At 37.6% G+C, this 107,842-nt stretch carries 85 protein-coding genes (1 of these 85 cut by a window edge); 32 read left to right on the forward strand and 53 right to left on the reverse strand.

Translation table 11 applies throughout. The annotated features are described in order from the left end of the window. The 4 genes from CRO54_RS15695 to CRO54_RS15710 form a co-directional block, all read right to left on the reverse strand. Window positions 1-348, reverse strand: partial view of a beta-N-acetylhexosaminidase gene (locus CRO54_RS15695; protein ID WP_097133011.1) — the beginning only. Its footprint begins 1,617 nt before the window's first position; the window shows 348 of its 1,965 coding nt (coding positions 1-348); its start codon is at window positions 346-348; its stop codon lies beyond the left edge, outside the window. A gap of 215 nt (window positions 349-563) precedes the next feature. Next, a complete protein-coding gene (dacB, locus tag CRO54_RS15700) occupies window positions 564-1,970 on the reverse strand; it encodes a D-alanyl-D-alanine carboxypeptidase/D-alanyl-D-alanine endopeptidase (RefSeq protein ID WP_097133012.1) in 1,407 nt (468 codons plus the stop codon). Window positions 1,971-2,026: 56 nt separating this feature from the next. After that, the gene (locus tag CRO54_RS15705) at window positions 2,027-3,214 is read right to left on the reverse strand and encodes a hypothetical protein (protein ID WP_179747348.1); all 1,188 of its coding nucleotides are present in this window, start codon (window positions 3,212-3,214) and stop codon (window positions 2,027-2,029) included. A gap of 79 nt (window positions 3,215-3,293) precedes the next feature. Beyond that, complete coding sequence (locus tag CRO54_RS15710) at window positions 3,294-4,283, reverse strand: aspartate-semialdehyde dehydrogenase (RefSeq protein WP_097133014.1); 990 nt, start codon at window positions 4,281-4,283, stop codon at window positions 3,294-3,296. Window positions 4,284-4,333: 50 nt separating this feature from the next. Between CRO54_RS15710 and CRO54_RS15715 the strand changes: the two genes are divergently transcribed. Both CRO54_RS15715 and CRO54_RS15720 read left to right on the forward strand, forming a co-directional pair. Continuing rightward, window positions 4,334-6,142, forward strand: coding sequence for a hypothetical protein (locus tag CRO54_RS15715; RefSeq protein WP_097133015.1), 1,809 nt, complete (start codon window positions 4,334-4,336; stop codon window positions 6,140-6,142). A 55-nt stretch (window positions 6,143-6,197) separates the two neighbouring features. Then, window positions 6,198-6,947, forward strand: a complete 750-nt coding sequence (locus tag CRO54_RS15720) for a YdcF family protein (RefSeq protein WP_097133016.1) — start codon at window positions 6,198-6,200, stop codon at window positions 6,945-6,947. 138 nt (window positions 6,948-7,085) lie between these two features. Here the strand turns inward: CRO54_RS15720 and CRO54_RS15725 are convergent, their stop codons facing one another. The 13 genes from CRO54_RS15725 to CRO54_RS15785 all read right to left on the reverse strand — a co-directional run bounded on the left by CRO54_RS15725 (window position 7,086) and on the right by CRO54_RS15785 (window position 23,043). Beyond that, window positions 7,086-7,955, reverse strand: coding sequence for a sugar phosphate isomerase/epimerase family protein (locus CRO54_RS15725; protein ID WP_097133017.1), 870 nt, complete (start codon window positions 7,953-7,955; stop codon window positions 7,086-7,088). A gap of 2 nt (window positions 7,956-7,957) precedes the next feature. Then, the gene (locus tag CRO54_RS15730; RefSeq protein WP_097133018.1) at window positions 7,958-9,184 is read right to left on the reverse strand and encodes a nucleoside permease; all 1,227 of its coding nucleotides are present in this window, start codon (window positions 9,182-9,184) and stop codon (window positions 7,958-7,960) included. Window positions 9,185-9,274: 90 nt separating this feature from the next. Continuing rightward, window positions 9,275-9,955: a 3-keto-disaccharide hydrolase gene (locus CRO54_RS15735; protein WP_097133019.1), complete on the reverse strand. Its 681-nt coding sequence runs from the start codon at window positions 9,953-9,955 to the stop codon at window positions 9,275-9,277. 148 nt (window positions 9,956-10,103) lie between these two features. After that, window positions 10,104-11,552 (reverse strand): Gfo/Idh/MocA family oxidoreductase, encoded by a 1,449-nt coding sequence (locus CRO54_RS15740; protein WP_097133020.1) that lies wholly within the window; start codon window positions 11,550-11,552, stop codon window positions 10,104-10,106. Window positions 11,553-11,643: 91 nt separating this feature from the next. Then, window positions 11,644-12,036: a c-type cytochrome gene (locus CRO54_RS15745; RefSeq protein WP_097133021.1), complete on the reverse strand. Its 393-nt coding sequence runs from the start codon at window positions 12,034-12,036 to the stop codon at window positions 11,644-11,646. A 61-nt stretch (window positions 12,037-12,097) separates the two neighbouring features. Next, the gene (locus CRO54_RS15750; RefSeq protein WP_097133116.1) at window positions 12,098-13,150 is read right to left on the reverse strand and encodes a sugar phosphate isomerase/epimerase family protein; all 1,053 of its coding nucleotides are present in this window, start codon (window positions 13,148-13,150) and stop codon (window positions 12,098-12,100) included. Window positions 13,151-13,235: 85 nt separating this feature from the next. After that, window positions 13,236-14,393, reverse strand: a complete 1,158-nt coding sequence (locus tag CRO54_RS15755) for a Gfo/Idh/MocA family protein (RefSeq protein WP_097133022.1) — start codon at window positions 14,391-14,393, stop codon at window positions 13,236-13,238. Between the two features lie 84 nt (window positions 14,394-14,477). Continuing rightward, window positions 14,478-16,181 carry a GMC oxidoreductase gene (locus CRO54_RS15760; protein ID WP_097133117.1) on the reverse strand — a complete coding sequence of 568 codons (1,704 nt, stop codon included), beginning with the start codon at window positions 16,179-16,181 and terminating at the stop codon, window positions 14,478-14,480. A 35-nt stretch (window positions 16,182-16,216) separates the two neighbouring features. Then, window positions 16,217-16,801: a gluconate 2-dehydrogenase subunit 3 family protein gene (locus CRO54_RS15765; RefSeq protein WP_097133023.1), complete on the reverse strand. Its 585-nt coding sequence runs from the start codon at window positions 16,799-16,801 to the stop codon at window positions 16,217-16,219. A gap of 429 nt (window positions 16,802-17,230) precedes the next feature. After that, window positions 17,231-18,133 carry a sugar phosphate isomerase/epimerase family protein gene (locus tag CRO54_RS15770; protein WP_097133024.1) on the reverse strand — a complete coding sequence of 301 codons (903 nt, stop codon included), beginning with the start codon at window positions 18,131-18,133 and terminating at the stop codon, window positions 17,231-17,233. A gap of 57 nt (window positions 18,134-18,190) precedes the next feature. After that, window positions 18,191-21,154, reverse strand: coding sequence for a TonB-dependent receptor (locus CRO54_RS15775; protein WP_097133025.1), 2,964 nt, complete (start codon window positions 21,152-21,154; stop codon window positions 18,191-18,193). A 221-nt stretch (window positions 21,155-21,375) separates the two neighbouring features. Then, window positions 21,376-22,392 carry a FecR family protein gene (locus CRO54_RS15780; RefSeq protein WP_097133026.1) on the reverse strand — a complete coding sequence of 339 codons (1,017 nt, stop codon included), beginning with the start codon at window positions 22,390-22,392 and terminating at the stop codon, window positions 21,376-21,378. 87 nt (window positions 22,393-22,479) lie between these two features. After that, window positions 22,480-23,043 carry an RNA polymerase sigma-70 factor gene (locus tag CRO54_RS15785; RefSeq protein WP_097133027.1) on the reverse strand — a complete coding sequence of 188 codons (564 nt, stop codon included), beginning with the start codon at window positions 23,041-23,043 and terminating at the stop codon, window positions 22,480-22,482. A gap of 157 nt (window positions 23,044-23,200) precedes the next feature. Here CRO54_RS15785 and CRO54_RS15790 point away from each other — a divergent pair, with 157 nt between their 5' ends. Together CRO54_RS15790 and CRO54_RS15795 are read left to right on the forward strand one after the other, a co-directional pair. After that, window positions 23,201-24,145, forward strand: a complete 945-nt coding sequence (locus CRO54_RS15790) for an NAD-dependent epimerase/dehydratase family protein (RefSeq protein ID WP_171047927.1) — start codon at window positions 23,201-23,203, stop codon at window positions 24,143-24,145. 71 nt (window positions 24,146-24,216) lie between these two features. After that, on the forward strand, window positions 24,217-24,945 hold the full coding sequence (locus CRO54_RS15795; protein ID WP_097133029.1) for a YebC/PmpR family DNA-binding transcriptional regulator: 729 nt from the start codon (window positions 24,217-24,219) through the stop codon (window positions 24,943-24,945). 197 nt (window positions 24,946-25,142) lie between these two features. Here CRO54_RS15795 and CRO54_RS15800 read toward each other — a convergent pair whose 3' ends face one another. The 13 genes from CRO54_RS15800 to CRO54_RS15860 all read right to left on the reverse strand — a co-directional run bounded on the left by CRO54_RS15800 (window position 25,143) and on the right by CRO54_RS15860 (window position 47,412). Beyond that, window positions 25,143-25,610, reverse strand: coding sequence for a GyrI-like domain-containing protein (locus CRO54_RS15800; RefSeq protein WP_097133030.1), 468 nt, complete (start codon window positions 25,608-25,610; stop codon window positions 25,143-25,145). Between the two features lie 80 nt (window positions 25,611-25,690). Then, window positions 25,691-26,149, reverse strand: coding sequence for a DUF1569 domain-containing protein (locus CRO54_RS15805; RefSeq protein WP_097133031.1), 459 nt, complete (start codon window positions 26,147-26,149; stop codon window positions 25,691-25,693). A 39-nt stretch (window positions 26,150-26,188) separates the two neighbouring features. After that, complete coding sequence (locus CRO54_RS15810) at window positions 26,189-26,965, reverse strand: carboxylesterase family protein (protein ID WP_097133032.1); 777 nt, start codon at window positions 26,963-26,965, stop codon at window positions 26,189-26,191. 184 nt (window positions 26,966-27,149) lie between these two features. After that, window positions 27,150-29,438, reverse strand: a complete 2,289-nt coding sequence (gene bglX / locus CRO54_RS15815) for a beta-glucosidase BglX (protein ID WP_097133033.1) — start codon at window positions 29,436-29,438, stop codon at window positions 27,150-27,152. Window positions 29,439-29,444: 6 nt separating this feature from the next. Beyond that, complete coding sequence (locus CRO54_RS15820) at window positions 29,445-30,770, reverse strand: glucoamylase family protein (protein ID WP_097133034.1); 1,326 nt, start codon at window positions 30,768-30,770, stop codon at window positions 29,445-29,447. 102 nt (window positions 30,771-30,872) lie between these two features. Beyond that, a complete protein-coding gene (locus CRO54_RS15825; RefSeq protein ID WP_097133035.1) occupies window positions 30,873-32,534 on the reverse strand; it encodes a glucoamylase family protein in 1,662 nt (553 codons plus the stop codon). Between the two features lie 61 nt (window positions 32,535-32,595). Next, window positions 32,596-33,420 (reverse strand): LamG domain-containing protein, encoded by an 825-nt coding sequence (locus CRO54_RS15830; protein WP_097133036.1) that lies wholly within the window; start codon window positions 33,418-33,420, stop codon window positions 32,596-32,598. Window positions 33,421-33,439: 19 nt separating this feature from the next. Next, window positions 33,440-34,927, reverse strand: coding sequence for a RagB/SusD family nutrient uptake outer membrane protein (locus CRO54_RS15835; RefSeq protein ID WP_097133037.1), 1,488 nt, complete (start codon window positions 34,925-34,927; stop codon window positions 33,440-33,442). 11 nt (window positions 34,928-34,938) lie between these two features. Then, window positions 34,939-37,965 carry a SusC/RagA family TonB-linked outer membrane protein gene (locus CRO54_RS15840; RefSeq protein WP_097133038.1) on the reverse strand — a complete coding sequence of 1,009 codons (3,027 nt, stop codon included), beginning with the start codon at window positions 37,963-37,965 and terminating at the stop codon, window positions 34,939-34,941. A gap of 256 nt (window positions 37,966-38,221) precedes the next feature. After that, window positions 38,222-41,110 carry a two-component regulator propeller domain-containing protein gene (locus tag CRO54_RS15845; RefSeq protein WP_097133039.1) on the reverse strand — a complete coding sequence of 963 codons (2,889 nt, stop codon included), beginning with the start codon at window positions 41,108-41,110 and terminating at the stop codon, window positions 38,222-38,224. A 186-nt stretch (window positions 41,111-41,296) separates the two neighbouring features. After that, on the reverse strand, window positions 41,297-42,229 hold the full coding sequence (gene trhO / locus CRO54_RS15850) for an oxygen-dependent tRNA uridine(34) hydroxylase TrhO (protein ID WP_097133118.1): 933 nt from the start codon (window positions 42,227-42,229) through the stop codon (window positions 41,297-41,299). A 175-nt stretch (window positions 42,230-42,404) separates the two neighbouring features. Then, entirely contained in the window at window positions 42,405-44,864 is a 2,460-nt protein-coding gene (locus tag CRO54_RS15855; protein ID WP_097133040.1) for a DUF5686 and carboxypeptidase regulatory-like domain-containing protein, read from the reverse strand. A gap of 88 nt (window positions 44,865-44,952) precedes the next feature. After that, complete coding sequence (locus CRO54_RS15860; protein ID WP_097133119.1) at window positions 44,953-47,412, reverse strand: DUF5686 and carboxypeptidase regulatory-like domain-containing protein; 2,460 nt, start codon at window positions 47,410-47,412, stop codon at window positions 44,953-44,955. A gap of 95 nt (window positions 47,413-47,507) precedes the next feature. Between CRO54_RS15860 and kbl the strand changes: the two genes are divergently transcribed. From kbl to CRO54_RS15895, 7 genes are all read left to right on the forward strand, one after another. Further along, on the forward strand, window positions 47,508-48,698 hold the full coding sequence (gene kbl, locus CRO54_RS15865) for a glycine C-acetyltransferase (RefSeq protein ID WP_097133041.1): 1,191 nt from the start codon (window positions 47,508-47,510) through the stop codon (window positions 48,696-48,698). A gap of 55 nt (window positions 48,699-48,753) precedes the next feature. Then, the gene (locus tag CRO54_RS15870; RefSeq protein WP_097133042.1) at window positions 48,754-49,656 is read left to right on the forward strand and encodes an alpha/beta hydrolase; all 903 of its coding nucleotides are present in this window, start codon (window positions 48,754-48,756) and stop codon (window positions 49,654-49,656) included. 342 nt (window positions 49,657-49,998) lie between these two features. After that, window positions 49,999-51,039: a phenylalanine--tRNA ligase subunit alpha gene (pheS, locus tag CRO54_RS15875; protein WP_097133043.1), complete on the forward strand. Its 1,041-nt coding sequence runs from the start codon at window positions 49,999-50,001 to the stop codon at window positions 51,037-51,039. Between the two features lies 1 nt (window position 51,040). After that, a complete protein-coding gene (locus CRO54_RS15880; protein ID WP_097133044.1) occupies window positions 51,041-51,454 on the forward strand; it encodes a Rieske (2Fe-2S) protein in 414 nt (137 codons plus the stop codon). Beyond that, a complete protein-coding gene (locus CRO54_RS15885; RefSeq protein WP_097133045.1) occupies window positions 51,454-52,029 on the forward strand; it encodes a TetR/AcrR family transcriptional regulator in 576 nt (191 codons plus the stop codon). The genes CRO54_RS15880 and CRO54_RS15885 overlap by 1 nt, the downstream gene beginning before the upstream one ends. 203 nt (window positions 52,030-52,232) lie before the next feature. Continuing rightward, on the forward strand, window positions 52,233-54,005 hold the full coding sequence (gene argS, locus CRO54_RS15890) for an arginine--tRNA ligase (RefSeq protein ID WP_097133046.1): 1,773 nt from the start codon (window positions 52,233-52,235) through the stop codon (window positions 54,003-54,005). A gap of 90 nt (window positions 54,006-54,095) precedes the next feature. Beyond that, on the forward strand, window positions 54,096-54,890 hold the full coding sequence (locus CRO54_RS15895; RefSeq protein ID WP_240775128.1) for a sulfite exporter TauE/SafE family protein: 795 nt from the start codon (window positions 54,096-54,098) through the stop codon (window positions 54,888-54,890). A gap of 184 nt (window positions 54,891-55,074) precedes the next feature. Here CRO54_RS15895 and CRO54_RS15900 read toward each other — a convergent pair whose 3' ends face one another. Beyond that, window positions 55,075-56,196, reverse strand: a complete 1,122-nt coding sequence (locus CRO54_RS15900; RefSeq protein ID WP_097133047.1) for an AI-2E family transporter — start codon at window positions 56,194-56,196, stop codon at window positions 55,075-55,077. A 433-nt stretch (window positions 56,197-56,629) separates the two neighbouring features. Here CRO54_RS15900 and mnmE point away from each other — a divergent pair, with 433 nt between their 5' ends. Next, a complete protein-coding gene (mnmE, locus tag CRO54_RS15905) occupies window positions 56,630-57,988 on the forward strand; it encodes a tRNA uridine-5-carboxymethylaminomethyl(34) synthesis GTPase MnmE (RefSeq protein ID WP_097133048.1) in 1,359 nt (452 codons plus the stop codon). 811 nt (window positions 57,989-58,799) lie between these two features. Continuing rightward, complete coding sequence (locus CRO54_RS15910) at window positions 58,800-59,732, forward strand: hypothetical protein (RefSeq protein ID WP_097133049.1); 933 nt, start codon at window positions 58,800-58,802, stop codon at window positions 59,730-59,732. 411 nt (window positions 59,733-60,143) lie between these two features. Here the strand turns inward: CRO54_RS15910 and CRO54_RS15915 are convergent, their stop codons facing one another. Further along, window positions 60,144-63,074, reverse strand: coding sequence for an N-acetylmuramoyl-L-alanine amidase (locus tag CRO54_RS15915; protein WP_097133050.1), 2,931 nt, complete (start codon window positions 63,072-63,074; stop codon window positions 60,144-60,146). Between the two features lie 724 nt (window positions 63,075-63,798). Between CRO54_RS15915 and ku the strand changes: the two genes are divergently transcribed. From ku to CRO54_RS15930, 3 genes are all read left to right on the forward strand, one after another. Next, window positions 63,799-64,563, forward strand: coding sequence for a non-homologous end joining protein Ku (gene ku / locus CRO54_RS15920; protein ID WP_097133051.1), 765 nt, complete (start codon window positions 63,799-63,801; stop codon window positions 64,561-64,563). Window positions 64,564-64,566: 3 nt separating this feature from the next. Then, a complete protein-coding gene (ligD, locus tag CRO54_RS15925) occupies window positions 64,567-66,999 on the forward strand; it encodes a DNA ligase D (RefSeq protein ID WP_097133052.1) in 2,433 nt (810 codons plus the stop codon). A gap of 683 nt (window positions 67,000-67,682) precedes the next feature. Then, window positions 67,683-68,033, forward strand: coding sequence for a hypothetical protein (locus tag CRO54_RS15930; protein ID WP_138765852.1), 351 nt, complete (start codon window positions 67,683-67,685; stop codon window positions 68,031-68,033). A gap of 195 nt (window positions 68,034-68,228) precedes the next feature. Here the strand turns inward: CRO54_RS15930 and CRO54_RS15935 are convergent, their stop codons facing one another. The 4 genes from CRO54_RS15935 to CRO54_RS15950 all read right to left on the reverse strand — a co-directional run bounded on the left by CRO54_RS15935 (window position 68,229) and on the right by CRO54_RS15950 (window position 71,882). Continuing rightward, window positions 68,229-69,122, reverse strand: coding sequence for a DMT family transporter (locus tag CRO54_RS15935; RefSeq protein WP_097133054.1), 894 nt, complete (start codon window positions 69,120-69,122; stop codon window positions 68,229-68,231). Window positions 69,123-69,267: 145 nt separating this feature from the next. Continuing rightward, entirely contained in the window at window positions 69,268-69,642 is a 375-nt protein-coding gene (locus tag CRO54_RS15940) for a hypothetical protein (RefSeq protein WP_097133055.1), read from the reverse strand. Between the two features lie 148 nt (window positions 69,643-69,790). After that, on the reverse strand, window positions 69,791-70,543 hold the full coding sequence (locus tag CRO54_RS15945) for an SDR family NAD(P)-dependent oxidoreductase (protein WP_097133056.1): 753 nt from the start codon (window positions 70,541-70,543) through the stop codon (window positions 69,791-69,793). Between the two features lie 172 nt (window positions 70,544-70,715). Then, a complete protein-coding gene (locus CRO54_RS15950) occupies window positions 70,716-71,882 on the reverse strand; it encodes a GAF domain-containing sensor histidine kinase (RefSeq protein ID WP_138765853.1) in 1,167 nt (388 codons plus the stop codon). A 156-nt stretch (window positions 71,883-72,038) separates the two neighbouring features. Here CRO54_RS15950 and CRO54_RS15955 point away from each other — a divergent pair, with 156 nt between their 5' ends. Together CRO54_RS15955 and CRO54_RS15960 are read left to right on the forward strand one after the other, a co-directional pair. Then, complete coding sequence (locus CRO54_RS15955) at window positions 72,039-72,419, forward strand: YchJ family protein (RefSeq protein WP_097133058.1); 381 nt, start codon at window positions 72,039-72,041, stop codon at window positions 72,417-72,419. A 40-nt stretch (window positions 72,420-72,459) separates the two neighbouring features. After that, window positions 72,460-74,496, forward strand: coding sequence for a TonB-dependent receptor family protein (locus CRO54_RS15960; RefSeq protein WP_171047928.1), 2,037 nt, complete (start codon window positions 72,460-72,462; stop codon window positions 74,494-74,496). A gap of 682 nt (window positions 74,497-75,178) precedes the next feature. Here CRO54_RS15960 and CRO54_RS15965 read toward each other — a convergent pair. Continuing rightward, complete coding sequence (locus CRO54_RS15965; RefSeq protein WP_097133060.1) at window positions 75,179-76,051, reverse strand: ChaN family lipoprotein; 873 nt, start codon at window positions 76,049-76,051, stop codon at window positions 75,179-75,181. Window positions 76,052-76,297: 246 nt separating this feature from the next. Between CRO54_RS15965 and CRO54_RS15970 the strand changes: the two genes are divergently transcribed. The 8 genes from CRO54_RS15970 (at window position 76,298) to tsaB (ending at window position 81,216) form a co-directional block, all read left to right on the forward strand. Further along, window positions 76,298-77,092, forward strand: coding sequence for a LiaF transmembrane domain-containing protein (locus tag CRO54_RS15970; protein WP_097133061.1), 795 nt, complete (start codon window positions 76,298-76,300; stop codon window positions 77,090-77,092). 28 nt (window positions 77,093-77,120) lie between these two features. Further along, window positions 77,121-78,167 carry a sensor histidine kinase gene (locus CRO54_RS15975; RefSeq protein WP_240775129.1) on the forward strand — a complete coding sequence of 349 codons (1,047 nt, stop codon included), beginning with the start codon at window positions 77,121-77,123 and terminating at the stop codon, window positions 78,165-78,167. Further along, window positions 78,160-78,894 carry a LytR/AlgR family response regulator transcription factor gene (locus tag CRO54_RS15980; RefSeq protein ID WP_097133062.1) on the forward strand — a complete coding sequence of 245 codons (735 nt, stop codon included), beginning with the start codon at window positions 78,160-78,162 and terminating at the stop codon, window positions 78,892-78,894. The genes CRO54_RS15975 and CRO54_RS15980 overlap by 8 nt, the downstream gene beginning before the upstream one ends. A 278-nt stretch (window positions 78,895-79,172) precedes the next feature. Further along, entirely contained in the window at window positions 79,173-79,325 is a 153-nt protein-coding gene (locus CRO54_RS21060) for a lmo0937 family membrane protein (protein WP_138765854.1), read from the forward strand. 273 nt (window positions 79,326-79,598) lie between these two features. Then, window positions 79,599-79,757, forward strand: a complete 159-nt coding sequence (rpmH, locus tag CRO54_RS15985) for a 50S ribosomal protein L34 (RefSeq protein ID WP_055133745.1) — start codon at window positions 79,599-79,601, stop codon at window positions 79,755-79,757. Between the two features lie 63 nt (window positions 79,758-79,820). Further along, window positions 79,821-80,213, forward strand: a complete 393-nt coding sequence (locus tag CRO54_RS15990; RefSeq protein WP_097133063.1) for a ribonuclease P protein component — start codon at window positions 79,821-79,823, stop codon at window positions 80,211-80,213. Further along, window positions 80,200-80,430, forward strand: coding sequence for a membrane protein insertion efficiency factor YidD (yidD, locus tag CRO54_RS15995; protein ID WP_097133122.1), 231 nt, complete (start codon window positions 80,200-80,202; stop codon window positions 80,428-80,430). The genes CRO54_RS15990 and yidD overlap by 14 nt, the downstream gene beginning before the upstream one ends. 99 nt (window positions 80,431-80,529) lie before the next feature. Next, window positions 80,530-81,216, forward strand: a complete 687-nt coding sequence (tsaB, locus tag CRO54_RS16000; protein ID WP_097133064.1) for a tRNA (adenosine(37)-N6)-threonylcarbamoyltransferase complex dimerization subunit type 1 TsaB — start codon at window positions 80,530-80,532, stop codon at window positions 81,214-81,216. A gap of 48 nt (window positions 81,217-81,264) precedes the next feature. On the opposite strand, the gene CRO54_RS16005 is transcribed toward tsaB, so the two are convergent. Together CRO54_RS16005 and CRO54_RS16010 are read right to left on the reverse strand one after the other, a co-directional pair. Then, the gene (locus tag CRO54_RS16005; RefSeq protein WP_097133065.1) at window positions 81,265-82,677 is read right to left on the reverse strand and encodes a DUF5723 family protein; all 1,413 of its coding nucleotides are present in this window, start codon (window positions 82,675-82,677) and stop codon (window positions 81,265-81,267) included. A 45-nt stretch (window positions 82,678-82,722) separates the two neighbouring features. Beyond that, window positions 82,723-84,288, reverse strand: a complete 1,566-nt coding sequence (locus CRO54_RS16010; protein WP_097133066.1) for a hypothetical protein — start codon at window positions 84,286-84,288, stop codon at window positions 82,723-82,725. A gap of 88 nt (window positions 84,289-84,376) precedes the next feature. On the opposite strand from CRO54_RS16010, the gene CRO54_RS16015 reads away from it, so the two are divergent. Together CRO54_RS16015 and priA are read left to right on the forward strand one after the other, a co-directional pair. Beyond that, window positions 84,377-84,763: a DUF423 domain-containing protein gene (locus CRO54_RS16015; protein WP_097133067.1), complete on the forward strand. Its 387-nt coding sequence runs from the start codon at window positions 84,377-84,379 to the stop codon at window positions 84,761-84,763. 1 nt (window position 84,764) lies between these two features. Then, window positions 84,765-87,239, forward strand: coding sequence for a replication restart helicase PriA (priA, locus tag CRO54_RS16020; protein ID WP_097133068.1), 2,475 nt, complete (start codon window positions 84,765-84,767; stop codon window positions 87,237-87,239). Here priA and CRO54_RS16025 read toward each other — a convergent pair. Further along, a complete protein-coding gene (locus CRO54_RS16025; RefSeq protein WP_097133069.1) occupies window positions 87,236-87,919 on the reverse strand; it encodes a hypothetical protein in 684 nt (227 codons plus the stop codon). The two genes, priA and CRO54_RS16025, sit on opposite strands and share 4 nt — an antisense overlap. Before the next feature lie 182 nt (window positions 87,920-88,101). On the opposite strand from CRO54_RS16025, the gene CRO54_RS16030 reads away from it, so the two are divergent. Beyond that, window positions 88,102-88,758: a protein-L-isoaspartate(D-aspartate) O-methyltransferase gene (locus CRO54_RS16030; RefSeq protein WP_097133070.1), complete on the forward strand. Its 657-nt coding sequence runs from the start codon at window positions 88,102-88,104 to the stop codon at window positions 88,756-88,758. Between the two features lie 70 nt (window positions 88,759-88,828). On the opposite strand, the gene CRO54_RS16035 is transcribed toward CRO54_RS16030, so the two are convergent. Further along, window positions 88,829-90,076, reverse strand: a complete 1,248-nt coding sequence (locus tag CRO54_RS16035) for an exo-beta-N-acetylmuramidase NamZ family protein (RefSeq protein WP_097133071.1) — start codon at window positions 90,074-90,076, stop codon at window positions 88,829-88,831. Between the two features lie 69 nt (window positions 90,077-90,145). On the opposite strand from CRO54_RS16035, the gene CRO54_RS16040 reads away from it, so the two are divergent. Beyond that, window positions 90,146-91,366 (forward strand): ABC transporter permease, encoded by a 1,221-nt coding sequence (locus tag CRO54_RS16040; RefSeq protein WP_097133072.1) that lies wholly within the window; start codon window positions 90,146-90,148, stop codon window positions 91,364-91,366. A 142-nt stretch (window positions 91,367-91,508) separates the two neighbouring features. Here the strand turns inward: CRO54_RS16040 and CRO54_RS21615 are convergent, their stop codons facing one another. From CRO54_RS21615 to CRO54_RS16100, 11 genes are all read right to left on the reverse strand, one after another. Beyond that, on the reverse strand, window positions 91,509-92,810 hold the full coding sequence (locus tag CRO54_RS21615) for a glycine-rich domain-containing protein (RefSeq protein WP_097133073.1): 1,302 nt from the start codon (window positions 92,808-92,810) through the stop codon (window positions 91,509-91,511). Between the two features lie 315 nt (window positions 92,811-93,125). After that, window positions 93,126-93,842, reverse strand: a complete 717-nt coding sequence (locus tag CRO54_RS21515; RefSeq protein ID WP_171047929.1) for a T9SS type A sorting domain-containing protein — start codon at window positions 93,840-93,842, stop codon at window positions 93,126-93,128. Window positions 93,843-93,923: 81 nt separating this feature from the next. Beyond that, complete coding sequence (locus CRO54_RS21240) at window positions 93,924-95,195, reverse strand: glycine-rich domain-containing protein (protein WP_171047930.1); 1,272 nt, start codon at window positions 95,193-95,195, stop codon at window positions 93,924-93,926. 912 nt (window positions 95,196-96,107) lie between these two features. Next, window positions 96,108-97,436, reverse strand: coding sequence for a glycine-rich domain-containing protein (locus tag CRO54_RS21620; RefSeq protein ID WP_097133076.1), 1,329 nt, complete (start codon window positions 97,434-97,436; stop codon window positions 96,108-96,110). 641 nt (window positions 97,437-98,077) lie between these two features. Beyond that, the gene (locus tag CRO54_RS16070; protein WP_097133077.1) at window positions 98,078-98,986 is read right to left on the reverse strand and encodes a Ppx/GppA phosphatase family protein; all 909 of its coding nucleotides are present in this window, start codon (window positions 98,984-98,986) and stop codon (window positions 98,078-98,080) included. Window positions 98,987-99,265: 279 nt separating this feature from the next. Continuing rightward, the gene (locus CRO54_RS16075) at window positions 99,266-99,724 is read right to left on the reverse strand and encodes an OsmC family protein (RefSeq protein ID WP_097133078.1); all 459 of its coding nucleotides are present in this window, start codon (window positions 99,722-99,724) and stop codon (window positions 99,266-99,268) included. A 7-nt stretch (window positions 99,725-99,731) separates the two neighbouring features. After that, the gene (locus CRO54_RS16080; protein ID WP_097133079.1) at window positions 99,732-100,175 is read right to left on the reverse strand and encodes an acyltransferase; all 444 of its coding nucleotides are present in this window, start codon (window positions 100,173-100,175) and stop codon (window positions 99,732-99,734) included. 292 nt (window positions 100,176-100,467) lie between these two features. Next, a complete protein-coding gene (locus tag CRO54_RS16085) occupies window positions 100,468-101,805 on the reverse strand; it encodes an ABC transporter permease (protein WP_097133080.1) in 1,338 nt (445 codons plus the stop codon). Next, on the reverse strand, window positions 101,798-102,706 hold the full coding sequence (locus tag CRO54_RS16090; protein ID WP_097133081.1) for an ABC transporter ATP-binding protein: 909 nt from the start codon (window positions 102,704-102,706) through the stop codon (window positions 101,798-101,800). Before CRO54_RS16090 ends, CRO54_RS16085 begins: the two co-directional genes overlap by 8 nt. Before the next feature lie 494 nt (window positions 102,707-103,200). Further along, the gene (locus CRO54_RS16095; protein ID WP_097133082.1) at window positions 103,201-104,283 is read right to left on the reverse strand and encodes an AI-2E family transporter; all 1,083 of its coding nucleotides are present in this window, start codon (window positions 104,281-104,283) and stop codon (window positions 103,201-103,203) included. A gap of 50 nt (window positions 104,284-104,333) precedes the next feature. Beyond that, entirely contained in the window at window positions 104,334-104,822 is a 489-nt protein-coding gene (locus CRO54_RS16100) for an Lrp/AsnC family transcriptional regulator (protein ID WP_097133083.1), read from the reverse strand. Window positions 104,823-104,920: 98 nt separating this feature from the next. Here CRO54_RS16100 and CRO54_RS16105 point away from each other — a divergent pair, with 98 nt between their 5' ends. Then, entirely contained in the window at window positions 104,921-105,904 is a 984-nt protein-coding gene (locus CRO54_RS16105; RefSeq protein WP_205944003.1) for a DMT family transporter, read from the forward strand. Here CRO54_RS16105 and CRO54_RS16110 read toward each other — a convergent pair. Further along, window positions 105,901-106,620 (reverse strand): DUF72 domain-containing protein, encoded by a 720-nt coding sequence (locus tag CRO54_RS16110; protein WP_097133084.1) that lies wholly within the window; start codon window positions 106,618-106,620, stop codon window positions 105,901-105,903. The genes CRO54_RS16105 and CRO54_RS16110 overlap by 4 nt on opposite strands. A gap of 122 nt (window positions 106,621-106,742) precedes the next feature. On the opposite strand from CRO54_RS16110, the gene CRO54_RS16115 reads away from it, so the two are divergent. Next, window positions 106,743-107,243: a hypothetical protein gene (locus tag CRO54_RS16115; protein ID WP_097133085.1), complete on the forward strand. Its 501-nt coding sequence runs from the start codon at window positions 106,743-106,745 to the stop codon at window positions 107,241-107,243. Window positions 107,244-107,842: the final 599 nt, after the last annotated feature.

The following is a 107,842-nucleotide window of genomic DNA, read 5'->3' on the forward strand; positions in this document are numbered from 1 at the left end:
AATTGCAGCGTCATTTCTTTCGGTAAGTACCAATCTGATATTTGCAGTATTGGAAGCCGCTGCGGTAGAACTTACAAAATATCCCGTAGGTACGCTTAAACGTTCTTGTAAGAAAGCAATAGCCTGCTTAAGTTCTGTGGGTTTGCTAGTTTGTATTAAGATGCTTTCGGGAAGTTTAAAATGTCCATCTTGTTTGGTAATGGTTACAGGTTCTGGAATAATTGCAATTTCACTGTGCGCATGATTGGCCGTTTGGTTCAATGCTATTTCATCAGTTGCTACGACAGTATTTTGTGCTAGCGAACCGAGGGATAAAGAAATGAGAGCAGACGAAAGGAGTAGTTTCATGTTATATTTTGGTTGTGTGAAATGGCAATTTATCTAAAATTTAGGAGGTAGGCAATTGATTATTAAAAAATATTAAAAACTATTAACGAATAGTATTAAACATTAAGGAATTAAGGAACTTTAAGTTTTATTAATCTTAAAGTTTCTACATATCTTTTCTACGATTTGCTACTCTCTCCCTTTGGGGAGAGATGCCCAAAGGGCAGAGAGGGGCTTTACTTCAAAGCATCCAGAACCTGAAACAACTTTCTGCTAATTCCAGAGCCGCTATAATTATTAATGTTAATGACCGCAATATACTTACTTCCGTTTTTGGCCGTGTAATAGCCTGCATAGGCCGTTACATCGTTAATATTTCCACTTTTGATATTCATCCCATTATAATCTGGAAAAGAGTTGAGGTAATCTGAAAACCAACTTTCTTTTTGTGCTTGGAATAAAATAGATGCCATTGCCATGCTTGTTACTCTGTTGGCAGGCGATAAGCCGCTACCATCAATCATATTTAGCGCATTTTTATCAATGCCTTTAGCCGACCAAAAGTCGATTACTGCTTTTGCTCCATTTTTGGTACTAGCTTCTTTTCCTTGTTTGTAGGCAAGGGTTTTTATCAATTGCTCACCGTAAAGGTTGATGCTTTTTTTCTGGAACCAATACACCATCTGGCTTAAGGTAGGAGAGAAGATCGTTAATAGAGGTTTTTGCTCATTGCTGATTTGCTTCTTTTCTAACGCCAACAAACGAGCAGAGCTTGCATTTTTAGTGCATTCAATGTTTAATTTTTTCAAAGTATCTTGTAAACGATAAGCAACATCAAAAGCAGCATCTGGTAAGGCTAAAGAAATGCCAGATTTTTTGATTCCCATACCCCAAGTGCCTCTAATGTACCCAATGTTGGTGTAAGGAGGTAGAAAACCATAAGCATTATCGCCCGTACCGCTAGCTCCAGTTGTCAATTCGTTTACCAACTGGATGTAGGGCATTTGAGGTACAGTTTTTACAAGCTGAACCTCACTTTCTACACTTGAACCTGCTCTAAGATGTACGTCAAATTGATTTTCACGCCAGCAGATTGAACCAGCGCCAGCACCGTAATAGTTACCTATGTCTTGCCAAATCCAGCCAGTTGGAATAGTAGAAGTACCGAAAGCACTGTCGTCACTAACCACACTTCCTTCAATTTTTTTAATACCAGCCGCTTTAATTGCAACAACCCATTGATTTAAGATGTTGTTTTCTTTGGTCTGTTCGTAGCGCCACGAACCTAAGGTGGGGTCACCCGATCCTGTGATGATAATATCGCCCTGTAGGGTTCCCTCAGCTGTGATTTTTCCTGTGTAAGAAAGTTTGGTTTCGTAACGAAAATCCTTACTTAAATTATAGAAAGCGGTTGCTGAGGTAATGGTTTTTAGCGTTGATGCAGGAGCCAAACCAATGTTTTCATTGTTCGCAAAAATTACTTTTCCTGTATTGGCATCGAGTATGCAAAGTGAAGTGATCGCATATTTCGCTTGTTCATCTTTCACTAATATTTGATATGCTCTTTCAAGTTTTTGAGCAGTGGTTTGTGCGTTTACAATTTGTGGTAGCGCAAATAACAAAAGGTAAAGAATTCTTTTCATCAACGTGTAAGGGATTTTTTAAAATTATCTTTAGATATAACTCCCAAAAGCAAATTTTATGATTTTGGAAATTGACTTGCAGTAACTTCAGGAATAACAACCAATAAATCAAAACCTTTGATAATGCGTAACAATTTGATATCTGTTATTTTTATTTTTCCATTTTCGATGGCTCTTCTAATTGGAGCCATATCGAAACATTGCCATTCATTTCCATTAATTAATTTAAAGAACGGTTTCAGTGATCTTAAAAAACCTTCGTTTTCATCAATCTTTGACGCTGGAAATCCTTGGAATGGAGAAGCCTGCATTCCTGACTTGCCCACAATAACAATATGCAGAGAATTGGTGAATTGGCTGTCGGCAACGTTGTTGACTAAGTTGCCAATATCATATATTTCTAGCATGCTTTCACCTTTAGATGCATGATTTGCACCGTATTTGTATAGATTTTTTTTACCTACCCAATTATTGTAATCCGCCATTAATTGATTTTTCATCAACTGTATGCGTAGGTGGTGGTTTTGAGATTTGTAAATTTCAGCAGTTAGCTTCAAAGCTGCTACTATTTTATTTTCTTCGCTACTTAGTTTTAGCTTAGTAAGCTCATCAATTTTCTTCCCAAAATCTTCTGTGAGTAGATAAAACGGTTTTTTCTGATCCTTTAGAAAAGCCGAAAAATGCGCTTTGGATTGATCTCTAATGCTTTCATAGATTTCTTTAGCTCTTTTGTTTTTTGTCGATTGCATTAGCTCATTACAAATCAGGCGATCGGCCACTAATAAAATTTGATCTGTACCGCGAATATTAGTCTTTCCGTTTACCAACTGTTTAAGCAGGTTAAATTCTGATTCGAAAGCATAGAAAGAAAAAGTATTTCCGTAATCAGCTTTATATTTTTTCAGTGCATCTGTTGAAAGCGTATTAATCTTTTGCTCAAAAATATGCGCCGTAAATGGATCAATCTCACAGAAGAAATTATCAAATTTAATTTGCTCGGCAATTTTTGACACAAAGAATGGAATCTCGTCTGTGAAATGATCCTCGCCAATTAACACATTACTACTTCCTTTCGCTTTTTCGATGATTTTATCCCAGCCCAGTCCCTTTAGTTGATTTACATCCTTTGTAAAAGTCGTTTGATTGTTTTTTGCTAGAGCGGTAATTAAGCTATCTTGAGCAAAAATGCTTAACGTATTAAGTAGGCAAGTCAAAATGGTTAATGCAATGATTTTTCTTATCATCATAGTTTGGTTGTTCGAAAAGTTTAGTCGAAAAAAAAGTGATGCTATTCACATCACTTTTCTATTACCTTTATAAAGCTTATACAAGCTTGTTTGCTACTAGATACTCTGCAATCTGTACAGTATTTGTAGCCGCACCTTTACGCAAGTTATCTGCAACAATCCACATGTTTAACGCTTTGTCGTGAGATTCATCTCTACGCAAACGACCTACAAATACCTCATCTTTCTCATGAGCATCTTTAGGCATTGGATATTTTAGATTAGCTACATCATCTACCACGATTAAACCTGGTGCTTCTTCCAAAATTCTACGAACATCAGCCAAATCAAAATCGTTTTCGAACTCAACGTTAACCGATTCTGAGTGACCACCCATTACAGGGATACGTACTGTAGTAGCCGTAACGCGAATGGTGTCGTCGCCCATGATCTTGTTGGTTTCTTTCACCATTTTCATTTCTTCTTTGGTGTAACCATTATCGGTAAAAACGTCGATATGAGGTAAAACGTTTAAGTCAATTTCATATGGATAAGCTTTTGGTCCGTCGATACCTTTACGCTCATTCATCAACTGATCTACCGCTTTTACACCAGTACCTGTTACCGATTGGTAAGTAGATACCACCACACGTTTGATTTTGTATTTTGCATGTAATGGTTGTAAAGCTACCACCATTTGTATGGTAGAACAGTTTGGATTGGCAATAATTTTATCTTCTTTGGTTAATACATGTGCATTTACTTCAGGAACAACCAATTTTTTGGTAGGATCCATTCTCCAAGCAGAAGAATTGTCAATTACTGTAGTGCCAACTTCTGCAAAACGAGGAGCCGACTCTAAAGAGGTAGTACCTCCAGCAGAAAATATCGCGATCTCTGGACGAAGACCAATAGCAGTATCAATGCTAACAATTGGATACTCCTTACCCTTAAACTTAATTAACTTACCAACGCTCTTCTCAGATGCTACTGGGATTAATTCGGTTAAAGGGAAATTTCTTTCTTCCAATACTTTTAACATTACGGTGCCTACAAGTCCTGTGGCGCCTACTACTGCAACTTTCATTTTTTTTGATTATTTATATTATATTTAAATTAAATGTTCATTTACCAAATATGAGAAAAACTTTAGTCTTTTTACTGTTATTCTGCACTAAACTTACTTTTGCTCAATTAAATGACAATTTTAGTGATGGAAATTTTACATCGAATCCAACATGGGAAGGCTCTACCACTAACTTTCAGGTTATAGACGGAGTTTTAGCCTCTAATGGACCGCAAGCTACCAGCACATTATATCTTTCTACCCCAAATTCACTGTCAGGAGATACCGCTTGGGAGTTTTTAGTGAATTTAGCTTTTGACCCAAGCACAACAAATTATCCTCGTATCTATTTGATTTCCAATCAGCAGGATTTATCTGCTACCACTGGTAAACAAGCTTATTATTTACAGTTGGGTTCTAGCACTGGTGCAGAAAATTTTTCATTGGTACGACAAAATGGAACAACATTAACTACCATTTTAAATCTACCAGACAAAGCCAGAACTCCAGTTAGCAGTGTGAATGTACGGGTAAGGGTAGAACGTTCTGCTAGCGGGAGATGGGCAATTTATACGGATTTTACAGGTGGAGGAAACTTTACATACGATGGAGGTGTAACCGACAATACTTACACCAATACTTCTTATTTTGGAGTGTACTGTAGATACAGCACGGCGTCTCGTTACAATATGTTCAAGTTTGATGATTTTAAAATTGAACCGTATATAGATACTGTTGCTCCAAAGCTAGTAACTGCGAATGTCATATCGTCAACCACTATTCAGGTAAGTTTTAGTGAGCCTATTCTGGAAGATTCGATGCTAGATGTAAATAATTACCATATCAATAATGGCATTGGTAAACCCTCGCAAGTGCAATTGGGTGGTGCTGCTGGAAATAGCGTCGTGCTAACAGTTGCTAACCCTATAATGCCTAGTGTAGAAAATATGCTTACCGTCAGTCACATAGCAGATTATGCTGGAATTGCTATAGATCCATCAGCTAATAGTGCATTAATTTTGCTGCCGGGAAAAATTGAGGCGAATGATATCTTAATTAGCGAGATACTTTTTAACGTTAAAACTGGAGGTGCTGATTTTGTAGAGATTTATAATCCTACAAATAAAATACTAGATTTAAAAGAACTCACTATTTCTAACCCATCAGCTAGTGGAACTACAGGTACTACCAAGAGAACAATTTCTACTTCTTCCATATTGATAAGGCCTAAAACTTACTGGGTGCTAACAGCTAATCCAGAAGTTACCAAGCAACATTACGAAGTGAAATATCCTAGTCAAATGGTTCAAATTAATAATATGCCTACCTACAATAATGATAAAGGTACGGTGGCTGTTTGGGTAGATGATTTGGTTATAGATGAAATTGCTTACACTGAACAAATGCATCATGCTTTGCTAAAAGAAGTTAAGGGTGTTTCTTTAGAGCGGGTTTCGTTTGTTAAAAGTGGAAACGAACCAGGTAACCTGCAATCTGCGGCGGTTTCAGTTGGTTACGCTACGCCAACGTACCAAAACTCGCAAACCGATACTGGTAGTAAAAATTCGGTAGTAGTAGCTAATAAAACCTTTTCTCCAGATAATGATGGCTTCGAAGATTTGTTACAAATTGATTATCGCTTTCAAGAAAATGGAAATTTAGCGACTATTAATATTTACACAGATAAGGGAGTTTTAGTACGCCGATTAGCTAGAAATGTCACCTTGTCGACACAAGGAACTGTTAATTGGGATGGGCTGAACGACAGTGGACAGTTATGTAAAGTTGGTTTGTATGTAATCAAAGTTGATATGTTTAATACCAACGGTAATGCAAATCATTTCAAACAAACTTGTATCTTGGCTTCAAAACTGAATTGACAATCAATTTGGCTTTCTAAATTTCTCAGTAGCTTCTAAATTAATCCTAAAAAAGATGTCATTCTTTCTTTCGAAATTTTTATTATTCCTCATTCGTCCACTAGTTTGGGTTGCTGTACTTGCTATATATGGTTTGTTCTCCAAAAACAAGAAATATAAAAGAAGAGCTTACATTACTTCAATTGTCCTGCTATTATTCTTTTCTAATAAGTTTATTTTGGGGCAAGTTGCGAAATGGTACGAGCCTAAGTCTCCAGTTTTAAGTCATTATGATATTGGTTTGCTTTTAGGAGGATTCTCTAGCTTCAACGAAGAAACACAATCTTTAAAAGCTGAGTTTTCTGGTGATAGGCTAACTCAAACGATCAAGCTATATCACCACGGTAAAATAGATCGAATTTTGATGAGCGGTGGAAGCGGGAGTTTTTTAGAGAGAAATCAGCCAGAAGCATTATACACTCAAACTTATTTAAAGGCTATTAAAATTCCAGATAGTGCGATAATTATAGAAAAGCGGAGCCGTAATACAAAAGAGAATTTTATCTATGCAAACAAGATTTTGCAGGGATTGAATAAGCCAAATGCTAAAATTTTGGTAATTACCAGTGCATGGCATATACCTAGAACTAAATTGATTGCCGAAAAGCAAGGTTTAAAGAACTTAACTTACTATCCTACTAATTCCCTGAATGATAATTACTCATTTGAGGATTATATATTGCCACAATCTGGAGCTATTTTCGGATGGGAACTGCTGTTGAAAGAGTGGGTGGGGTATTTAGTAACTAAGTTAGGGATAACTTAAACAGCACCTAGTTCTTTAGCTGGTTGTCATTTCGAGCGTAGTCGAGAAATCTTCAGGGATGTATATTCATTTTATCCAATCCAAAGATTTCTCTCCCAGCGGTTCGGGACTAAAGCTTCAGTCGAAATGATGGAAACACTATAGTAATTTACCTTTAATGTAATCGATACTTGTTTTAATTGAGCTGATATGGTCAGGTTTGTAATTTGTCTCCTGCTCTAGATAAATGTGTTTCACACCAGACAGTTTAGCTTCTGCAAATATCGATTTGAAGTCAATAGTTCCATTACCAATCTCGGTATTCCATCTTTTGTTAGTTTTATCCATATCCTTTACATGCCACATTTTAAACCTACGAGGATGTTTTTTAAATATATCTATCGGATTTTGACCAGCAAAAGCTACCCAGTATAAATCTAATTCAAAATACACCAAATTAGGGTCAGTTTCAGCCAATAAGATTTCAAAACCCGTTGTATCGCCTTGCTTGTCAAACTCAAAACCATGGTTGTGGTAACCTACATTAATACCTGCTTGGATACAAAGTTCGCCAGCCTTATTTAAGCGCTCTGCTACTAGTTTATAATTGTTGCGTAAGTCATCTCCAAGATAGGGAGCTACCACATATTTACTGCCCAATACATTAGATGCATCAATGTAAGATTTGATATCATCTAGGTTTCCGGTTTTAATGTAGTTGTCGAAACCAAAGTGACCGCTAGGAGAATATAAGCCATTAGCATCTAATAATGCCTTAAAATCCTTAGGACTTAAGCCCCAAAAACTTCCGTTAGGTGCGTAGCCATAAGTTTCTACTTCTTTAAAACCAGCTTTAGCCACTTTCTCAATTACGCCCTTAACGTCTTTCCCAATAATTTCTCTTAAGCTATATAGCTGTATACCTACCGCCTGTTGTGCCGGAGCTAAGGCTTTAGTCAACGAAGGGGCTAGGGCTAAACTTGCGGCAAGTAAGCCAGTTTCTTTTATAAAATTTCTTCTTGTAGTCATCGTTAAACAGATTCTGTTTTAGTTTTGTCGTTAAATAATAAGCTGAATAGTAAGAACACTACAAAAGCTATGCCCGCAGGAATGCTCCAAATCATTTTCCAATCTTCCACACCGTTAGTTTTATAGATTTCGGTAATTTGACCAGCTACAATAAAGCCAATTAACATACCGACACCGTAAGTAGCTAAAGTAATTAAACCTTGAGCTGAACTTTTGAATTTATCTCCGGCTTTAGAATTGGTGTAGATTTGTCCTGATACGAAAAAGAAATCGTAGCAAATACCATGTAAAGCAATACCTAATATTAACATGAAGCTCAATTCTCCAGCGTTTCCAAAAGCAAATAAGAGGTAACGTACAGTCCATGCAAGCATACCTACCAAAATTGTCTTTTTAAAACCGAATTTCTTGAAGAAAACTGGAATTGCTAATAGGAATAACACTTCGGAAACTTGACCGATTGTCATCTTTCCAGTTGGATTATCCATGCCTATTTTTGACAAGAACAAGTTGGCATTTTGATAGTAAAAGGCTAAAGGAATACAAATCAGAATAGACGAGATAAAGAAAATTAAGAAGTTCTTGTCCTTCAATAATTTTAAGGCATCTAAACCCAGTATCTCTGATACTTTAATTTTCTCTGTTGATTTGTTTTTTGGAGGAGTTTTAGGCAACAGAAAGCTGAAAATTCCTAACCCTAATGATGCCACAGCCGACATTAGAAAAGTATTTTTCAATGCTCCATTACCCGATGCTTCTTGGGAATCCCAATGGAAGAAGTAGCTGATTAACACACCTGCCAAAATCCACCCGATGGTGCCCCAAATCCTAATGTTAGAAAACTCTTTTTCTGGGTCTCCCATTTGGTTAAAAGATACTGAGTTAACCAAAGCTAAAGTAGGCATATACAACACCATATATACAAAAACATATGGATAGAATACGCTAATGTCAGTTGCATTGTACATTTGATACATCAAAACCGCACCAATTAAATGTAGCACACCTAGAATCTTTTCTGCATTGAAATATCTATCCGCAATTAAACCGATGATAAACGGTGCAATAATGGCTCCCCAAGATTGAGTAGAAAATACCGAACCTATTTCTGGACCAGAGGCACTTAAGTTTTTATCGAGGAAAGTACCTAATGTTACAAACCATCCACCCCAAATAAAGAATTCGAGGAACATCATAAAGGATAGCTTGAAGCGAGTTGTTGAGTTCATGTTTAGTTTTTTGGTTTTTAGTTTATGGTTGGTTAGTTTTTTAGCAGGTAAAATTATACTGATACCTGACCACTAATTCCTGATCCCTATTTATAATTCTTTAATTTCGATGTTACGGAACCACACTTCGTCACCGTGGTCTTGTAAAGCGATTTTGCCAGTTTTGTAAGTTCCAAAGCCTTCCCATTTAGCAAATTTGCTGCCTGCAATTAGGTTCTTCCAGTTGTTGTCCCACATGGTAGTTTCAACTACTGTTTTGCCATTTAATTTAAGTGTAAGTTTGCCCTTATTACTGATGATTTCTGCTAAATTCCATTCACCAACTGCTTTTACAGGCTCGCTTTTGCTTTTGATCATGTCGTATAAATCGCCAGCACGGTGTTTGTTGATTTTTCCATCAGGATGACCATCGTTATCAATCACCTGCATTTCTGGTCCGGTTAAGTAAGTTTGTTTGTATTTCGAAACGTCTTCATGTACGAAGAAGATGATACCACTGTTGGCTTTTGGAGCTACTTTCCACTCTAATTTTAAATGGAAGTTACCATATTCCTTATCGGTTACTAAATCGCCACCATCATTGTTTTTTAATTTGGGGTCGAAATGTAACACGCCATTTTCTGCGTTCCAAGCTTTGCCTACAAAGTCTTTTCCATAAGTGTGCCAGCCAGTAGTAGTCTTTCCATCGAAAATAGGAGTGAAGCCTTTTTTCTTTTGTGCGTTTACGCTAAGTGAAGCAACCATAAATGCTGCTATTAATATTTTTTTCATTTGAATTTTTGTATTTGGCTATTATCCCCGTCATTACGATGCCGATTTTTCATCGGGAGAGAAATCTAGCATATAGTACGTTATTTGCTAGATTTCTCCTCGTTTCTCGTCGAAATGACGGTATATTGTATAGCTTTTAGCTAGCTTATTATTTCTCTCCCAATTTCCAACCTTCGCGGTAATCTCTTTTTACAAATTGATTTACATCGTCGAAGTTGGTTACTTTCATCTGGTCGTTATCCCATAAAAGTTTCCTATATCTTCCTGGGTAAGATACCTTTCCTTTGTCGTCTATTCTTTTTACATCAGCAGCTCTAATCGCTAAGTTTGCCATCAATAAACTTTCGGTTAAAGGGCCTGCAATCTCGAAAGGAGAACTCAATTCTTTCTTTCCATAACCGGCAATACAACCTTCTACCCATTGTCCATAGTGACCATTAGCTTGACCAGGAACACGGGCAAATTTTTGTGCTACATTTAAGTTTTCATTACGGGAAAGAGGAAGTAATCTCGCTTTATCACCGTAAGTGTTCGACATCATTTTACCTTTGGTACCAATAAATAAGGTTCCGTTACCACCATCACCAAATAACTCGTTAGCACCTAGTTCTTCTGGGCGGGTAGGCTGAATACCTCCGTCCATCCAATGTACGGTAATTTCGCCCTGTGTTTTATCTGTTTTAGGGAATTTTAAGGTTACATGACTAGAAGGAGGGCAGCTTTCAGGGTAATATCCTCGTTTAAACGAATCATAATAAACTGAACCGACACTAGCCTCAACTTCTGTAGCATATTTCAAATTCAATACACTGAAAGGAGCTTCCAATAAGTGGCAGCCCATGTCGCCCAAGGCACCAGTTCCGTAATCCCACCAGCCACGCCAGTTAAAAGGGACTAATTTTTCTACGTAATCTTTATAAGGAGCTGTTCCCAACCACAAATCCCAATCTAAATCTTTTGGAACATCTGCTTTATTTGCCGACCAAGGAATACCCTGTGGCCAAACTGGTCTGTCTGTCCAAGCATAAATCGTATGAACGTCCCCAATTAAACCAGCATCGTACCACTCTCTCAATAAGCGAGGGCCATCATTACTTGCCCCTTGGTTACCCATCTGCGTAACCACTTTGTATTTTTTTGCTGCTGCGGTTAAAATACGGGCTTCATAAATATCGTGAGTTAATGGCTTTTGAACATAAACATGTTTACGCAACTGCATGGCAGCTAAAGTTTGTATCGCATGGTTATGGTCGGGAGTTGATACCGTAACTGCATCGAAATGCTTGTGTTCTTTATCAAACATTTCTCGCCAATCTTTGTAGAATTTGGCTTTAGGGAAACGTTTCAAACTGGTTGCAGCTTGACGAGTATCTACATCACACAAATACGCAATTTCTGCTTTTCCACTTTCGTGAATTAATCTCAAATCACTATCACCTTTTCCACCTACACCAATACCTGCTACAATTAATCTATCACTTGGCGCTAGAAAGCCCTTGCCACCTAGTACGTGACGAGGTACAATGGTAAACGCAGCAGTAGCCACAGCTCCCATTTTGAGGAAGTTACGTCTACTTTGGTTGTTGTCTTGGTTCATATATTTTGGTTTTTGGTTGGTTCATTTAGTTCACTGGTTCAATCGTTCATCGGGTAATTACACGTAAAACTTATAACGTATCACCTAGAACTTATTTCTTCAAAGACAAGATGTATTTTGCCATCAATTTTGCATCGCTTGGTGATATTTTCGGATGCGGTGTCATCGGGATTTTGCCCCAAACGCCAGAGCCACCTTTAATGATCTTATCTGCTAATAAAAGCTGGTTCTTATCTGTGTTTGGATATTTTTTTGCGATGTCTGTATAAGAAGGGCCAATTAACTTATTGATTTTGTGGTGACAACCAATACAGTCAGATTTGTTGATTAATAACTCGCCGCCACTCATTTGCATGGTCGCAATTTTAGGTATTGCAGGTGCATTGATGGTTACAGCTGGCTCTGTTTTTGGCTCAGGTTTAAACGCTGATAATGAAGCAACAAAAATTGAAGTTACTCCAAGAATTAATAATGTACGTTTCATGTGTGTGTGTGTTGTTTAAAAGAAATTAGGTTAAAAGTTACGAGTTAAAAGTTAAAAGCACTTATAACCCGAGTATTTTTTTGTTAAAAGCAGCATCACTTCCAGCGGCTGCAAAGTCATCAAAAGCTTTATCTGTTACGTTAATGATATGCTTTTTAATAAATTCGGCACCTTCGCGAGCACCATCTTGTTGGTTCTTAATGCAACATTCCCATTCCATTACTGCCCAACCTTTAAAATCGTATTGTGCCAGTTTACTGAAAATGGTCTTGAAATCTACTTGCCCATCGCCTGGTGAGCGATAACGACCAGCACGGTCTGCCCAGCCTTGATAGCCGCCAAAAGTTCCTTGTCTTCCTGTAGGATTAAACTCTGAATCTTTAACATGGAAAGCTTTGATTCTTTCGTGGTATAAATCAATGTATTGGATATAATCTAATTGTTGTAACACAAAGTGCGATGGATCATAAAGCAAGCAAGCACGAGGATGTTGATTTACTTTTTCCAAGAACATTTCGTATGTGATGCCGTCAAACAAATCTTCTCCAGGGTGAATTTCGTAACAAACATCTACACCACAGTTGTCAAATTCATTCAAAATAGGCAACCAACGTTTGGCTAATTCCGTAAAACCTTCGTCAACTAAACCCTCTGGGCGTTGCGGCCAAGGATGGAAGAACTGCCATAACAATGAACCGCTAAAAGTAGCATGTGCATTTAATCCCAGATTTTGGGAAGCTTTAGCAGCATATTTTAATTGTTGTATAGCCCACTCCGTACGTGCTTTAGGATTGTTCTTTACCTCTGGTGCTGCAAAAGCATCGAACAATTCGTTATAGGCTGGATGAACTGCTACCAATTGACCTTGCAAATGCGTAGAAAGTTCGGTTATTTTTAAGCCATGAGCGGCTACTTTTCCAGTAAGTTCATCAGCATAAGTTTTACTTTCTGCTGCTAATTTCAAGTCTATAAAGCGACTATCTAAGGTTGGCATTTGTATGCCTTTAAAACCTAAATCAGCAGCCCATTTACAAATAGAATCTAATGAGTTGAAAGGCGCTTCATCACTAATGAATTGTGCTAAAAATACCGCAGGTCCTTGTATTGTCGTCATTTTTTTGGTTTCTTTTTTCAGTTTATGGGTGATAGATGGTCGCAAATAGCTATCCTGTCGATAATCCATCAGCCATTATCTTCATTTACACTATAAAATCATGCCATTTCTTATCCGATTCATTAGATGCTACGGCATTTTCAATTAATGCCATCCCTCTTACGCCGTCGTAAACGCTAGGGAAATCTAACATTTGCGGTGTAGGCTCTTCGTTGTTCAACTTTGCGGCTAAGGTTAAAGCAAAGTTTCTGTAAATGTTCGCAAAAGCTTCTAACAATCCCTCTGGATGACCGCCTGGAGTTCTGGTATTGTGCTTTGCAAAATCTCCTAAGTAACCACCGCCAGCTCTGTAAATTTCAGTAGGTTTATTTAACCATTTTACAAGCAAGGTATTTGGCTCGTGCTGGAACCATTCCAATCCGCCTTTCTCGCCATAGATTCTGATGTTAAGTGCATTTTCTTCACCAGCTGCAATTTGCGATGCAATTAGAACTCCATTTGCGCCATTATCGAATTTCAACAAGATATTTCCATCGTCATCAATAGTTCTACCTTCTACTACGATATTTAAATCGGCACAGATTTGAGTGATTCTTAAGCCAGAGATATATTCTGCTAAATGAGCTGCATGAGTACCAATATCACCGATACAACCACTTTTGCCCGATTTTTTAGGGTCTGTACGCCAAGCTGCTTGTGCGTTTCCTTCTCGCTCGCTTAAGGTACTTAGCCAACCTTGAGGATATTCTACGATGATTTTTCTGATTTTACCTAAAGCACCATCCTTCACCATTTCTTTAGCTTGCTTCACCATTGGGTAACCAGAGTAGGTGTGGGTAAGGCATAAAGTTAAACCAGTTTCTTCAACCTTCTGTTGTAGCAATTTCGCTTCTTCCAAAGTTAAAGTCATTGGTTTTTCGATTACTACGTTAAAGCCATGCTCTAATGCCATCATTGCAGGTGCGAAGTGGGCGAAGTTTGGTGTAACGATCGTGATGAAGTGAATTCTTTCATTTTCTGGAAATTCACTTTCCTTTTTAATCATTTCTTCGTAGTTCAGGTAGGTTCTGTTTTCTGGTAAAAACAACATCTTTCCTGATTCTAAAGCAGTTTCTGGATTAACACTTAATGCTCCACAGCAAAGTTCAATCAATCCATCCATATTAGCAGCGATACGATGAACAGCGCCGATGAATGCATCTTTGCCGCCGCCTATCATGCCCATTCTTATTTTTTCTTTCATAAATCTTTTAGTTAAAAGACCAAAGTTGAAAGACTAAAGCTATTTATCATTCGCTTTAGTCTTTGAGCTTTTCGCTTTCTACTTTTAAAGGTTTCCTTTTTTCAATTCTTTTACTGCAAAATCTGCTGCACGAGCTGTTAAAGCCATAAACGTTAACGAAGGATTTTGACAGCCAATAGAAGGCATACAAGCTCCATCAGTAACAAAAACGTTCTTCACTTCGTGCATTTGGTTCCACTCGTTAAGTACTGAAGTTTTAGGGTCTTTACCCATTCTTGCTGTACCCATCTCGTGGATAGCCATACCAGGATAGCAGTCGTTATCGTAAGTTTTAATGTTTTTAGCACCTGCAGCTTCAAGCATTTCGGCAGCGTCATTGATCATATCCTGACGCATTTTTTTCTCGTTCTCTTTGTATTCACAGTCGATAGCTAATACAGATTGTCCCCATTTGTCTTTTTTCGAGTGGTCGATATAAGCACGGTTTTCGTAATAAGGCAACATTTCACCAAATCCACCCATACCCATTTTCCAAGGTCCTGGTGTAGTCATTTTCTGTTTGAAGTCTGCACCGAAGGATAATTCGGCCACATCACTTTGCCAGTTTTGTCTTGATGCACTTCCTTGATAACCGAAACCTCTTAAATAATCGCGTTTATCGTTACCTACATTTCTAAAGCGAGGAATGTAAATACCATTGGCACGTCTACCGTAAGTGTAATATTTATCAAAACCTTCAAATTCGCCATTAGCGCCACAACGGAAATGGTGGTCCATCAAGTTATGTCCTAACTGACCGCTGCCGTTGCCTAAGCCATTCGGATGTTCGTCTGAAGTTGAGTTTAATAAAATAAAAGTAGTACCTAAGGTTGAACCATTTACGAAAACGATTTTAGCATAAAACTCCATCGTTTTGTTGGTTAGTGCATCAATTACTGCTACTCCTTTTGCTTTTTTGGTGTCCTTATCGTAGATGATATGATTTACGATAGAGTAAGGTCTCAACGTTAAATTTCCAGTTTCAACTGCTGCTGGCAGGGTAGAAGATTGCGTACTGAAATAGGCGCCAAATGGACAGCCACGACTACATAAATTACGATATTGACAATTGCCACGACCGTTGTGAGGTACCGTTAAATTGGCCACACGACCGATGGTTAACAGACGTTCGTTGCCCCATTTTTGCTTGATACTTTCTTTCACAGATTTTTCAACGATATTTAAATCCATTGGAGGAAGAAACTGCCCGTCTGGTAAGATACCTTCTAAACCCTCGTTTTGGCCACTGATACCAGCAAATTTCTCAGTGTAATCGTACCAAGCAGCTAAATCTTTATATCTGATGGGCCAATCGTTACCATAGCCATCTTTTGCATTTTCTTCGAAGTTCACATCACCAAAACGGTAACTCTGACGGCCCCACATCAACGATTTACCACCTACGTGAAAACCTCTGTACCAGTCAAATCTTTTTACTTCTGTATAAGGACACTCCAAATCGTTTACCCACCATTTTTGGTTTACTTCTTGGTAAGGATAATCTCTTTTTTGTACAGGGTGAGTTCGCTTCATTTCTTCTGTTAACCTACCTGCATGCTTAATTTCCCAAGGGTTTTTCATTGCGCCATCATAATCTTTAATGTGCTCAACGTCCATTCCTCTCTCTAGCATTAATACTTTTAAACCTTTTTCGGTTAGCTCTTTAGCAGCCCAACCACCACTTATTCCCGAACCTACAACAATCGCATCGTAAGTGTTTTCGGCTTTTAGATTTATATTTAAGTTCATTTTGTTTTTTCTGTTTTGTTTAGGGAAAGGGTATTTTAGGTAGCCCAAGATTTTTGACCAGGTTTAAGAGGGTAGGCTCCGTCATAACTGCCGGGGATCATTAAATATTCGCGGGCTTGGGTGCAGCCAATTTCTGAAGAGAAATAACCCAAAGAAGTAAGGTCTCTAACTACTGTAAAGAAATAAGTGATATCTGCTTTTTCAGGAAGTTTATTCTCCTTTTGGTCTAAAGTTTCCTGTCTAAGCGCCGCAAGCATTTTTTTGCGTTCTACTAGAGGAATTAATGCAAAACTCTTTTTGTAAGTTTTTTTAGCTCGGGCCTCAAAAGCTGCCAGCCCATTATAGAAAGATTGTTGTTGTTTAGCTGGGTAGCAGTCTCTTATCATCATAGGTATGAATTTACCCACGCCCGCTGCTCTTGCGCCAGGTGATGATTTGGTTGTAGGGATGATGACATCCGCAATTTCTGTTAGTGCCTTTAATTGCTCTGCCGAAAAACTAACTGCATTTTTTTCTCCTTCAGGTAGGGTATAACTGCTGAACAAGATATCCGTTGTTCCGGCAGAAATAGCGGTTCCTAAAAGGATAGCTACATTTCTGAGTGCTGCTCTTCTGTCCATATTATTGGTATATTTTGGTTTCTAAGTGTGAATTGTACACTATACAATTACGTAATATTAATAATTAAAATTTGAGTTATCAATGCTTGTGATAAAATTGGTACAATAATGCCATAGATTTTAACCTTTTTTATCAAACTTCTAATTAAATTTTACTATCGGTTTTTTAATATGGCTTGGTTTAAGATTTGAATGGCATCTAAGTGAATAATCTGTTGTGTTTCCCTATTGTTTATTACTAAAAGTAGTAATTGCAGTTATCGGTAAATGCTTTAAGGTCTTTAAATATTTAAAATTTCACTTTCATGCTTTGTTAACATAGCTTGTTTTCAACGTGCAATAAAAATAAAAGAATGTGAACTTTAAATGAAATTTATAATAACATTTTTAGCTGAATCGTAATAAAAAGTAATATTGTGAAAGTTGTTTTTATTTCACTAAGTTTTGCTTTACATAACTGAAGCTTTGTGCTATACTTTCGAAAGGATCTTTTTTAATCACATCCTGTTCTATAAAGATGAATTTATTACCTGCTAGTTTTCTATTCTCAAAAATGGTTTTGTAATCAATTCTGCCTGTTCCAACTTCGGTAAATACCTTGTTGTCAGTTTTATCCATATCTTTCACGTGCCACATGGCAAACCGACCTTCATTTTGTTTGAATAGCGTTATAGGGTCTATTCCCGCATTCACTACCCAGAAAATATCTAATTCAAACTTCAGCAATTTTATATCGGTTTCTTTAAGTAAGATATCAAATCCAGTTTGTTTATGCTCTAAGGTTGCAAATTCGAAAGCGTGATTGTGATAAGCTAGCGTAAGTCCGTTGTTTTTGCATAGTTCGCCAGCCTTGTTAAATAAATCTGCCATTTTTTTATATCCATCTACCGTACCGTTTTGCCTTACATTTGGCGCCATGGCTGGTATGGTGTAGTATTTTTGTGATAACGTATTGGCTACTTCAATTTGCTGCTTTAAAACTTCTGTATTGCCATCGGTTAAGTATTGTGTGGTATTGTAATGGCCACTGCCACTTTTTAACCCATAAGTTTTTAGCAGCTGAGCCAGCTCCTTTGCATCTAAGCCCCAAAAGCCTTTGCCCGACATTTTATCGCCGTAACCATAAAAAGTTTCTACCTGTTTAAAGCCTATATCTGCAATCTTTTTTAACGTAAGTTTTACATCTTGGTTAAGCTGTTCGCGAACGGTAAATAGTTGAATGCCGATGTCTTGTTTGCTATCTAATAATATGTTGTTGAAAATGGATGGGGTAATTAAGAGTCCGGCAAAGCCGATACCTGATTTTTTGATAAAATCTCTTCTCGAATTCATGACATTTAGTGTTAATAAAGCCGAACCCTAGGGTTCGGCTTTGCATTAAAATTATAACTAGAAGGAATAAGCTAAAGATCCGAAGAACGTTCTTTGCAATAAGGTTCTACCAATCATTAATGAGCCAGGAGCAACTTGACTGAAATCGCGGAATTGATCTCCTCTAACATCACCTTCGGTTAATACTCTGGCATCTGTTAAGTTATCTGCCCACACTCTAAATGATAATGCTTTGGTAAAGTTGTACCCAGCACCAGCTTTCATAACTACGTATGCAGGTAGTTTGTAGCTGTTACTAGGAGAGGTGTATCTGTTTCCGATGTAGCTAGCTGCAACAAAAACATTGAATTTTTTAACATCGTAAGTTGCAGAAAGTTCCGTGTTTAAAGATGGTACACGTTCTGTTCTTTTTCCAGTGAAACTGTAAACACGGTCGCCTAGTTCTGCCATCAATGCAGCGTTGGTTCTAGTCGAGGCAGAATAATCTGTATATCTAGAATCTTGGATAGTTCCAGTCCATCTTAAAGTAAGTGGATTTAATACTTTGTAAGAAATCTCATATTCTGCACTCCATGTTCTGGTAGAACCAAAAGCAATTAAAGTTTGAGGACCTGAGTTTGTTGTTGGAATGTTGTTAAATGCTAATGAAGTGTTTTTAATGGCTGAGTAACTTCCCGACGCAAAGATTGCTAAGTTGTTTTTAGCATACTTGTAACCAATCTCTGCTAAATATACTGGGCGCTCTTTAATGTTTGCAGCATTGTAAGCAGAAGCATTGTAATCGCCAATGTTCGGTGCATTGTAAGCTCTAGTTAATCTTGCGAATGTACTTGTCGTATTGCTTAATTTATAGTTAGCACCTAACGACACTGCCCAATTGGTTTCGGTTTCATCGTAATCTGTGTAACCAGCAATGGTATTTGTAGCAGAAGCCGAAATATTTGGCGTACCATTCGCATTTAATGCGTAGTAAGGTCTTTTACCCTTAACATTTTGATTATCTAACCTAGCTCCTAAATCTAACCTGAATTTTTCGCTGATTTTAATTTCGTCTCCACCATATACAGATAATGTTCTAGTGTCGCCGATAAATGTGTTTTTGGTAACAGGTGTACGGCCTTGTAACGCCGTTGAAGCCGCCGTTGTCTGTAAAATACGTGGATTCTCTTTGTATTCAGTTCTAGTAGAGAATACATATCTCTCATCATTTCTATTGTATTGATGAATACCTGCGCCGATGAAAATTGCATGATTTTTAACCTGTTTCTTCAAGTCTAAATAGTTTACGATTTGCTCGTCTCTATTTACCATGCCATTTGAATTCGCGGTCACTACATAATCACTAGAGTTGGCAGGTGCCATACTGCCATCTACATAGTAATATTGAGTAGCTGCATTACGTAGAGCGATGCCTCCAGGAGCAGAATAATGCGTATTAGTTCTAGTTTTTTGATACCTGAAGTTATTATTGATTTGCCATCCGTTATCAAAAGTATATTTAAACTGAGCAGCTCCAGAACCTAATTTGGTGTGCATACCATCTTCTAAAGTGAAGTTGAAAGTTTTACTGTTAGCGGGATCTGTGTAAGCCCATTTGGTATCAATTGGCGACATAGATTGTGTAACCATGTCGAAGTTTTTGTAAGTAGTTGGTTTTCCAGTACCGTCGTAAGGGTAGTAGCTGGTTAGCAAGAACTGAGTAACATCATTTAAGTATTTACCATAAAGTCTGATAAACCCTTTATTGTTTTTGAAACCGAAAGTCATGTTTCCTTTAATTTGCCCACCAACGTTTGCAGGGCTGTAACCAGGATCAACTACACCTTTATCTGTTCTGTAAAAACCACCAATGTTATACTTAACGTTGTCGCTGATTTTACCACCTGTGTTTCCGTCGAAACGGTAAAGTCCTTGAGAAAAACCTGTAGTAAATTTGAATGAGCCATATTGCTTATCTGCACCAACATAACTTAGGTTATTTACTACCGCACCTGGGGTGTTGTATTGGATAATAGATGCATTACCACCTCTAATCGCTTCGATATTTTGAATGGTTAAATCGGTTTTATAGTATTGGTCTACCGATGGATTGGTGTTAAATCCAGTAGGTAACAATGGCAAACCATCTTCTTGGATACCTAAGTAGATGTAACCACCAGCTTGAGGGAAACCACGTACCCAAACGTTACCTGGGCCATCACCACCTGTACTTTCTACCGTTAAACCTGGGATAGCTTTCAATAAATCGGTACTGTTAAGCGGTGCACGGTTTACGATATCTTTTCTACTTACCGATGTTAACGCCACACTAGATTCTAATTTAGTTTTCGGATTACCTCCGCCAGTTACTACCACGCCTTCTAGCTGCAAATTATCTTCAGATAGTGCAATATCCAGCGTTTTATTTTCATCTCTGATGTCTACAACCACCTCCTTAGAAATAAAACCAACATAAGTAACCACAATAGTATAACTCCCAGCTTCCAGTTTTTTGATAACGAATTTACCGTTGGCATCTGTGGTTGCTCCAGTAGTTGTGCCTTTGATTTGTACACTAGCACCCACAACTGGCCCGCCTTTTCCATCAGTAACTGTACCCGTAATTACACCATCTCTACGCATTTCGGGGCGAGGTAATATTAATCCGTTTTCTTTTGCAGCGCTGATAGAATATAATAAAATTCTGTCATCAACTACTTTAAAACCCACATCGTGAGGCTCTAAGTAATCATTTAATAAATCGCCGAGTTTTTGTTTGTTCGCATTTACAGAGATTTTTCTCAATGCATCGATAGATTTAGGACTGTAAACAAATTTTACGCTGGTTAGAAGTTCAATTTTATCTATAATAGATTTGATATTTTGATTTTTTGCAGAAAGCGTCACTTGCTTGTCTAAAGCGCCCTGAGCCTTCACATTGTAGGCAGAAGCGGCAAAAGAAAAGATGGTAAGAATTAAGAATTGGTACAAAGAAATTCGCATAGCAAGTTTAGCTAATGAAATAATTTCATTTTTTTTCATAACTTAGTTTTTTGTGTTCGTTAAAGAGAAATTTCGGGCATAAAAATTACGCATGATATTAGTACTTGTGCTTAACCGGCAATGCCCACCATTGTCGGTTTTTTCGTATCATATCATTAATAAATAATCGGAAAATAGTCGATTTATTAGCCTAGGAGGAGTTTGGTAGCGTTTTGTGGTTCATAATTGAAGGGTTTAATATTTGGTTATTGTTTTGTTTATTAGTTGCAGGTGCCACCTTTGATATAGATGGTGGTTTGTTCGGTGGTATAGGTGCCAGATATGGTTTGGCAAATCAAATTCAGTTGTTCTTTTAGTTCTTTATTACTGATATCGCCAGTGAACGTACATTTTTTTAATGCCTCGTTGGTCAGTTTAATCTCTATTCCGTAGGTTTTAGAAATGGTATCAAAAACTTTATCTAGCGGTGTATCATAAAACTTCTGACTTTCTATCGAGTTTGCCGGTTTTGGTAAATCGTAAGCTTCGTACAAAGGCAAAGGCTTCTCTATAATTGCAGTTTGCAGTTTTTTATCTTCTTTGTCAAAAGCAGCCATTTGGTTAGCCGTAATTAAAACTTTAGGATATTCTTTCTTTTGCCCAAGTAGAGAAGCATGGATATTCTCTTTCACCATTACTTTTCCATTCTTAACCGCAACCTCTGCTGATTTTTCAGTTTCTTTGATGAAAAAACTTGTTCCTAAAACTTTTACGATGATGTCCTTATTGTGAACATAGAAAGGTTTTTCTGGGTGGTGTGAAACTTTAAAGAAAGCATTTCCGTCTAAAAAAACTTCTCGTTTAGCACCCGCAAATTTATTTGGGTAATCAATAGTTGCATTTGGATGAAGCGTTACTACCGATTGGTCGCTTAATACTAGCTCTACAGGTTTATTGGTGTTGTTTTTATAAGTCGATAATGATGTGTAAGAAACAGCTTCTTTGAAATAACGTTCGCTATTATTGTAGTTAAGTAACAAAGTGCCGCTAACTAAAAGGATCGCAATAGAAGCAGCAATGCTGATGTATTTCCATTTTGTAAGCTTCACCGTTTTTTGTGCTGGAGTAACATTTTGCCAAATGCGATTGTGCATGGCGTTTAGCTCCATATCAGAGAGTTGTTGGTCGTAATCCTGACCGAGCATATCATACCATTCCTCCACCATTCTTTTTTCGGTTTCGGTACAGGTGTTAGATTGATATCTACTAAGCAAATTTAAAAAAGATGTTTTGCTCATAATATTTGGTTATATAAATGAAGTCACTTTAAAAGGGGGGTATCCCTAAAAGAAAAATTAATTATTTTTTAATTGACTGATTTTCAGTTATAAAAAAAGAAATAAAACTCCTTTTTTAAGAAATTGTCTCAGCCATTTAAGCGATTGGGTGATGTGATATTCTACCGCTTTTTCAGAGATATTAAGTTTGGAAGAGATCTCTTTATTGCTTTGATGTTGCATTCTGCTCAACCTAAAAACTTCTTGTGTTTTTTCAGGAAGGTGATTTAAAGCCAGCTCAACCTGTTGCGAAAGTTCTTTTTCTTCAAAATTTCGAGAGGCAGTATCTTCGGTGATTGGAGCATTTACTTTAATATAGTCCTCATACTTATTCTGAACTACCAAAGACCGATAATGATTGATGATACTAAACCTTAGTGCACTAAAAAGATAGCTTTGCCCATTAACCACTTCTAATTTTTGACGATTTTCCCAAAGGGAGATAAAAATATTCTGCACCAATTCCTCCGCAACAATTTTATCAGATGTTTTATGAAAAGCATGGCGTAGCAATAACTTGGCGTATTTGTTGTAAATAAGCTCATAAGCAAGCACATCATCGGTTTTTAAAAGAAGAAAGTCTGGGTCTAAACCTTCTTTATCAGTTAACATCGCTCGGTTTGTTTCGTTATTTGGTTAATGTAAATCTATAGCAATTAAGAATGTTTAGCAACCTTATTACAAAATAAATTTTACATGATAATATACGATGCAGGGAAGTATATAGATTGCATTCATTTTTTTACCTTTGTCAAATTTCAATTTACACATGACTGATAAAATACTGGTTTTAGGTTCAAATGGTCAGATAGGTACCGAGTTAGTGACGGCACTTCGCGTTACTTACGGTAGCGATAACGTGGTTGCCTGCGATATTCGTAGACCAGATTACGAGACTAAAAATGCTGGTCCGTTCGAGTTTGTGAACGTATTAGATAAAGATATATTAAAGGCAATCTTCGAAAAATATAAGCCTACACAGGTTTATTTATTGGCAGCGTTACTTTCTGCAACAGGAGAGCAAAATCCTAAGTTAGCGTGGGATTTAAACATGAACGGTTTGCTAAATGTGCTAGACTTAGCATTAGCCTTTAAAACAGCGAAAGTTTACTGGCCAAGTTCTATCGCAGTGTTCGGGCCAAATTCACCAAAAGATCATACACCTCAGTTTTGTACCATGGATCCTAACACAGTTTATGGTATCAGTAAATTAGCAGGCGAGCGTTGGTGCGAATATTACCATCAGAAATATGGATTGGACGTAAGGAGCATCCGTTATCCAGGATTGATCAGCTGGAAAGCTGCGCCAGGTGGCGGAACCACAGATTATGCCATACACATTTTCCACGAATCACTAAAAAAGGGAAGTTATTCTTCATTTTTATCAGCCGAAACAGAATTGCCAATGATGTACATGGATGATGCCATTAGAGGAACTATTGAATTGATGGATGCACCATCAGATCAGCTAAGCATTCGTTCTAGCTATAATTTTGGTGGAGTAAGCTTCACGCCTGAGGTATTGGCGGCAGAAATTAGGAAGCATATTCCCGATTTTAAGCTAACTTACGCAGAAAATGATCCAAGGCAAGAAATAGCCAATAGCTGGCCAAAATCAATTGATGATAGTTTTGCGCAAAAAGAATGGGGCTGGAAACCAGAGTTTGATATCGCAAAATTGACAACAGATATGTTAACGAATTTAAAGAAATAAATAAGGTTTGAGGTTAAAGGTGTAGGGCATAAGGTCTCATATCTCATATCTCACATCTCAATACTAATAAAATGGGAAGAGCATTCGAATTTAGAAAAGAAAGAAAATTTAAACGTTGGTCTAAAATGGCCGTACAGTTTACGCGTATTGGTAAAGATATCGTAATGGCAGTGAAGGAGTCTGGTCCAAATCCAGAAACCAACTCTCGCTTACGTACTGCAATGCAAAATGCGAAGGCGGTAAACATGCCAAAAGATAGGGTAGAGGCAGCAATTAAACGTGCTTCCGATAAGTCTTTAGCCAATTACGAAGAGATTGTTTATGAAGGTTACGCACCTCACGGTGTCGCAGTTTTAATCGAAACAGCAACCGATAATACTAATCGTACCGTAGCTAACGTACGTAGCTATTTTAACAAAACAGATGGTTCTTTAGGTAAAACTGGTTCATTAGATTTTGTTTTCAACCGTAAATCTATTTTTAGATTTGTAGCTAATGATGATTTAGATTTAGAGGAATTAGAATTCGAATTAATTGATGCGGGTTTAGAGGAGCTTTATGTAGAGGCTGATGAAGAGGGAAATGCTGTTGGCGTAGCGCAGGGTGCTTTCGAGAACTTTGGATCTTTGCAAAAAGCTTTGGAAGAAAAAGGTTTGGAGTTGAAGAGTTCGAAACTAGAGCGTATCGCTTTGTCTCACCATGAGGTAACAGAAGAGCAAGCTGCGGATGTATTGAAGTTAATTGATAAACTGGAAGAGGACGATGACGTTCAAGCGGTTTATCATAACATGGCTGAGTAATCTTTTTTAAGTGATAACAGAATGCCTCGTAGGTTTAAACTTACGAGGCATTTTTTATACTATCATATTTTTTTGAAGCGCAGGTTTCGTGCTCCTCGGTTTCGAAAGTCCCGCTATTCGCTTTATCCCGATAAAATCGGGATGCTCGCTACTATCATCGAGGCTAGTTTAGAAAAGGATATGCTACTATTTTATCTTTACTCTTTCACAGCGATATACGTCTCCACTTCCGCATTATCTCCATCATAATATTTCTTTCCATGGATAGTGAAATCAGCTTTATAAGAGCGTTCTAGGTTCAAATCTTTATCTCCCCATATTTCCAACCAAGTGTTAAAGACAGCTTCAGGCATTTTTCCTCTCGAAATAAATTTCTTGTAGGTAGTAGTTTCGATAGTAATGCCTACAAAACCATTCGGAATGTTTTCTAATGAGCTTACTGCTGAACCTATAATGGTAGTGTAAGGCTTGGTGAAATCTGTTTCGTAATCCGTATAAACAGCATAAATGTCTTCGTTTAGTTTATTCGGGATTTGTTTTTGAATTTCTTCACCCCAAAATTTACTCCACAATGCTTCGATGTCTTTGGCAGATTGGCCATTTTCGTTAGTCGTTCTTGTAGAGATGCCGATGACGTAAAATTTTTGAATAATTTGATTGCTCATGTTCTTTTATGATTGAATATGGTGCAAACTTAAAATCTCTTGGTGACAACCCTATGGCAGTTCGGTTTTTTAAACTCTAATTAAACGCCAAACTGTTTCAAGTGATGATCTAGGTGTTTGTAAAACATATTGTTCCATTCATTGTCGCTCAATGGCCCAAACGAGTGCGACATTTTGCCATCGAATATGTAGGCGCCTAGTACTTGGGTTTCTCTAATGTAATCTACCAAACGTTGCTTTTCCGCTTCAAAATCTTTCTCATCACTGATTAAAAATGCAGGCGCCGTTTTAGAATTTTTCGAATAAGGCTTGTCGCTAACTACAGCCTTCTTTATAAAATTTTTGAGAATAAATCCCATAAAGAAATTAGGCTTTGCATGTTTATCTGTGTATACCATTTCGTAGGCAACACAGCAATGCGCAAACATTTGAGCTGCATTCATTTTGCCCCATAAAGGTTGGGATACTGGTGTTAGTTTTTCTATTCTTCCGATAACCTCTTCGGCTACTTCTTTGGTAAAGATGTTAGGTAAATCCATTTTTTACTAGTTGGGGCATATCATCGTATGCCCTTACAATTATTTTTTATTTGACAGCAACCAAGGTAGCAATTCTGGCTCTGCAAAAGCACTATCCCAGCTGTTGTGATTTGCTTTTAAATATACAGTGAATTTTGGTTCATTACCCAACTTTTTTAATTCTCGATACACACCATGCGAAAACTGCGGCGTAACTACATCATCCAAACCACCGTGGAAAATCCAAAGTGGAACATGCTTGTATTTTTTAGCATTTTTTACATTATCGCCACCACAAATAGCAAAAGCTGCTGCAAAGGTTCTTGGTTTTCTTCTTAAAATTTCGAAGGTTCCCATGCCGCCCATAGATAAACCGCCAACGTAAATTCTACTAGGATCAACGTAAGCGTTTTTAAAATATTGGTCTGTAAATTGAAGTAACAGACTCATCGCTTTGGTAGGTTCGCCACCTTTCACAAAAGTGAAGAAACGCTTGGTGTTTACTGTATCTATTTCTACATTGGCCCAATAACTACTTTGACTACATTGTGGGAAAATAGTAATCACTTCGTTGCTATTCCTGAAGTTTTCGTTGAGGAATAACTTGGCGCCATTAGCTAGTTGTCTTTCATTGTCGCTACCACTTTCTCCTCTTCCATGCAGAAAAAGTACAACAGGATATTTTTTACCAGTATCGAAGTTTTTGGGGTAGAGGATTCGATATTTTAAGGTGTCGCCATTGCTGGTAAATTCTTCCTTTTTAAATAGGGAAAGGTCTTGTGCAAAGGTGTTGATTGCAAGGAAGAATAAAAGAATTAGAATACTTGTTCTTTTCATCGCGTAATGGTTTAGAAAGATTGCCTCTTTTGGGATAAAGACTTACGAAGTTTTTAAAACTTCGTAAGTCTTCAATATGTCTTCATTGCGAGCTTTGCGAAGCAATCTTTCATGCTAATATATTTTAAGTCATTAGTCGAACAATGAAATAGAGATTCCTCGTTCCTCGGAATGACAAAAAGGATTACTTCACTAATTTAAAATTAACTTCCTTTACATCTCTGGAGTTTGGCCCGATAAATAATTTAAAGTCGCCAGGTTCAGCTACAAATTTCAAGTCAGAGTTATAAAATTTAAGGTCTTCTTCAGTAATTTTAAAAGTAACATCTTTAGATTCACCCGCTATTAAGCTTACTTTTTGGAAACCTTTTAATTCTTTAACTGGCCTTGTGATGCTACCAACCAAATCTCTAGTATACAATTGTACTACTTCTTTACCATCATACTTGCCATTGTTGGTTAATTTCACCGTAGCGGTAATCGATTTACCTTTTGATAAAGTATTTGAGCTTAATTTAATATCTCCGAAAGTGAAGTTAGTATAGCTCAATCCATAACCAAAAGGATAAAGAGGATCGTTAGTAACATCTAAATAATTAGAACGGAACTTGGTGAACTTTCCATGCTCTGGTCTGCCCGTGTTTTTGTGGCTATAATAAAGTGGCACTTGACCCACATTTTGAGGGAAGGTTGCGGTTAATTTTCCAGAAGGATTTACATCGCCGAACAAAACATCAGCAATAGAATTTCCAGCCTCACTGCCAGGGAACCAAACATTTAAAATGGCTGGTAAATTTTCATTCTCCCATTTCAAAGCTAAAGGTCTACCGGTAAATAAAACCAATACCACAGGTTTGCCCGTTTTAGCCAATTCTTTCAATAAATTCTTTTGCGTTTCTGGAATTTCGATATTGGTCACGCTGCTGCTTTCGCCACTAAATTCAGAACCTTCGCCCATTACGGCCACAACTACATCAGATTTTTTGGCCACTTCTAAAGCCTCTTTAATCATTTCAGCTTCTGTTCTAGAGTCACGTTTGTACGTTGGGTTATGAACGTTCACATAACGATGTTCCATTACAGAGTCTGCCAAGAAGTTAGCCCCACGAGCGGTTAAAATTTTAGCGTTATTGCCTAAAGCATTTTTCAAACCTTGTAAAACGGTTACAGATTGATCTAACAACGCTGCTACGCTCCAAGTTCCGTACATATTGGCGGTATTATCTGCCAATGGACCAACTAGACCAATAGTGCCAGATTTCTTTAAAGGCAAAGTGTTGTTGCTATTTTTCAAAAGCACAAAACTTTCTGCCGCGATTTCTCTTGCCACTTGACGATTTTCAGGAGTAAATACTTCTTTCGCGGCTCTAGTTGGGTCACAGAATTTATATGGATCGGTAAATAAACCTAATTTGTACTTCGCTTCAAGGATTAACCTACAAGCACGGTTAATTTGTTCAACAGTAACTTTTTTCTCCGCTAACGATTTTTTTAAGGTGGTTAAAAATCCATCACCAACCATATCCATATCTACGCCAGCGTTTAAAGCCAAAGCAGAAACGTTCTGCAAATCGCCCATACCATGCTCAATCATTTCTGGGATACCCGTGTAATCTGTAACTACAAAGCCTTTAAAACCCCATTCTTTACGCAAAACATCAGTCATTAACCATTTGCTTGCGGTAGCTGGAATGCCTTCAACTTCGTTAAATGAAGCCATGATACTAGCAGAACCCGCATCAATAGCTGCCTTGTATGGAGGTAAATATTCATTGTACATTCTCACACGGCTCATATCTACTGTGTTGTAATCTCTACCTGCTTCGCCAGCACCATAAAGTGCATAGTGTTTTACACAAGCTAAAATCTCATTATTGGCTTGCAGCTTGCCTTGGTAGCCAGTCACCATTGCTTTCGCAATTTGAGAACCCAAATAAGGGTCTTCGCCACTTCCTTCAGAAATACGGCCCCAACGTGGGTCTCTAGAAATATCCACCATAGGCGAAAATGTCCAATTGATGCCGCTTGCACTTGCTTCGATAGCTCCAATTCTCGCTGATTTTTTAATGGCATCCATATCCCAAGTGGCACTAATGCCCAAAGGAATTGGAAATACGGTGTGATAGCCGTGAATGACATCCATGCCAAACAACAATGGAATTTTCAGGCGGCTATTTTCTACTGCAACTTGCTGTACGGCTTTAATTTTATCGACTCCTTTGATGTTAAACAAACCACCTACTTGACCGGCTTTAATTTTTTTGCTAATATCTGAGCTACTTGCCTGACCAGTAGTAATATCTCCTGAACTAGGTAGGTTCAACTGTCCAATCTTTTCGTCTACTGTCATTTTTGACATTAGATTGGTAATAAATGTGTCCATTTTTTGCTTTTCGGTGCTCACTGTTTTTTTCTGTTGAGCAAAAGCAGGTAAGGTTAAGGCTGCGGCAAGTGCTATAAAAATCTTCTTCATGTATATCTATTTTGAGTAGGTGAAACCTAGTTTTGTTAATCCTTGTTGTATTTCTGGGGCACTCATGAACAGGTTCCACAATAGTCCAGTACGACCATTTTCTATCATCACTACAATTGGACCTTGGTCGATGCCTAAATATCTTTTTGGATACCAATTCGCGGTTTCGCTATAAGCATCGTAAAAGCCAAATTCGCCCCAAACTTTATCTTTCATGTTTTCATACAAATTTCTAATCACTTGCATACTTTCTTTTGGCGTATATGGGTAAGAAGAAAGTGCTGCCGTTGGCGTTATTACCCCAAAATCTTCGTTTGGCATGTGCGCTGCATAGCCTTTAACCGAATAACTTGCTGTCATTCCCCACGAGTTTTTGCCATAACCTTTAAATCCTTTAGGGTTGGCAATGGCATAATCGTAGTTAATTAAGGTGTGGTTTCTGTTCTCTTGCCAGTAATCTGCGTATTTATCTTTCAAGCCTTTCGGATTTAAGCCTAAGTAAGAGTAATGTGCCCAGAAAAGTGGTCCCACGCTTTCGCCAACTACATTGTGTTTTAATTTAATGGGATGGCCATACATAGCAATGTCGGTGTTAATTGCACCGTTTTTAGCCCAACCTTGGTGATAAACTTCAGCAGGAACACCGTGGGTAGGGGAGCAGGCAGCCATCACGTAGGTGATTAAACACTCGTTGTAACCTGTAATGGCAAAATTCATTTTCCAAGCAGACTTTGGCGACCAGTGCCAGTAGATGACGTTTTTGTTGTTTTGTCTATAGAAATCCCATTCAATGCCTTTCCAAAGTTCATCGGCTTTTTGCGCCAATACTTTTTCTTCGGCATTGCCATTTTGATAATACTGACGTAAAGTTACTAAGGCCTGTGCCAAGAAAGAGGTTTCCACAATATCTCCGGCATCATCATCTTTTCCAAACTCTTTTGCTTTACCAGAGGGATGCATCCAATGTGCCCAAGCACCATGAAATCTATCGGCTTTTGCCAAAAAATCTAAGCCTTTTTTAAGATGGGCGTAACCCTCCTCTCTGGTGATGAATTTGCGTTCAATAGCTACAATGGTTCCCATGATACCGAAGCCGCTGGCACCAGTAGCGATAATGTTTTTATCATTTTCTGGATACACACCATCAACATGGTAACGTTCTCTAGCCAAGCCAGAGGTTGGTTCTGCACCTTCATAAAAGTACTTGTAAGTTTGACGTTGTACTTCAGTTAAAAGTTCATCGTCGCTTAGTTGTTTTACATTATTGCTCGTTTTACTGACGGAGCAACTTCCTAATAGGGCAAAGATTGGGATCAATAATTTAAGTTTCATTTGTGTGTATTTATGTTTTCAGTTGTCAAATGGAGCCTCAGGATTAACAAGGTTTTTGGTTTTGATTGCAATCCTTTCGGGTTCATTTGTGTGTGTTATGTGTTAAAGGTTCGGGCTAGAGAAACCTAACTTCCCCATTCCGGATTTAATTTCTGGTGCGCTCATGAGTAGGTTCCAAAGTAATTTACTTCTGTGATTTTCTATCATGATAATAATTGGACCTTGGTCTATCGCCAAATGCGAACTGGCAAACCAAGGGTCGTTAAGGTTAAAAGCATCTACAAATCCATATTCCTTCCAAATTTTGTCGCCTAGTTTATAATAAAAAAACTTCAGTGCCGCCATAGATTGGGTTGGCGTATACGGAAACGAAGCTAAAGCTGCCGTTGGAGCAATTACGCCTCGGTCGTTGGTTGGCGAGCTTGCTGTATAGCCGTTAGGAATATCACTAGCTGTTAAACCCCAACAATTGGCACTGTAACCATTATGCTTAGCAGGATTAGCTACACAATAATTATAGTTAATCATCGCATGTGCTTTGTTCTGTGTCTCATAATTTGCATAGGCATCAGTTAATCCGTTAGGGTTAATGCCTAGAAATGAATAGTGAGCTAAAAACAGTGGACCGCCGCTTGCCTCACCTAAAGGTAATTGCACACCGTAATAAGTATTTCCGTTTCTCATGGTTCCATTTCTGGCCCAACCTTCATCGTAAACTGTTTTTGAAATAGCATAAGTAGGGGAAGAAGTAGCCAAAATGTAGGTGATTAAACACTCGTTCCAGCCTTGTATTTTTAAGTTCATATCCCAATTAAAGGTTGGGCTCCAGTGCCAAGTTAATGAGTTTGCACCGTTGCGGTACCAGTTCCATTCTACTTGGTTATATAATGTAGTGATGTCGTTTCTTAAGTTGGTTTCTGCTGTACTAGCGCCATCAAAATATTGACGGGCAGTAAGCAAGCCAGCCATGAGTAGAGAAGTTTCTACCAAATCGCCGCCATTGTCTTTTGCGCTAAATGCGATTGCTTTTCCTGTGTTTCCATCTATCCAGTGCGAATAGGCTCCGTGGAAACGGTCGGCAGTTTTTAGGAAATTTACGATTTTCTGTACCCTCGCCAGTCCATCAGCTCTGGTAATAAAATTGCGATGAATGCCTGTTACCATGGCCATTACACCAAATCCTGAGCCGCCAGAGGTTACTGTGTTGCCAGAGGTATTTCTTTCTCTAGCCATGCCACTTGTTGGATGGCCAAAATCCCAAAAATACTTGAAGGTTTGTTGTTGAACAAGCGTAAGTAATTCTTCGTCGCTTATTCTGGGAAATTTGTCGGTGTCGCTAACCGTTGTTACTAAGGTTAATTCTACACTCGACTGTAGTTTTTCTCCTTTTGCGTTTAATAACCCAGTACTCACGTTTAATATATAACGTGTTAAACTTTGTAATGCAGGTTGGATTACTATGGTTTTATTGCTGTTTTCAAGCGAAGAATTAAAGTTTACAGTAGTACCATTTCCATCTACCAATCGTACATTTCCGTTAATAGAAGATGGATTGATATCTGATGAGAAGGTAATCTTTATGATTGGAGAATTGTTAACGCCATAATATGAGAAACCATTAAAAACATCATTAACTTTTAATTCAGCAAATGAGTAGGTTGATGGAACAACCACTGGAGGTGGAGTAGTTGCTGGATTATCGCTCTTTTTACACGAGCTAATACCAATAGATATTAATAGAATGTAATAAATAAACCTGTTCATATGCATAAATTTCAAGAGGACTGTTTTTAGGCAGTCCTCTTAATTAAAATAACGAAGAGATTTATTTTCCTCTTCCTTCTAGTTTCACTAAAGAACTTACTTCAATATCTGATAATGCTTTGTCGTAAAGTCGCACCTCATCAATTTTCCCAGTTAAGAAACTTGCCCAACCTTGAGCAGAAGCTCCACTCGTTTGACTAGGTGAAGTTTGGAACTGAACAGTGCCAAAAACAACGTTTCCTGTATCTGTCCAAGCTAATGGACCAGTTAAACCAGTTACTGTTCCTGCACCTACTCTAGATCCATTCACGTATACCTTAACAGTGCTTGTTGTAGCATCGTAAGAAACTGCTAGCGCAATCCATTTGTTAAATAAGCCTGCAACTTTGTCAAGTGCATAAGTTTTATCGCCATTTTTATTGATATGGATTCTGAGCTTACCATCTTCATTAGTACTTCCATTTTCAATGAAAATTTCCAAATTACCCCAAAATTGAGTGGTATTAGATAAACTAAATACACCTAATATGCCGCTGGAAGGCGGTGGAGTATTAATCCATTCTGTAAGTGTAAAACTTTGAAGACTTTTAACTTTTGCAGATGGCTGAGTTAATACATAGCTATTCAGTGCACCTTGAAAAGCTTGTTTTTTGATACCGGCATCAATAGAGGTGCCTTTATTTGTTCCAGCAGTTTTAGAAACACTATCAATTAAGTTACCATCGAAAGACCAATGTGCTACTAGGTTGCTAGGCGCAATTTGGCTAGAAGCCGTGTATCCGCTAATATTTAGTGGAGGTGCATAACTAGCTGGATCAAAATCTTTTTGACAGGCAGTTAATGAGCTAACTGCTGCCGCTATAAATAGAAAATATTTTGTTTTCATTCTTTTGTCTTTTGTTGAATTAATAACCGAAATTTTGAGTTAACTTTCCAGCGCTTTTATCTCTCTCAGTTTCAGGAATTGGCCAAACTTCATTTTTATTAGCTTTCCATCCTTTAGGACCGAATACTTCAGCTCCACGTCCTTGTCTAATCACGTCGAAATAACGGTCGTATTCCATTGCTAATTCAACTTGTCTCTCTTTCCAAATAGCTTTTCTTAATTCTACCTTGTCGTTTGTGGTTACATCTGGTAATACTCCAGCAATGCCACCTCTAGCACGAGCTCTAACTCTATTTAAAGATGTTTTAGCTTGAGCAGGTAGATTTAACTCGTTCGCTGCCTCGGCATTCATTAACAATACATCTGCAAAACGGATTACCCTTACATTTTGATCTGCTCCTGGGTTAAAGCCCGTTACAATATAACTGAATGGAACATAAGCTTTTTCGTTATACATTGCGTTATCAGCTGAATTAGAAATCGCATCGCCTTGAGGTGTGATTTCCCCTCTATAAAGCACTGTTGCGTTAAGCCTAACATCACCAGGTTCAAAAGCAGCAACCAATGCAGGTGTAGGTACATTAAATCCCCATCCAAGATCTGGTGTATTGCTACGTGCACCTTGTACCTGACTGTATTGAGAGTTAGATGCGTCTTTATTGTTTAGTAATAGATTACATTGAATCTCAAAAACAGATTCTATATTGTTTTCGTTATTGATACGAAAGCTCTGTTGGAAATTCGGATGCAAATCATAACCTAACGTCATTACGGTGTTGGTTAAAGAAAGTACCTTGTCCCATTTGGCTTGGTACATCGCAACCTTTGCATGTAATGACATAGCAGCACCTCTAGTAGCTCTACCTACGTCAGCAGCTGGGTAGCTTGGAGGAAGCACTGCTGCAGCCTCATCTAAATCTTTTTCAATAGCTGCCCAAACTTGTGCTTTAGGTGTTCTTGGTATGTTGAATTCTGATGCGTCTTTTGGTACAGTTAACCTTAGCGGAACGTCGCCAAAAGCACGTACAAGTCTAAAATAAGAGTATGCTCTAACGAACTTTGCTTCCGCTAAATAGCGAGCTTTTAAGCCTGCGTCCATGTTAATGCTAGGTATATTGTCTAACACAGCATTACATAAATTGATATTTTGGTACTGTGCTTCCCAAAAACCACCTAATTGTCCTTGTGTTGATGTTACAGTAAAGTTGTCAAAAAGATTCATGTAATCTGAATCATTTGCTGAACTGCCTTTTTCTGCTTCATCAGAACCTATGCTTTCAATTGCTATAGCAGGGAAAGCAGTATTTCCCCAAGATCTAAGGTTGCCATAAATTGAATTTACAGCTTTCGCAGCATCTTCCTGATTTCGCCAAAAATCAGTAGCGGGTTGTTTGGCTTGAGGAGGTACGTCTAAAAAGCTTTTTTGACAAGAAGATAAGACAAGCGCAGAGCTCATCACTATTACGCCGATCTTTTGTATATATGATTTTTTATAATTTGTTTTCATCGCTGTTGAGTTTAGAAAGTTACTTGAAGACCTAGTCTATATGCGGCAGATAATGGGTAAACATTATTATCTATGCCTCTAGATATTGGGCCAGCGCTAGCATCATAGCCTATTTCAGGAGTAAACCCTTTGTAGCCAAAAATATTGATGGCATTTTGAGCATCTGCAAAAACTCTTACTCTTTTGCTAGCCCACTTATTGGTAAGCGAAACAGGTAAGGTATATCCTAATTGAATATTTCTTAATCGAATATAAGATCCATCTTGAACAAAGAAAGAATTTGGTGCTGCATTAGAAGTAGAACCTACAGCAGCAGAAGGGTAGGTGTTCGAAGTACCTGCACCATGCCATCTGTTATTATAAAAGTCTTTACTGAAGTTCTCGTTACCAAAACGATAGGCAACGTTAGCATTATAAACGTCAACACCAGCTACACCTTGTAGATCTATAGCTAAATCAAAGTTTTTATATTCGAAACTTGTATTGAATCCGAAGGTATATTTCGGATTAGGATTTCCTAATACTATTCTATCCTTACCATCAATCACACCATTACCATCTAAATCTAGATATTTGAAATCTCCAGGTTTAGCACTTGTTTGAGCAGATGCAGCAACTTCAGCAGGAGTTTGGAAAATTCCCGTTACTTGATAGCCGAAAAATTCTCCAATAGCACCACCTTGTACAGTTCTAGTAGCTAAAGCTCCATTTGCAATTCCTTGTCCACCACCATAAATTGGGTTAAGACCAGTAATAACTGAAGTTACTTTGTTGCTATTGATACCAATATTTCCACTGATGCTGTATTTAAACCCATTAGAAGTTCTATCACTCCATGTAGCTAAAACTTCTATACCTCTATTCCTGAAATCTGCTTGGTTCCCAATCATTTTGCTAGATGCTGCACCAATTGAACTTAAAATCGGGATTTCGAAAATTGCTTGTTCTGTCTTTCTGTTATAGAAGCCAGCTTCCAAGGTCAGTTTGTTTTTTAAGAAAGATGCTTCAAAACCAACATCTGTTCCCGCTGTACGCTCCCAATTTAGGAATGAAGGTACAAGTGAATTGACATTTGCACCAGTATATGCAACACCTCCAAAAACAACTACATAACCAGCTGGTTGAGCAACAGTTAGCGTGGTTGGGTTTACAGGTACGCCGGCATTACCTACTTTACCCCAAGAAGCTTTAATCTTTAAGTTGTCAAAAATGTTTTGGTTTTTCATGAAGTCTTCATTGGTTACTACCCATCCGGCACCTATAGAAGGGAAATATCCCCATAAATCACCGCCAGAATAGAACTGAGAAGCTGCATCCGCACGCAAGGTAGCATTAAGCAAGTATTTATCTTTATACGAATAGTTTGCTCGACCAAAGTACGACACATATGTGGTAAGTGATCCACCATCGACAACAGTTCTGTTAGCTGCATTACCTAAAGCTAAATACAAGTCACCCTCACTAGAATATGGTACATTTAATGCATTAGCATTGATGAAGTAATTCTTTCTTCTTTGGGCTGTTTGTCCAGCTAAAACCGTAAGGTTATGATTACCAAAAGTGTTTTTATAGGTTAAAGTATTTTCTAGGATCCAGTTTCTGTCTTCACTTCTGTTCACTGTTAAAGAGCTATTGTCGCTTCTTTGACCTTGGGTAGCAGAATAAACAGGAGTATAGCCTCTAACTTCATTTTGACCAAAATCGCCACCCGCACTTGTTTTAAAAGTGAAATGTTTTGCAAAATTCAATTCAGCAAATACATTACCATTCACTCTATAATTTTTAGATTTTTGATTAAAATAGTCTAAAGTTACCTGAGGGTTGAAGTTATTTCCACCACCTAGACCAAAATCGTTCGCATCGCCATAAGTTCCATCGGCATAATAAACAGGAACTACTGGTCCTGCAGCATATAATTGACGGAAGATACTGCCATTAATGTCATTAGTATTAACTGACGATGCAGCAACTGAATAACCAATTTTCAAAGGCTTTAATACTTGGATGTCATTCGAAAACCTAGCAGTATATCTCTTATAGCCTTGATTTTTTACAATACCATCTTCATTGTTGTAACCTAATGATAGATTGTAGGTTGATTTCTCTGACCCTCCATTAATAGATAATTGGTGGGTAGTTTGAAATGCGTTTCTAAATGCTTGGTTATACCAATTGGTACCGGTGCCGTAACTAGCAGGATTTGAAAATAGAGCGGGTGCAGAGTTAATTGCTGAAAGCTCATTGATAATAGTAGCATATTCAGTTGCATTAGCCATTTCAATTTGATTAGTAACAGCTCTGTATCCTACTGTACCGTTGTAGGTAATGGTTGGATTAGCATTTTTACCTTTAAAAGTAGTAACTAGAACAACTCCATTAGCTGCACGAATACCATAGATCGCTTGTGAAGATGCGTCCTTTAAAATACTCATGCTTTCAATGTCTGCAGGATTTAGAAAGCTAATATCATCGAACCATACACCATCTACTACATATAGTACGCCTAGGTTACCATAAATTGTACCTGTACCACGAATGGAGATTTGAGGAGAAGCGCCGGGACTACCAGCATTGGTAATACTAACACCAGCTACCTTACCTTGTAACGATGATACAGCATTTGCTGAAGCTTGTTTAGCAATGTCATCTCCTTTAACTGAACCAATAGACCCAGTAACGTCTACTTTTCGCTGAGTACCGTAACCCACAACAACAACTTGCTGTAAATCGTTAGATGAAGAAAGAAGGGTCACATTTAATGTTGTTCTGTTGTTAACAGGGATTTCTTGAGTTTGGAATCCAATTGATGAGAAAACCAAAGTTCCGTTTCCTGAAACACTGATACTGTAATTTCCTGTTGCATCTGTTTGTACGCCGTTAGATGTGCCTTTAATTAACACGCTTATCCCAGGGATAGGCAAGTTCTGATCGTCTTTAATTGTTCCTTTAACTGTAACGTTTTGTGCAAAGGCGACGTCTGATAATAAAAGCAAACAAAAACAGACTAAAACAGATAGTTCTGTAAAGATTTTTTTCATACCGTTTTTATATATTTGATTATTTGAATACACGAATGTTGAACTTTTGTTCGGTATGAACAACTAGATCTACTTGCACATTACTACATCAAGTGTGTTTTTGAGGCTATCTCAGTATAAATAAAAACTGCTGTTTTTGATGTTAAAACGGCAGTTTCTATAGTTTAGACTAAGAAAATGATACTACTACAAAATTGGTCTATCGTTGTTGTTTTAATTGTAACAGAAAAGTGATGTGAGAGGTAATGATGTAGTATTACAATTCAATCAAAAACTCCGTTAGGTTCTTGTCGTGAGGTACTGCCAATTTTTTACGCAAACGATACCGACGAATTTCTACACCTCTCACCGAGATATTTAGTAGCGAAGCCATTTCTTTACTGCTCATATTCATCCGCAGATAAGCACACAGTTTTAAGTCATTTGGCACAAGGTCAGGATGGTTAACTTTCAGCTTTTTGAAGAAGCTTTCGTGAGCTTCGTTGAAACTGTTTTCAAATAAATTCCAATCACGCTCATCATTCATTCCATCATCAATGATTTTCTGAATTTTTCGCAATTGATCTTCTTGGGGTTTATCTTTATTCTCCTTTAGTTTGTTTAGTTCCTGACTAATTTTTTGAAGTAGTTCATTCTTATAAACTAGGCTCATCGCAGAATTGGCTAATTCCCTACTTTTTCCGGCAAGTTCTGTTTGTAGCTTTTCTTTTTCAAGCTTACCTATTTGCTTTTCTGTGTCCTCTGCTTTTTTCTTTAGGTATTCTTCCTGCTCCTTTTGCAAAGCATCAGCAATTTTTTGTTGGTCTCTTTTTAATTTCGCCTCATAAATTCGTTTGCCTATAATTAATCCAGTAATAATGCAGATGAAATAAAATGCCCACGCCCAATTACTTGCATACCACGGCGCCAGAATAATTATTTTTACTGTACTTACTTCGCTAACTGTTTGGTCGTCTATTTTTGCTCTTACTTTAAATGTATAGCTACCATAGCTTAAATCGGTAAAATCTTTTTGGGTAGCAGTGCTCCATTCAGACCATTGTTTGGAATAGCCTTCGAAGAAATATTGAAATTTGATTTTTGATAAGCGATAGTAGGGTAGCGCAAAAGAAATTCTAATACTGTTTTTTGAATAAGGAATTTCAATTTCTTCACTACTGTCCCCAGTTTCTGTAATTAAACTATACTTATTTGTTATGTCTTCAATTTTGCCAATTAAAACCTGAGGTAGCTTTTTAGAAGACCTGATGGAACCAGCTAAAGCATTATTATAAATTGCAAAGCCATCATCAATACTAATCAAATAAATCGATTCGCTGATTTGACTAATGTTCTCATAGTATTGAACCATTCTGCCATCTAGAATATTAAATCTATTCGAGTCGATAGCGATTTTTCCGGGCTCGCTAAAACTTACGAGGCCTACCCGGCCATGGTTAATAAACCAATATTTACTATTTTCAGCCTTGATGATTTTATTTGAAAAACTAAAACCTGCTAACTTTTTGTTTAATTCATTGTATTTACTGAAGCGGTTACTAATTTCATCGTATACAAAAAAGCCCGAATCGGATGAGAATACTATTTTACTTTCTAGGTTAAAAGTATTTATGTTGAAAGAGCTTGGTAATCCAGCAGCTTCATCATAGTATTTAACTTTAACAGCTTTTTTTAGATCTGGAGTTAGGCTAATGCGATAAAGTCCTTTATAGGCATGGCTTACCCAGATATTCCCCCTTTGATCTTGTTCTACATATTTAGAAGGCTCTCCAAAACCTTCAACACGATGGCTAAATATCCAATTTCCTTCACCGTTTTTTATATATATGGCTAAACCAGTATAGGTGCCCTGTATTAAGTAGTTTGAGTTTGAACTTAGTTTTTTAAGATTCCAACCACCATTGGTATTAGATATTTTTTCAATTCTATCTCCCTGTACTGAAAATGTACCATCATTATGACCGCAGATGATTTGATTGTCTATTTTGCTAATATCCCATACTTGACCTTGTGAATTCGGAATCAGCCTGAAATCGAAGCTATTTCCAATAGCTTTATTCCACTCGCTAAAAAATAATCCTTGATTGGTGCCCAGATAAATCTTGTTTCCAGATATCAAGCTTGAATATACTGTTCCAAATTTCCCATTTTTATCAAAATAGAATGATAATGGTGAATTTAACTCTATTCTATCTATGCCATTATCTAGCCCTGCCCATAAATTATTTTCGTTATCGTTGTAAAGACTTAGGACAGTATTATTTTGTAATCCACTAACCTTATTTATAACCTGAATGATTTTTCCGCTCTCATCAATAATAATTACTCCATTTAAAATAGTGCCATATGCGTAATATTTCTCAAGCACTTTAACTCCATTATTAAGTTGATATGTTTTTAAAAAGTTATTGGCTTGATTGACGAATGGCTTAAAAGTTATTCCATCATAAAGAAATAATCCATTTTTACTGGTACCTATGATGAATTGATTTTCCTTAAACGGTAGAATTGATAAAATGCCAGTTGTTCCCATTATTTCGCTACCGGCAAGTTTTACCAATTTGTCTCCTTTTAATTCGAAAAGACCTTTATTGATTATCTCTGCAAATAATTTTTCTCTTACTGAATGCAAGAAAAATAAATTACCAGGTTTAATTATTTTTATTTTTTTGTTTTCATAAACTAAAATTCCCCAGAAAGTTTGGAAGTATATTTTTTTTCCTACAATGTAGATTTTCCATATTTCGGCAGTGAATTCAAATGATTTAGGTAGTAATTTAACCAAAGAATGATAGGTTAGTTTATTGTCTTGATAATCCCAATACCCAAACTCGCCAAATCCTCCTGTATAAACTAAGCCTTTATCATCTACAGCAACTGATCTCACAATTTGCTTGTTAGGCATCTCATGTTTTTCCCAGTATTTTCCATTATAGCTTAGTAATCCAGCCGAGTTACCAAAATACATTATACCTTTTTTATTCTTGGCTATCGACCAATTTTGGTTTCCAGCAGCATATAATGATTTATGGAAATTCTGTACATAAGGTACGCCGATGCGAGGGATATCGCTAGCTTTTGTACTGAAAAAGCTAAAAAAAATGAGCGTTAAGAAAAGAGAAAAATAGGATGGGTTAATTCTCATAGAAAAGGTATGAAATTTAGCAACTAACGCAAAGTATAAAAATAAATGGAAAGTTGTGCCCTTAAATCAATGATCGGAACATCAATATCAGCGTCATTTCGAACGCAGAGAGAAATCGAGCAAGTATTATTCAAAAACAGATTTCTCTCTGCGTTCGAAATGGCATAACGTTAGAAAATTGTGCTATTACTTCACCGCTACCTGCTGCGGAACTTTCACGTAGTAACCAGTACCATCATAAGGACGTTTGCGTGGATGCGTAGTGCATTCAACAGAGCAGCAACCTTGCAATTCTTCGCCACAAGCATCACATTGGGTAAAATGCTCATTACACTCTGGGTTGGCACAATTAATCATTTTAGGTGTTGTAGTACCACAGTTCAAACATTTACTCGCAATGGTCGGATTTACAGAGTTCACATCAACCGCTATTCTGTTGTCGAACACGTAACACTTACCTTCGAAATCTTTACCACCTGCTTCTTTGCCATACTTAATGATACCGCCGTGTAACTGGTAAACATCGTTAAAACCATGGTGTAACAGTAGGGCAGAAGCTTTCTCGCATTTAATGCCACCGGTACAATAAGTCAGTACCTTTTTGTCTTTGTATTGTGCTAGGGCTTCAATTTGTTCAGGAAAATCCCTGAAATTCTCAATATCTAATGTGATGGCATTTTTAAATTTGCCGAGATTATGTTCGTAGTTAGATCTTACATCCAATACAATTACATCTTCCTGATCTAGCATTTCCCTAAATTCAACAGGCTCTAGATGCTTTCCAGTTTGTTTATTTGGGTCAATTATACTTGTATCGCGTAACCCAGAGTGTACAATTTCGGCTTTGTAGCGGCAGTGCATTTTGATAAATGAAGGTTCTTCAACTTCATCAATTTTGAACTCTGTTTTTGCAAAACGCTCATCAGCATGGATATGTTCCATGTAAGCTCTGCAGGCTTCAATGGTTCCAGATACGGTGCCATTTAAACCCTCGTCGGCTACGATAATACGGCCAACTAAACCTAAAGATTTGCAAAATTTTAAATGATCAGCAGCAAATTGTTCTGCTTCAGCTATTGGAGAATAGCAATAATAAAGTAAGGTGTTGTATGTCATAATGTATTGATACCGCTGCAAACGGCGTTTAACGTTGCAAAGATAACGCTAAATTCTTTTTTGACAAGATGATTTTCGTCATTATTAACCACATAGAAACATAGGTTAAATATGGTTAGTTATGTTTTTAAATTAAAGAGCGATGGCTATTCTATGTTTCTATGTGGTTCAAACGCTATCACAAATTGAACCCATAAGAAAACTTAAATCCTTTTTTGATCAGAATATCAGTATCATAAGCATAGCCATAGTGAACCCTAAAATTCAATCGTTTTACACCAAAATAAAACTCATTGTAGTTTCTTTTCTCTGGAGATGAGAGGTACGCATAACCAATAATTTCTTCGAGCTTTAGTTTTCTAAGCAATGGAATTTTACTGACGAAGAAAGAACCAAAGTTATGTTGAAAATGCGCTTCAAAATATTGTTTAGTAGTATTGAAAATATAGAAATCTAAGAACTGAAAGTTTCGTTCATCAGAATCGAAAACAATAGATTGGTTTGCTCTAAAGTGTTTCCAATCTGGATAGTTTAGGCTTTTTGTAGTAAGAAATTTCCCAGCACCGAGTAATATTGAAGACTTACCCAACATGCCAAAATGTAGTTTCTTTTGATAGATTTCCATTGAGATGAAATCATAATCTACCGAGGAACCAAATACACCTTTAAGCCCCCTTTTATAGTTAAGTTCGATACGAGGGTAATCACTTTCTATGTAAAATCTCCCATCCGGACGGGTGATGTATTTTTGTGCAACTGTGTAAGCAAGCATGCCACTCACTACTAACGCCTTGTGTTTTGGGAATAATAGGCTATTCTCGTCTGTTGGCTCAAATGGATTGTTGGAAGTGAAGTCTGTTTCTTTTCTAAAATTGGTGAAATTGCTATTAGTCAATGCATTTCTGCGGGCATAATCTGCGCTAATCTTAACTTCGAAACTTGGCGCAAACTCTCGTGAGGCTTCTATGTTAAAAAACCTCCGCTCGTAAAATTTGGCTACATTCTTTCCAAAAACTAACGTATTAATCGTATTCTGCAATAGATTGGTTTGCTGATTTGAATTTAAGTTTGCCACTTCAGAGCCAAAACCAACTGCAATAGATCCATTTCTGGAAGCATCAAAAAGGTACCTTGATTTGATGTTTGCATTGAAGCGCTCATTCGCAAAGCCATATCGAACTTCTGGTTTGATGGTATAATATCTGCCATCCTCAAAACCTTGACGCCAATTTACCGCATATTTAAGAGCCAACCCTTCTACAGTATTGAAAAACACACTCGTAGCAACTGGATCGTAGGTTACGCTTTTTCTGTTGTAGCTTCGATAATGAACATAAGGCGTAACCAAGATTTGGGCAAGGTTAAACCTGTTTTTCACCTGATCTACAGAATCAAGATACCTTTGCGAAGACTTAAGTGCCGTAACACTGTCTTTTCTTTTGTAATTATCCCGTTCTTCTATGGTCAATGGTACAGATCGGTTTTTCTCCCAATAAAATGGATCTTTTTTATTGGAAGACCTTTCGATTTTTAAAATCTCGTTGCTAAAAAAGCCCTTGTTGAAGGTCGGTTTTACATTGTAGTTTTTATAAACACCCATTACGTAGCCAGAAAACTTAAACCCGAACAATTTACCCGCAATACTGAATTGTATAGATTGGGGTACATAAACATCACCTACCTCAATCAACTTTTGTTGAACAGTTAGCGTATCAATCAATTCGATGCCATTTTCTTTGGTAATAAAGAGGTTTACTGCACTTATTCTCCAGCTATCGTTAACGATATAAATTATGCCAGAAAAAGCAGGTAAATTTTTACGTTTAGGAATTACCTGTATTTTGCTGATGGTTTTTCCATCTTCCTCGCTAGTACCTAAAAATTTATATTTATAATAGCTAAAAGCATTGTCTGCCACAGGCGATACAAAGCCTCTTACGCAAAGCTTGTCCTCAAATAAAACATTGTTGTAGAAGTTTACACTGAGATCTGAAGCTTTGTTGAAACTAAAACCATTGTCGTCTCCAGCAATTTTTGAGGAAATCATCACCTCTCTTATTTTGTCTCGCTGCTTAAAATCTAACTTAGATTCCGTTTCTGAAAGATAAATTACACCTTGTCTATTACTATCTAACTCTAAAATAGCTGCTACATCTCTACCAAAAAACTTCTTTGGCGCATTCAATAGCTTTTGCATGGCTTTAGTATAAACTTCGCAAGAAAACGCTTCTATTTCATTTAAATAAGTTTTCCGTTTCTCTATTACTTTTTTAATGATATTATCGGCCCTGTTAATGTTGGAAGATTTAATGATAACGTCGTTTAGCGTGAAGATTTTTGGAGCAAGTACAATATCCAAAGTCGTATTTTCCTTCATGGTTACGATGACTTTTCTGTCATCATAGCCAACTGCCGTAAACAGCAACTCTATTCTTCCGGCAGGCAAACTTAGTTTATACTGACCGTCTACATTAGAAGAAGTGCCTTGGGTGGTGGTATTTACGTAAACAGAAACAAAGGGCACAATACTACCTTTTACTTCCGTTACCTTGCCAGTAAGTGTAAACTGCTGTGCAGATATTCCCGATACTTTTACGCAAAGGAATACCAATAAACAACATCGAAAGTAGAAGGTCATTAAACGATTGGACTTTTTTAAGTTAGGTTAATAACGTTAAAGTAGCGAAAAGCTTTTGTTAAGCCTACATTATTCTACTATTTAACAATTAGAAATTATAAGCGACTCTAATGCCTTGGTTAACTTTTTTACCATTGTCAAATGCGAAACCATAACTGATGCCAAACACTAAGCGCTGTATACCAAAGTAATACTCGGTATAGTTTTTCTTTTGCGGCTGACTTAAGTAACTGAAACCAATGACTTCTTCTAATTTTAATTTTCTTAAAACAGGGATTTTATTTAAAATAAAACCTGAAAAATTGTGTTCTAAATGCGCTTCGAAATAATGTTCGTTGGTACTGTATTGGTAAAAGTCTAAAAATCTAAATTTTCTAAGGTTGGGAGGGAAGAACATGGCGTTGTTACCTCTGAAATGTTTAAATTCTGGATAGAAAAGTTTATTGTTGTTCAAGAACTTTCCAGCGCCAACCACAAAAGACGTGTAGCCGAATAAGCCTAAGCCAATCCTTTCCTGAAAAGCTTCAAAAGTAATTAAATCATAGTCTGTATCGCCGCCTAAAAGTCCATCGAATCCTTTTTTATACCTTAAACTTAAGCGAGGATATTTTGATTCAGTATAGATTTTCGCATCTGGTCTGGTCATGTATTTTTGCCCAATGGTATAAGTTAAGCTGGCGGTAATTGAAGTTGATTGATAAGTCGGGAAAGCTGGAGTATCGTCAGTTGGGTTCAATGGATTGTTAGACGTGAACGCCCTGTCATCGTAATCCCTGAATTTGTAAAGCGTAGTATTGGTGAGCGCATGGTTTTTTGTGTAATCTAAAGATACGTAAGCTTGTAGACCTGTAGCCAATTCTCGTTGCGTGTTGATGCTCACAAAATCCTTTTTGTAAAATTTAGGGAAGTTTCTTTCGAACAATAAAGTATTGATAGAGTTAGACAACAAATTCATAGTGCCGTAATTGTTTAAATCGGCTATTTCATTTCCAAAACTTACACCTAAACCAGCTCTTTTTGTGGCATCGTAATAATAATAACTGCTCAGTTTTGCCGTGAAAATTTCATTTTTAAAACCATATCTCACTTCCGGACGAATGGTTACATATCTATTATCTTCATATGTTTTTCTATAGGTAACGCCATATTTTACGGCAAAACCTTCTACTGTGTTGTAAAAAGCAGATTGAATTAAGGGGTCGAAAGTATAACTGCGTTTGTGGTATCTATCGTTAATAGAATAACTGGTCACAATCATTTTGCCCAATGTAAAGTTGTTATTGGCTTTTTCAAGCGAATCTAGGTAAGGTTTACTCTGCATTCGCAAGGCGATGCTATCTTTTTTTATGTAATCTTTACGTTCTTCATCTGTTAATGGAATTGGTCGGTTATTTGCCCAATAAGCAGAATCTTTTTTATTTACCGCTTTAGTAATTTTCAATATTTCTGAAGTGAAATAACCTTTTTCAAACTTAGGGTTGATATTATAATTGCTGTAAAAACTAATAAAATAACCTTCAAATTTAAATCCAAACACATTGCCGTTAAACTGGAATTTTAGATTTCCAGGCATGTAGTATTTATCAATCTTAATAAAATGCTGAGCAATGTTTAAGGTGTCGATTAGGTTAACGCCAGCATCTTTCGTTAAAATCACATCGGTACCCATTAAACGCCAAGTATTATCAGCAATATAAATCACTCCTCTAAATACAGGGTCATTTTTTCTTCTAGGTATAACCTCAATTTTATTTACTGTTAAGCCATTTTCTTCCGATTTTCCAAGCAACTTATACTTATAATAGAACATGGCATTATCCGCAATTGGCGAAACAAAACTTCTAGCGCTTAATCCAGTATTTGCTAACAGTAAATTTTCATAGAAATTGATACGCATGTCAGAAGCCTTGTTAAAACTAAAGGCATTGTTTCTTCCAGAAATTTTAGACGAAATCATTTCTTCCTTAATTCGGTCCGGTTTCATGTAAGAAAACTTCGATTGCGATTCTGATAAGTATAAAATCCCGTTTCTATTGGTATCTAGGTTAAGTGTTTTTTGAATATCCCTGCCAAAGAATTTTTTCGGAGCGCCAACTAATTTCTGCATCCCTTTAATGTAAACATCACTATTGTAGGCAAATATTTCCTCTAAATATGCCTTCCTGTTTTTAATAGCATTTCTTACAATTTTATAGGCTAAGTCTTCTCCATTAGCTTTAATAACCACACTATTTAAAGTATACTGCTCTGTTTGTAGGGTCTTATTAACGGTGATATTGTCAAAAACATCCACGGTATGGGTCGCAGATTTAAAACCAACAACGGTAAAGGTCAATGAAACTACGCCTCTGTCTACTTTAATGCTGTACATACCATCTACGTTTGCAGATACACCTTTCGTTGTTCCCTTAATAAAAACAGAAACAAAAGGTATCGGCTGGCCATCGGTATCTGTAATTTTTCCTTTAACCTCAAATTGTTGACAAAAGCTGTTGAATGAGAAAGTGAAAAGGCTAATGAGCGTTAAGAGTAATTTAGTGGCTTTCATAGTGTTGTCATTATAACTCGAAGACGATACTTTCATCGTTAAGGTTGCAAACAACCAAAGTAGTATATTTGTTCCAAATTCTAGAAAATAAGATTATGTATAAAACCTTACAACCCGTTTTGCAAAAGGAACTTGCTGAAATTGAGCAAGCAGGGCTATATAAACGCGAAAGAATTATCACTACTCCTCAAGGTGCAGATATCAAAGTAAGCACAGGTGATGAGGTAATTAATTTCTGTGCCAATAACTATTTAGGTTTGTCATCGCACCCAAAAGTAATTGAAGCTGCGAAAGAGGCAATCGATAAATATGGTTACGGCATGTCTTCAGTTCGTTTCATCTGCGGTACACAAAACATTCACAAAGAATTAGAAGCAAAAATCTCTGAGTTTTTAGGTACAGAAGATACTATTTTATATGCCGCTGCTTTTGATGCTAATGGTGGTGTTTTTGAACCTTTATTAGGTGCAGAAGATGCAATTATTTCTGATGAGTTGAACCACGCATCTATTATTGATGGCGTTCGCTTGTGTAAGGCACAACGTTTCCGTTATAAAAACTGCGATATGGAAGATCTGGAAAAGCAATTGATTGCAGCGAAGGATTGTCGTCATAGAATGATTGTTACCGATGGTGCTTTTTCTATGGATGGTTCTGTTGCGCCTTTAGATAAAATCTGTGATTTAGCAGACAAGTACGAAGCTTTGGTGATGATTGACGAATCGCACTGCTCTGGCTTTATCGGAAAAACGGGTAGAGGTACACACGAGCACTTTAATGTGATGGACCGCATCGACATCATTACTGGTACTTTGGGTAAAGCTTTAGGCGGCGCATCTGGCGGATTTACTTCTGGTCGTAAAGAAATTGTGGATATGTTGCGTCAGCGTTCACGTCCATACTTATTCTCTAACACTTTGGCACCTTCTATAGCTGGTGCTTCTGTAGCGGTATTGGATATGTTGAGCGAAACCACTGCCTTACGTGATAAACTAGAATATAATACTAAATATTTCCGTGAAAAAATGACCGAAGCTGGTTTTGACATTAAGCCAGGTTTTCATCCAATTGTTCCGGTAATGTTATATGATGCAAAAGTGGCTCAAGAATTTGCTGCTAAAATGCTAGAAGAAGGGATCTATGTAATTGGATTCTTTTATCCGGTAGTAGCGCAAGGTAAGGCTCGTATCAGAGTACAGCTTTCGGCTGCCCATGAGCAACATCATTTAGATAAAGCTATTGCAGCCTTTACCAAGGTTGGTAAAGCGCTAGGCGTAATTAAATAATTTCCATCGCTGGTCGGCGTTAAAGATCCCGACCAGCTTAAATTAAATTAAAACAATGAAAGTTCTCCTACAAAGTGTATGCATCGTGATTTTATCAGTATTTGTTGCTTCGTGTAAAAAATCTAATAATGAACCGCCACTCGAAGCAAAAACCATGTTAAATGTGAGCTATGGTAGTAATAGTCTACAAAAAATGGATGTTTACTTGCCTGCAAATAGAAATTTTGAAACGAAAGTAATCGTATTTGTACATGGCGGCAGTTTTATAGAAGGCGATAAAAGCGATTACACTACTACTGTAGCAGAATTAGTCAAAAGAAATTATGCTGTGGTTAACATTAATTATCGTTTGGTAGATGGAAGTAACTTGCAAACCCATAAACAAAGTGCGGTAACGGTTCTTAATCAGGTTGATGATTTAAGTTTAGCTATAGATTACACAATTGCGCAAGCGGATGAATGGCAAGTTAATAAGAGCAAAATTGCGGTTGTAGGTCATAGCGCTGGTGCAACCTTAGGTTTGTTGTACAGTTACGGAAATAAAAATACAGGTAAAGTTAAAGTAGTAGCTAACTTGGCAGGTGCTTTAGACCAAACCTTTACAGATATTCCAAATTATCAGTTCTTGCCAGCACAGCTTCTAGAAATGGGTTATCGTTACACTGGTTACGAAGTAAATGTCGCTAACGAACAACATTATAAAGCAATCAGTCCTTTGTATGTGGCTAATGCCAATCAGAAAGTTCCTACGTTAACTATTTTTCCTCAAAATAATGAGGTTGGTGGTTTGCCAAAGCAAGATAGGGCTACTTTCGACAAGTTTGTAGCGAAGTTGAATTCAGAGAATGTTCCCAATAAGTTTGTACAAATTCCAGGTGCAGATCACAGTTTTACTACTGCTGGAAGTATTCAATTGGTATTTGTAGAATTGTTAGCTTATTTAAACGCTAATTTGTAATAGAAAGTAAAAAATAGGCGCTTAGTTTGATAGAGATAATAAAAGCTAAAGAATAGTTACACCCCTCTCTGCCGTTTGGGAATCTCCCCCTAAAAGAGGAGAATAGAAAGTTCGCTAATTCTCTCCCTTTTGGAGAGATGGCGTAGCCAGAGAGGGAGCTGCTAAATCTGGATAGCACACTTCGTCGATGGCATCTCATCATCTATTTGCTATCAATCGTAAGTCCTCAATCTGAAATCGTAAACCTGCTCTCGGTTCATTTTACGTATTTATTCTATTACTATGCAAGTTTTTGAACTCGCCTTGACAAAATAATAGGATAAATTGCTGTATATTTGGCGCATGTTACAAGACCAAATAACGCAGTATACAGAAGAAATCAATGCGTTTTCTACAAGCAATGCAGCAGAGCTGGAACAATTTAGAATTCGTTTTTTAGGTACTAAAGGTATCATCAAGGATATTTTTGATGAATTTAAAGCGGTTTCTCCAGAAGAGAAAAGAACCTTAGGTAAAGTGCTTAACCAATTCAAGCAATTGGCAGAGGCTAAATATCAGACCTTAAATGAAACTATTTCTGCTTCGCAAGATACTGCTGAGGGCAACCAATTAGATTTAACTCTTCCGGGAGAAGGTTTCGAATTGGGTACGCGTCATCCTTTGGCTATTGTACGTAGAGAAATCATCGAAATCTTCAATAAACTCGGTTTTAGCGTTGCAGAAGGTCCAGAGATTGAAGACGATTGGCATAACTTCTCCGCTTTAAACTTCCCAGAAGAACATCCGGCAAGAGATATGCAAGATACTTTCTTCATTAAAAAAGGAGGAGAGAAAGGAGACATCGCTTTGCGTACGCATACTTCTTCGGTGCAAGTACGTATGATGGAAGCTGGTCAGCCACCTTTTAGAGCGTTAATGCCAGGTCGTGTTTACCGTAACGAAGCAATTTCTGCAAGAGCACATTGCTTTTTCCACCAAGTAGAAGGCTTGTATGTAGATGAGAAAGTTTCATTCGCAGATTTAAAGCAAACCTTATTTTATTTTGTACAAGAATTATATGGCGAAGGTACCAAAGTACGTTTCCGTCCATCATATTTCCCGTTTACAGAGCCATCTGCCGAAATGGATATCTCTTGTAGTATCTGTAAAGGTGCTGGCTGCCAAATGTGTAAAGGCAGTGGTTGGGTAGAGATTTTAGGCTGCGGAATGGTAGATCCGAACGTTTTAGAGAACTGTGGTATCGACAGTAAGAAGTACAGTGGTTTTGCTTTCGGAATGGGAATTGAGCGTATTGCCAACCTTAAATTTGAAATCAAAGATTTACGTTTGTTTTCTGAAAACGATGTGCGTTTCTTGAAACAATATCAATCAGCTACGATATAAAATGAGACGATATTTTGGCATAGTAATCCTATTTTTACTTTTTGCATCTTGTGGAAAGGAACAGAATTTTGTGCCCGATTATCCGGTTAATTATAATATCACTACAGTAGAATTTGGGATTACCGCAACTAACGGCGTTTTATTGGTGCCCAATAGAGGAGTTGCTGGTCTTATGATTGTAAGAACTCCAAATGGTTACGTAGCTTTTGACCGTTGTAGTACTGTAAACCCAGAGAAAGCTTGCGCTGTAACACCCGATGATAATGGATTTACAGCAACAGACCCTTGCTCTGGTGCTAAATATTTGTTGCTTGACGGTAGTCCGCAGAAAGCACCAGCTAAAACATCGCTCAAGCGATATACTGTAACTGTTACCGGAAATGCTGGTACCGGTACAATTCATGTAAGTAATTAATGGAGCCAGAAAAAATAAAAGAAAGTATTCTCAGAGCCGCAAAAGAGCTATTTAGAAAATACGGTTATCATAAAACCAGTGTAAACGAAATAGCCAAAAAAGCCCGTATTGCAAAAGCGACTATCTATAAATATTTTGAAAGCAAAGAGCAGATTCTCGATTTTATTTTAATGGATTATCTTGATGTAAATCTTCACGGTATCTTGTCTAACAAAGTGCAGTTTGCTAACGAAGAAGAACATTTAAAAGCGCTGGTAATGAAAACTTGTCGTTTATCATTTACCGTTTGTAACGAGTTCATCGGTTGGGATTTTGTACGTGAAAATGCCAACTCACAAGAGTTCTTGAAACACCTTTCAGACCAGTTGGAAGCTTTGTTGTTATCTGCATACTTAGAGTTGGACCATTTCAAAAATAACCCTGCTAAAAGAGGTGGATTGGCATTCTTGTTAAAAGCTAGCAAAAGCATCGTGTTCTCTTTCGCATTTACTTCGGTAAGTGATGCTGATGTACGCAAGAACTTTGTCACTTTCCAAAAGGAAATTTTGCCTTATTTGGTAAAAGCAGCATTATAAAATTGCGGTCATTCTGAGTATAACGAAGAATCTTTTCGATTTTTTAATGAAACACATAGACGCATAGTTTGTTTGATAACCTCATTTCCGTGTCTACGTGGTTTTATATTATTATTATAGAGTAATGCTAGCTATAGCATATAGCCCAAAACCTTTTAGCTTTAGGCTTTAAGCTTTCAGCTTTAATCGCTATTTTTGCGATTATGAATTTTATCGTCGCTGGCGCAGTTAATGCCGTTAAAGAATTATATGGGCAGGAAATTGCCGAGAATATAATCAACATACAAGAAACACGTAAGGAATTTGAAGGGCAGGTAACTATCGTCGTATTTCCTTTTGTGCGGTTTTCTAAAAAATCTCCAGAAGAAACAGCCAACGACATCGGTACTTATTTACAGCAAAACGTAGCAGAAGTTGAAGGCTTTAACGTAGTCAAAGGTTTCTTAAACTTAGTAATTGCCGAAAGCTACTGGATAAAATTATTCAATGGTACCTTGTTACAGCCAGATTTTCTAGCCATAAAACCTCGTGGCGAAAAGGTAATGGTAGAATATTCTTCGCCAAACACCAACAAGCCTTTACACTTAGGGCACGTACGTAACAATTTATTAGGCTACTCAGTTTCTGAGCTGTTAAAAGCTGATGGCTACGATGTTATTAAAGTGAACTTGGTGAACGATAGAGGGATCCATATCTGTAAGTCGATGTTGGCTTGGGAAAAATGGGGCGGAGGCGAAACTCCTGAAAGTTCTGGCCTAAAAGGCGACCATTTGGTAGGTAAATACTATGTGGTTTTTGATAAGGAATACAAAAAGGAAATTGAAACTTTAGTAGCCGAAGGGCAAACTGAAGACGAAGCAAAGAAAAATGCACCATTGATTAAAGCAGCGCAACAAATGTTGTTGAAATGGGAGCAAGGCGATACCGAGGTAGTAGGTTTGTGGGAAAAAATGAATGGTTGGGTTTACGCTGGTTTCGATGTTACTTATAAAAAACTAGGGGTAGATTTCGATAAATACTACTACGAGAGCAATACTTATTTATTAGGAAAAGATAGCGTAGAAGAAGGCTTAGCCAAGGGTGTTTTCTTTAAAAAAGAAGATGGCTCGGTATGGATCGACTTAACGGCTGATGGCTTAGACCAGAAATTGGTTTTACGTGCCGATGGTACTTCGGTATACATTACCCAAGATTTAGGTACTGCCCAAATGAAATACGATGATTTCGGCATGGATAAGTCGATTTACGTAGTAGGTAATGAGCAAGATTACCACTTCAAAGTGTTGTTCTTGATTTTAGAGAAACTGGGTAAAAGCTGGGCTAATGGTCTTTACCACTTGTCTTATGGCATGGTAGATTTACCTAGCGGAAAGATGAAAAGTCGAGAAGGTACCGTAGTAGATGCCGATGATTTAGTGAACGAAATGGTAGAAACGGCTAAGCAAAAGACAGAAGAATTGGGTAAAACCAACGATTTTTCCGAAGCCGATAAGGAAGACTTATATACGACTATCGGTTTGGGCGCTTTAAAGTATTTCCTGTTAAAAGTGGAGCCTAAGAAACGCTTATTGTTCGACCCAGCCGAGTCTATCGATTTTCAAGGGAATACAGGGCCATTTATTCAGTATACCCACGCTCGTATCAAATCTTTGTTAAGCAGAGCTGATTATCAATTCGAAGAGGCTAATTATACCAACATCAAGCTAACACCAACAGAGTTGGAAATGGTGATGTTGTTGGCTAAATATCCAGCGGAGATTTCAGAAGCGGCGAAAGCTTACAGTCCGGCGTTTATTGCGAACTATTTGTATGAAGTAGCGAAGTTGTTCAATAAGTTTTACCACGAAGTACCGCCAATTATCAAGGAGGAAGATGCTGCGGTAAAACAACACCGTTTAAATATCTGTAAAATTGCAGCAGATGTGATCAAATCTGGAATGAATATTTTAGGGATTCATGTTCCTGAGAGAATGTAATATTAATTCAAAAGTTAAAAGTAAAAATTCAAAAATTGTATAGCTCAATGTCGTTTTTACTTTTGAATTTTTACTTTTAACTTCATCTAAGTGCAGGAGATTTTAACTTTTGTAAGTACACATTTTAATGAGCTGGCATTGCTTTGCATTGCTGCATTTGCTGCAGGTTTTATCGATGCCATTGTAGGTGGTGGCGGTTTGTTGCAAACCCCAGCTACCTTGTTAATTCTGCCTCAATATCCCGTGGCTACTTTATTAGGTACGGTTAAAATTCCTTCATTGGCTGGTACGGCGGTGGCTTCGGTAAAATATGCCAAGCAAGTAAAATTTAAATTGCCCATTCTGGCAAGTTGTACCATTGCTGCTTTCATCGCTTCGCTTTCTGGTGCCTATTTGGTGAGCACCATCGATAACAAGCATATCAAGCCCATCATCTTAGTGGTGCTGGTTGCTGTGGCGCTATATACCTACTTCAATAAAAATTTTGGTGTACAGCAAGAGAAAAATCAGACAGTAAAGAAACAACTGCTTTTAGCCTGCTTGTTCGGACTAATCATAGGTTTTTATGATGGACTGATTGGCCCAGGTACCGGTTCGTTTTTGATTCTTGCTTTTGTAGGTATCCTAGGTTTCGACTTTGTTGGTGCCAGTGCCCACGCTAAAATTGTAAACGTAGGCACTAACTTGGCTGCATTGGTGTATTTCAGTTCTACTGGTCATGTACTTTTCGAATATGCGATCCCAATGGCTATTTTTAATGTGCTTGGGTCTTTCCTAGGTGCTAAGCTCGCTTTACTAAAAGGAAATAAGTTTATCCGTATTTTCTTCTTAATCGTTGTGTTCGGAACAATTTTGAGGTTCGCTTACGATGTGTTTTTGAAGTAGGGATTAGTGGCCAGGTATGAGGTGCCAGTGGTCAGGAATTAGTAAGGAAGTCTGTAAAGTAGGTAGTCGGGAAGTTTTAAGTAAATACGCAGTTTAGCGAATCATCAAATCACCACCTCTACAATTAACCAATTAAACAGTTAACCTCATTGAAAACTGACCACTGTCTACTGACCACTTCAGACTACTCCTTTATCGTCCCCGATTTCGTCTTCACATCTACTTTTTTCCGGTAAATTGAAAAGCTCATCGGACTCTTCGCTGGTCGCTCATCACCAAATAAAGCACCCCACTGTTTGAAGGTTTCCGTCCTATCAAAAATTACTTTTAACACCGCAATAATTGGCATGGACAAAAACATACCCGAGATACCTGCAATAGTTCCGCCAATTACAACGCCGAGAATAGAAATTAAGGCGTTTATCTTGACTTTTGATCCTACAATACGAGGCATCAAAATATTATTGTCGAAGAACTGAACTACAGCAATCACCAATAGTACGGTAATTACAGGGCCTAATTCAGTAGATGAGGTCAAAGTAATGAGTACACCTAAAACATTTCCAATTAAAGCCCCAACGTAAGGAATCAAGTTTAAGATCGCGAAGATTACACCAATTAATAAAGCATGTTTAATACCGAATAACATCAGTGTTCCACCTAATAGAATGGTCATATAGGTGATCTGAATCAATAAACCGACCAAGTAATTCTTGATAATGGCTTCTGCTTCGTAGGTAGCTTCCTTTACTTTAGGATGGTGCTCAGGCTTAAACCACATGAACACAAAACGCAATAGGATATCCTTATAAAAAAGAATCAGATAAATATAGATGGGAATTAGTCCGAGGAAAACAAAAATACCACTTAACGTTACTGCAGCACCACTTGCTGCCTTTCCCGCCATATTCAGCATATCATCACTTTTCTCGGTAATGAATTGCTTTTGTTTACCTATAGAAAAATCAGTGAAACTGCTGATCCACTGTTGTAAAGATTGTAAATGCTTGGCTACATTTTCCTTAATCTGGGGGAAGTCATTAACTAAAATCCCTATTTGCGCAGAAAAGAACCAGATGACACCAGCAATGAAAATGAAAACCAATAAAATAGGTAGGATGATCGCTAGAGCTTCAGGGAATTTGTATTTCCTTAAAAAACGATAAATAGGTAACAATAGAATTGAAATGAAAAATGCCATGATTACCGGCATAATGATATCGCTAGCAACAGCGAAAATACCGATACACAAGCAAAGACCTAATAATTCTATGGAGCGTTTTACCGTTAATGGGAGTTCTTTCATGATGAAGATGGTCGTAAATTTATTGCCTAACACTAAAGTAGGTAAATTGTTTTATTTAGGTAAAAGGGATTAGGATTTAGGGGTCAGGTATTAGTACGGAGGTTGGTTGATTAGGGGTCAGGTATCAGTAGTCAGGATTCAGGTATTTGTTTGAACGTTGGGTATTGTGATTTGGTGATTGGCATTAGTTGATCGGTTAGCTGGCGATTTGTTGATTCGGTGATTTGTATAGCTGTTCATATTTATAACTTACATTTTGCTAACTCCTCTGACCTTCCGATTAACCCCAACTAACAACCATGAGCCAACAACCATGAACTATCAACTATGAATCATCAACTATCGACAATGAACCAACTAACCCCTAACTCCTAATCCCTAGCCGCTGATTCCTGACCCCTGATAACTCAACCAAAAACCTTACTTTTGCACCATGTTAAATAACGATACCATTATTGCTTTATCTACGCCTCCTGGAAGTGGCGCTATTGGAGTCATCCGACTATCTGGACCAGCAGCTATTTCTTTAACCAATCAGGTTTTCGGCGGCAAGGATTTAGAAAAGCAGGCTACCCATACCTTACACTTCGGTTTAATCAAAGACGGAGCGATAGTAGTCGATGAGGTGGTCGTATCGTTATTTGTAGGACCGAAATCTTATACTAAAGAAAATGTGGTAGAGATTTCTTGCCATGGTTCTAACTACATCATTCAACAGATCATAAGCTTATTGATCAGTAAAGGCGCAAGAGCCGCCAAGCCCGGCGAATTTACTTTACGTGCTTTCCTTAATGGGGGCTTAGATTTAAGTCAGGCAGAGGCCGTGGCCGATCTGATTGCTTCGGATAGTAAAGCCTCTCACGACGTAGCCATGCAGCAGATGCGTGGCGGTTTTTCTAACGAGTTAAAAGGCTTGCGTGAACAACTGATCCACTTTGCCAGTATGATTGAACTAGAATTGGACTTTGCGGAGGAAGATGTAGAATTTGCCAATCGCGACCAGTTGCAAGAGTTGGTACAGCGCATCAATAAAGTGCTGCAACGTCTAATCCACTCTTTTGAAGTAGGAAACGTGATTAAAAATGGTGTGCCTGTGGTTATTGCTGGTAAACCTAATGTAGGGAAATCAACTTTGTTAAATGCTTTGTTAAACGAAGAACGTGCCATTGTAAGTGATATTGCAGGTACTACCCGTGATACCATCGAAGACGAGATTAATATCAACGGGGTAGTTTTTAGGTTTATTGATACTGCAGGGATCCGTGAAACTGCCGATGTGATTGAGGCCAAAGGAGTGGAGCGCAGTTTAGAAAAAATGAAACAGGCCAAGCTAATCATTTACATGGTAGATGCGCAAGAGGAAGAAAGCGAAGTGTTAAAACAGTTGACTGAATTGGGTAAACAGGATACGCCATTCTTGTTCATCGTAAACAAGGCAGAGCTACTAAGCGCAACGCAAAGCAATTTTTATAAAGAGCACAATGCCTTGCTAATATCCGCAAGGGATAAAATAGGTATGGATGTGTTGGAAGCGACTTTGTTAGAAAAAGTGAATTTAAGCAACGTTAACACTAGTGAAACCTTGGTCACCAACATTCGCCACGTAGAAGCGTTAAAGCAAACCCAAAACTCTTTAAATAGCGTACTGGAGAATATTTACAATCCGATAACTTCTGATTTTTTAGCGATGGATATCAAGCAGGCATTGCATTACCTGGGCGAAATTACAGGCACGGTAACTACCGATGACCTGCTAGAAAACATCTTTACGAAGTTTTGCATTGGCAAGTAGCTAAAATTGATTTAGAAAAAAAACCAATACTCAAATTACGTTCAAAGAAAGAAAAGAGACCAGATAGAACGTGCTGGTGGAACTAGAGGGTAAAATCATCAAATAACGAAAATTGTCAATTGGTACTCTAGCCATGTTTTGCAGAAACCATTAATAATCCGTCATTCCGTATTCGATACGGGATCGTAATGCGGTAGTAGGTTAAATGCGCTACTTAAGCACTCAAAGACAAACAGGCCATTAATTCCTGCTCCTCTCGCCCTTTCAGGGAGAACCGAAGCTCATTGATACAGAATAAACATACATACTTATCAATAGATGGCGAAGCCAGAGATGGTTAAATAACTGGCTAGTTTAGCATGTGCTATTGTTATCACCATAACATTGGTATTTCGGATAAGCAAATCGCTATAACCATCATGCGTCTCCCTTTGGAGGGAGAATAAGAGGGAGGATTAGTAAAACTTACTATCAAAATTCATTCATATTTATTGTGATCGTTATACCACGTAAAAGATAAATTAAAATGATTGGTAACAACACCAACCACATGAGTAGATATTAAAACTATCTTAATATATGCACAATTTGGTAAAAAAGATTACATGGAGTGATTAGGCCTTTGGATAAAATTAAATGGTAATATGCTGCGTTTTTTAGGTACGATTTCTTAAAAGACTACTTAAAAAACGCAATAAGTAAAGTTGCCCAAAGTGCTTTTTTATTAACTTAAAGAGGATTTTATTTTTTTTACTAACTATATTGTATTGCGTATATTTGAGAGTTAGCGGAAATTAATCCAGACCACTCTATGAAACCAAAAGAAACTTGGGCAACGGAATTAAAAAACGGAATTTTTGGTGGACTAACACCAATGATTGACCCATTCGACAAAACAAAATTTTATATTTCGGACGGTTGGGGTTCATCATATCCTTCTATGAAATTAAGACAACTTTCTTTTGAGGATGGTAAAGAATTAAAAACAGCATCAATAAAGAATTCTGTACGTTGCTTATACTTCAATCCCGACAAAAGAAACATATTCGCTGTAACAGACAATAAAATATTTCTGATTAACAAAATCGACTTTTCAATTATCAAAAAATTTGAAAAGGGCATCCAAAAATACAGCGATTATATTTCATCAAATGACAAAGACACACTTTTACTGATGAACTATAATGCTGATTTTCTTTTTGTTTACAACTATGAAACTGAAAAAGGATTAAAGAAAAAAGTAAAAACTTGTAGAGGAATTTATAAAGAAAGTGAGAATACGTATTTGCTTTTTTGCCCCAAAGCTGGAAGTATACAGCAATATGATTTACAGACTAACAAACTAAAAGAAATTTTACAAACTGCTATTTTCTACAAAGCACATAAAAGTAAATCAGACAAATTTTATTTACATTTAGGTAAGTTAATTGAAGCTACTTCAAACACTCACGAAAAAATTGAACCATTAAATCAAATTGATATTTACTCAAAGTCAGACCTAACAAACAAAAGTGAACTTAAATTTGATTTTCACTTTGACCAATTCATTGTTTCTGAAAATGAAGAAACGCTATATCTTATTCACAATAATAAATACTGGGTTTATTCGCTTCTAAAACAAAAAATTGAAGAAGAAATAATACTTGACGAAAAGGTAAGAATTGCTCAGCTTTTTGACGAACAAAAAGCATTCATAAGTTACGAATATGATAAACCAGATAAAATAACTTATTGGAAATTTTAACTTCCGCTAACAAGGGTTTTGCAATAGTGGGGCGAATCCCGAAGGGTCGGGACAAGATCTGCAAAGCTCAACAGTAGTTCTTCGATTGAACTGTTGTGCAAAATTGAAGATTTTCGCTTCGATTGCCCCACCATCGCAAAGCCCCGAAACGTTACCACCAATACTAATACGACAATGTTCTTCAAGAAAAAGAAATTAGCTAAATGTTGTTCAATATAAATTTCGGACAAAAATCAACAAATAATTGTTGCTCCCCGACATATCAATAAAGCTTAGATCGTAAACAAAAAAATAGTAGAATTATAGATTTAATTCTCCCAGAAAATAATTTACTTATTTTAAAAGTTCAATGCCATAATTAAACAAATTACCGTAGGATAACACCTACGGTACTGTTAAAAATCATTAACACTAGTTTTTTATAATCTTTTTTACTAGAGGTGTATTACCGTTCAATCTTAGTAGGTAGATGCCCGAAGCTACATTGCTTAAACTGATAGCTGTTTGCGTTGTTGAGCTGTTTAATGGGATTTGCTTTAATATTTTACCGTTGCCATCTATCAGCTGTATTTGATGATAAAGACCTGCTACAAACGCAACGTTAACGATATCTTGCGTAGGGTTTGGATAAATTTCTACTTTGTTGTCAGTTAAAGACACATTAACCACTCGTACCCCTAAATCTGTTATTTTGCCGTCAAGGTCTTGTTGTTCCAATCGATAATAATTAATACCATTCACTGGTTTTTTATCGTAAAAAACATAATTACTACCGGTTGTTGTATTTCCAGAACCTACTACTTTACCAACAATGTTAAACTGCTGCCCATCCACTGATCTGGAGAGGATGAATTCTTTGTTATCAGTTTCAGAAGCGGTTTGCCACTGTAACTTAACAACTCCTGTGTTTTGCAGTGTCGCATGATAGTCAACTAGTGTAACTGGCAAAGTTACCTCAAAATAGGCCAATGCTCTTGCCATAAAAGTTGTAATCTGTGCTTGAGGTGCAGTTTCTAGTGGGAATCCAAGAAAAATAATTCCACCAGGGGTTGTTCCCGAGCCAAATGTACCTTTGTAGGCAATTCCGCCAAAACGTCCTGCTGTATTATAATTTAAAATTGTTATTGCGGTGCCAAAAGGGCTGATATTATCAGGATATGCTGTTTGATAATTCTCGCCAAGATTGAATGTTACGCCCTCAAATGGACCTCCCATTACGCCTGATACAGGTGAATCTGTGATCACGCCGTCACTAATATAATTTGCCTTCAAATAGTTATTCATAAAACTTATATCTAATTCACCTCCCCCAGGCCGTCCTAAATTCCATGCGATTTCTGATCCTGTAATTAACAGTTTTCCACCATTATCTAAGAAAGTTTTAACTTTTGTTTTATTTGTTCCGTTAAAAATTTTGTCAGTTGTAGAATCGTCTCCAGTAAACCACAACACCATATCGTAGTCACTTAATAAAATGGTTCCTGCGTCTATCATCTCGTCGGCTGCAGCATTAATTCGCATGGTGGCATTATCTTTTAACGTATTAAAATAAATGGCAGCAAAATTGTGCGATCTTGATTTATAATTGTTAATTCGATCAAATGCGTCAACAATAAGGACTCTTGGCCCTGTGGTAGTATTTACAGTTCTACTATAAACATCACTTGGTGCGCTTTCAACATCGGGATTACTGCCATTGGTAACCACCGCAGTCAATTTAAAATGAACAGCGGTAGTGGTAGGCACCACTGAAAATTGATTGGGGCTTAAACTGATACTTGTGGTGGTGGGGGTTAAAGTAGATTCATCAGCAGCTAAGGCCCAGCCGTTAAAATCGTCGTCTGAGGCATAATATAAGCGATATCCCTTTAATGTAGGCTCGGTATTGGCTTTCCACGCTGCATTTACTACATTAGAACCTCCTGTACCTGTGATGTAGTATAGCGTTGGTAACGAAACTGTCGGAATGATCACACCACCGGCAATTCTGTTCAATAAATTTGTCCAACGTGCAGCAGTCAAATTTGGGCAGTCGGTACCAGTTTTAACATCATTATGACCATATATGCCACGGTCCCCATTGGTTCCTCTTCTTACTCTTGGAATGTTATTTCTATTACAAACATCTATAGCTAGGTTTGCCGCAGCAACTAGCATGGGTTCGCTATCCCACATGGCCAAGTTAGTCGCTAAAACTTCATGTTCTGTACTTATGCCTGCACCATTCCATTGTGGCTGACCAGTTACACCTTGTGCATAAGCTCTGTCGCTTTCTCTTACTACCTGCGATATTTCGCCATCAGAATTTCGAATACAATAATTAGCGCTTGATGATGTAGTACGTGTACAATCACTAAACCAAGATATGGCACCAGCATAAGTTCCGGTAGCCATATAATGAACAAAGTAGTAATCGACGCCATAGCCGTTGCGCCCTGAAGCATAATTACAAGTAGTCATTCTATTTATTGCAGTTGGATAATCGGTGCCTGCTTGAATAACATTTCCAACATTCTCAGTTTTTTTTTCAGATCGGATTTTATATTCAGGAATAACAACTGGTTGAGCGTCAATTTGAATAATTTCTCTCCAAAGCGATACCGTTTTACTTCCGTTTTTGATCACATTGTAAAAACTTGTGGCTAGCGAAGTCTTCATCTCTTCGTTGCTCAAGCCCGTCAAATCTCTTGTTGCCTCAAACCAATCCGTTAAATTAGCTGATGTAGGTTTGCCTTTTTGATAATAGGCTAATAACGCAGCTGCAGCTCTAATATTTGCTTTGGCCTCATTTTTTATATCTTCGACACTTGACTTCGTCAAACTTGCAGCAAGTGTAATTTGTTTGATGTGATCCGATTCGATCAAACCCATCATTCCGTAAGAGCCATAAAAAGACGGTCCTGTTTGGGCCCAATTACTTTGTACTTGAGCGGCAGCTTTCAATATGATTGCAGGTACCCGAAATTCGGCTGCTGCGTCGTCAAGATATTTTTCTGTTGTTGCCACAGACGGATGCGGACGATTTAAAATTTCGGCAAGGTGTTCATGGTCTTCGCCACCATGGTCATATTCAATAACAGCTCCTTGGAGCTTGGCTGATTGATTTTGTTTTTCTATCGCGGCTTTCCGGTCGCGGTCGGTATTGGAAAGAAAGTCGTTCATGTCTCTTTGCAAAAACACATCACCGTTTCCATAGACTCTTTTTTTTATGGGCGAGCTTAAGTTTTTATCTACCAATTTAATCAAGTCTTCGTTGGTTCTTTTGACTTGTGCCATGGCGCTATAGGACAATACAAAAACCAAAATAATGGTTTTTAAAATAAAGGGTATTTTTCTTCTCATATTAAATATATTTTAACGTAAAGTTTTAATAGAAAAATAAATGCAAAAAAGAGCACACTTTATTTCACAGGTAACTATTTGGTAATGTAAGTGTAAGAATAATAAATTATAAATGCAACTTAATGCGGTTTTGTATTGTAAATCACGTAGAAAACCGCATACCAAAAACTTTGAGAGTTCCTTTCCTATTATCGTCATCCCGGATTTGTGGCGAATAAACTTTGGTATAGTCTGTGATCTTAATGCGGTAGTATTTACAACAATTAATTAAGAAGGTAGGCATGTGCCGAACTTGCTTCGGTAGGAAGGATCTTTCTATTGGATCAAGTTAAAACCGCAAGGCTAAATATTGAGACTGCAAAGCCATATCCTCTGGAACTCGTTAGATTGTGGTAAGAAGCTTAGTTTCTTCGAGTCCGCTAGTGTTCAGGTCGTTGCTGAAATAGCCTCTGCTTCCATTTACAGGTAGCCTTACGGGCGACTGAAATCATTCAATTGTTTTACGATCCCAATTGATTTAGGATTGATGGTATAGAACAGGCCTGCGGATTAATCCCCAAAACTGATTGGTTACCATAGATACAATAGAAGCAATGCGTTGAATAATAAGATCGATTCACTAGCCTTTATTTATTAAAACCATTCGCTTTACCGACTGTTTTTGATTTGAACCTCAATAGTTTATTGAACTGTTGAAGTGCGGTCATCAACTAAATAAAAAACAATGAAATCTATTTGGAAAGGAGCTATAGGCTTTGGTTTAGTGAATATTCCAGTGAAATTATTCTCGGCGATACAAAACAGTAATCTCGATTTAGATATGCTAGATGGCAAAGATTTAGCAAAAATTAAATTCCATCGTGTAAACGAACGTAGCGGCAAAGAAGTACCTTACGAACGTATTGTGAAAGGTTTTTTGCTCAAAGATAACTATGTGATTTTGGAGGACGACGATTTTGCCAGTGCATTGCCAGAGAAAAATAAGCTCATTGAACTGGAAAGCTTCGTAGACATTGCCGATATCAACCCGATCTACTACGAAACATCTTACTATACACAACCCGAACCGCAAGGGAAAAAAGCCTATTCTTTATTGTTGAAGGCACTTCAAAAAAGTAAAAAAGCTGGTTTAGCTCGCTTTGTACTGAGAAGTAGCGAAAATCTCTGTGTCATCCATCCCTTAGATGACATGCTGGTAATCACCAAAATTAGGTTCGAAGAAGAAATAAGGGCCAAAAAGGAGCTAGAAATTGATGCGGTAACCATCAAGCCTAAAGAATTGGAAGTGGGCATGGCGTTGATTAAACAATACAGTGCAGATTTCGATATTTCGGCTTTTAAAGATGAGTATAGCAAAGAGTTGATGAAAATTATACGTGCCAAAGCCAAAGGCAAAAAAGTGGTAGTTAAAAAAATGCAGCCAGAAAAACGTGTGAGCGATGATTTATATGAGCAATTGATGCAAAGCCTAAGCAAGAAAGGAGCTTAAATAATGTCGCTAGCTAAATATACCGAGAAACGGAATTTCAAAGAAACTACAGAGCCCACTGGCGGAAAAGGTAAAGGCAAAAAACTTGCTTTCGTAGTGCAAAGGCATCATGCATCGCACCTGCATTACGATTTTCGTTTAGAACTGGATGGTGTGCTTAAAAGTTGGGCAGTGCCTAAAGGCCCCTCTCTAAATCCCAAAGACAAGCGTTTGGCGATGATGGTAGAAGATCATCCCTATGATTACAAGTCCTTTGAGGGCATTATCCCGAAAGGAAATTATGGCGCTGGTGTGGTACATATTTTTGATGAAGGAACTTACGAAGCTATTGACGACAAGAAAGACAGCCTACAGCAGGGTTTGCAAAGTGGTAATTTAAAAATTGTGTTGCATGGCAAGATACTGAGAGGCGAATTTGCCCTGGTGCGCATGAAAGACAGTGAACAAAATGCTTGGTTGCTCATTAAGCATCGAGATAAATATGCGGTAGATAGAAAGTATAGTGCCGAAGATGAGGTGACTGCCAAAGTAAAGAAGCTGGGGAAAGATTTTAAAAAGGAAATAGCTGAATTGCCCAAGCCCGTAAAACCCGAACTTAAAAAAGAGGATTACAAACCCATGCTCGCCAAATTGGTGAAACATGTGATGGATAATGATGACTGGATCTTTGAAGAGAAACTAGATGGCTATAGGGGGATTGCGGTGGTGAAAAATGGTAAAGCCTCGCTTACTTCCAGAAATGGAAAAAACTTAGGTGATGACTATCCAACAGTGTTGAAGGCGCTAGCGAATTTAGCTATCGATGCCGTTTTAGATGGAGAAATTGTAGTGAGAGAGAAAGATCGCACTAATTTTCAGACTTTGCAAAATTATGGTTCGACTAAGAAGAAGCCGTCACTAAAGTATGCCATTTTCGATGTTTTGGAGATTAACGGTGCCGATGTTAGAGAAATTCCATTGCTGCAACGCAAACAATTGCTGGCTACCTTGCTATCCAAGCATCAGCAAAAAGAAATTGAAATGGTTAATGCCGCTTCGATGAAGGGCGAGGTACTATTGAAACAGGCAGCACAAAAAGGTTGGGAAGGCATTATGGCTAAAAAGGTCGATAGCATTTATAGCAGTGGCATGCGGAGTGCCAATTGGCAAAAGATAAAGTTGCAACAAGGGCAAGAGGCCATTATTGTGGGTTACACCAAGCCTGCGGGAGAAAGAAATTACTTTGGCGCTTTAGTATTGGCGGTACAGGCCGCAAAAGGAAAACTGACCTATATTGGCAATTGCGGAACGGGCTTTACTGAGCAATCGTTAAAGGAGATTTTTACCTTGCTAAAATCGCTGGTTACCAAAGATAAACCCTTAGCGGAGAAAGTAGCGCAAGAGCGAAATGTAACTTGGGTAAAACCTAAAGTCGTGTGCGAAGTCACTTTTTCGGAATGGACGGAAAATCAGCATTTGCGCCATCCCGTATTTAAAGGCATAAGAGACGATAAAAAGCCTAAAGATATAAAGCTGGAAATACCCGCATCAAAAAATACCAAAGAAACACCAGAGGAGCAGACTATAAAGTTTGGTAGAAAAACAGTGAAGCTAACCAATCAGCACAAGTTGTATTGGCCAGAGGAGAAAATCACCAAAGGCGAAATGGTGCGCTATTATCAAGAGATTGCCCCTCATATTTTGCCACATTTAAAAGATAGGCCACTTTCGCTGAACAGACATCCGAATGGGATAAAACAAGCGGGGTTTTTTCAAAAGGACTTGAATACGGAACAAATTCCGGGTTGGGTTAAATATGCATCCTTAACTTCCGAACATCTTAAAAAAGAGATAGATTATTTGATCTGTAACGATGAGGCCACTTTACTGTGGATGGCCAATTTGGGCTGTATCGAAATTAACCCTTGGATCAGTACCTATCGCAAACCAGATGCGCCACTTTTTGCTGTTTTAGATTTAGATCCGCATGGCGTTGATTTTAAAGATGCCGTAAAAGTAGCTCTGACCGCCAAAGAAATTTTAGATCAGCTAAACATCACTTCGTTCGTGAAAACTTCGGGTTCTAAAGGCATTCATATTGTAGTGCCGTTACATGGCTATGATTACGAGGTGTCTAAGAACTTTACGCATTACATTGCAGGCTTGGTCTACGAACAACACCCGGATTTGACCAGTTTAGAACGTAGCCCGAGTAAACGCAAAAACAAAATTTACCTAGATTACTTGCAGAACAGAAAGGGGCAAACCATTGTGGCGCCATATTCCCTAAGGCCAAAACCTGGTGCTACTGTTTCTACTCCTTTAAATTGGGACGAAGTGAATGAAGATTTAAGTATCATTGACTTCACTATTTTCAGTCTCAAAGAACGGTTAAACAAAATAGGAGATTTGTGGAAGGATATTTACAAAGTGAAAAATAAGATTAAGCTGGGTTAGGTTAGGGTTGGGATTAGATTGGATGCTAAAGCAATCGGTATTGCAAAAATAATGTTCGTACTTGGTTCGGGTCTTGTTCTGTAAAGTATCGATTCCGTAGAAGCGGATACAAACCATTCGCCGAGCTTAGGCGCACTATGCCCTAACTAGAAGTAGACCATACCCAAGCGATACCCAAAGAAAAGTCGCTATAATGTCGCTTAAACGTAACTATAGCTTATATAAAAATAAGGTTTTTTTGATGACAGTACTATAGTTAGATGTAGCTATGGTTGATGGTAGTTTAAAGATAATGAAAATGCGGCAGATTTTAAATTCAGTGAATTGCTATGAACCAAAACTAAAGCTTTGCTACTTGATGGTTTCATTTGATATAGAAATGATGTGCTTTAAAATAGATTAATAGGGGCTATTGTATTTTCGTTGGTTCAAACTATCCTTAATTTTTCACAACTAAAAGTTTTAAATTAAAATTAAATTAGAGTAAATTAGTTGTTATACAAACCAAATATGTATGGCAGCTAAAGGAGAACGTCAAGCTGATTGGATGAAGATATTATTCATCATCATCATTATCATTACAATCATTTATTGTATGAGTAGTTAATTTATATCAAATGAACGCTCTAAATTTTATTCTTAAAAAGCGTATAGCTTAAAGTTGTATTTGTTATCTTCGATACATGAAGAAACTCCTATTAACCTTTACGCTTTGTATCGTTTTTTTTATGGCTAAAAGCCAAACTACAGTTGCTATTAAAGATGTAGTTAACCATGTGGGTAAAGAGGTTACGCTTTGCGATTCAGTTTATAGTGCTCGTTCGTTAGATAATTTGAGTTTGTTGAACTTAGGCGGTAGTTTTCCGAAAGAAGTAATTACAATAGTGGTATTTAAAGCTGATAGATCTAAATTCGAAAAAGACCCAGTAAACTTGTTCGAAAATAAGCGTATTTGCGTTACTGGTAAGGTAACACTTTACAAAGAGAAGTTGCAAATTGTAGTAAATGATCCAAAGCAGCTAAAAACAAACTAAGCTATTTCAAATTACAAAGCAGTTGCAATGAATTCACTTGTGGTTAATGTTCTCACTATATCACGTAAATAATTAGTGATAACACCAATCATAACTAATAAGATCAGCAAATTAACTTTGTGTTCTCTCCCGAACGGTCGGGATAAATTGTGCCTTCGTGGTTAAATTTCTACAACGACTAAAATCATTTTACATTTAATTTCTTGCGCTTTTCATTCTTTGCACAATGTATAGGCCAATAATTACCAAAACTACACCTGCTAACGTGTACCAAGTAAGCGGTTCTTTCATAATTACGGAAGCAATGATGAAACCTGCAATAGGGCATAAAAATAGCCAAGCCGATGCTTTGGTAGGGTTATCCCGAAGTAACGACATCCAGCATAGCGAAGCGATAATTGAAGCTGGAATGGCCAGCCAAACTACAGCCCCAATAAAACCAAAATCAAAGACATTGGCAGTTGGCTGATAAAAGTATATGGCAAAAGGAAGTAGATATAAACAACCGAATAAGGTTTGCCATCCGTTGATGGTTAAAATGTGCATGCCATCCCAATTTTGCTTGGAGAAATAAATGGCACCAGCCGAATAAGAGATGTTGCTCAAAAGCAGTAAACCTAAGCCCAAAGGACTAGCATGACTACCATCTAAAAGGGGATAAGCGGCAATTAACATGCCCGCCATACATAAGAAGAAGCTAATTACAGTCACCGATTTTAGCGGCTGGCGAAACCAAATGGTACTGATGAGCATAATCAATACTGGATTAATGGCAATAAATAAGGAGCCTAATCCAGCCGAAACTTCTTTCATGGCTACCACATAAAGGCCAAGGTATAGCCCAACATTAAGGAAACCGTAAATGGCAATCTTTTTCCAAGCAAGTTTGGTTTTAGGCAAAGACTGCTTCATGAATAAATGTGCAATGCCCAACATTAATGCCGAAGCCAATATAAAACGGGGAATGGAAAGTACTAAGGGTTGTACCGAATGTAAACCAATTTTTGTGGCTGATGAGGCTGACGCCCATAAAACCACGAATGTAATTCCTGATAAAAAATTAAGCAGTGCTTTATTGGAACTGCCCATGTCGGTATGCTTTGGTCTTTAGTGTCATCTATAAGCACAAAGCTAATGATTTGCCTGGCTATAAATGTTTGCTGTAGGTCTGTTTTTTTGAAGAAAAAAAAGGCGCAACTTTAAAAGTTACGCCTCATTTAATTACTGCTTTGTATTAACGTTTACAATCTGCAGTCCAGATAGCGCCATCTTTAGTAAATGCGATTCTCAGGGTGCTTGCGGTAATTTTAATGTATTTGCTAAGGTCGCTGCCAATTGAGACAGCTTCATTTTCATTTTTCTGAAATTCTACGCCATTCAAATCAGGAATGCCATCAGAAAATTTGAAATCGTAATTATTTCCAGTCTTTACTACTGTTACCTTTCCGGTTTCTGTACGTGTAGAAGTGCTACCACTAGAGTAACTAATAGTGCCATTGTAAGTGCCCACAAACAAATCATTATCTGCTGGGTCGTCGTCTTTGCTACAGCCTAAAAATACGAGAGGTAATATCAATAAGATCGTTAAAAATTTAATATGAGTTTTCATAATCTGTTATTATAATGTTTAGGATTTAGTAACATCTTTGTCGCACTATAGTTTTTAATAGAGATGAAAAACCGTATTTAACGCAAATAAAAAAATCCTCCAGCAATAGTTTGTTGGAGGATTTAGACCGTTTTTTGGGTTTAAATACTTAGATAGCCGTGTAACCACCATCAGCAATGTAATACGCACCAGTGGTGAACGAAGCTTTATCGGAGCTTAAAAATAAAACCAGTTCTGCAATTTCCTCAGAAGTACCCAATCTGTTCATGGTTGCTTTTGCGGCAATGGCTTTCATGCTAGCTTCATCTAAGTTTTGATCTAACAATGGAGTTTTGATATAACCTGGTCCAACCGCATTACAACGAATGTTTTTTTGCCCGTATTCTGCGGCTATATTTTTGGTTAAGCCTACTACTGCATGTTTGGTAGCGGTATAAGCTGAACTATTAGGTGCAGCTACCGTTCCATGGATAGACGCGATATTCACAATGCTACCTCCGCCATTTTTCTCCATTTGCAGCAGCTGATATTTACAGCCATAGAACACACCGTTTAGATTAATTGATACAACTTTATCCCAAGCTTCAATATCGTAATCGCCAGTAGCTGCCGCGGGGCCGCCTACACCTGCGTTATTACAAGCTACGTCTAATCTTCCATATTGAGCAACCGTAGCTTCTACTAATTTTTTGTTGTCTTCTGCGTTTCCAGAATCAGCTTTGAAAAAGAATGCTTCTCCACCATTATTTTTGATTGCCGCTACAGTTTCGTTTCCATGCGCTTCGTTGATATCCGAGATGACAACTTTAGCGCCTTCACGTGCAAATGCTTCTGCTATAGCCTTCCCAATTCCAGAACCTGCTCCTGTTACTAATGCAACTTTGTTTGATAGTAATGACATAGTTATAAATTTAAAAGTAATGAACTTCCGTTAACTCGGAAGCCAATATGATTACAAGTAAATTATTAAGAATGTTTTTAGCGGGTAAAGAATATGCCGAGTGTAAGGTTTTATATGACAAATCAGTGTCAGAACGAACTTTTTTTGGACTTTTTTCTATAAAAAAATTAACCTAAACGTTAGGTACGCTCACTTTAAAATGGGTGCCTGTTCCAATGATGGATTCAATGCTCATTTCCCCGTTCAGCTCGCTCAATAGTTTTTTTACGCAAGGTAATCCAAAGCCATAACCTTTTTCTCCAATAGTGCCATCGCTACTTTCTGCTGTGCCTCCTAAAACTTCCTGAATAGCATGTTCGCTCATGCCCGTACCAGTATCTTGTATGTCGAAAAGAAGTATTTTCTTATCTGCCTCCAAAATTAAATCTAGGTGTACCTTGATGTTTCCACCGTTAGGGGTGAATTTGATGGCGTTAGAAATGAGGTTACCGCTAATTTGCAATAATTTGTCTTTCTTAATCTGAATAATGTCAAAAGCAATATTAGATTGGATTTCTAAGCTGATCTGCTTGTTGAAAGCCTGAGGCTGATATAATTTTTGTAGCTTATCCTTAAATATTTGTAGCGTAAAAGGTTCTGCAGAAAGGTTGACCGTTTGGTGTGAATTTTTTAAAATTTCGTCTGCTAAATCAAGCACCGACTGACCACTTCTACCCATCATTCCCACAATATTCAGCAATTCATCATTCGGGTAGTTTTCTTTGTCGGCACTAATCATATCTGCTAACCCAATAATACCCGCAATAGGTCCACGAATATCATGCGCTACTTTTTTATAGGTATCGTTTTGCGTGTTAAGTTCTTTGTTTAGCGTTTTAATAGAATTAGCATCATTAATTCTGCCAATAATTTGACGAGCGATCACCTTCAACTGGTCTATCTTTTCCTCAGAAAGTTTTTGATGATGTTTATCTAATACGCAAAGCGAACCGATATTTAAACCATTGCTAGATTTTAGTGGAATTCCTAAATAATATTTGAGGTTCATTGGGTCGTCAATAAATCCTTTTTCGGTAAATCTGGCATCTTTCGAAAGGTCTTCGATTTCCAAATGGTCTTCTTCCGATAAAGTAAACTGGCAAATGGTATCATCAATTGGCGTTTGATAAACTTCTAAGCCAAATCGGGAAATAATCCACTGTGTGTAAGAATCAATAAAAGAAATGAGTGATATTTCTGTTCCGGTAATTTTGGCTGCTAAATAACTTAAATCTTTAAACGTATTGTCTAAACTGGTGTAGTCTAAGTCAAGCTCAAACAAGCTTGATAGTCTTTCCATTTCATTGCTGGGGATGGTACGGGTGGTTTGCACGGCTCAAAAATTAAGTTCTTACAACATTTAGCTATTTACAAAAATAAAATTAGTGCGGAGAATAGCAATTTTTAGCGCAGCTAATTTCATTTTTAGCGTATTTTTAGCGTTTTATTTATTCATATGTCGACAATTTTATGTGCTTGCTGTTCTAATGAATCTTATACCGAATGTTGCCAGCCCTACCATCTTGGTGCTCTTGTAGCACAAACGCCAGAACAATTGATGCGTTCTAGGTATGCTGCTTATGCTTTACACCTAATCGATTATCTTTGGGATACCACACATCCTTCGAAAAGGCATCTATACAGCAAAGCTGATATGGGAAAATGGGCGAAAGATAACCATTGGATTGGCTTAGAAGTTGTTCATGCTAAAAAAGATGTGGTAGAGTTTAAAGCTTTCTACCACCAGGGATTAAAGCGATATGTACACCACGAGCGTTCTGTTTTTAAGAAGGATGCTGGAAAGTGGTACTATTTTTCTGGAGCGCATTTTCATTAAGATTCTTAAACAAAGCCTACTATTTTTTGTTCTAAACGCAATGCACAAACATCTTTCATTCAGTCTCATTTTCTGTTTCCTTTTCTTTACTTCCATACATGCACAAACGCAGGATACTTTACTGAAAGTGGCTTTAGATAGCGTAGTAGTTAATGCCTATGGAAGCAAAACTTTAATGGCTACACCTGCTGCGGTAAATAAAATTGGCACAAGCCAGTTGCAGCGCTACGCCAATGGCAATATTTTACAAGCGGTTAATGCTACGCCTGGGGTAAGAATGGAAGAACGTTCGCCGGGCAGTTACCGATTGAATATTAGAGGGAGTTCTGTACGTAGTCCATACGGTGTGCGCAATGTGAAGATTTACTACGATGGTATTCCTTTTACTGCTCCAGGTGGCAATTCGATGTTGAATATGTTGGGCTTTTACAACATAGGTGGAATAGAAGTCATTAAAGGTCCTGGCAGTAGTTTGTACGGAGCTGGAACGGGAGGGGTGGTGCTTTTCGATGCACCGCAAGTGGATGGAAATATTCAAGCTAATGCAGGTTTAACCGTAGGTAGCTTCGGTGCCTTGAACTATAACCTACAACTGCAGTTGAAAAATCACCAGTTCGGTTATGAAGAGGCTAGTGCAGATGGTTATCGTGAACATACCGAAATGAAACGTCGATTAGCGAGTTATCAAGCACAGCTTCCGACTTTTGCTAAAGGGCAGTTGAGTTTGCATTTCATTTATAGCGATTTAAATTATCAAACTCCTGGAGCATTGACTTTAGCAGAATATCAGGCTAATCCTCGTCAGGCAAGACCAACCGTAGGCACTAATCAGGGTGCAGTTTTGGCAAATGCGCATATTCATCAAAAAGCTGCTCTACTAGGCTTAACGCATAAATATTCTTTCTCACCGAAATTAAGTAATACTACAAGTCTGTATGGTTTTTATAACGAAGCGGAAAATCCGGCGATTCAAAACTATGAACTGAAGAAAGAGCCACATTGGGGTGGAAGAACAAGCTTTATCTATAGCTTAAGCGATTTCTCTGTACATTTTGGTGGAGAACTGCAAAGTGGAGATTTTACATCTAAAACCTTCCGAAATTTACAAGGGAGCAGGGGAAGTCAAGTTACTGATGATAGATTAGATTTGTTGCAATGGATGGCTTTTGCGCAACTGAATTGGCAAGTGAGCAATTGGTTGTTTACCGCTGGCGCAAGTGTAAATCAGTTTTCGGTAGATTTTTCACGCAGCAGTGAAACGCCAAATATCAATGCCAGTAAAGATTTTAAGGCGCAAATTCAACCTCGTTTTGCTGCACTTTACAAAGTTGATGATAATTTTGCTGCCTATCTTAATGTAACTAAAGGGTTTTCTCCGCCAGCCAGCAGTGAGATCTTTGCCGACAATAATAGCTACAACTTAGCACTACAGGCCGAAAAAGGCTGGAATGTTGAGCCTGGTGTGAGATGGAACTTGCTGAGTGAAAGATTGTTTCTAGATGCCAGTTACTTTCATACTTTGTTAAGTAATTCTATAGTCACCCGTAGAGATGCAGCTGGTGCTAATTTTTACCTTAATGCAGGTAAAACCAAGCAACAAGGTGTTGAAGTTAATTTGTCTTACCAAGTATTGGCTAAAGAAAAGCCTTTGTCTGTTTTATTACAGGGCGCTTATGCTTGGCATCACTTCAGGTACGATGAGTTTGTGCAGCTAAATGATGATTTTTCGGGAAATCAACTGCCTGGCGTAGCACCACGCACTTACACGGTAATGGCTGATGTGAACCACAAAAGTGGATGGTTTGGGTTTGTCAGCTTAAATCATAATTCGAAAATAGCATTGAATGACGCCAATACGCAATATGCAGATGATTTTCAATTGGTGTCGATGAAGTTAGGTTATCAAAAACGAATTAAAAATATACCTTTCCAATTGTTTGTTGGTGCAGATAACCTGCTCGACCAAACTTACAGCTTAGGAAATGATATCAACGGATTTGGCGGCAGGTATTATAATGTTGCACATGGTCGTAGTTTTTATTTTGGGCTAAAGTTGGGATGGTCGAACAACAAGTAGCTAAATTTCTTTCCGTTTTAAGCAAATGGGCGACTAAAAGTTAAAAATTGTGGCTGGTCTGCATTATTTGATACCCTGTATATTCAATTTATAATGTAATGTTTTATTAAGATGGATTACAAATCCATTGTTAGTTGAGTCGGGATTGCAAATCCCGACTAGCAGGTTATTTTAGAACTCAATATATTCAATCAATAAAGAATGTTTAAGATGGATTACAAATCCATTGTTAGTTGAGTCGGGATTGCAAATCCCGACTAGCAGGTTGCGGACCGAGCACAGGTCTTTTTCAGTTCCGGATTATTTGAGAGCTGATTGTTTCTATTTAAAGTGTAGTACTTTATTAAGATGGATTGCAAATCCCGACTAGCAGGTTGCGGACCGAGCACAGGTCTTTTTCAGTTCCGGATTATTTGAGAGCTGATTGTTTCTATTTAAAGTGTAGTACTTTATTAAGATGGATTGCAAATCCCGACTAGCAGGTTGCAGACCGAGTATAGACCTATTGTTGGTCCGGATTTGTAATCCGGCACCCCGTAAAAATGGATTTGTAATCCATAACTAATTGAATATAGATTGCTAATCCCGACTAGCGGGAGTAGTGGAGCAATCTTTGAATGTAGAAATAAAAGATCTTTCCACTCGCTACGCTGCGGTGGAAATGAAGAATGCTATTACTTCCTTAAAAGCTCTTCTTCACTTTCGGATCCGTAAGGATAATATAATCCCCCAAATCTTTATGCTTTTCCCAATTTGGATTTGCAAAATCATCCGATGAAAATGCTGCAATATTTAAAGCCTTAAGTTTGGGCGCATACTTTTTCAATTGCGCATAAGTTCCCAGTTTTTCATCACTATGAAAACGTCCGTTAACTTGGAAAATCTTTTTGTCTTTGTTTGCTTTGGCGAATTTAGCGATAGACCAAGCCATGGTCGCATCCCAGAAATTCTGCGTTTGATAGACTTTCATGGCACCCATGCCATGTCCTCCAAGTAAGCCAATGAACTTCTCATAATACCTTCCTATTGCCGTATCTACTGCATTTGGCGGTAGGAATTGTTTGGAATCAGCGGGAAGTTTAGCCAATACTTCCAAACCATTTTTGGTTACCGAATTACTGTATCTCGCCGCTGCATTGCCACCAATCACACTGATGCCTTCGCTTTTGGCAAATTCAATCATTGGGCGGTAATCTTTGTAGTTGTTCCAAGCTCTAGCTTCTTTTATAAAATTCTTTTCAGTGATCATACCAGCTAAGTATTCATTAATTATGGGCTGTACATCCGTATGGAACATTTCTAGGGTAAGTCCTATTTTATTGCCATAAGCCACAGCCAATTTTTTTAATAGCGTAACTTCCAAGTAGTGCCCAATAGAGTCGTTATGTTCTTCTCCAAAAAATAAGACATTGGCATTGCCCATCGCGGCTACAATATCATCTAGATCGATGGTCTTTCGTTGCTTCACATCGTAGATTTTGTAGTGTTGGGAAAGTTCTTGCGACTGGGCGAAAAACGGCAGTATAATTAAAGTGATAAAGAGTAGTCTTTTCATTCTGGTTATATTTATTCGAAAGGTTTAATTTAAAGTTTCTGCTGTCCGTTATCCTCAATTTATTTCAGGATTTAACATCTCCATTTAAACATGGCGAGCGGCATTACAAACTTAAGAATCAAATTAACAAAATTTTTTACCGATAAATTAATGCATTTTACCGATAATTGGATAGCAAATAACGGTCTTGTGTTGTGTTGCCTTAATAGTTGAGATACTTTTGGACATATCAAATCACATAAGACAATGGAAAATATAAATAATAAAGAAATGGTTAATCGCTCTGGAAAAGTTTGGGCAGGTTTATTCATCGTAGGCATCGGTGCACTTTTATTGCTAAGAAACTTTGGCTTGTACCTTCCACATTGGATTTTTAATTGGAGCAACTGGCTCATCGTAATTGGTTTGTTCGTAGGTGCACGCCACAATTTTAGAAACAGCGGCTGGTTTGTAATGGTGCTGATTGGTTCTTACTTTACCTTAGAAGAAATTTTCAGAGGCTACGATATGTCGAATGTCGTTTTTCCTATCATGCTGCTGGCACTTGGTTTATTTCTCATTCTTAAACCTAAGAGCACCCATAATTTCAAAAAAAATAAATGGAAACGTAAAAATGAGGCTTACAATAAATTTGAAAGTGTAAACCCATTAGGCCAAGAGACGGAAGCAATTAAAGAGGATATTAAGGGAGATTTTAACGCCAATGATTACATAGAATCTATTAACGTATTTGGAGGAAGCAACCAAATCATCTATTCTAAAAATTTAAAAGGGGGCGAAATTACCGCGGTTTTTGGCGGTGGAGATATCAACTTAACCCAAGCAGATTTTGAAGGTCAAGTGGTGCTTGATGTAACCGCGATTTTTGGTGGTGTAAAAATCGTAGTGCCGCCCACATGGCAAATTAAATCGGAAGTAACCGCTGTTTTTGGTGGTGTAGATGATAAAAGAACCATTTATCCAGCAGGCGAACAGGTAAATAAACTAGTAATTATCAGAGGAACGGTGTTGTTCGGAGGCGTAGAGTTCAAGAGTTATTAATTTTTTTCTAACCTTAAAACTAAACGCTTTGACAACCACTCCACTATCAAAACAGCAGATCAAAACCATAGCAGGCATTATTCTTTTATGCTGGCAGGCTGCTGGTGCTGCGGTTTTGTATTTTTTCTTTAATTTTTCTTGGCAAATAGCATTGGCAGACAGCGTGATCAGCAGTGCTTGCTTAGCTGTGGGCTGTATCATTATTAGCAATATGCTGGGTTATTATCAGCCCAAAAACGAAAAATTATTATATGTGCTACTGGTCACTTTGGTGTTATGCGCCGCTGTGGTCATCGCTTCTAAATACAGTTTAACCTTTTTATTCGCTAACGAGGCCAGTTATATTTCCTTTTTAGATCTGTCGGATGTTTTTAAATCTGCCATTTCCTTTGTTTGTTTAGCTTGGTGCGCACTGGCGAATATCCTATGGTACCGCTTAGAAGAACAATCGGAAATGCAAGCCAGAATGTTAGCTACACAGAACTTGGCCAAAGAAGCGGAATTGAATAAGCTTCGCCATCAGTTACAGCCGCATTTTCTTTTTAACAGCTTAAATTCTGTTTACGCCCTAACCATCGTAAACCCTACCGAAGCAGGTACAATGATTACCAAATTGGCGGCATTTTTACGTGGTACCCTTAAACGCGACGACGAAGTTTGGGTGAGCGTAGCTGATGAAATGGAATATATTCAGCTGTATCTGGATATTGAAAAAGTTCGTTTTAGCCATCGCTTGAGCGTAAATGTAAGCATTGAAGAAGATACACTGGCACTTCGCTTGCCTGGTACGCTGTTGCAGCCCATTGTAGAAAATGCCATCAAATTTGGTCTATATAATACTTCAACTGCAATTACCATTACTGTTGATGTGAAATTGGAAAATAACTTGTTGGTTATTTGTGTAACCAATCCATACGACCCAGAAATGAAAACCTCAAAGGGTACAGGTTTCGGGCTTTCGGCCATTAGGCGAAGATTATACCTGCTTTTTGCCGATAGTAGCTTGTTACAGGCCGAATCAGAGAACAATAATTTGTATATTACTACTTTAAAAATACCTCAAAAAAATGATTAAAGCTATACTCATTGATGATGAAGCCCTTGCAAGAGATATTGTGAAGCATTATTTGAAGGCTTTTCCAAACATTGAGGTGGTTGCCGAATGCAGTGATGGTTTTGAAGGTTTAAAAGCGATCACACTGCATCAGCCAGATTTAATTTTTCTGGATATTCAAATGCCCAAAATTAGTGGTTTTGAAATGCTGGAATTGGTCGAAAAAAGACCAGCGGTAATCTTTACCACTGCTTTTGACGAATATGCTATTAAAGCATTTGAAGTAAATGCTGTCGATTATTTACTTAAGCCCATAGAGCAAGGTCGCTTTGAGCAGGCCATGCAAAAATTGCCATCTAAATTAGCCACAGGCGATGACAGCCAAGAGTTGTTAGAAACTGCTTCTTTATCGCCAGCACAAAATAATAGGGTGGTGGTTAAAAATGCCGGCGTAATCAAAATCATTCCTGTAGATGCTATCCATTACTTGGAAGCAGATGATGATTATGTGAAGTTAAGTACTACAGAAGGTAATTTCTTAAAGAATAAAACGATGAGCTTCTTCGAACAAACGCTAGATGCGACGCAGTTCATCCGCATTCATCGTTCATATATCATTAACCTTGCTCAGGTAACCAAGATAGAGCTTAAAGAAAAAGAAAGCTATGTGGTATTGTTAAAATCTGGGATTTGGCTACCGGTAAGTAAAACTGGCTATGTTAAACTTAAAGCTGCTTTGGGAATTTGATGTTTGTCCTCATTCTGCCATTCAATAGTGTTTCATCCCCGCATATGCTGTAGCTACAAAGCATAGTTCGAGTAACAGATTATACGCGGCAATGTCCCTAGCGTATATTCAACCTCGTAGGTTTTTAAAACCTACGAGGTTTGTTTTTTCCGAAAATCTGTTCATCTGCGACTTTTTTATGTGCCCGAAAAAAAAATCAGAACAATTTTAAACACGGCTTGTTAATGTATTAAATCAACTCAATTAACAATTTAAACTTAAAATTAAACATCAAAGTCATGGGAAATCTATTATATATAATTGCGGTAATATTGGTAATCATTTGGGCAATTAGTTTTTTAGGCGGTTATTATACTGGCGGAATTATTCACGCATTGTTGGTAATTGCTATCGTAGCAATCTTATTAAGAGTAATAAGAGGAGCAGCTTAAACTAGAAAAATTTGTAGTTAGTTAATAAATGGAGCTCGATAGGTTTAGGTCACCTGTCGGGCTTTTTTGTGCACTGTAATTGTATTTTAAACCCGATAATAGTGAAAATATCCCGATTTATCGGATATTGTAGCGGATAGCGGGGCTTGTTTTTCCTAAGAATTACTTAAATTTGCTTTTCTAAAAATAAAAGTAATTAGATGTTGCAATTTTAAAAATATCGCTTTATATTTGCACCTCTATTAAAAACTCTAGTTAAGATATTATATAGTTATGAAAAGAACATTCCAACCTTCGCAAAGAAAGAGAAGAAACAAGCATGGCTTCCGCGAAAGAATGGCTACAGCAAATGGTAGAAGAGTTTTAGCTTCTCGCCGTGCAAAAGGAAGAAAAAGATTATCAGTTTCTGACGAGCGTCGTCATAAAGCATAATTTTTGATTGCCACCCTTTGAGGTGAAAGCAGCAATTAAATTCCTGCATTTAGCAATCAAAAAATGAATAAATTTTTTAAAGAAGAGCGTTTATGTAGCAAAAAGTCGCTAGACTTGCTATTCAAAAAAGGCTCTTCTTTTTTATTATATCCTTATAGGGCAACTTTCTTATTCGATGCCCAGCCGCACAAATTTCCTGCACAGGTAGTTATTAACGTAGCCAAAAAACGTTACAAGCATGCTAACGACCGAAATTTAATTAAGCGTCGTACTCGTGAAGCTTATCGCCTACAGAAAAATGCTGCTTTGTATGAGCTATTAAGCCATAAAGACGAACTTTTGCTTTTGGGACTACAATATGTAGGTAAAGAAATTTATCCTTATACTTTCTTGGAAAAGAGACTTGGACAATTGTTTAAAAAGCTTTTAACTCAGATTAATGATGAAAATAATTAAGCTATTATTTTCTTGGTTGTTCTTAGCCATCATTAAATTGTATCAATGGTTGTTGTCGCCTTTATTGGGACCAAGTTGTAGGTATACACCTACGTGTTCGCAATATGGGGTAGAGGCTATAAAAAAATACGGGCCCTTTAAAGGAGGTTGGTTGACCATAAAACGTATAGGTCGTTGTCATCCTTGGGGTGGTCATGGGCACGACCCTGTGCCATAATCAGTTGTTAGGTGTTAGTCATCTCCACGACACTAATTATTAAGAGCATTACCCAAAAAACTAAACAACCAAAAAACTAAACACCTATATTTGCGGTTCATGTCAACAATACTTCAAATAGAAACGGCTACGCCAGTTTGTTCGGTTGCTATCTCGGTAGATGGAAAAACCGTTGCGCTTAAAGAAGAAAAAGCTCCAAATATTCACGCTGCTAGTTTAACACTTTTTATAGAAGAAGTGATGAAGACAGCGAAACTTACTTACGCAGAGCTAGATGCTATTGCTGTAAGTAAAGGACCTGGTTCTTACACTGGTTTGCGTATTGGGGTTTCTACGGCAAAAGGATTGTGCTTTGCATTGGATAAGCCTTTAATTGCTATCAATACTTTGAAAATGATGGCAAATGGTTATTTGTTGCAGCACGCTAGTTTCGGTGGCTTGGTTTGCCCAATGATTGATGCCCGTAGAATGGAAGTTTTTACTGCAGTTTTTGACCATCACTTAAACGAAGTAGAAAATACCCATGCTAAAATTATTGATGACAAAAGTTTCGTGCTAGAATTACAGAGTAACTATGTTTCTTTTATTGGTGATGGCGCAGAGAAATGTAAAATAGTAATTGATAGCCCTAATGCTCATTTCCATTTAGAAAACTACAACAGCGCTGCTTTTATGAGCAGTTTGGCTCATGCGGCGTACCAAGCAAATGAATTTGAAGATGTAGCCTATTTCGAGCCTTTTTACCTGAAAGATTTCGTTTTTACTACGCCAAAAAAGAAAGTATAATTAATTTTATTGTTGGTGATTGATAACTGTTAATTGCCAACTGAAAGCCTACCTCTTTTTCTTTTTGAAGATACCGAAGATACTGCCAAAGAAACTTTTGCGGTCTTTGTCTTTTCCTACGCCTGGCATCCAGCTCATATTCATTGGGTGTTCTACCACATAACCAATTTTAAAAGCCATACCTATGTACACAGAGGCTCTATTGTAACCAGTCTCGTTCGCTTGGTTATTCTTCACAATGTCTTTGCTAGCATAGTAAGTTTGTTTGATGTCATTAGTGCCCAAAAACATTTCAAAGTTTGGGGTTTGTATCATCCCTTGAAGTCCTAACCTGAAAACGTTATCCGTATTGTAGCTTGGTATGGCGCTGAATGAGAAGGTACCAGATTTGATGGTATTTACAAAAGCTGCCTCGCCATATTTGTTAAAGATGTATTTGGTGATGATTAAGTTTGGAGTGTAGGGACCAAATGTTTTAGAGATAAGAAAATCAGCTCTGCTATTAATTGGCGTTATAAAGGCTTTTTGTTCGGTGTTTTCTTGAGCCATATCATCTAGAGCCTTTTGTAGTCTGTCTTCTTCGTTTAAACGGTCGGTTAATGGGATGTTTTTTGTTACGTTAAAAGAGCCTGAGTAAGACTTTTTGCCCCATCTAATGAATCCTAAATCTTTAACATTTGCCATCAAGAAAATGCCCGACTTTGTAGTATAAGTAGTACCCAAGGTAATGGCAGCACCCAAATTTCTATAAGGTAATGCATTTTTGACGTTAATTTGCCCTCCCTCAGGATAATTGAGCCTAAATTTTGCAGCCATATCTACGTCTAAATTAGCCTCGGTTACGGTAGCTGTAGATTTGCTTGCATTAAATTCAGCATATCCAATTCCGCTTAATAAGCTAACTTTTGCTCCCAATGCCCAGCGCTTGGTATAGTTTTCACGATAGTTGAAGCTAATTTGGTGATAAGCCTGAAATTTTCCGTTATTATTAAAAACATTGATTCTAGGGATGGTTGCAACGCGGCTAAAGGTGTCGTAAAATAAGCCTTTACTGATATCGCCATCATAGTCTATTTGAGTTTCAGACTTTACTTGCCAAGAAAAACCCATCTCACTATGGTATTTTTGATATTTAAATAACCTAACTGCAATAAGGTAAACGTTAAAATCCTCACGCATCAATTTTGGATTAGAAAAATTTCCAACTCTACTTTGCGTATAGCCTTGTCTAACCAAATTGCCTATGGCAGTATTCGAATTTCCTTTGCTTAAGCTATTCAAATCCAGATACGGAATAAAGAAATTGGATGCGAATTGACGAGAAGAATCAAGTACAAAAGATTTTTGTGCCGGATTTTCAAAAGAATCGAATAGGGTTTTTGTATTGAATAATGCATATTGCTGCGAACGAGCTGTAAATGATAATCCAATTAATACGACTATAGGTAGATAGATTTTCATGAAGTAGTGCTTTTATTTTACGTTTAGCACTATAAAAATAGATTATTAATTTCTCTTCAAGCTATCTATTTCAGATTTTGTTTGATTTTTAAGTAAAAGAATATTGCTCATAAACTTACCGTTATCAGCAGATAATTGATAGCCGAATGCATTGTAATCCTTCAAGCCTTTTTGTGATTTGTATTGCTTGTAAAAAGATGCTTTCAAATTTCTTCCAAAAATATCATTACTGTTTTTACTGTTAATGTAAAAAGCAATGGTGGCAGAACTGGAAGTTTGATCTTTAAAGTAAGTGTAACTATCCGTAGAAGCTAATAGATGATTATTTTTATAGCTATTTAAGAAGACTTGGATAGTGCTGGCATAATTGGCTACCACAAAATGATTGTCAATAATGGTATAAAATGGGCGTTCAAATCTTTTAAAAGGCTCTCCAAAGAAATTCGCCAACAAATCAGCTTCTTTGAAAATACGGATGTCTGGAGCATACTCACTACTCAAATCTAGTAGTAACTGACCTAGTTTATCTCCGTTTTTGATTTCAATGATTCCCATTTTTTCTCCGCTCTTTAGTTGCAGAACGGCTAACTGCTTGCCGAAATATTGCGGAAAAGTTTGATTGATATCTATTCTGTATTTATCACTTATGGCTTGGTGTTGCTTTTCGATTTGAGCATCCTGTTTGTTTTCTTTTTGCAATGCTTTAAGTGCGCTGTTCCATTTTTGGTAATCGTCAATAGCAAATACGCTGTAATTGGCAGTTTGTTCAGGGAAAAGTTGGTCAATATTTATCTTTTGTTCTTTCTGATCTACAAAAAGCTTAAAATAATTTTGAGGCTTTTGTACATCAGTATATCCATTTAATAAAAGCTTGTCGCTGCCAAAATTGTAGCTTAAAGAAGCATAGGTTTCCTGCTTGTTGAAAATGCTAAGTTCTCCCGTTAGATTGGTATTTAAAATGTTTTTGAGTAAGACAGGAAGCTTCGCGTAGTCTATATAAACATTGGCCAATGTGTTTTTATTCACTTGGATATTTTGCTTGATGTAATTGGCAAAATTGTTTTTTTGTGCCTTGTCTACATTTGCTGCTTTATTTAATGCGGCCAAACTGTTCGAAAATAAAATAGATTTTTGATTGATTGCTAGGTAAAGCTTTGCACTGTCACCAAATTTTACTTCATGAAAGTTGCCCTCTTTCTTTAGAGAAACATTTAGTTTGGTAAACATGGCTAAATCAATCTTAGCTTTTGTGGTTTGAGTAGCCACCATAAAATCTACGCTGTTTTTGTCGCCAGCTAAGAAGCCAATTGTTATTTTTTCGCCATCAATAAGTGCATTGATATTGCTGTTCTTAATCATGTTTTCTCGAAGAGCACCTAATAGCTTGCTTTTTTCTTCTCCTAAAATATTATCGGTAATTTCTTGACCACTAAGAATTTCATAAAAGCTCTTATCATTTTCAAATGTGAAAATAAGGGGTGCGTTTGCAGATATAATGTTTAACGAATTGTCTGAAGCACTCGCTTCCTTATTCAGATTAGAAAAGTACAAATACGCCATGCCCACCACACCGAGCATCAATAAAACCAATAGAATATAAATCTTTCTCATAACAGCCACAGCAAATTTAATTTAATTTTACGATTAGCGAGATTGTAAAGGCATTTTCTTAAATTAGCAAATTTAAAGCCGTTGCTACATGAATAAAAGAATAATCTTGACCGCCGCTTTCTTTGGTGCTTTAGCTGTGATATTAGGTGCGTTTGGCGCCCATGGTTTAAAGAGTATCATCTTGCCAAATCAGCTAGAAATTTGGCAAAAAGGAGTGGAATATCAATTCTATCATACCTTCGCTATCCTATACCTTTCTACCTTTGCTCGTTATAAGAACAAATTAATTGGGTTGTCGTTTTTGTTTTTTACATTAGGTATTGTCTTTTTTTCAGGCTCATTGTATTTGCTTGCACTTAAGGATGCTTATCATTTGTCGTTTGCAAATATTTTAGGGCCAATAACTCCCATTGGTGGCTTGTGTTTTATTTTGGGATGGGTTTTCTTGTTTTTAGCAGCGTTAAAAGATAAATAGAATGAATTTTGCGGAGTCGGATTTTTCGGAGAGGGATACATTATTTGTAGAGGTGGTTTTGCCGCTATCTTTAGCTATCAATTATACTTATCGGGTACCTTTTGAACTGAATGAAACAGTTGCTGTAGGTAAAAGAGTTGTGGTGCAGTTTGGCAAGCACAAGATTTATACAGCCTTAGTAAAGAGTATTGGTAGCCATCCGCCAGAGCACTACCAAGCAAAATATATTATTGATGTAGTAGACGATTATCCGGTAGTTACGCAAAAGCAATTTGAGTTTTGGAACTGGATTACTTCGTACTATTTATGTAATGAAGGCGATGTGATGTCTGCTGCATTACCAACAGGCTTAAAGCTAGCCAGCGAAACGGTTTTGTTGTTAAAGGATGAATTACCTGACGATTTGAATTTGAGCGACAAGGAGCAAATCATTTTTGAGGTTTTACACAAACAACATCGCATTAGCATTGATGAGGTAGCTACCTTATTGGGGCAAAAAACAGTTTATCCAATCGTTAATTCTTTGATTGCAAAAGAGGTAATTGTAGCTGCCGAAGAAGTGGTGGATAAATACAAGCCACTGCTGAAATCTTTTGTGAAGCTGAATGATTTCTATCATGAAGATGCCAATTTGAGAATTCTTTTTGAGCAATTAGAAAAGGCGCCTAAACAATTAGATGCTTTGTTGGCTTACCTAAAATTGAGTAAAGACAAAGGTTTTGTAGCTAAAAATCAGTTGATAGAGGAAAGCGGTAGCGGGCAAGCTGCGCTAAAATCTTTAACTGATAAAGATATTTTTCATATCGAAAAAAGACCTGTGAGCAGGTTGAGCAGTGATGGCGAACTGTTTGATATCAATTTTAAATTGAGCGAACATCAGGAGGGAGCGCTTACAAAGGTTAAACAACAGTTTGAAACCAAGGATGTGGTTTTATTGCACGGTGTAACTGCAGCGGGTAAAACTCAACTTTACATCAAGCTTATTGAAGAAGCAATTGCCGGTGGCGGGCAAGTATTGTTCCTACTTCCAGAAATTGCTTTAACCACTCAAATTGTAGAAAGAATAAAGCTTTATTTTGGAAATAAGATAGGAGTTTACCACTCCAAATTTAATGATAACGAACGGGTAGAGATTTGGAATAAGGTACTAAATGGAGCTTATCAGGTAGTGCTTGGGGCGAGGTCGGCGGTGTTGTTACCTTTTACCGATTTAAAGTTAATAGTAGTAGATGAGGAGCATGAAAATTCGTACAAACAATACGATCCTGCACCACGATATCAAGCTAGAGACGCTGCAATTTATTTAGGTCACTTGCATCAGGCTAAAGTGGTTTTAGGTTCTGCCACGCCATCTTTAGAAAGCTATTATAATGCTAAAACCGATAAATATGGTTTGGTAGAATTAACCGAACGTTTTGGTGGCGTACAGTTGCCACTGCAAGAAGTGGTGAGCATTGCCGAAGAAACCAAAAGGAAGAAGATGGTTTCTTATTTTACCAGTGTTTTGGTAGATGATATTGCTGATGCTCTTGAGAAAAAGGAGCAAGTGATCTTGTTCCAGAATCGTAGGGGATATGCCACTATTTTAATCTGTGCAACCTGTGGCTACGCTCCAAAATGTGTTAACTGCGATGTGAGCTTAACCTTTCATAAATCTAGCGGTAAATTGCATTGCCATTATTGCGGCTACCACCAAAGTAGTATTAATGTTTGTCCTGCCTGTGGTTCTGTACATGTGGAGCAAAAAGGTTTTGGTACCGAACGTATCGAAGAAGAATTAAGCTTGATTTTTCCTGATGCTAGAATTGCTCGATTAGATTTGGATAGCACACGAACCAAAAACGGAATGCAGCAAATCATCAGTGATTTTCAAGAAAAGAAAAACGATATTTTGATTGGTACCCAAATGGTGGCCAAAGGTCTGGATTTTGAAAATGTGAGCTTAATTGGAGTCATCAATGCAGATACTTTATTAAACTTTCCAGATTTTAGAGCATTTGAGCGAAGCTATCAGTTATTGGCTCAAGTTGCTGGCAGAGCAGGTAGGAGAGATAAGCAAGGTAAGGTGTGTATCCAGGCCTACGCAGATGACCACCGGATTATCAAGCAGGTAATCAATAACGATTACCAACAGATGTACGAAGATGAACTGGAAGAGCGTAGGCAGTTTAACTATCCGCCTTTTTCTCGTTTAATTTTTATCAACGTAAAGCATAAAGATGCCAATGTGCTTCATGTGGCTGCTCAAACCTTGGCCACAAATCTAAGAGGGCAATTAGGAGCGAGAGTTTTAGGTCCGGAACAGCCCTTAGTTTCACGAGTTAGGAATTATTATATCAAACAGATTATCCTTAAAATAGAAAGGACCGCTGCGATGCAGAAAGTTAAAACGGTATTGCTAGATACCATTAAAGACTTCAACTCCCAAAAGGATTTTAGAAGTGTAATTACGCAAATAGACGTAGACCCTTACTAGTTTTTACCTAATAATTGGATTTGCAAACCCACTGAAACTGGATTCAATAAGGTTTCAAATTTGTTGTACTTAGCAAAAGTTCTAGTGTTGGCCGGGTCGTTCAACACAGTTTCCTGACGTTCGTAAGAGTAAAATAGATCAAGGCTAGATTCCGCGAAGAAACTTATCTGTTTGGAAAGATTAACTTTTAATCCAAAAGTTGGAGTAGCTACAGCTCCATTTTTACTAGTTATTGCAGCGTACGTAGTTTTTATTGTCGCTGGATTAAGCTGGTTGACAGTTCCGTTGAAACTGTTAGATCTGAAACCAAAATCGGCAGCAAAGTACGGTTGTATGGTAGAGTAATTAAAGTTCTTCTCAAATCCGAGTTTAATAGAATAATCTGTCATGTTTCCAACTGCGTTTTCACAATTGTCGCATTGATTTCTAAAAGTCAAGTCTCGTTTATATAAATAATGGCCACTAACTCTAATCGCTATCTGATTGTCATTGAACTTAATCATACCGCCATTTAAGAATGCATCTACGTAATTTCCGTTACTAGTTTGTTGAAGTACTTTCGGCATCTGCATTATGCTGTAGGCTTTTACTCCAATACTATAATTATAGCTGCCGTCTAGTTGTGCAAAGGATGAGCTGGTAACCAGTAGTAAAGCAATAGCGAATATAATTTTTTTCATAGTAAGTAAGTCTTGGTTGCGCAAAAGTATAAATTATTTATATTACAATCTCTTCTAAACTACCGATTAGCCTAATTCTTTGGGATTTACATAGAGCTATTTTGTTTAATTTTAGATTTGTTGATAAAAAATATAGCTCTCAAATTGGTTAAATACCGACTTTAAACCTATTTTTGACGCAAATGGCGTATAAGTTTGTTGATAATTACAGGGAAAAAGGAGCAAGAAAAAAACTTGTAGAAATCTTAAAAGAAAGAGGAATATCTGATGCTAAGGTGCTTCGGGCAATAGGGAAAGTGCCTCGTCATTTCTTTTTTGATGAAACCTTCTGGAACCAAGCTTACAGAGACATTGCTTTTCCTATTGGCGATGGACAAACTATTTCGCAACCCTACACAGTAGCTTATCAAACAGAGTTATTGCATATCCAAAAAGGCGATAAAGTACTGGAAATAGGTACGGGTTCTGGTTATCAAACTTGTGTTTTAATGGAACTAGGTGCTAATGTTTATACCATCGAGCGTCAGGAGAATTTATATGCGAGAACCATTAAGGTATTACCTGGAATGGGTTATCAAGCTAATTTCTTTTTGGGAGATGGCTCTAAAGGAATTGAAGCACACGCACCTTACGCAAAGATTATCGTAACAGCTGGAGCTCCTTTTGTGCCAGAGATTCTGTTGAAGCAATTGAGGATTGGTGGTATTTTAGTTATTCCGGTAGGAGATGAGAAATCACAGAAGATGATTACAGTTATCCGCGTTAGCGAGAACGAATACGATAGGATAGAATTGGATACCTTTAGGTTTGTGCCACTAGTTGGCGACCAAGCTTGGTAAAAGGTTCCGGGTTTTAAATTGCGAGTTATGGGCTCCGGTCTCAAAACCCACAACTCGTAACCTATAAGTTTTAAGGGTATAGCAAATATTTCTTTCTCATTTCTTTGTACTTGCTTAATCCAGGTTCCCAGCTAGCTCTAATTTCAGCTTCGCTTTTACCTGCGATAATCTGCTTCCTGAAATCGGCAACGCCAATTAATCTCTCGATAGGTAGCAGTTGATTGCTCAATTTCGAATCAAAGAAAGTTTCTTTTTTAGGTGATGCCTTGTACAGCTCCACTACCCATTGGATATTGATTTGTCTGGTTTTTCTAAAGACAGAAGTGTCGTAATTTCTTAAATCGATGCCATAACAAACCTGATCTTTAAAAAGCGGAGTTTCTGCCATGCCTTTTATTCCGGTAGGTTTAAAAGAGAATTCGTAAATACCTTTATAGTAGAGAGCGCCTAAAACGGTAAATGGGAATTTAGTCCCTCTTCCCAAGTTTGCGTAAATGCCTTCGAATAAACAAGTACTTGGATATAATAAGATAGACTGTGCTGTGTTTAAATTTGGGGATGGAGGAACAGGCAGCTCATAAGGCATGTCGTGATGGTAATTTGCATTTTTAATTATGGTGATTTTGCATTTCAATTTATCCTTTAACCAACCTTCGCCGTTTAACATCTGCGCATACTCTCCAACAGTTAAACCATGAGCTACTGGGATAGGCTGAATGCCAATACCAGATTTAAACTGAGGATCTAGAATTGGACCATCGATTACAAAACCATTCGGGTTCGGCCTGTCGAAAATCATCACTTCTTTTCCATTAGCTGCACAAGCCTCCATTACACGTTGTAAAGTGTTGATATAGGTGTAGAAACGAACGCCCACATCTTGGATGTCAAAAATCATCACGTCAATATCAGCTAGGTTTTCTTTGCTAGGTGTACTTTGTTTACCATATAGCGAAACTACTTTAATGCCTGTTTTGGCATCAGTTTCATTGCCTACATGAATACCTGCACTAGCATTACCTCTAAAACCATGCTCAGGACCGAAAATCTTTACTATTTTTACACCACGTTTTAGCAAACTGTCAACAGTTGTTGTTGTACCGATGATAGAGGTTGGGTTAACTACCATTCCCACTCGTTTTCCTTTTAATAAAGGAAGGTAAAGTTCGGTTTGCTCGGCACCGGTTTTAAACTGTGTTGACACTTGATTTTGCTTGATTACTGTTTGTGTTTTTTGCGTCTTTTTGCTGCTTTGTCCGCAAGCGGTGAATGTGAAAGCAGCTAGAAAGATTTTAAAAAGTATGATTGATCTGTTCATTTTAAGTATTTGTGTGTTAAAGCGAGTTTGAAATAGCGCTTTTGCTAAGTTACCATTTATTGCAAAAAGTTGAATATAGAATATTTTATATCGAGTCGTATTTCTTTAAAGGCCGAAAGAACCTTTTCGAAACTTATTGTGCGTATCGCCATTGTAGGAGTAATGCTGAGTTTGGCGGTAATGATACTTTCCGTAGCAATTATTAAAGGCTTTAAAACCGAAATACAGGATAAAGTGCGAGGCTTTGTTGGCGATATACAGATTTACCGTTATGACTTGAACGGTTCGTTTGAAAAATCGCCATTTATACCTAATGATACTACGTTAAACAATCTTAAGAACAATAAACAGATTGCCGCTTATTATCCTTTCGCTACTAAACCTGCTATTATAGTGGCTAATGGAGAAGTTGAAGGTGTAAATTTTAAGGGGATAGATGCAACTTACAATTGGGATTACATTAACAAGCATTTGATTAGTGGAAAGGTTATCGATTTTTCTGACAGTACAAAATCTGCTCAACAGATACTGATATCTGACTTTACTGCAAAGCGATTAAGGCTGAAAACTGGCGATAGTTTCATTATGCACTTTATACAAAACCCGCCTAGAAAGAGGAAATTGAATATTGTTGGTATTTACCATATTGGTATAGAAAATTTAGATAAAGGTTTTGTAATTGGCGACATCGGATTGATTAGGCGTTTGAATAATTGGCAGCCAAAAGAAACTGGTGGTATGGAAGTACGGATAAAGGATTTTAACCTGCTAAAACCAGTGGCTGATGATGTTTATGGCAGCTTGGAATTGAAATTACGTTCAAGGTCCGTAGAGGAAAGTACACCAGAAATATTTACTTGGTTATCTCTGTTGGATGTGAATACCAAGGTGATTTTAACGTTGATGCTGATCGTAGGTGTGATTAACATGGTAACGGCATTGCTCATCATGATTTTGGAGCGCACCAACATGATTGGTATGCTAAAAGCAATGGGCATGAAAAATAGCAGCATGATGAAAATATTCCTTTACAATGCCATTTACTTGGTGGGAATTGGTTTGTTTTTGGGCAATCTTTTAGGTTTGGGCTTGTGCTATTTGCAACAATACACCCATTGGTTTAAATTAGATCAAACGAACTATTATCTGGATTATGTACCTATCCAAGTTCACTTTGCCGATGTACTGCTACTGAATTTAGTCACGGTGCTAATTTGTACGGTGGTTTTGATTGTGCCTTCTATGTTGGTGAGCAGAATAAGTCCGCTGAAGGCGATTAGGTTTAAGTAAAGTGCTTTTTTGTCTACTTATTGGTTCTTCAACAATAGAATAATTATAGCTTGTAATCAATTATATTTTTTGTAAAAGTTAATAGGGTATCCAAATGGATACCCTATTAACTTTTATAGGTGATAATAATACCTAATAAAAATTATCGCTTTACTACTTTGTGTACTGCAGATTGCTTTCCAGATAATTTAATAAAATAAATGCCCGAAGGAAATTTATCTGTTTTAAAAGTACAATTTGTCTGTTCTTTTTCTATTGTAACAATTGTTAAAACTTTTCCAGAAAGATCTGAAAGAACTGCCTTTTCGAAAATACCTTGTTTAAAAGTAGTATTAACTGAGCTGGTGAATGGGTTCGGGTAAACACTAGAGTTAACTTTTACAGCTCCAAAAGAAGCACTTTGAGTACTTAGGAGAGTGGTTTTTCCGTTATAATCTACCTGTGATAATTGATAATAATTTGTGCCGATATTCGGTTTTTTATCTACCAAATTATAGGAATTGGTCTCACTAGAATTTCCTTTTCCGTCTATATTTGCGAAATTTTCGAAATTAACCCCATCCTTAGATCGTTTAATTATAAAATGACTGTTATTTTGTTCGCCAGTAGTTTGCCAATGTAAATTTATGGCATTTGCACCAGCTGTTACATTAAATAGTTTGAAGGTAACAGGGAGTACCGCATTTTCTTCATAAGTAATAATAACAATACCGCTAGAGCCAGCTCTTGCATTTACAGAAGATGCAACTGCGGAACCTGCACCAGAACCACCATGTCCTAGATTAGCTGCAAGAACACTCCCGTTATTGTTAGAGCTGGCTGTTCCTCCTTGACCTCCGTTACCATATAAAACTGCTGAGCCTGATATACTGTTTGAAGTCCCGGAGCCACCAGTGCCACCACTTGTCTGAATTGGAGATGTACCATTACCGCCTGTAGTAGCATTACCACCACCGCCGCCGCCGCCGTTTCCGCCCTTATTTAAGGCACCACCAAAAGCATTTCCGCCACCTCTACTTTTTAAGCCACCAGTTCCGCCTTCTGCGATTATGGTTCCAAATGAAGAATTTTCACCTTTGCTGCCATCATATTCTGGGGGAGACGCTAGTCTATTTGCAGTGCCACCACTACCACCGTTCCCAACAGTTACATTAAGTGTGGTTTGTCCAGAAAAAGTGAAAGTGCCTGTTATAACTTGGCCACCTCCACCACCGCCAGCGCCACCATTATCATATGCTGCGCCACCGCCACCACCGCCACCAACTATCAAGTAGCTAACAGAAGATACTCCTGGAGGTACAGGCCAATTATTTACAGAAGTTGTAAAGGTTTCTCTAATGTAGTTAATACCACCAGACGTGAACGGTTGTTTTGTTTGCCCAAAGCAAACACTAGTTCCTAACATAAAATAGGAAATTGCGATTAATTTAAAATTGTTTCTCATAGAATCAGAATTTGTATGATGTAATTTACTAATACTTGGAAGGTTTATTGCAAAAGTTGTTTGTAATTTGAAAAGTTTTTAGATATGATAATGCGGTTATTGCCATAGTTTATGAAAATAGTTAGATTTAACATCATACTATGCTAAATAGTAGTCACAGATATAAGTTCCTTTGTACTCACTTAAAGTTTTTGAACTGAGATTTTTTGTTTTTAGATGTATGATAGTATAAATATATTACAAAATTTTAAAAATGAAAACAAATAGGGTACCCATTTGGGTACCCTATTTGATAAATAAAAGCCTAATTAAAAATTATGGTTTTATTACTTTATGTGTTGAAGACTGCTTTCCAGATAGTTTAATGAAGTAAATTCCTGAAGTAAATTTATCAGTTTTAAAAATGCAATTGGTTTGTTCTTTTTCTATGGCAATACTCGCTAAAACTTTTCCAGAAAGATCTGAAAGGTCAGCCTTTTCGAAAATACCTTGTTCAAAATTAGCATTAACTGAGCTGTTGAATGGGTTAGGATAAACACTCGAATTAGCAGTTTTTTTAACTTCAAATAATGCACTTTGCGTGCTAAGGATTTTTGTGTTTCCGTTATAATCTACTTGTGCCAATTGGTAGTAATTTATGCCAATGTTAGGTTTTTTGTCTGCCAAATTATAGGAATTGGTTTCGTTAGAATTTCCTTTTGCTTCTACACTAGCAAAGCTTTCAAAGTTAATTCCATCTGTAGATCGTTTGATGGTAAAATGACTGTTGGCAGATTCGGCAGTAGTTTGCCAATGCAGGTTAATTGCATTTGCACCAGCTTTAGCGGTAAACAGTTTAAAGCTAACGGGTAGTACCGTATCTTCTGTATAAGTAAATATAACAATGCCATCAGAGCCAGCTCTTCCGCCTAATGAAGATAGACCAGAAACACCTGCACCAGACCCACCATGTCCTCTATTTGCCGCTGGTGTACTTCCATTATTTCCAGGTTGGTTATTACCAGTTACTGCTGTTCCTCCATTTCCTCCCACGCTATATATAATCGACGAACCCGATAGGCTACTTGAAGTACCGCCGCCGCCATTGCCACCATTTTGTACAACAGGTGTACGTCAATTGTTACCTGGACTGGCATTGCCACCTCCTCCGCCGCCGCCATTGCCACCTCCACCTCCGCTTCCGCCTGTATTAAGGGCGCCACCGGCACTGGCACCACCACCTCTACTTCTAATGCCACCCGTTCCTCCATTTGCAATAATGGTATCAAAATAAGAGTTTCCTCCATCAACACCGTTATATTCTTGCGGAGAGGCGTTTCTATCAGCTGCACCACCAGCTCCAGCACTACCAACGGTTACATTTATCGTGCTTCCACTGGTAACAGAAAGAGTGCCTGTTTTAACTTGACCACCTCCGCCACCTCCAGCAGCTCCGCTATCAAATGCGCCGCCGCCGCCGCCACCGCCACCAACTACTAAGTAGTTAACAGAAGAAACATTGGACGGTACGGTCCAGTTAAATGAAGAATTTGTGTTTGTAAAAGTTAATCTAGTATAATTAACGCTGCCTTCTGTAAAATACTCAGGTTGCACTTCTATATAGGTTATAATAACTATACCTTCAGAACCTGCTCCTCCCTCAAGAGAAGATAAGCCAGAAACGCCTGCTCCATTACCACCATTACCACTGTTGGCTGGCGTAGCGCTTTGGTTGTTGCCAGGTTGGTTATTACCAGTTACTGCTGTGCCGCCTTTTCCACCAGTACCGTATATTTTCGCGATTCCTGATAAATTACTTGAAGTACCACCGCCGCCATTGCCACCGTTTTGTACAACAGGTGTACGTCCATTGCTACCTGGATTGGCATTGCCACCTCCACCACCGCCGCCATTGCCACCACCACCTCCGCTTCCACCTGTATTAAGGGCGCCACCGGCACTGGCACCACCACCTCTACTTCTAATGCCACCTGTTCCGCCATTCGCAATAATGGTATCAAAAGAAGAGTCTCCTCCATTAACACCGTTATATTCTGGTGTAGCATCGTTTCTATCAGCTGCACCACCAGCTCCAGCACTACCAACGATTACATTTATCGTGCTTCCCCCGGTAACAGAAAGAGTGCCTGTTTTAACTTGACCGCCGCCACCGCCGCCAGCCCCTCCGCTATCAAATGCGCCACCGCCACCGCCACCGCCGCCAACTACCAAGTAGTTAATGGAGGAGACATGTGCTGGCACAGTCCAATTACTTACAGAACTTGTAAAGGTTACCCTAGAGTAGATAGTGCCACCCTGCGTAAAATTTACCTTTGTTTGCCCTAAGCAAACAGTTATTCCTAAGACAAAATAGGAGATAAAAATTAATGTAAAATTGTTTTTCATTGACTTTTAATTTAAATGTGTAGATAATAGAGAGTAATAGATGATTTTGATAATCAGTGATTTTAGTTTTTGATAATCAGTTATTTGGCAACAATGTCGGATACGCTATGAATACATAGTTTTTTAAGCTATGTAGAAGAGATTAGTAGCAAAAATAAATAATCTTGATAATGTATTACCTCAGTTAATTTTCCGTTATATTTTGCAAATACAAGCAGAATTTGAACGTTATTCTGTTGATATTTACAACTGTAATGATTTTTAATCAAGGATATTCTTAAAAGTTTTGATTTGTTGCTTTTTTTTAAAGCATTTTAAGATTTTGCAGAAATCTAAAGTAATAAAGAATCTATTTGAAATGAAATTTGTTGTTATTTTTTATTTATATTATTGATTATCAGTTGTTTATTTTTATTTCTGAGTAAGGGGTTCCAATTTTGACGAATAATCAAAAATGTAATAAGTTCTAGTCTGATTAAATTAAGTCATTTGGAAATTGTTTTTCATGATATTCTTCGAAAGGCTTTACGAGACGCTAGTCCTTGGTTGGAATTGGTTTGTTTTTAGGTAGCATTTTAGTATTAGGACTCTGTTATTTGCAGCAGTACACACAATTTCTTAAGCTAGATTAAACTACTATTATCTGTGATCTGGATTATGTGCTTATAGAAGTTAACTTTACTACCGATGTGCTATTGCTGAATTTAGTTGCCATGCTGATTTGTATTATAGTGCTAAAAGCAATTAGGGTTACGTAGGATGCTTTTATTTCTTGTTCACTTATTGTTACCATTAACAATGGATAAATATAACTCATGATTAATTATATTTTTCGTTAAAAATAAATAGGGTGCCCATTTAGAGCACCCTGTTTGTTTTATCAGGTGATAATAATACCCAATTAAAAATTAATTATGGTTTTATTACTTTATATGTTGCAGATTGCTTTCCAGATAATTTAATAAAATAAATTCCAGAAGGGAATCTATCTGTTTTAAAAGTGCAATTGGTCTGTTCTTTTTCTATGGCAATACTCGCTAAAACTTTTCCAGAAAGATCTGAAAGAACTGCCTTTTCGAAAATACCTTGTTCAAAATTAGCATTAACTGAGTTGGTGAATGGGTTAGGGTAAACACTAGAGTTAATTTTTACAGTTCCAAAAGAAGCACTTTGAGTACTGAGGAGAGTGGTTTTTCCGTTATGATCTACCTGTGATAATTGATAATAATTTGTGCCAACATTCGGTTTTTTATCTACCAAATTATAGGAATTGGTTTCACTAGAATTTCCTTTTCCGTCTATATTTGCAAAATTTTCGAAATTAACCCCATCCTTAGATCGTTTAATTATAAAATGACTGTTATTTTGTTCGCTAGTAGTTTGCCAATGTAAATTTATGGCATTTGCGCTTGATACAGCGTTAAACATTTTGAAGCTAACTGGCAGCACGGGGTCTACTTCTGGATAAGTGAAAATTACAATACCATCAGCACCATTTCTTCCACTAAGAGAAGACGAAGAGGCAGAACCTGCACCAGCACCACCATTTCCTGTATTAGCTGTAGGCGTGCTTCCATTAGAATTAGCGAAGGATCTTCCTCCATTACCACCGTTGCCATATATGGTTGCCGCTCCTGACAGACTGCTAGAAGTGCCGGCTCCGCCATTTCCACCACTTGAAGAGTTTCCTGTGCTACCTGAAGAAGTGGCACCACCACCACCGCCGCCTCCGCCAACGCTGCCGCCAGAGACACCATTGCCACCTCCATTACCGCCAGTATTTACTGCGCCGCCAAAACCATTCAATTGAGTTCTACTTGCTTGCCCACCGGTTCCGCCGTTAGCTGTTATAGAGCCGAATGAGGAAGACCCGCCATTATTACCGCCATATTCATACGGTGGTATATTTCTATTGGCAGTACCACCAGTACCGCCGATACCTATAGTCACGTTAACTGAAGTTCCTGCAGAAACGTTTAAATTTCCTGTTAAAACATGGGCGCCACCACCACCGCCAGCAGCACCAGCGTCATAAGCAGCACCACCACCGCCACCGCCGCCAACTACCAAGTAGTTAACAGAGGTAACACCTTGGGGAACTGACCAGTTCCCAGAAGTTTTAAAAATTACCCTAGCGTAGAGGATACCGCCATCGATGTAATTTTCTTTTGTTTGTCCAAAGCAAATGCTAACTCCTAAGATGAAATAGGAAATTAAGATTAAAGTAAAACTGTTTCTCATTGATTTAGAATTTTTAAATGATGTAATTTAATAATGACTAAATTTTCGTTGCAAAGATTGTCTACAACTATAGTTTTAAGACTTTTTGATACAGCTATGCCCCATAGTTATTGAAAATAATAGAAATCGTACTTTATTGAAGTGAATTAACAGCCATATACGGTTGACAATGTTTTCGCTTCCGGTGGGTCTTATTACTTTCTTAAGCTTTTTACGAATAGATATTTGCGCTGAATTTTATTCAGTCGGTATCCATGTAATGTAATCACAGGGATGGGTGTATTCTTAAAAGTTTTAATTGATATTTTTTTTTTGAAGTCTTATTAGACGTATAGAGAAGGCAAATATAGCAAATACTTTAAAGAGTAAAAAGCTTGGTTATTACCTTTTATTATAAAGTGATTGTATTTCGCTGGTTATTTTGTTGTTGTCTATTTGCTAGAATGGTAGGCCGATTGGATCTTAATAATTATCAATGCGATATTTAAAGAAATACCATCAGTAATTATTCATTTATGAATGAACTACAATTAATCTTTAAAATTTAAGGAGTGGTTCAATTATAAGTGTTTGGTTTTTATCTTTAAATAGTAAGGTTTTTAGAAAGGGGATGGATTAGCAGAAAAGAAACTACTCTCCAATTAATTATTTTGTAAGTCTTTTAATACCCCCATTTTCAAATCATAAGTAGATAAAGTGATTGCTTTCAGTCCAAGCTCTGCTAAAACATAATCCGTAATCATCGAAGCCATCACAATCATATCTACACGTAAGGGAATTAGATTTGGCATTTCGCTGCGCTCTTGATGTGTAGAATGGAGGAACTTTTTGCTTAGCTGATGGTAGGCTTCGATGTCAATTGGTGCATTAGCAATTTCATTAAGGACTATGGATGGGTTTAATACTTCGGCATAAGTTTCAAAAGCACCCGCAGAGCCAATTAAGGTGGTTGCTCTGAAGGTTTCTCCAAATTCAATTAGCTCAGATAAATTTTCTTTCAGGTGTTGATTAATCTGATTTTGGTTTTCTTGATTAATCGGGTCTGATTTGAAGAACTTCTGCATCAATCTTGCCGCACCAATGTCAAAGCTTTTTTTCCAATAGAATCCGTTTTCATCACAAAAGATGAATTCGGTACTGCCGCCACCAATATCCATAATCAAAGATTTACCTTGGATGGCGCCGCTATATTTTACGGCTTCGTAAATGAGGCTGGCTTCTTCTTCGCCATTAATCATATCGATAGCAATTCCTGTCTCTTTTTTTACAGTATGAATAAAATCTTGTCCGTTGCTGGCACTGCGTACACCAGAAGTTGCAACAGCTCTAATTTTAGTAACTCCGTATTGGTTTAAAGTCGCTTTGAAATCCTTCAGGCAATTAATGGCACGCTCAAACGCCGCAGGAATAATCTTGTTTTCTTTGGTAATGTCTTCGCCTAGTTTAATAGGTTTGTTGGTTTTGTAGATGATATTCATCTCGCTATCCGATTTCTCAGCAATAATGAGGTGAAAGGTATTCGTTCCTAAATCTATAGCAGCAATTTTCATTGAGTTTGATTTTTAAGTAAAGGTAGCAAAAAGGTTATGCACCCATCCCGTCATTTCGAACGAGAAACGAGGAGAAATCTAACGAGTGAAATTTTTAGACTTTATTGCTGATCTTCCAGATTTGCAATTTGAAAGCCCTATAGTGGAATTTTTAATCTGTTTTTATAAGATTGGTAAGTTACGGATTGTAAAATTCGTAGATAATACTTCGAGATTGCAAATCAAGACGAGCGAGTGCTACTTTCATTTTTAATTTTATTATTGCAAGTTGGGATAAATTTAGCCAGCAGTACAGGTTGCCGTATGCAATATTTTAAAGTTGCAAGAATTGGCGATAAAGCATAATTTGTTTGCTTTTTGATGTAAAGAGTTTGCTAATTCTATCTGTTTTGGATTATCAATGGTTACTACGGGATGTAAATGAACTTCTGTAAATCTTCCGCTACCTTTTTGGTCAGTTTCTAGAGTGCCAGTAGCACTATCTGTATAGGATAATACATTTATTTGATGGAGGCTACACACATAAAGAAATGACATCATATGGCAAGACATTAAGCTACTTAAGAGTAAGTCTTCAGGGTTATGTAAGCTAGGGTCGCCTTTAAAAGCCTTGGCAGCTGATATTTTCAGATCCGATTTATCTTCAAAGCTAACGGTGTGGTTTTTTATATATCGTTTTACCGAGTTTCTGTCGGTTTGCCAATTCAGTATGGCTTTGAACAAGTGTTTTAATGGCATCTTATTTTCAATAAAAGCCTAAGATAGTATTTAAATAAATGGTACCAATTAAACAAAAAGTGATAATTGAGATATTCGCCAAAACTCTCAAAATCCATTTCTGATTTGATAAGTCGTAAGTTAATTTCTTTGAGACCGCGACTGATATTCCCATCAGTAAAAACCAGACTGCGAAGAATAGCGATAGTTTTCCTCTAATTAATGTAGTGACTAAATCATGTATCAGTCCGCAAAAAATAAAGGTTAATATTAAGGCAATGCCAATTGGGAATACCTTTTTTAACGGCTTGAATATTTTTGTGCCTAAGTAATATCCAAAAATTGGATTCCAGAAAGTCCAAAAGGTAGCAAAGTTTTTAGCGCCAAGTGAACGATAGAGGTTGTTGCCAAGTGATTTTGAATGTCCTATTGGAACGCCGTTTTTCTTTTTTACATAGTCGCCTAAGTTCATTCGGGTATGGTTCAAATTTTGAATAGCAGCATCGCTTGAATTTGTTGTGCAAAAGCTTTTGTTTGTAAACCTGACAAAAGCGGATACCGGCCTTGTAGCTAAGGCCTCGTGTAGTATGAGCGGTTGGGAGGGCTGCTTTACGATAGGAGTAGAGGTGTTGCTTTTCAAAACCTTTCGATGTATCGGAGTAAACTCTCTCTGCCTTTGGCATCTCTCCCCTAAATGGGAGAGAGACGCTTTTAGCAATGGCATTGAGATCTTTATTCTTTGCTCCTTATTCCTTAATCATCAACTAATTCTTATATGTAAACCACTTAAACATTTCTTTGAAAGTAGTTTTCTTGCCATACATTAAGATACCGACACGGTAAATTCTTCCGGCAACCCAAACAGTGCCTAAGAAACCAACCACTAAAATAATCATAGATAAGGCGAGTTCCCAATTAGGTACGCCGTACGGGATACGAACTACCATGGCAATAGGAGAGGTAAAAGGTATCATTGATAACCAAAACGCGGTACTGCCATAAGGGTCGTTGGTAACTACGCTTAATGATAAAGCATAACCTAACAATAGTGGAAGCATCACAGGCATCATGAACTGCTGGGTTTCTGTCTCGCTATCTACTGCCGAGCCAATGGCAGCATATAAAGCACTGTAGAATAAATATCCACCCAAAAAGAAGAAGATGAAAACCATTACAATCTTGCCGACATCTAAACCTGTCAGGCTTTTTTGGATATCGCCAATTGGACCCGCTTGTGTAGCAGCAGCTGCCATAGTTGGGTTGCCGGTAGTTGCCTGACTTTGCGCTTGTGCGGCAGCAATTTCTTTAACATCATCCTTATTTACAAACAGACTTACAGCTGCGGTACTGATGGCTAAAGTCAATACAATCCACAGCATAAATTGGGTTAAGCCAACTAAGGCAATACCTACAATTTTACCCATCATCAGTTGGAAAGGTTTTACCGAAGAAATCATTACTTCTATAATACGACTGGTTTTCTCTTCAATTACCCCACGCATTACTTGTATGCCGTACATCATGATAAACATGAACATCAACACGCCTGCAGTGAAGGCAATGAAAGTACTTGCCCCAGCACTCGACTCTTCTTCCGCTCCAGTTTCGGCAATTTTCTTGGTAGAAATATCAACTTCCGTTTTTAGTTTATCCAAATCGCTCTGCGAAATACCGCTTTCTTTCAGCTTTTGAGTTCTAATCAGCTCTTCAATATCTCCAGAAACGCGTTTGTTTAACGACATTCCCGCTTGTTTGGTGCCAAATAATTCGATGCCTTTTGGTGCATCTAAAGTAAACTCTGGCAAATACAAAATATAATCGTAATCTGCTTTTCCGATGCTTTTCTTCGCTTCTTCCAGATTTTTATCAATATAAGTGTACTCGATATTTTTATCTGTTTGCAGCTTTTCTGTCAGCGTTTTGTTGTTGTTCACTATCGCAACGCTATCATGTGTATCTTTAATTCCTTTATAAGTGAAATAACCGATAATAGCATAAACTCCAGCAATCAACAGTGGTGTTAAGAAAGTCATTACAATGAACGATTTCTTTTTTACTCTCGAAAAATATTCCCTTTGGATAATGAGTAAAATCTTATTCATGGTTTTTTCCTTTCACTTTTTCAATAAAAATATCATTCATTGTTGGTATCACTTCGTCCAATCGGTGGATGTTGACGTGTGGCAAAAGCAGCGATAAAGCTTCATTGGCCGTACGGTTTTCTTTAAGTTGTAGTTTCACCAATGTATTTGCCTTTACATTTTCAGTTTGTAATACATCGTAAATGTCGTTGCTATCAACGGGGTAATCGCCTTCATACTCTATCCAATAGGTGTTGCTGCGGTAACTGGCCTTAATTTCATCAACAGTGCCATCTAGTATTTTTTGCGATTTATTAATCAATGCAATGTTGTCGCAAAGTTCCTCTACACTTTCCATTCTGTGCGTTGAGAAAATGAAAGTTGCTCCATTTTTGTTCAGTTCCAGAATTTCGTTTTTAATGATATCTGCATTTACAGGGTCGAAACCAGAAAAAGGTTCATCTAAAATTATCAATTCTGGTTGGTGCAGTACCGTAGCCACAAACTGTACTTTTTGTTGCATTCCCTTGCTCAAATCTTCCACCTTTTTGCTCCACCAGTCTTTCATTTCCAGTTTTTCGAACCAATATCTAATGCGTTTGGTAGCTTCTGCACTGTCTAATCCTTTTAGTTTAGAAAGGTAAAGCACCTGCTCGCCAATCTCCATTTTCTTATAAAGACCACGTTCTTCGGGCAAGTATCCAATTTGCGAAATGTGTTTGGTATTGAGGCGTTCGCCGTTAAAAAATACTTCGCCACTATCGGGAGCCGTAATTTGGGTAATAATTCTAATCAGGGAGGTTTTACCAGCACCGTTCGGACCCAAAAGTCCAAAAATCTTGCCCTTCTCTACTTCCAAACTCACATCATCCAAGGCACGGTGCGTAGCATACTGCTTTACAATATTCTTTACGCTTAACATATCTATCGTTTAGTTACGATGATAAGATAGCAAAAAGGCCGTTTTGTTACGCAAATTTTGTGTTTTTTGAAAATGAATGTCCGTTTTTCATAGTGCTGTGGTCCTGCTATCCGCTTTACTTCATGACAAACACATAGGTTTGCCACTACGTGCTCGCTACTATCAGGTTTAATAAACAAAGCCAGTTCGGAACACTTCCAAAAACTAAGATGTACTAAGATGTACTAAGGTGTCTAAGGTGGTTAATTTGTAAAAGTACTTTGCGACCTCTGCGCAACTCTTTGTTCTTTGCGGTTCAATTTCAACCTAAAGGATTTAAAGTTTTCGCAAAGCAACGCAAAGAAAAAATCGAGTTTAATAATAAAGCAAATTAGGAACACTTTAAAAACTAAAATGTAAAAAGGTGTCTAAGGTGGTTTAAAAAAAAGCTTGTCAATCGCTAAATAAAAACTAAAATGTGCTAAGGTACCTAAGGTGTTTAAAAAATTATAAACCTAGTTCTTCTTCGTGAACAACCTTTTCACATAGTCAATAACACTCGTCCTTCGCTTCCTCGGGTTTTCAGGACCAATCAAAAATCCGTAGGGTTGTAAGTCTGGATGGCTATCGCAGATAATTTTCACCATCCCTAAAAGTGGAATTGCTAGAATCATCCCCGCAATGCCCCAAACCATTTCACCCAAAACAATAGCCATAATTGTAAACAGCGGATTGATATTAACCTGTTCGCCAACAACCAACGGCTCCAAAATATAAGTCTGTATAAACTGAACCACAAAATAAGTAAGTAACACAAAAATGATTTTATCATTACCGCCACCTTGTGCCAGTACCGCCAAAACGGTTATAGAGGTGCCGGTTAAGTTGCCAACAAATGGAATAATTTCTAGCAAGCCACACAACACCGCAAAAAATATAGCATTCTCTACACCAACCAAACTAAAACCGATGCCGTACATTACCCACAACATCCCAATCATAGCAGCCAGTCCACTTAAGTATTTTTGGGAAACTTTGCCTGCTTTATGAACAACTTCATCTGTATCTTCTTTATCTTTTCTGGTAACCAGTTTCAAAATAAATTGTTTAATGTGGCTTCGGTATAGTAGAAACAAATACATATAAACCAATACCAGTACTGAGTTAATAGCAACGCTCATCATGCCCGAAGCAAAAGAGAATAGCATTTCGCTAGTATTGCTGCCACTTTTGTCGATAATTTCTTTCTGCTGTTTAGCATCAATGCCCACCGTATCGTTAATCCATTGACGTAAATTGTTGAACAGATGATAGAGTCTGTTTTTCATTTCATCAATGTTTTCTGCCAAACTTGATAGCTGAATAGATAGTAATAATAGGATTAACGCAATACTTGCCACAAAAATAAGCATGCAAAATAAAGCGCTAATAGCCCTGCTTATGCCTTTGCTTTCAAAATAATTGCACAATCGAATAAACAACATCGATAGAACTGCGGCAAGCACCAGAGGGATCACGAAAGGTGCAGAGAAGTAAAGTCCGGCGAAGCCTAACGTGAGAAATAAAAGTACATTAACAGATTGTTGAAGTTTTTCCATTCAGGAACATAACACTTCGGTAACGCGAAATGTTTAGTTTGCTACTTTGCTTACTTCCTTTTTGGAGCTTTCAAATGGTCTAACGTAATTTTGGAGCCTATCTTTACCAAATCTGTAGCAATAAAACTTCTAAATCTTTTGATGTTGGGGTTTGCGAAAAACAATCGTCTGCATAATTGTTCATAATGATGCATAGATGGCTCCACTACTATCAAGATGAAATCGGTATCGCCAGTTACATAATAACATTGCTGTACTTCCGGACAGCTTTTAAACAGCGATTTTGCTTCGTCAATAGATTCTATTTTTTCGTTTTCCATCGCAACCGTGACACAAATGGTAATCAAGTTGCCCAACTTCTGACTATTTAAAACGGATGTATTAGAAACAATAAAGCCGGTATCCGTTAATCTTTTTATCCTCCTTTGTACGGCTGCTGCGGATAAGCCTATTTTATCGCCAATGTCTCTTTGTGGCGTAAAGTTGTCTGCTTGCAGCAGATTGAGTATAGAAATATCGAAAGAGTCTAATTCTGTCATGAGTATTCTGTATGAAACAAAATTGCAAAAAGTGAACGAAATTTAAGGAAATAATTCACTGCTGGGTAGTTAATTTTGCATCAAATCTAATTAGAAAAATGTTAGAACCTAGTCCTGTTAAAGAAGAAGTATTGTTGTTGGATGGAGAAACTCCAATTGTTATTGCTAGCGAAATAAACGGAAATCCACGAATGAGTAAGCAAATGAAGGGTTTTGTGCTGGCAATCATAGGAGCAACTTTATGGGGCGTATCTGGAACCTTCGGACAATTTCTTTTTCAGCAGAGAGGGGTCAACGTAGAATGGTTGATTACAGTAAGAATGTTGATTTCTGGAAGTTTGTTGTTGCTTTTTTCATCAGCAAGAGATTTTAAAAACACAGTTTCTATTTTAAATAATAGGAGAGATTTCATTCAGCTTATAATTTTTGGCATCACCGGAATGGTTGCGGTTCAATACACTTATTTTGCTGCTATCAAACATTCAAATGCGGCAACAGCTACCATTTTGCAATTTGCAGGGCCTGTACTTATTTCCCTTTATCTAGCACTAAAAAATAGAAGATGGCCACGTTCGCTCGAAGTCTTGTCGATTGGTTTAGCAGTTTTTGGTACATTTTTATTAGTTACACATGGTGATGTGGGTACACTGTCTATTTCAAAAACAGCTTTTATGATGGGTATTGCTTCTGCAGTGGCACTAGCTATTTATACGTTGCAGCCTGTAAATTTGTTAAAGAGGTATGATTCAGGAGTTATTGTTGGTTGGGGAATGCTCATAGGAGGAATCGCATTTTCTTTTATCAAAGCTCCGTGGCAGGTAGAAGGCGTTTGGGATAGCTACAGTTTCATTTCTGCTGCTTTCATCATCATCTTCGGAACTCTAATTGCCTTCTACACTTATTTAACGTCCGTAAAATTAATCGGCGGACAAAAATCAAGTTTGCTAGCATCAGCAGAACCTCTTTCGGCAGCACTATTATCTGTCATTTGGCTAAAAGTTCCATTTCACACCATGGATTGGATAGGAGGGCTGTGTATAATTTCTACTGTTTTCATATTAAGTAGAACAGAAAAGAGCTAGCTCAGTAAAGTAATGAGTTGCTTTGCATTCGTTATCGCTCCATTTCCCCAAGTATTATTGAAATAAACGAAAACTTGTTGTGTATCAGCAGGTATTGCTTTAACGAAATCTTCTAAAACTAATAGTTCATATTCAGATTTATAGAGTACAGCTTTTCCGTGGAAACGATAATAGATATTAGAGCCTGTCTTAATGATGCTTTCGGGGAGATTGGACGGATGGCTTTGTCCAGAAAAAATGATATGATTTTCTGCTAATTTACTGTACACGATTTCAGTCCACCACGAAGAATGCCTAAACTCTACCACATTTTGCGAATTTACTGTTGCCAACAAATCAATCAATCGTTCTAATCTTTCCTCACTAAAAACAAACGATGGTGGAAATTGAAATAGTATATAGGCTAACTTTTCTTTGAGTCCTTCACTAACAATCTGGTTAAATTCCCAAAAATCATTTTTACATCCCTCCAATTTTTTATAGTGGGTAATTAAGCGAGGTGCCTTCATAGTAAAAGAAAAATCTGCAACACTATCATTATACCATTTGTCTAATGATTTTGGACTGGGCACCTTATAAAAACTTGAATTAATCTCAATGGTATTAAAGTTTTCACAATAGAATTTAAACCAATCTTTTTGTGCTAAACCCTTTGGATAGAAAAAATCTTTCCATTCCTTATAATAAAATCCCGAACATCCAATTTGCCATTTCATATAACTACAACAGTAGTGAGTAAGCTCAAGTTTGCGTGATTTATTTAGAAATTGTAGCGAATCAATTGAAAGTAACGTATAGAGTAGAAACCAACATTAATTAAACCTTAACAAAAATTATAATGAAGAAATTTCTAGCAGTATTGGTAATTGTATTCTTGGCAAATTTGGGTTGTAAAAAACTTGACGATAAACAAGGGGTGTGTGCCTGCTCTCCTATATACGAACCTACAGTTGTACTAGTGGTTAAAAATGCTGCCGGCACCGATATGCTAAATCCAGCGACTGCGGGTTATTTCGCTAATAACAACATTCAGCTATACTATCTAGAAGGAAGTACGCAGAAAAAACTTAATTTTTATGTTCGCCCATCTTTTTCTTACGGGAATGAGAAATTCAATTATTACCAATTAAACTCCTCAGATATCATTAGACAATCATCAACTAGTAACAAAGACATCTATTTTAAGTTAGGAGAGGATGAGCCAATGAAGCTTAATTTGGAATTAGTTGCCGATAAAAAATACCAAGTGGCGAAATTGCTGGTTGATGGTAAGGAGGCTGTAGCAGAAAAAGGAAATGTCACTTCTTACCTGCAAAATATATTCTACGTTAGTCTTTAAGCAAAATATATACTATCTATTAATTAGCAAATCAATTGTAGTAATTCTTCGGTTCCTATAGTCCCGCTGTTTATTCCAAGTCCGCACTCGTACCTCGCTTGCGGGCTTTCCATTTCCATCGGGTTTATTTTACTGCGGCACTGCCGGTGGCAAGCTCAGTGCCTGCAGGTCGCCTACATATATATAATAATAGCGTGTTCTCTAGTGTTGCCGTATTCCCATGGGTTATTTTAACGTAGCCATCGCCCATCCCTTATCACCTGTATATAATAGTATATATACATCACACTGCTGTTCCTTCCTTGCGGCCTTTGCATAGCCCCTTTCTTTCCCTTGCGGTAATAATGCGATCCTTCAGGGCGCTTGGCAGATACCGAGAATCTCCAGGATCCCTGCTCGGGAGCGGTATCCCGTATGCCCTATATCATAAGGTCGTGCCGGTTCCCTTAATCTATCATGATTTTTTGTGTCTGTATTCCAGCTGGTTGTGCTTTTATGTGCAACAAAACACGCCTTTGGTATTGCACGGGGGATAATTTTTTCTACCTTTGCACTCCGCTTCGGAGGAAGAGGGGACGCCTGAAAAGCGATAACAAACT

The sequence above is a fragment of the Pedobacter xixiisoli genome, assembly GCF_900215335.1.
GTDB classification, from domain to species: domain Bacteria; phylum Bacteroidota; class Bacteroidia; order Sphingobacteriales; family Sphingobacteriaceae; genus Pedobacter; species Pedobacter xixiisoli.

Bases quoted from the DNA above. Each gene is read 5' to 3' on its own strand.
- dacB (WP_097133012.1), bottom strand. From the start codon at position 1,970: ATGAAAAGAATTCTTTACCTTTTGTTATTTGCGCTACCACAAATTGTA.
- CRO54_RS15705 (WP_179747348.1), bottom strand. From the start codon at position 3,214: ATGATAAGAAAAATCATTGCATTAACCATTTTGACTTGCCTACTTAAT.
- CRO54_RS15710 (WP_097133014.1), bottom strand. From the start codon at position 4,283: ATGAAAGTTGCAGTAGTAGGCGCCACAGGACTTGTAGGCACCGTAATG.
- CRO54_RS15715 (WP_097133015.1), top strand. From the start codon at position 4,334: ATGAGAAAAACTTTAGTCTTTTTACTGTTATTCTGCACTAAACTTACT.
- CRO54_RS15720 (WP_097133016.1), top strand. From the start codon at position 6,198: ATGTCATTCTTTCTTTCGAAATTTTTATTATTCCTCATTCGTCCACTA.
- CRO54_RS15725 (WP_097133017.1), bottom strand. From the start codon at position 7,955: ATGACTACAAGAAGAAATTTTATAAAAGAAACTGGCTTACTTGCCGCA.
- CRO54_RS15730 (WP_097133018.1), bottom strand. From the start codon at position 9,184: ATGAACTCAACAACTCGCTTCAAGCTATCCTTTATGATGTTCCTCGAA.
- CRO54_RS15735 (WP_097133019.1), bottom strand. From the start codon at position 9,955: ATGAAAAAAATATTAATAGCAGCATTTATGGTTGCTTCACTTAGCGTA.
- CRO54_RS15740 (WP_097133020.1), bottom strand. From the start codon at position 11,552: ATGAACCAAGACAACAACCAAAGTAGACGTAACTTCCTCAAAATGGGA.
- CRO54_RS15745 (WP_097133021.1), bottom strand. From the start codon at position 12,036: ATGAAACGTACATTATTAATTCTTGGAGTAACTTCAATTTTTGTTGCT.
- CRO54_RS15750 (WP_097133116.1), bottom strand. From the start codon at position 13,150: ATGACGACAATACAAGGACCTGCGGTATTTTTAGCACAATTCATTAGT.
- CRO54_RS15755 (WP_097133022.1), bottom strand. From the start codon at position 14,393: ATGAAAGAAAAAATAAGAATGGGCATGATAGGCGGCGGCAAAGATGCA.
- CRO54_RS15760 (WP_097133117.1), bottom strand. From the start codon at position 16,181: ATGAACTTAAATATAAATCTAAAAGCCGAAAACACTTACGATGCGATT.
- CRO54_RS15765 (WP_097133023.1), bottom strand. From the start codon at position 16,801: ATGGACAGAAGAGCAGCACTCAGAAATGTAGCTATCCTTTTAGGAACC.
- CRO54_RS15770 (WP_097133024.1), bottom strand. From the start codon at position 18,133: ATGAATTCGAGAAGAGATTTTATCAAAAAATCAGGTATCGGCTTTGCC.
- CRO54_RS15775 (WP_097133025.1), bottom strand. From the start codon at position 21,154: ATGAAAAAAAATGAAATTATTTCATTAGCTAAACTTGCTATGCGAATT.
- CRO54_RS15780 (WP_097133026.1), bottom strand. From the start codon at position 22,392: ATGAGCAAAACATCTTTTTTAAATTTGCTTAGTAGATATCAATCTAAC.
- CRO54_RS15785 (WP_097133027.1), bottom strand. From the start codon at position 23,043: ATGTTAACTGATAAAGAAGGTTTAGACCCAGACTTTCTTCTTTTAAAA.
- CRO54_RS15790 (WP_171047927.1), top strand. From the start codon at position 23,201: ATGACTGATAAAATACTGGTTTTAGGTTCAAATGGTCAGATAGGTACC.
- CRO54_RS15795 (WP_097133029.1), top strand. From the start codon at position 24,217: ATGGGAAGAGCATTCGAATTTAGAAAAGAAAGAAAATTTAAACGTTGG.
- CRO54_RS15800 (WP_097133030.1), bottom strand. From the start codon at position 25,610: ATGAGCAATCAAATTATTCAAAAATTTTACGTCATCGGCATCTCTACA.
- CRO54_RS15805 (WP_097133031.1), bottom strand. From the start codon at position 26,149: ATGGATTTACCTAACATCTTTACCAAAGAAGTAGCCGAAGAGGTTATC.
- CRO54_RS15810 (WP_097133032.1), bottom strand. From the start codon at position 26,965: ATGAAAAGAACAAGTATTCTAATTCTTTTATTCTTCCTTGCAATCAAC.
- bglX (WP_097133033.1), bottom strand. From the start codon at position 29,438: ATGAAGAAGATTTTTATAGCACTTGCCGCAGCCTTAACCTTACCTGCT.
- CRO54_RS15820 (WP_097133034.1), bottom strand. From the start codon at position 30,770: ATGAAACTTAAATTATTGATCCCAATCTTTGCCCTATTAGGAAGTTGC.
- CRO54_RS15825 (WP_097133035.1), bottom strand. From the start codon at position 32,534: ATGAACAGGTTTATTTATTACATTCTATTAATATCTATTGGTATTAGC.
- CRO54_RS15830 (WP_097133036.1), bottom strand. From the start codon at position 33,420: ATGAAAACAAAATATTTTCTATTTATAGCGGCAGCAGTTAGCTCATTA.
- CRO54_RS15835 (WP_097133037.1), bottom strand. From the start codon at position 34,927: ATGAAAACAAATTATAAAAAATCATATATACAAAAGATCGGCGTAATA.
- CRO54_RS15840 (WP_097133038.1), bottom strand. From the start codon at position 37,965: ATGAAAAAAATCTTTACAGAACTATCTGTTTTAGTCTGTTTTTGTTTG.
- CRO54_RS15845 (WP_097133039.1), bottom strand. From the start codon at position 41,110: ATGAGAATTAACCCATCCTATTTTTCTCTTTTCTTAACGCTCATTTTT.
- CRO54_RS15855 (WP_097133040.1), bottom strand. From the start codon at position 44,864: ATGACCTTCTACTTTCGATGTTGTTTATTGGTATTCCTTTGCGTAAAA.
- CRO54_RS15860 (WP_097133119.1), bottom strand. From the start codon at position 47,412: ATGAAAGCCACTAAATTACTCTTAACGCTCATTAGCCTTTTCACTTTC.
- kbl (WP_097133041.1), top strand. From the start codon at position 47,508: ATGTATAAAACCTTACAACCCGTTTTGCAAAAGGAACTTGCTGAAATT.
- CRO54_RS15870 (WP_097133042.1), top strand. From the start codon at position 48,754: ATGAAAGTTCTCCTACAAAGTGTATGCATCGTGATTTTATCAGTATTT.
- pheS (WP_097133043.1), top strand. From the start codon at position 49,999: ATGTTACAAGACCAAATAACGCAGTATACAGAAGAAATCAATGCGTTT.
- CRO54_RS15880 (WP_097133044.1), top strand. From the start codon at position 51,041: ATGAGACGATATTTTGGCATAGTAATCCTATTTTTACTTTTTGCATCT.
- CRO54_RS15885 (WP_097133045.1), top strand. From the start codon at position 51,454: ATGGAGCCAGAAAAAATAAAAGAAAGTATTCTCAGAGCCGCAAAAGAG.
- argS (WP_097133046.1), top strand. From the start codon at position 52,233: ATGAATTTTATCGTCGCTGGCGCAGTTAATGCCGTTAAAGAATTATAT.
- CRO54_RS15900 (WP_097133047.1), bottom strand. From the start codon at position 56,196: ATGAAAGAACTCCCATTAACGGTAAAACGCTCCATAGAATTATTAGGT.
- mnmE (WP_097133048.1), top strand. From the start codon at position 56,630: ATGTTAAATAACGATACCATTATTGCTTTATCTACGCCTCCTGGAAGT.
- CRO54_RS15910 (WP_097133049.1), top strand. From the start codon at position 58,800: ATGAAACCAAAAGAAACTTGGGCAACGGAATTAAAAAACGGAATTTTT.
- CRO54_RS15915 (WP_097133050.1), bottom strand. From the start codon at position 63,074: ATGAGAAGAAAAATACCCTTTATTTTAAAAACCATTATTTTGGTTTTT.
- ku (WP_097133051.1), top strand. From the start codon at position 63,799: ATGAAATCTATTTGGAAAGGAGCTATAGGCTTTGGTTTAGTGAATATT.
- ligD (WP_097133052.1), top strand. From the start codon at position 64,567: ATGTCGCTAGCTAAATATACCGAGAAACGGAATTTCAAAGAAACTACA.
- CRO54_RS15930 (WP_138765852.1), top strand. From the start codon at position 67,683: ATGAAGAAACTCCTATTAACCTTTACGCTTTGTATCGTTTTTTTTATG.
- CRO54_RS15935 (WP_097133054.1), bottom strand. From the start codon at position 69,122: ATGGGCAGTTCCAATAAAGCACTGCTTAATTTTTTATCAGGAATTACA.
- CRO54_RS15940 (WP_097133055.1), bottom strand. From the start codon at position 69,642: ATGAAAACTCATATTAAATTTTTAACGATCTTATTGATATTACCTCTC.
- CRO54_RS15945 (WP_097133056.1), bottom strand. From the start codon at position 70,543: ATGTCATTACTATCAAACAAAGTTGCATTAGTAACAGGAGCAGGTTCT.
- CRO54_RS15950 (WP_138765853.1), bottom strand. From the start codon at position 71,882: ATGGAAAGACTATCAAGCTTGTTTGAGCTTGACTTAGACTACACCAGT.
- CRO54_RS15955 (WP_097133058.1), top strand. From the start codon at position 72,039: ATGTCGACAATTTTATGTGCTTGCTGTTCTAATGAATCTTATACCGAA.
- CRO54_RS15960 (WP_171047928.1), top strand. From the start codon at position 72,460: ATGCACAAACATCTTTCATTCAGTCTCATTTTCTGTTTCCTTTTCTTT.
- CRO54_RS15965 (WP_097133060.1), bottom strand. From the start codon at position 76,051: ATGAAAAGACTACTCTTTATCACTTTAATTATACTGCCGTTTTTCGCC.
- CRO54_RS15970 (WP_097133061.1), top strand. From the start codon at position 76,298: ATGGAAAATATAAATAATAAAGAAATGGTTAATCGCTCTGGAAAAGTT.
- CRO54_RS15980 (WP_097133062.1), top strand. From the start codon at position 78,160: ATGATTAAAGCTATACTCATTGATGATGAAGCCCTTGCAAGAGATATT.
- CRO54_RS21060 (WP_138765854.1), top strand. From the start codon at position 79,173: ATGGGAAATCTATTATATATAATTGCGGTAATATTGGTAATCATTTGG.
- rpmH (WP_055133745.1), top strand. From the start codon at position 79,599: ATGAAAAGAACATTCCAACCTTCGCAAAGAAAGAGAAGAAACAAGCAT.
- CRO54_RS15990 (WP_097133063.1), top strand. From the start codon at position 79,821: ATGAATAAATTTTTTAAAGAAGAGCGTTTATGTAGCAAAAAGTCGCTA.
- yidD (WP_097133122.1), top strand. From the start codon at position 80,200: ATGAAAATAATTAAGCTATTATTTTCTTGGTTGTTCTTAGCCATCATT.
- tsaB (WP_097133064.1), top strand. From the start codon at position 80,530: ATGTCAACAATACTTCAAATAGAAACGGCTACGCCAGTTTGTTCGGTT.
- CRO54_RS16005 (WP_097133065.1), bottom strand. From the start codon at position 82,677: ATGAAAATCTATCTACCTATAGTCGTATTAATTGGATTATCATTTACA.
- CRO54_RS16010 (WP_097133066.1), bottom strand. From the start codon at position 84,288: ATGAGAAAGATTTATATTCTATTGGTTTTATTGATGCTCGGTGTGGTG.
- CRO54_RS16015 (WP_097133067.1), top strand. From the start codon at position 84,377: ATGAATAAAAGAATAATCTTGACCGCCGCTTTCTTTGGTGCTTTAGCT.
- priA (WP_097133068.1), top strand. From the start codon at position 84,765: ATGAATTTTGCGGAGTCGGATTTTTCGGAGAGGGATACATTATTTGTA.
- CRO54_RS16025 (WP_097133069.1), bottom strand. From the start codon at position 87,919: ATGAAAAAAATTATATTCGCTATTGCTTTACTACTGGTTACCAGCTCA.
- CRO54_RS16030 (WP_097133070.1), top strand. From the start codon at position 88,102: ATGGCGTATAAGTTTGTTGATAATTACAGGGAAAAAGGAGCAAGAAAA.
- CRO54_RS16035 (WP_097133071.1), bottom strand. From the start codon at position 90,076: ATGAACAGATCAATCATACTTTTTAAAATCTTTCTAGCTGCTTTCACA.
- CRO54_RS21615 (WP_097133073.1), bottom strand. From the start codon at position 92,810: ATGAGAAACAATTTTAAATTAATCGCAATTTCCTATTTTATGTTAGGA.
- CRO54_RS21240 (WP_171047930.1), bottom strand. From the start codon at position 95,195: ATGAAAAACAATTTTACATTAATTTTTATCTCCTATTTTGTCTTAGGA.
- CRO54_RS21620 (WP_097133076.1), bottom strand. From the start codon at position 97,436: ATGAGAAACAGTTTTACTTTAATCTTAATTTCCTATTTCATCTTAGGA.
- CRO54_RS16070 (WP_097133077.1), bottom strand. From the start codon at position 98,986: ATGAAAATTGCTGCTATAGATTTAGGAACGAATACCTTTCACCTCATT.
- CRO54_RS16075 (WP_097133078.1), bottom strand. From the start codon at position 99,724: ATGCCATTAAAACACTTGTTCAAAGCCATACTGAATTGGCAAACCGAC.
- CRO54_RS16080 (WP_097133079.1), bottom strand. From the start codon at position 100,175: ATGAACTTAGGCGACTATGTAAAAAAGAAAAACGGCGTTCCAATAGGA.
- CRO54_RS16085 (WP_097133080.1), bottom strand. From the start codon at position 101,805: ATGAATAAGATTTTACTCATTATCCAAAGGGAATATTTTTCGAGAGTA.
- CRO54_RS16090 (WP_097133081.1), bottom strand. From the start codon at position 102,706: ATGTTAAGCGTAAAGAATATTGTAAAGCAGTATGCTACGCACCGTGCC.
- CRO54_RS16095 (WP_097133082.1), bottom strand. From the start codon at position 104,283: ATGGAAAAACTTCAACAATCTGTTAATGTACTTTTATTTCTCACGTTA.
- CRO54_RS16100 (WP_097133083.1), bottom strand. From the start codon at position 104,822: ATGACAGAATTAGACTCTTTCGATATTTCTATACTCAATCTGCTGCAA.
- CRO54_RS16105 (WP_205944003.1), top strand. From the start codon at position 104,921: ATGTTAGAACCTAGTCCTGTTAAAGAAGAAGTATTGTTGTTGGATGGA.
- CRO54_RS16110 (WP_097133084.1), bottom strand. From the start codon at position 106,620: ATGAAATGGCAAATTGGATGTTCGGGATTTTATTATAAGGAATGGAAA.
- CRO54_RS16115 (WP_097133085.1), top strand. From the start codon at position 106,743: ATGAAGAAATTTCTAGCAGTATTGGTAATTGTATTCTTGGCAAATTTG.